A 115,343-nucleotide genomic window follows, 5' to 3' on the forward strand; every position below is an offset into this window, starting at 1 on the left:
GGTCGGATGGGTCGGCTTCGCAGCCGTCGTCATCCTCCTGAACGGCCTGTTCAGCATCATCCAAGGATCCGTCGCCGTGATCGGATCGAACTACTACTACGTCGTCGGCGAAGACGGCCTCGTGGTGTTCGACCTCACCGGGTGGGGATGGTGGAACATCATCATCGGCGTGGTCCTGGCGCTCACCGGATTCGCGCTGTTCAGCGGTGCGACCTGGGCTCGCGTCCTGGCGGTGATCATCGCCGGCCTCAGCGCCCTCGGGCAGCTCTTCCTGATCCCCGCCCAGCCGTGGTGGTCGCTCATCGTCATCGCGATCGACGTGCTGGTCATCTACGCGATCACCGTGCACGGCCGCGACCTGAAGCACTGACCTCGGCCGCCGCCGACCGGGTCGGCACGCACTGACCCACCGCCGCCGTCCCCTCCTCGGAGGGGACGGCGGCGTCGTCATGGGGCTATCCGCCGAGCGACACCTCGAGGATCTTCTCGTCGCTGTTGTCGGGGATGCTGTCCTTGTCGCCCTGGTTCGTCGTGGTGAGCCAGAGCCCGCCGTCGGGTGTCGGTTCGACGGTGCGCAGCCGCCCGTAGGTGCCGACGAAGAACTGCTGCACGTCGGTGAGCGCGTCGCCGCTGATGACCTCCCGGTACAGCCGCGACCCGCGCCCGCAGGCGATGTAGACGACGTCGCGCACGATCGTCAGCCCGCTGCACGAGCCGTCGGCCGTCGGATACGTGCGCTTGGGCGCGATCAGGCCCGCCGCGCCGCATCCGCTCCCCGATGTGCCCTCGCACTGGGGCCAGCCGTAGTTGCCGCCCTTCACCACGAGGTTCGTCTCGTCCATGACGCTGTTGCCGAACTCCTGCTGCCAGAGCCGCCCGCGGCTGTCGAACGCGAGCCCCTGCGGATTGCGATGACCGTAGCTCCAGATGTAGCTGCCGAACGGGTTGTCGCTCGGAATGCCGCCGGTGCGCGTCATCCGCAGGATCTTTCCGTTGAGCGCTCCGGTGCCGGTGAGACGCTGCGCATAGGCGCCGTTCTGCGCGTCGCCCGTCGATGCGTAGAGCATGCCGTCCGGCCCGAAGCGCAGGCGACCGCCGTTGTGGTACTTGTTGCGGAGGATGCCGCTGACGAGCACCTGGACCGAGGCCGCGTCGATCGTGCCGGAGACGTAGCGCATGCGCACGACGCGGTTGTCGGTCGCCGTGCTGTGCATGATGTAGAGCCACGGATCGGCGGCGAAGTCCGAGGCGATCGCGAGCCCCATCACGCCGCCCTCGCCCTCGGTGCTCTGGGCGCCGGGGATCGAGCCGACGGTCGTCTTGGCGCCCGTCGACGGCACCAGCCGCACGATGTCGTGCGCGTCTCGCCGTGCATAGAGCACCGAGCCGTCGGGCAGCGTGACGAGACCCCACGGGATGTCGGTGTCGGTCGCGACCTGCGTCACCCCGCAGATCGCGCTGCCGCACGCCGAGCCCGTCGTGGTCGTCGCGACGGCGCTCGGGGCGGATGCGTTGTCCTGCGCGTCCCGAGCGACGACGGTGTACGAGTACGCGCTGTTGACGGCCAGCCCGCTGTCGGTGAAGGTCAGGCTGCTGCCCGTGACCGTGCCCACGACGGCCCCGTCGCGCCGCACGTCGTACTTCGTGACGGCGACGTCATCAGTCGAGGCGGCCCAGGTCACCTTGACGCTGGTTCCGGATGCCACGGCCGCCACGGACTTCGGCACCGACGGCGCGACGGTGTCGGGCGCGCACTGCGGCGGCGAGACGGTCAGGGTCGCGCTGGCCTGGGAGACGTTGCCCGCGGCATCCCTCGCATTCACGTACCACCCCCACGGCACGCCGGCCACCACCGCCACCGACGTGGAGCGCGTGGAGCCCGAGACGCTCTTCACGAGTTGGCCGTCGTGGAAGAGGTCGTAGGCGGTGACGCCGACGGCGTCGGTCGACGCGGTCCAGCTCAGGGTGACGCTCGAGCAGGTGAGCGCCGACCGCGCGAGCCCCGAGGGCGGCGTCGGCGGGGTGACGTCGGCGAGCTTCGCCGGCACGGTCCACTTCTGGTTGGTGCCGGTGGTGCAGGCGTGGAGGTAGACCTCGGAGCCAGCGGCCGTCTTCGCTCCGCGAACGTCGAGGCACCAGCCGGTGCTCGTGTGCTTGAGGGTCTTCGCCGACGTGTAGGTCCACTTCTGGGCGGCGCCGCCGTTGCAGATGGCGATGACGGCCCTCCGACCCGCGCTGCTCACCGATGCGCCCGCCTGCAGGCAGCGGCTGCCGTCGAACACCTGCAGCTCACCCGCGGCCGAGCGCGTCCACCGCTGATCGGCCTTGCCGTCGCACACGCCGAGCGCGGTCCACGCACCGACGGTCGGCATGGCGCCGCGGACATCGAGGCACTGCTTCGATGCGACGCCCACGATCGGCTTGCCGGCCGCGGCGTACGACGCGTCGGCCGGAAGCACCAGCATCGCCGCAACGCACACGACGGACAGGATGCCGCCGAGCAGCGCCCGCACTGAGGCACTCATCATCGATCCCCCGGTCAGGCGAGACCGGTCGTCTCCCGATGAGCCAACGGATGATCGACCGTGACGCGCCGACTTCAGGCTAACGCCGAAGCGCCGGCGCGGACAGCCCGGCCCCGACCCGGCCAGACCCCGGCCCGGCCCCGGAATGAGAAAAGCCCCGAACCTGGCGAGAGGTTCGGGGCTGATCGTGCACCCCCTGGGACTTGAACCCAGAACCCACTGATTAAGAGTCAGTTGCTCTGCCGATTGAGCTAGAGGTGCGTGATTCGGGGCGATTTTTCGCTTTCCGAACCGAGAGATGACTCTAGCAGCACTTTGCGGCGCAGCGCGAATCGAGGCCGCGACGGGGTTTCCGCCGGGCGTGTCGCGTCGTTTCGCGACCGGATCGCGGCTCCGGGTCGGCTCGGCCGGATAGCCTGTCACGGTGAACGGCGACGCGATTCCATCCCCCAGTTCCGGCCTCCCCCACGATCTCACCGCAGACCTCGAGCTCGCCCTCGAACTGGCCGACCTGGCAGACCGGGTCGCCCTCGAACGCTTCCGCTCGGCAGACCTCGAGATCGCGACGAAACCCGACCGCACGTTCGTGACCGAGTCCGACCTCGCCGTCGAGCGGGCGATCCGCGACCGGCTCGCCGAGGCGCGCCCGAACGACGGCATCCTCGGCGAGGAGTTCGGCCGCGACGACCGCGGTGCGCGCCAGTGGATCGTCGACCCGATCGACGGCACCTCGAACTTCCTCCGGGGCGTCCCGGTGTGGGGCGCGCTCGTCTCGCTCGTGATCGACGGGGTTCCCGTCGTCGGGGTCGCGTCGATGCCGACGTTCGGCCGGCGCTGGTGGGCGGCCCGCGGTCAGGGCGCCTGGACGAACGAGCCCGACGCGGCAGACGCGCCCGCGCGCCGCATCCGCGTGTCGGGCGTCGCCGACCTCGCCGACGCCTCGCTGAGCTTCCAGAGCATCGCCCAGTGGCGTGAAGCCGGGCGCCTGCCCGCGCTCCTCTCGCTCGGCGAGGCCGTGTGGCGCGATCGCGCCTACGGCGACCTCTGGTCGTACATGCTGCTCGCCGAGGGGCTCGTCGACATCGTCGGCGAGTTCGACGTGAAGGAGTACGACCTGGCCGCGCTCGTGCCGATCGTGGAGGAGGCCGGCGGCGTCTTCACCTCGGCCGACGGCGCGCCGGGGCACGCGCACGGGTCGTCGCTCGCGACGAACGGCCGCCTGCACGAGCAGGTGCTCGCGATCATCGCCGAGCCCCCGGCATCCGACGACCCCGCGACATCCGACGACCCCACCGAGAGGACCGCATGACCGACGCGACCGCGAACCGCCCCGCCTTCGAGGTCTGCCTGTTCACCGAACCCCAGCAGGGCGCGAGCTACGACACGCAGCTCGCGCACGCGTCGGCCACCGAGCGGTTCGGATTCGACGGCTGGTTCCGGTCCGACCACTACCTGCGCATGGGTGCGGGCGACCCGCTGCCCGGGCCGACGGATGCCTGGACCACCCTCGCGGGGCTCGCGCGCGAGACGAGCCGCATCCGCCTCGGCACGCTCGTCTCGTCGGCGACGTTCCGGCTGCCGGCGATCCTCGCGATCCAGGTCGCGCAGGTCGACCGCATGTCGGGCGGTCGAGCCGAGCTCGGCCTCGGCACGGGCTGGTTCGCCGAGGAGCACCTCGCCTACGGCATCCCGTTCCCCGAGAAGCGCTTCGGCCTGCTCGAGGAGCAGCTGGCGATCGTGACCGGGCTCTGGGAGACGCCCGAGGGCGGCACGTTCGACTTCACGGGCGAGCACTACGCGCTCGACGCCGCACCGGCGCTGCCGAAGCCCCAGCAGCAGCGGGTGCCCGTGATCGTCGGCGGCGGCGGTCCGAAGCGCACGCCGGCCATCGCCGCGCGGTTCGCGACCGAGTTCAACATCGGGTTCCGCGGCGAAGACGAGGTCGCCGAGAAGTTCGCGGGCGTGCGCCGTGCGTGCGAGGCGATCGACCGCGACCCGGCGACCCTGAAGCTCTCCGTGGCGCTGCCCACGATCGTCGCGACCGATGACGTCGCGTACCGGCGTCGGCTCGCCGCGATCGGGGCGGACCCCGACACATTCGCCGAGGTCAACGTCGCCGGCACGCCCGCCGAGGCGATCGAGAAGATCGAGCGCCTTCGCGCCCTCGGCGCCGATCGGGTCTACCTGCAGACCGTCGACCAGCTCGACCTCGAGCACGTCGAACTGCTGGGCACCGAGGTGCTCCCCCACTTGGGCGGCCGCGCATGAGCGAGCCCGCCGGCCGCCCCGCGGCCCCCGGTCCCGACGTCGCTCCGGGCTTCTACGAGCACTACAAGGGCCACCGCTACGAGGTGCTCGAGCTCGCGCGCCACTCCGAGACCGAGGAGTGGTACGTCGTCTACCGGGCCCTGTACGGCGAGCACGGCGTCTGGATCCGCCCGCTCGACATGTTCGCCGAGCAGGTCAGCGTCGACGGCGTCGAGGTGCCGCGGTTCCGGCGGGTCGCGTCGGCGTAGGTCCGTCGCACGGCGAGCCGTCAGGCGCGGCGACCCGACGTGGCCGGCCCGGCCACGGCATCCGCTTCGCACGACGGCGTGTCAGGCCTTCGGATGCCGCGGCGAACGCCGGCTGATCGCGACGCCGATGAGGCACAGCGCTCCGCCGACCATGCCGAGCAGGGTGGGCAGTTCGCCGAGCAGGAGCCAGCTCAGGAGCACCACGATCGCGGGCACGGCGAGCGTCGCCGACGCGGTGAGCCCGGCGGGGCTGCGCTGCAGCACGTACGCCCAGAGCAGGAACGCGACGGCCGACGGGAACACGCCCAGGTAGACCGTGGCCCAGACCGCGGGCGCGGGCGCCGAGGCGAACTCGCCGACGGCCTGCGGCAGGAACGGCAGCAGCACCGCAGCGCCGATCGCGCAGCCGACCCAGGTCGCGCTCAGCGCGTCGGCGGTTCGCAGCGCGACCTTCTGCACGAGCACGCCGAGCGCGTAGAGCACGGCCGCGAGGATGCCGAGGGCGATGCCGAGCGGGTCGCTGTGCGCGCCGATGCCGCCGGTCGCGATGATCACGACGCCGACGAACGCGACCAGCATGCCGATCATGAGCGACCGCGGGAACCCCTCTTTGAGAAAGGCGCCGGCCGCGAGCGCCACGAGCAACGGCGCGATGTTCACGAGCATGGCGGCCGTGCCCGCGTCGAGGTGGCGTTCGGCGAGGTTCAGCACGAGCGTGTAGCCGGCGAACCAGAGCACGCCGTAGAGGGCGATGAGCGCGAGCGTGCGCCCGCGCGGCAGCGGCGGCCGACGGATGAGCGCGAACGCGACGAGCACGGCAGTGCCGACGAGCTGCCGGCCCAGGGCGAGGGGACCTGGCGAGATCGCGTCGCCGACGAACCGGATCGCGATGAACGCCGACGCCCACAGCACGAGCACGACGGCCATGGCGGCGAGCACGCGCCATCCGGCCGACGGCCGCGGACCGGTCGACGCCGGCGCCGCCGTCGTTGCCGTGTCGGTCGTCGTCGGTGCGGATGTCGCGTCGGGGGTGTTGCGCATGCGACCAGCCTCTCGACACGGAAGCCTCAGCACAAGCGAATGATCATTGGCATCCATGAAGCAACACTGTAGTGTCGGGCCATGGTCGACCCCCACCGCCTCAGCGTGTTCCGAGCCGTCGTGCAGACGGGCTCGATCAACCAGGCCGCCGCTCGGCTCGGCTACACGGCCTCGGCCGTGAGCCAGCACGTCAGCGCGCTCCAGCGCGAGACGGGCCTGACCCTCGTCGAGCGCCGCGGGCGCGGCATCGTGGCGACCGCGGCCGGTGTCGCCGTCGCCGACCGTGCGGGCCGCGTGCTCGACCACCTCGCGGACTTCGACGGCGTGGTCGACGACCTGCGCACGGGGCGCACGGGCACGATCCGCATCGGAACGTTCAGCTCGGCCAATCGTGCGTGGATGCCGCAGGTCGTCGCCGCGCTCGCCCTCGAGTTCCCGCAGCTGCGCCTCGAGCTGACCATGATCGAGCTGCGGGGGCAGCTGACGGGCGACCCCGACCTCGAGCTCTACGTGGCGGAGTCCGTGCGCGGCGACCGCGACCCGGCCGCCGCCGAGGGCTCGGGCGACGCCTACGACCTCGAGGACTTGCGCGTCGAGGGGTACGTCGTCGTCGTGAACACGACCCATCCCCTCGCCTCTCAGCCCGACGTGGCCCTCGCCGAGCTCGCCGACGACGCCTGGATCGACAACGACCACAGCCGCGGCCCGTGTCGCGAGATCGTGATGTCCGCGGCGGCTCGGGCGGGCTTCGCGCCCCGGTTCCGCATACAGGCGCCCGACTACGCGAGCGCGTTCGACTACGTGCAGCACGGCGTCGGCGTCACGGTGCTCCCCCGCCTGGGCGCGATCGCCCTGCCGCCGGCCACCGTCATGATCCCGATCCGGGATGCCGCGGCGCGCCGTCGCATCATGCTCCGCGTCAAGCGTGCGATGCGCACCAACCCCGCCGTGGTGCGCGCGAGCGCGTTGCTTCGCGCGGCATCCGCCCCCGGCGTCTGAGCACGGCCGGAACCCGCAGGCGCAACACGACCGAGACGACGAGAGGCCGCCCCGAAGGGCGGCCTCTCGTCGAGTTCCGCAACGTGCGACAACGGCTGGTGGTGGAGATGGGGGGAATTGAACCCCCGTCCATCGCTGAGTTTCCACGCCTTCTCCGGGCGCATCCTGTGCAGGCGTTCTGCTCGGCCCCGACCTTTGCCACAGGCACCTAAGTCGACAGGCCCAGCCTGAATGAAGTCCCGTACGGCGCTCAGGCGACGACGCACAGCGAGTTTCCTAGATGACGCCAGCGACCGGGGCGGAAACGAACCCGGGCTGACGGACTATCGGACTCGCTTAAGCAGCGAGGGCGAAGTCAGACTGCGTCTTATTGGCAGTTATTGTTTTCCAGAGATCGTTTACGAGATAACCCTGGATCCTCGGCCCGCTTCTCGTGGGTACACAGACGATGTCGAAACCGATCATCCCCATGTCGCACCGCCCGGTCGTACCGGTTCGGCGAGCCGTTGTCACACGCTGTGGAGTTCTCAAACCCGCCTGAACCGAAGTTCACGCGGCCTTACAGAGTACAACAGCCTGCGCGGCGTGTCATTCCCGGTTCCGGTCAGCCGCGGCATCCGACGCGCTCATCGCACGGATGTCGGGTCGAACGGATGCCGCAGGGTCGCCCGGCATCGTTCATCGGCCCGTAACCTACGGCGAGCGCCGAGCACGTAGCGTCCCCACATGGCCACGATGCACGCGACCGATGAGCGCATGGCGGCGCCGACGAGACGGGCCGGGCAGGCATGCCCGGCATGATCGGCCGCGTCGACCCGTTCATCGGCACCGAGGCCACGGATCTGCCGCCGCCGTCGGGGCTCGCGGCGACCTGGTGGTGGCCGAAGCCGCAGGTCGGCAACACGCATCCGGGGGCGACGTATCCGCTCGGCATGGTCTCGGCGTGCGCGTACTCCGGGGCGTATCCGACGGGATACGGACGCTACGACCTCGGCACCGAGGGGCTGCCCGTCGCGATCCACGACCGTGCCGTGGCATCCGGATTCACGCATTTCCAGCAGTCCGGAACGGGCGCGATCCGCAAGTACTACAACTACTTCCGCGTGACGCCGATGATCGAGCCCCTCGACGAGCTGGGTCGGCAGTGGGAGATCGTCGACGAGACGGCCGAGCCCGGGTTCTACGGCGCGACGCTCGAGAACGGCATCCGGGCGGAGCTGACGGTGGGGCCGAAGAGCGCGGTGCACCGGTACACGTTCCCGCGGCATCGCAACGCGCGCGTCGTGATCGACTTCTCGCTCGGCGGGCTCGGCATCCCGTACGGGGAGACGATCCCGCTGCGCGCGAAGCTCGAGTCGGTCGGGCCGGGCGTCGCGCAGGGCGAGATCGTCGTCGAGGGCACGCCGCTCGCCGTCTACATCGAGTGCGACGCGAGTTCGTGGCGGCAGATGCTCTGGTACGACCGCCGGCTGATGCCGGGCGGCACGCGGCTCGCGTTCGACCACATCCGCCCGACGACCCTGCGGCCGTTCGGGCTCATGTGGGCGGGACCGAGCGAGCCGGGCCAGTCGATCGAGGTGCGCATCGGCTTCTCGCTGCGCGGGGTCGAGCAGGCGAAGGCGAACCTCCGCGCCGACTGCGGCGAGGGCCACTCGCGATTCGCCCCGCGTCGCGAGCGCACGCGCAAGACCTGGCGGCGCCAGCTGAAGACGATCGCGGTCGATGCGGGGAGCGCCGAACGCGACACGGTCTTCACGACGGCGCTCTACCACTCGCTCATCAAGCCCTGCCTCGCACCCGAGGAGAGCCCGTTCTGGCCGACCGACGGGCCGTTCGTGTTCGACCTGTCCACGATGTGGGACATCTACCGAACCCAACTGCCGCTCATCACGGCCCTCATGCCCGAACGTGCGGTCGAACTCGGCACGGCGCTGCTCACGATCTGCGAGGAGGAGGGCAACTTCCCGATCGGGTACCGGATGGCGCGGGGCAGCGATCGCTTCTCGCGTCAGGGCAGCGCGCTCGCCCAGACCTTCCTCGCCGACCTCTGCCAGCTCGAGCTGCCGGGCGTCGACTGGGACTGGGCGCTCGTGCACATGCACGCGGATCTCCGGCGCACCTACGGCGAGGACTTCCTGCTGCGCGGGCACGCGCATCCCATCAGCCACACGCTCGACCTCGCGTTCGGGTACTGGTGCACGGCGAAGGTCGCCGAGCGCGTGGGCGACCGGGCGCTCGGCGAGCAGTTCCTCGGGCTCTCGTCGCGGTGGCGCAACGCCTTCGACCCCGAGACGGGCCTGCTGGTGGACTCGACGTTCTACGAGGGCAGCCGTCACAACTACTCGTTCCGCCTGCTGCACGACATGCGCGGACGCATCGACCTCGCGGGCGGCGACGACCGCTTCGTCGACATGCTCGACCGGTTCTTCGGGTTCGGCGCCGAGCCCGTGCGCCAGCCCGGACTGCAGCCGAGCCTCGAGGAGATCACCGCGGGCTACGCGCTCGGCCGGTTCGAGGGCATGAACAACGAACCCGACATGGATGCCCCGTGGGCGTACCACTACGCCGGGCGCCCCGATCGCACGGCCGAGGTCGTGCACGCGGCGGTGCAGCAGCAGTTCGGCACCGGCCGTGGCGGGCTGCCGGGCAACGACGACTCCGGCGGGCTCAGCTCCTGGTACGTGTGGGCGTCGCTCGGGCTCTTCCCGGTCGCGGGGCAGAACCTCTTCCTCGTGAACGCCCCGGCCCACGCCGAGAGCCGCATCGCGATGAGCGGCGGCGACCTCGCGATCGAGACGAAGGGGTTCGTCGAGCCCCGGCACGGCGGCCCGGCGCAGTACGTGCAGCGCGTCTCGCTGAACGGCAACCCGCTCGAGCGCACCTGGCTGCGCGGCGACGAGGTGCACCGCGGCGGCCGATTACTCGTCGAGCTCGGGCCCGAGCCCGGTGCAGGGGGTACCGATGCCCGTCCACCGTCGACCCCGAGCGGATGACCTCGCACCACCGTCAGCGCTGAAAGGAACCATCATGACCGGCACACCACGCAACCGTCTCGTCATCGTCAACCGCGCCGACCCCGTGATCTGCGGACACTCCGTCGAGGGCCGCAATCTCGCCGAGGCCGCGATCGAACGCGGATTCGACGAGGTGCGCATCATCACCTGGCCGATCGATCGGCTCGAGGCCACGGGCCTGCCGCTGAAACCGCTCGACACGATGCTGCCGTACAGCGAGGGCATCTTCGTCGAGCGCCCCGACCCCGTCGGCGACTACAAGGTGCCCGACGGGCGGTACCTCGCCGGCATCACGGGGCGGCTCATCGAGCTGTTCACCGACGGCGTGCCGACGGTCTGCCTCTCGCTGTACCTCAGCCCGCACACGATCGCCGTGGCCGACGCCGTGCGCGCCGCGTGGAACACGGGACTTCCCGTGAACGTCACGACGATCGCCGAGGCCGTGGGGTCGGATGTCACGAACGTCGTGCGTTCGTGCGTCGACGAGGGCCGCTTCGGCGCCGCCGCGCACGTGCTCTCGAGCTACCTCTCGCAGGACCACTGCGTGGCGGTCTCGGAGTACACGCGCGACCTGATCGTGAGCTCGGCGGCCGAGATCGACGCGGAGCACGGCACGGCGTTCGCCGAGCAGTGCAGCCGCCGCATCGAGATCTCGTACCCGGCGATCGACACGTCGGCCTACCTCGATCTCGACCCGGCGGTGATCGAGGCGACGCTCGCGATGCGCGGCCTCGAGCGCGACGGCTACGTGCTGTTCCTCTCGCGTCTGACGAAGGCGAAGGGCGTCGACGACCTCATCAGGGGCTTCGAGCGCACGTCGGCGAACGAACGGCTCAAGCTCGTGATCGTGGGTCGCGGCCCCGAGGAGCAGGCGCTGCGCGAGTTCGCGGCGGCATCGGCCCTCGCGGACCGCATCGTGTTCCTCGACGACGTCGACGATGCGGAGAAGCCGTACCTCATGGCCGGGTGCGCGACGTACGTGCTGCCGAGCAAGCCGCGCCCCGAGTTCGTCGAGACGTTCGGCATCGCCCTCGCGGAGCAGATGCTCGCGGGCGGCGGCACCGTGATCACGACCGACACGGGCGGCATCATCGAGGCGGTCGGCTCGCACGCGACGATCGTGCCGGTCGAGGATCCCGATGCCATCGCGGCCGCGATCGACGCCGCGCTCGCCCTCTCCCCGGCGGAGCGCGCCGAGCGGGCGGCCGCAGCACGCGCGTACGCGCTGCAGTTCGACCGCGGCGTGGTCTTCGAGCGGCTCTTCGACCGGGCGGGGGCGCTGCCGGCGCGGCTGACCGTCTGAGCCGGGGCGCGCGCCCACGCGGCGCGCGCCCCGGTCCTCAGGGCGGTCTTCGGCGCTGTCGGAGCCGCCGCCTAGGCTGGGCTCGGCCGCGCATGCCGGTGCGGCCTCCGGGGCTCGGTCCACGAGCTCGCCGTCGAGAGGGGCTCCATGCCGACCACCATCGCCGTCACCGGCCGTGCAGAAGAACGCATCGCGCCCGAACTCGCCGCCGTGACCCTGTCGGTCGGAGGCTCGGGCGAGTCCCGTGACCACGTCCTCTCGCGCACACGCAGCGCCCACGAGCGCCTGCTGACAGCCGTACGCGGGCTCGAGGCATCCGGAGCCCTCGAGAGCTGGTCGGCCCCGCAGTTGCGCGTCTGGTCGCAGCGTCCGTGGAACGCCGAGGGCCGCCAGTTGCCGCTCGTGCACGAGGCGCGCGCCGACGTCGAGGTCGTGTTCCGCGACCTCGACCGGCTCGGCGAGTGGCTGGGCGACGCGGCCGGCTCCGACGAGCTCACGATCGGCGGCGTCGAATGGCGGCTGACGGATGCCACGCGCCGGAGCGCGCAGGAGGCCGCGCAGCGGGGTGCGGTCGCCGACGCGGTGGCGAAGGCCGGCGTGTACGCCTCCGCGCTCGGGCTCGGTACGCCGACGGTCGTCGAGCTGTCGGACCACGGCCTGCTCGGTTCTCAGCCCTCGCCCATGCCGAAGGCCATGATGATGCGCGCCGTCGCCGACCAGGGCGGCGGGTCGTCGACCGAGTTCGCGCCGCTCGATCTCGTGATCGAGGCATCGGTCGATGCCCGCTTCACGGCCGAGATCGGCTGACCCGGCAAGAGTTCGGCCCTCGCGGGCCGTGCCCTCAGTCTGCGTCGACGAGCAACTGCTCGAGCCGGGCGAGCTCGTCGAGGGACAGCCCCGACGCGAGCAGGTACTCGCGCGTGTTGCCGTGCGCCCGCTCGATCGTCTCGATGGCGCTCTCGATGGCCTCGCGAGGGCTGCCGCCCATGAGCGTACGCAGGGCCGGGCTGTCGGGCACGCCGTAGCGGCCGATGAGTTCGATCATCTCCTCGAGCCATTCGCCCGCGAGGTTGCCCTCGGTGCGCGCGTAGTCCTCGATGACGGCGTCGCGGTCGACGCCGACGGCGAGCAGGGTGATCGCGATGACGACGCCGGTGCGGTCTTTGCCGGCCGTGCAGTGCACGAGCACGCCGCGTTCGCCCGCGCTCGCGATCTCGCGCACGGCGTCGACGACGATCGGCGCGTGCAACGTCACGATGCGGTCGTAGAGCGCCTCGAGCGAGATGCCCGCCGCGCCCTGCGACGCACCCGAGCCCTCGAACACCGGCAGCCGGAGCACCTCGACGTCGAGCCCGTCGAGGTCGTCGGGCATGCGGGCGGCCTCCTGCTCGTCGCGCAGGTCGATGACGATGCCGACGCCGAGCTCGCGAAGCTGCTCGCGCCCCTCGTCGCCGATGCGGTAGAGGCCGTCTGAGCGGAAGAGCACGCCGTCGCGGACGGTACCGGTGGCAGCCGGCAACCCTCCGACGTCGCGGAAGTTGTAGGTGCCGGCAACTGGGATTCGGGTCGGAGTCTCCATCGCGACGAGCCTACCCCTCCGCCCCGACCCGGCGACTGGGAGGGCGCCGCGAGATGTGCCCGCGGGCGCACGGCCGCCCGCGTGGGCGCAGGGCCCGTGCAGGGCCGACGCGTCGGCTACTCGCCGAGGTGGCGACGGCTCGAGATGGCGCGATCGGACTCGCGCTTGTCCTGCTTCTCGCGCAGCGCCTGGCGCTTGTCGTACTCGCGCTTGCCCTTGGCGACCGCGATCTCGACCTTGGCCCGACCGTCGGCGAAGTAGATCTGCAGCGGAACGAGGGTGTAGCCGCCCTCTTTCGTCTTGTGGCTGATCTTCACGATCTCCTGCTTGTGCAGCAGGAGCTTGCGCTTGCGCCGGGGCGAGTGGTTGTTCCACGTGCCCTCGGTGTACTCGGGGATGTGCACGGCATCGAGCCAGGCCTCGCCGCCGTCGATGAACGCGTAGCCGTCGACCAACGAGGCGCGCCCCTCGCGGAGCGACTTCACCTCGGTGCCGGTGAGCACGATGCCCGCCTCGTAGGTGTCCTCGATCGTGTAGTCGTGGCGCGCCTTGCGGTTGGTCGCCACGACCTTCTGACCGCGTTCCCTGGGCACGGCATGCTCCTTCTCGATTCGACGGATGCCCCGGCATCCGGAGCAGCCTTTCACTCTAGTGCACGCGCACACGCCCCGACGCCGCGTGCGCGCCCGGCACCGTCGCGGCGGCGTCGGCGTGCTGCTCGCCTGCACGCCGACGAGGGCTCAGACGCGCAGGTACCGTCGGATCGCGATGCCGGCCGACAGCGCCGCGAGCAGCACGCCCACGACGATCAGCAGCGGCACGACGAGCAGGGCGTCGCCCAGATCGACGAACGTGAACGACAATCGGTCGGCGAGGTAACCCTGCACGAAGAAGTGCACGATCGCCACGACCGCCCCACCCGCGAGCACCGAGCCTATGAGCCCCGCGAACACGCCCTCGAGGATGAACGGCGTCTGGATGAACCGGTTCGAGGCGCCGACGAGCCGCATGATGCCGAGCTCGCGCCGTCGCGAGAACGCCGAGAGCCGGATCGTCGTCGCGATCAGCAGCGCGGCCGCGACGAGCATGATCGCCGCCACGGCGATGGCCGTGTAGCTCGCGGCGTTCAGCACGTCGAAGATCTGGTCGAGGTAGCGCCGTTGGTCGACGACCTGCTCGACACCGGCGAGCCCGGCCAGTGCCTCGACGAGCACGTCGGACTGCGACGGATCGACGAGGTTCACCCAGAACGTCTCGTTGAGCACCTCGGGCGTGACGTAGTCGGCCGCGGGCGTGCCGGCGAACTGCTCCTGGAAGTTCTCGTAGGCCTGCTGGCGGTCCTCGAAGTAGTACTCGTCGATGAACGGCGAGAGCGTGTCGGAGGTCAGCTGCGCCTCGATCGCGTCCTTCTGCTCGGCCGTGGCCTCGCCGTCGACGCATCCGGCGGCCGTGGACACCGAGGTGCAGAGGTACACCGCGACCTGCGCGCGGTCGTACCAGTAGTTCTTCATCTGCGCGATCTGCAGCTGCAGCAGCGCCGCGGTGCCGACGAACGTGAGCGAGATGAACGTCACGAGCACGACCGAGACGACCATGGTGATGTTGCGCCGCAGGCCGTTGCCGGCCTCGGCGAGGACGAGTCCGAACCTCATCGCGTCGGGCCCACTTCCTGGTCGTCGTCGCCTTCGCGCGGACCGCCCGGAGCTCGGAGCCCCAGTCGTTCGGCGAGCGTGAGGTGCTGTTTCACGTCGGCTGCGGCATCCGCTTCGCCGGTGGTGTCGGCGGTCGCGTCGGCATCGGCCTCGTCCGCCTGATCTGCGGATGCCGCGGCATCCGTCGCCTTCGACCCTCGCGGGATCTCGATCGACGCCGTCGCCGCCGCCGTGATCTCGGCCGCCGCGTCGGTGACGGCGTCGGTGGCCTCGGGCTCGACGTAGAGCGGCTGGCTCTGCTGCATCATCTCGGGGGTCACCTTCGGTGCCGCCGCGGTGATCGTCTCGGGGGCGTCGCCGGCGACGACGGGCGCGATCGGCTCGGGCTCGGCCTGCTTCTTCGACCTCGAGCCGCGCTTCGGCTTGGCCGCGGCGCCCGCCGCGGCGGCCGCCTTCGCCTCGCGCTCGTGCTGCTCGTGCAGCAGCGCCGCGTTCGCCGCTTCGGCTGCCGCGACCGCGGCCGCCGCGGCGACGGCGTCGTCATCGACGGGCAGGGTGCCGACGACCGAGCCGTAGCCGGCCGAGCGCTCGTCGCGCACGATGTCGCCGGCGGAGAGCTCGATCACGCGACGACGCATCTCGTCGACGATGCCGGCCTCGTGCGTGGCCATGATGATGGTCGTGCCGCCCGCGTTGATGCGTTCGAGCAGCGTCATGATGCCGGCCGACGTGACGGGGTCGAGGTTGCCCGTCGGCTCGTCGGCGAGCAGGATCTGGGGCTTGTTGACGATGGCGCGCGCGATCGCGACGCGCTGCTGCTCACCGCCGGAGAGCTCGTGCGGCATGCGCTTGCCCTTGCCGTCGAGTCCGACGAGCTTCAGGGTCTCGGGCACCGCGGTGTGGATGTAGCCGCGCGACTTGCCGATGACGCGCAGCGTGAACGCGACGTTCTCGTAGACGGACTTGTCGCGCAGCAGCCGAAAGTCCTGGAAGACCACGCCGAGGTCGCGCCGGAAGTAGGGCACCTTGCGGCTCGAGATCGAGCCGAGGTTCTGGCCGAGCACGTGGATCGTGCCCTTCGACGGCTTCTCCTCTTTGAGGATCAGTCGCAGGAAGCTGGACTTGCCGGAGCCGGATGCGCCCACGAGGAACACGAACTCGCCGCGGAGGATCTCCACGCCGATGTCGTTCAGCGCGGGCTTCGCCTGCCCGGAGTAGGTCTTGGTGACGGAGTCGAAGCGGATCATCGCGTTCGAGCCTAAGCAGGCCGTACGGAAAAGTGGGCAGCGACACCGGAAATCGGCATCGCCGCCCACGGATCGGGACGCGCGGCTCGCGAACTCAGACGCCGGCGAACCCGACGACGAGGTAGAGCACCAGCGTGAGCGCGGCCGCGATGCCCGCGTACGGCAGGATCGCCGTCATCAGGTTGAGCGGCTTGATGCCCGTCGAGCGCGACGCGAGGATGATGCCGTCGCCGTAGAGGCAGGTCGTCGAGCCGAGCGCGGCGCCCGAGAAGACCGCGGCGCCCGCGATGATCGGGTTCACGTCCATCGCGAACGCGAGCGGGATCACGATGGGCGTGATGACCGCGGCGAGGTCCCAGAACGACCCGGTCGCGTAGGCGTAGACACCGCAGACGAGGAACACCATGGCCGGCAGCAGCGCGCCGCTCATGACGGGCTCGGTCGTGTCGATCACCCAGTCGGCGAGGTGCAGGTCGATGTTCATGTGCTGCACCATGAACGCGAGCGCGGTGAGCACGATGACGAAGAGCATGCTGCCGACGCCGTCGAACGCGGCCTCGAGCACGCCCTTGATCTTCAGGCGACGCTGCACCGTGTACATGACGATCGCGACGAGGAGCGCGGCGACCGTGCCCTTCAGCACGTCGACCTCGGTGAGGATCGTGACCGCGATCATGACCGCGATCGGCACGAGGAAGTTCCACGGGCGGGGCTTGGCGTACTCGGGCGTACAGGTCGCGACGACGGTCGCGGTGCGTGCGGATGCCGCGGGCTGGCCGTCGGTCGTCGCCGAGAGGCCGGTCGTGGGCTCGGCCGTCACGGCACGCGATCCAGCATCGCCGGAGGCCGCGAACTCGCCGACCTCGGCGTGCAGGGGCAGCCCGCCCTCGGCCTCGCGCTCCTCGGCGGTGGTGCCGACGGGGAACACGTCGCCCGTGACATCCGCCCGTGCGATGTCCTTCTTCAGCGCGCCGAGCCGCGGGAACCAGCCGAACGCGACGAGTGCGGCGATCGCGATCGCGATCCAGCCGAAGAAGATGAACGGGATGGCCTGCAGGTACGCGCCGAAGCCCGACCCGTTGGCGGTCACGCCCTGCGCCTCGAGCAGGCCGGCGAAGAAGAGCGCCCACGTCGAGAACGGCACGATGACGGCGATCGGCGCCGCGGTCATCTTCATGATCGTGCCGAGCTCGGTGCGCGGCACCCGGTAGCGGTCGGTGACGGCCTTCATCGACGTGCCGACGGTGAGCACGTTCAGGTAGTCGTCGACGAAGAGCACGATGCTGAGCAGGAAGCTCAGCACCGTCGACTTGCGCCTCGAGTTCACGAAGCGCTCGGCCCAGGCCGCGAACTCGCGCACGGCGCCCGAGCGCTCGAACAGCGTGATCAGGATGCCGAAGAGCACGACGACGAGCATGAGCCACTGCAGCGTCTCGTCGGCCATGGCGGTGCCGAAGTAGCCGATCCAGGAGTCGAAGAACTCCCAGCCGCCGAGCAGCACGGCACCGGTGAGGGTGCCGCAGAGCATCGCGAACAGCGTGCGCCGGGTGAACACGGCCACGACGAGGATGATGACGACGGGAAGGAGCGCGAGCGCGCCGACGTCTTGCATGGTTGCCTCTGGATTCGAAGGGTCAGGCGGCGGAGGCCGCGTACTGGGGTCGCCCGTCGACGATCGTCGTGCGCACGGGGAGGTTCAGCAGGTCGTCCGCGCCGACGTCGAGCGGGCTGTCTTCCCAGACGACGAGGTCGGCGCGGTACCCGGGCGCGATGACGCCGAGGTCGTGGTCGCCCTGGGCCTGCGCGGCCCAGACGGTGTAGCCCTGTAGGGCCTCGAACGGCGTGAGCAACTGGTCGGGCTCGAACACCGGGGCGTCGGGGTTGCCGGGTTCACGGCGGAGCCGCGCCCAGGCGAGGCCGATGCGCGCATCGGTCTGCGCCACCGGCCAGTCGGAGCCGAGCGCCACGGGGGCGCCGGCGTCGATCATGTCGCGCACGCGCCAGCCGAGGGCGGCGCGCTCGGGGCCGAGTCGCTCGGCCCAGAAGTCGCTGCCGTCGGCCTTGCGCCACTGCATGTGCAGAGGCTGCACCGATGCGGTGATGCCGAACTGGGCGAGCCGCGAGAGATCGCGGTCGGCGAGCAGTTCGAGGTGCTCGATGCGGTGCGGGGCGCCGCGGCGCGAGTGCACGCCGGCCTTGACGTACGCGTCGATCGTCGTGCCGATGGCGCGGTCGCCGATCGCGTGGGTGGCGATCTGGAACCCCGCGGCGGCGTATCGGGCCACGACGCGCTCGAACTCGGCCGGGTCGGCCCAGAACGAGCTGTTGCCGTCGCCGTGGGTGTCGGGCTCGTAGAGCCAGCCGGTGCCCGTGTCGATGACGCCGTCGTTGAACAGCTTCACGAGGCCGCCGCGCCAGCGGGCGCCGTGACGGTCGCGCTGGGCGAGGTAGCGCTCCGTGCGCTCCTCGTCGTAGCCCGGGTTGTGGGCCATCGCCGAGACGATGCGCACGGGCAGGCCGCTCACGACGTCGTGGGCTTCGGATGTCGCGGGGTCGCCGTCGCCCGCGCCGCGGCCCGCACCGGCGCCCTCGCCGTCGAGCTCGTCGAGCAGGTCGAGCGTGCCCGGGTTGCCGTCCATGATGCAGCCGCCCGTGATGCCCGAGGCCGAGAGTCCGCCGAGGATCCCGCGCACGCGCGCGAGCGTCTCGTCGCGCGCGTACTCGGGGGCCGTGCGCAGCACGAGGTCGAACGCGGAGTCCTCGCGGAGGCATCCGGTGGGCGTGCCGCGCTCGTCGACGACGATCTCAGACGTGTCCCCGAAGCTCCGCACGCCCGTGATGCCCGAGCGGCGCAGCGCCTCGGTGTTCGCGAGGGCGGTGTGGCCGTCGAAGCACATGAGGAACGCGGGGGCGGGCGAGGTCGCGGCGTCGATCGCGGCCGCGGTCATGGGCAATGTCGAGAACACGTCGTAGTCGACGTTCCATCCGCGAACCCAACCGCCGGAGGCCCCGTCGGCGACGCGGTCGGCCTCGGCGCGCAGCATCGCGAGGAACACTTCGGGGTCGCGCACTCCCCCGAAGTCGACGCCCACCGCGAGCTCGATGCCCTGGATCGGGTGCATGTGCGCGTCGATCAGGCCGGGCGTGATGCAGGCGCCGTGCAGGTCCTCGACCACGGTGCGGGGCCCGCGCAGCTCCCCGAGCGTCGTCGCGTCGCCGACGGCGATGATGCGACCGCCGCGGATCGCCACAGCCTCGGCGCTCGGCTGGCGCGGGTTCATCGTGATCACGCGCGCACCGACGAGAATGGTGTCGGCGAAGACCTGCTGCATGCGTTGCCGCCTTCCGGGCGCCTCGTCTTCGGGGTCGCCGTACAATTGAATGGTCGTAAATAAAATCGGGCACAGGCTACGCCTCGCCTCCGCCCGCCGCAAATCCGACGAGGAGCCCCGTGGCCGAGACCCCGACGAAGCGCTCAGCCGGACGACCCCGCACGCGCGTGCTGAGCGTCGACCAGATCGTCGACGCCGCGTTCGAACTCGCTCGCACGGCGGGCCCCGACGGATTCACGATGGCCGCCCTGGCCCGCTCGCTCTCGGTGCAGCCGCCCGCGCTCTACCACTACTTCGGCGGCAAGGGCGAGGTGATCCGGGCGATGCGCGGGCGCCTCGCGGGCCCCATCGACACCGACGGGTTCGCCGACCCCGACGTACCGCTTGACGAGGCCGTCTCACGCTGGGGACGCACCTACCGCGACGTCTTCGCCGCGTTCCCGTCGGGCATCACCCTGCTCGCCACGACGCCGGTCGACGGCCAGCAGGGGTCCGTCGACAACTACGAGGCCATCTCGCGTCGCCTGATCGACGAGGGGTGGGCCGAGCGCGACGTCGTCGACACGATCGTCGCCTTCGAGTCGTTCATCATCGGCTCATCGCTCGATGCGCTCGCCCCCGCCGACATCATGTCCCCAGGGGATGCCGCGGCCACCGCACCGGTGTTCGCCGCCGCCGAGGCGCTGCGCGCCCGGGAGACGGCCGCACGCGGCATCCGCCCGACCGATCGCAGCTTCGACCTCGGACTGCGCGCGATGCTCGCCGGACTCCGGCCTGCGCCGGCCCCTGAGGAGCCGACGAGCCCGAGCGGTTCGACCGTCGGTTAGTCGTCGTCCTTGCGCTTGCGCCACTTGATGCCGGCGGCGATGAGGCCGTCGAGATCGCCGTCGAAGACGCTCGCCGGGTTGCCGACCTCGTAGCCCGTGCGCAGGTCTTTGACGAGCTGCTGGCCGTAGAGGAAGTAGGAGCGCATCTGGTCGCCCCAGCTCGCCGTGATCGTGCCGGCGAGCTCCTTCTTCTTGGCCGCCTCCTCTTCGCGCTTCAGCAGCAGGAGTCGGGTCTGGAGCACGCGCATGGCCGCTGCACGGTTCTGGATCTGCGACTTCTCGTTCTGCATCGAGACGACGAGGCCCGTCGGAAGGTGGGTCAGGCGCACGGCCGAGTCGGTCGTGTTGACCGACTGCCCGCCGGGGCCCGACGAGCGGAAGACGTCGACGCGGATGTCGTTCTCGGGGATCTCGACCTCGACCGCTTCTTCCATCACGGGGATGACCTCGACCGCGGCGAAGCTCGTCTGGCGTTTGTCGGCCGAGCCGAAGGGGCTGATGCGCGCGAGGCGGTGCGTGCCGGCTTCGACCGAGAGCGTGCCGTACGCGTAGGGCACGTCGATCTCGAACGTCGCCGACTTGATGCCGGCGCCCTCGGCGTAGGAGGTGTCCATGACCTTGACGGGGTACTTGTGCCGCTCGGCCCAGCGCAGGTACATGCGCATGAGCATCTCGGCGAAGTCGGTGGCGTCGTCGCCGCCCGCACCCGAGCGGATCGTGACGACCGCGCCGCGCGGGTCGTACTCGCCGTCGAGCAGGGTCTGCACCTCGAGCTGGCCGATGACCTCTTCGAGCTTCGCGAGCTCCTGTCGCGCCTCGGCGGCCGACTCCTCGTCGTCCATCTCGAGGGCGAGCTCGATGAGCACGTCGAGGTCGTCGAGGCGCTGCTCGACGTCGGTGATGCGCTTGAGGTCGGACTGCCGGTGGCTGAGCGCGCTCGTCACCTTCTGCGCGGCGGCGGGGTCGTCCCAGAGGTCGGGCTTGCCGGCCTCTTCGGACAGACGGGCGATGTCGGCCTTGACGGCTTCGACGTCGACGACGGCGCTGATATCGCTGAAGGTGGAGCGCAGCGCGGCGATCTCCTGCGTGAGGTCAAGATCCAACATGGCTCCCCCAGCCTACCGGGCGCGGTTGGGGCTGAGAACGCCGATCGATCCGGCCCGGTCGGCTCACCGCGTCGCGAACCAGACGATGGCCCCCTGCGTCACGAAGATGAACCCTCCGAGCACGAGCGCGATGATCGACACCCAGGAGGGCCCGGTCGCCGGGTCGACCCGCAACTGGCGGCGCGCGACGAGACCGAGCACGAAGGCGGCGAAGGCCACGACGAGGGCCGGGATCGCGGGCAGCACCAGCGAGATCACCGCGGCGGCGGCGCCGACGATCGCGATGCGCGACGTGTTCCGCCCGAAACGTGCGCGGCTCTGGGGGTCGGAGGTCATGGGTCCAGTCAAACGCATTCACCGGCGCGGTGCGTTCAGCGGTCCCGGCCGCCGGGGCGCGGGGGCGCCCGACCGCCTCAGAAGACCGGGATGTCGGTCGGGCCGAAGTCGTGGATCGTGTAGCGGCCGCAGTCGATCGTCGCGGCATCCGCGAGGCTCACGCCGCTCGGAAGCACGAACGGAATGCTCTGGGCGTCGGTGATGAGGAACGAGACCGAGGTCGCCTCGAAGTCGGTGCGGTTCACGAGCCAGGCGTACGGATGCAGCTCGTACGTCACCTGCAGCAGTTGCGCCGGGTCGGCGGCGTAGGCCTTGGGCGCGCGAATCGTCCAGAACTGGCCCGCGCCGTGGCGGTCGGTCGCGTCCACCCAGTCGACGACGCACGAGAGAGACGTCGCCGATGCGGTGGTCGATGCCGTCGCGAGCCTCACGACCCCGATGCAGCCGAGCACGAGGATGACGACGGATGCCACGGCGAGCGCGAGCACGCTCCCCCGACGTCTGCCCGGCTCGGCGTCCGCCGCCGTGTTCGACCCGACGTTCGACGCGATGCTCGAGGAGTCGAGTCGCGCCCGGATGCCCAGCGGCGCCCACTCGGCGAGGCACGCGAGCACGAGCACGGGCGCGAACACCCACGGCTGCAGGTAGCGCGGCGTGTCGTTGCCGAGCAGGATCACGCCGACCGTGCAGGCGACCGGGGCGATCCAGGCGACCGCGACGAGGAATCCGGCGCCGGGTCGCTCGCGCGCCGTGCGCGTGAACGTCAGCGCAACTGCGAGCACGACGAGGGCCAACAGCCCGAGTGCGGCCACGACTCCCCCGGGTCGGCCGAGTTCGACGGCCACGGCGTGCACCAGTCCGGCGATCGCGGTGAACGGGCTCGCCGCGCCGAGGTAGTCGCTGCTCTGGGCCACGATCAGCCCGTCGGCTGCACGACGGGCGACGAGCCCGAGGGCGGATGCCGCGGCGAGCACGATCACGAGTGCGACCGGCAGCGGCGCGCGCCGCGGCATCCGCCCCCTGCTCGCGATCGCCGTACGGACGGAGAAGCCGAGCAGCACGAGCGCCGCGGGGGCGACCGCCCACACGACGATGAGCGGGTTGCTGAACGCCGACACCGCGATCACGCCCACGAGCGGCGCCCAGACGCGGGCGCGCAGCCGGCCGGTGTCGAGCGCGCGCCGGAGGAGCCCGATGACGAGCACCGAGCCGATGGCGGTGGCGCTGTAGTACGTCGTGGTGCCGAGCAGGCTCGCGAGCTGCATGCTGTTGCGGTCGCCGCCGGCTTCGAGCAACGCGATCGCGCAGAACCCGGTGTACCCGAGCGCGGCACCGAGTACCGGCGCGGTCGCGGTGCGACTGCTGCCCGAGGCGACGCGGAACGCGCCGTAGAGCGCGACGAAGTTCAGGACCGAACTCACGACGAACGCCGAATGCAGGTCTGGAACGAAGAACGAGACGGCACCGAACGCGATCGCCTCGGGCACGAACAGCACGGGCGACATCGCCCAGCTCTGCGGAACGCCCGACGCGATCGAATGCGTGAGCAGCGCGTTGAACATCGAGTCGGCGTCGACGAACATCAGCTCGTCGCGCGTCGCCACGACATGCGCGGTCACGAGCACCGCCATGGCGACCGCGAACGCCCAGCCGAGCACCTCCGTGATGACCGCGCGGGCGCGCGGACGACGTTCGTCGGGTCGGTGCCCTGGCCTCGGATCGGTGTCGATGCTCACTGCGACGTATCGTACGGCGCGAGCCCTCGACCTGACGCGACCGGTGGCGGCGCGACCGCGAACGGCGCGCTCAATGGAACACCGAGCGCGCCGTCGTCGTGACCTCGATCGGCACGCTGAGCGGCAGCAGTTCGGTGTGCAGCGGCGCATGCCATACGGCGCGGAGGGTCACGGTCGCACTGCGCCCGTCGCGCGACGCGGCGCCGACCAGTTCTACGCCGTCGAGTCGGCCCGCAGCGTCACCGAGATACGCCGCGACCGCCGCATGTACCGCCGCGTCGTCGAGCTCGAGGCTGAGGGCGTCGCCGTCGATCGAGACCTCGTCGAGGCTCCAGGCCTCGGCCCCGGCGAGCGCCGCACCGTCGGCGAGCGTGAAGAGTCGTTTGCGTTCGAGATACAGCGAGGACGCCCCAACCACGACGAGCATGATGACGAGCGCGAGGAACGAGAAGAAGATCGTCAGGAGGAGCGTGGATCCGACTTCATCGTCGAGCAGTTCGGGTGCTTCCCCGACGACCCGACGTCGCGGCGGCATCGGTTGCGTCGACCTGGTCGCTCGGGTCCGGCGGCTCATGGCGCGACCCCGGCGAACCGAGACACCGTCTGCGTCGCACCAGACTCGATGGGAACGTTCGCGACGCCCGAGAGCCCGAGCACGTCGGGAACGAGCGGCAGCATCACCCGCGCGCTCACCACGACGTCGATACGTTCGCCCGGCACATTGCACGCGGCGGACGCGCACGTGACGGCGACCGTCGCTGTGTCGGCATCAACGCCGAAGTCCTCGAGGGCGATGCGCACGGCACGTTCGACATCAGCCGGGGTACCGGAAGCCCCTGCGCCGTCGGCCGCGATCCGCGCGGCATGCCGTGCCGCACCTTCGACGGCGAAGGCACCCGCCTGGATCGCCGCGACGCTCAGCACGAGGTACACGATCGGAACGAGGAGGAGCAGGCCGACGGTGAGGAACTCGAGCGAGGCGGAGCCGGCTTCGTCGTCGACGAGACGAGCGGTGGGGCCACCGCCCGACTCAGTCGAGCGTCTCGATCGGCGCATGCCCTGCCACCTCCAGCCCGTTCGAGATGCCGAGCAACCCGATCACCGGCAGCGCCGCGCGCACCCGGATCTCGACGGCGGGGACTCCGCCGATCGACGTGGTCGCCGCGGCGACCTGCTGCGCGTAGTCGGCCGAGATCGCCGCATCGATGAGGTCGCGCGTGCGCGCAACCCCGTCGGACGGCGACGAACCGGCGAGCGCGGCGTATCGGGCGCCCTCGGCTGCGGCGTCCAACAAGGTGTTGCGCACGTGCAACGCGAGGGCGAGCTGGACGACGGCGAGCGCGAGCACGGTGAGCAGCACGCCGACCATCGTGAACTCGGCGACGGCGGAGCCGCGGTCGTCGGCCAGACGCACCCGCAGGGTGCGGAGCCCGGGAACCGTCGGCCCGGCCGCAGCGCGACCGCCCGTGGCATCCGGTCGCGTGCGACCTAGAAGCCGGTGACCCGATCGATCGCCTGCTCGAACACGCCCGCCAGCGCGGGCCCGGCGAGGCCCCAGATCACGATCACGAGCCCGGCGGTCATGAGCGTGATCAGCACCCATCCGGGTACGTCGCCTCGCTCGTTCGACGAGAGGGCGACCAGGCGCCGGGAGATCGCGAGCTTCAGACGGTCGAGGTGCAGCTGCATCGAGGTTCCTTTCGGTCGCGCCATCGGGGCGCGGTGAGGGCGAGTGGCGCGGAGTTCGCATCAGAACCCCGTCTGGAGCACGAGATAGCCGGGCAGGAGCGCGAACGCGATGGTGATCGGCAGGATCAGGAAGACCAGCGGCACGAGCATCGCGATCTCCTTGCGGCCCGCGAGCTCGATGATCGTGCGTTTGGCCTGGTCGCGAGCATCGCCCGCCTGCGAGGCGAGGACCGACGCGAGCGGCGCTCCCCGATCGAGGGCGCCGAGCACCTGATCGAGCGCACGGGAGAGTGCGGGGTGATCGAGCGCGTCGCGGAGTTCGGTGATCGCGTCGGCGAGCGGCACTCCGGTGCCGACCGCGGCGACGACCGCCCGGAACTCCTGCGGCAGCTCGCCGGAGCCGATGCGTGCCACCCGGCGGAGCGCGTCGAGCATGCCCTCGCCGGCCGTGAGGCTCAGGGTGAGGAACTCGAGCACCGTCGGGAGTTCGTCGGAGATTCGCGAGAGCCGTCGGGCCGCGCTCCGCTGGAGCAGCCAGTCGCGCGCGAGCACTCCGAGCGCCGCCGCGAGCAGCGGTGCGACGATTCGGACGGGGCCCGGCAGTGCGGCGAACCCGGGTGCGAACAGCGCCAGCACGACGGATGCGGCGAACGCAGCCGACCCCCAGGCGAGCTGTTCGGCGCGGAAGCGTTCGACGGTCGACGACGAACCCGCCTGTCGTAGCCGTCTGGCGACGGTCTCGGGGCCACCGAGCCACGAGAGCACGACGGTTCGGAGCCGGCGCAGCACCGGTCCGATGACGACCCCGAAGACGGGCGACGGATCGGACGATCGGCGCGCGAGCATCGCCCTCGCCTCGACCGAGAAGTCGGCGACATACGGCGCGACCCGCTCGGCGAGCCGCGGTCGTCCGATGCGCGGAACGGCGTTCAGCGCGAGCCAGGCGCCGAGCCCGATCAGCACGCCGAAGAGCAGGGCGAGAGGCACGGTCGCATTCAGCGGAACCATCGTCGCTCCTCGGGGAGTCGGCCGAGCGCGTTCATCGACTGATAGGCCACGATCGTCACGATGACCCCCACGACGATGAGCGCGGCGCCGGCGGGAGAGTCGTAGGCGACGAGCGTCTCGTGCCGCGACGACAGCACGACGAGGAGGAGCCACGGGGCGGCGACGCCGAGTCGTGCCGCGTTGCGGATCCACGACTGGCGTGCGACGACCTCGGCTCGGAGCGCAGCGTCTTCGCGCAGGTAGCCCGACAGGCCGCGCAGCACGGCGGTCAACTCGGTGCCGCCGACCTCGCGCGCCATGCGCAACGTCTCGAGGATCCGGTCGGCGATCGGGTCGGCCAGCATCTCCTTGAGGCGGTCGAGGCACAGCGAGAAGTTGCCCGTGCGACGGTACTCGGCATCGAACGCCGCGAAGGCGGATCGGGTCTGGGACGGGCCGAGCTCGCCGAGCGCCCCGACGCTCTCGGGCAGGGGCACACCCGAGCGAACGGACGCGACGAGGTGATCGACGACGTCGGGCCACACCGCTCGGTTGGCGGCCCGCCTCCGGTCGGCACGTGAACCGATGGCCAACGGCACCGCTGCCGCGCCCATGAGCAAGGCGACGACCGTGATGGTCGGCACCTGCATGACGGCCTGCACCACCGCGCCGAGGACCATGGCGAACACGATCGCGACGACCGCGATGACCGGGATCGGCACGTGGCCGAGGCCGGCCAGTGCGAGGTCGTCGCGGATGCGTCGGGCGAACGCCGAACGCTCCGCGTCGCGGCCGGTCGTGGCTTTCGCCGGCCAGAGGATCGGCGCGAGCGCGAGCAGCACGCCGACGCCGAGCAGCGCTCCGAGCGCGAGACTCATGCGGCGGCCTCGCCGGCAGGTTCGGGCGACCCCGACTCTTCGGCCGAGGCGGGCACATCGTCGACGACGATCCCTGCGGCGCGGTACTTCTCGAGCCGCCGCGGACGCATCCCGGTGGGCCGCAGCTCGCCGGCCACCGTCGTGAAGATCGGATCGACGTCGACGCTGCCGTCGGTGCAGTCGCCGGTGGGTGCGGAGATCTCGACGACGCTGCGGTGTCCGCTGGCATCGATGCCGAGGTGCACCACGAGATCGATGCAGGTCGCGACCGTCGGAACCACGAACGACGCGTCGATGTTTCGCCCGGCGAGGAGCGGCAGGGTGCAGAGCTTCGTCAGGGCGTCGCGCGCCGAGTTCGCGTGGATCGTGCACATGCCGGGAAGCCCCGAGTTCAGGGCGATGAGGAGGTCGAGGCTCTCGGCTTCGCGCACCTCGCCCACGATGAGCCGGTCGGGCCGCATGCGCAGAGACTCCTTGATGAGTCGCCGCAGCGTGATCTCGCCGGTGCCCTCGAGGCTCGGCTGGCGGCACTGCAACGACACGAGATCGCGCACGTCGAGGTCGAGCTCGAACGTCTCCTCGATGGTGATCACGCGCTCGTCGACCCTCGCCGACGACATCAACGCGTTCAAGAGCGTGGTCTTGCCGGTGTGCGTGGCGCCGGAGACCAGGATGTTCGCCCCGGCGACGACGCTCGCGCGCAGGAATCCGGCGGCCTCGGCGGTGAGCGACCCGAGCTCGACGAGCACCTCGAGCGTGCGGATGCGACGTTGGAACTTGCGGATGTTCACGGCCCAGTGCGTGCGCGACACGTCGGGGATCGCGACGTGGAGCCGTGAGCCGTCGGGCAGCGAGGCGTCGACGAACGGCGAGCTCAGGTCGACGCGACGACCGCTGTGCTGCAGCATGCGCTCGACGAGTTCGCGCACCTCGCGGTCGTTCAGCACGACGGTCGTGAGTTCGGCGACGCCGTTGCGCGCGATGAACACGCGCGTCGGGCCGTTGATCCAGATCTCCTCGACCCCCGGGTCGTCGAAGAACGGCTGCAGCGGCCCGTAGCCCGTGATCGCGGCTTCGACCTCGCGTGCCGTCGCGAATTCGTCGAGGAGCTCGGGGTGGGCCCCGGCGAGCGCGCGCTCGCTGTAGCGCAGCACCTCTTCGCGCGTGAACCTCGCGGCGGCGTCCGAGTCGCGGCCGAGGTCGACGCCCTCGTGCAGCACGCGGGTGCGCACGCGCTCGGTGATCGTGCGGACGGGGTCGGACATGACACCCATCTTGGGGTGACGGCCGCCGGGCACCGCGAAGTTATCCACACGGCCGGCCGGCGGCATCCGCTCGATCAGGCTGACGGATGCCGCGCCACGGCCTTTTGCGCCGTCACGAGCGTTTCATCGGCTCCCCGATGCGGCGAACGCCCGTGGCGCGAGCACGGCGCCACCGCGTTTGGACCACGCCGCGCGAACGTGCGCGTGCGCGGCGGGCCCAGCGCGGGCGCCGATGCTCAGTCGAGCGTGACCATGACCTTGTCGGCCGCGCCGGGCGTCGCGGCGACCTCGAGGGCGCGCTGCACGTCGGCGATGTCGAAGCGGTCGCTGATGATGAGCCGGTACTTCCGCCAGTTGGCGATTAGATCGTCGGTGACCTCGAAGATCTCGGTCGGGTAGCCCATCGACATGATGATCGAGATCTCGGTGGTGAGCAGGCCGCCGAAGTCGACCTCGACGGGCTTCTTGTGCACCGCAGGAATGACGAGGCGTGCGCCCTGCTTGACCAGGCCGAACACGGTGGTCGGCACGACGGGGGCGCCGGCGGCGTCGAGGTAGACGTCGGTCGCGGGGCGGGCATCGCGGATGCCGACGACGGGCGGAGCTTCGCCGTGCAGCTCGATGAGGCGGGCCTTCACGTCCTCTTCGGCCGAGTTGATCACGGCATCCGCGCCGATCGCGAGGGCCTTCTCGAGGCGCGTCGGCAGGATGTCGATGACGACGACGTGCTCGACGCCCTTCGCCTTGAGGCTGAGCAGCGCGCCGAGGCCGATGGGGCCCGCGCCGAAGACCACGGCCTTCTCGCCGGCCTTCGCGCCCGAGCGGTTGACGGCATGGCGGGCCACGGCCATGGGCTCGTTGAGCGCGGCGACCTCGAACGGGATCTCGTTCGGGATGACGCGGAAGTGCGTTCCGGCGACGGCGTCGAAGAGCACGACGAGCGGCGAGAACGCGCCCTGGGCGCCGCCCGAGCCGATGATGCCGTCGCTCGCGGCCATCGGGTTGATGACGACGTGGTCGCCGACCGCGGCATCCGTCACCTCGTCGCCGACGAACACGATCTCGCCCGCGGGCTCGTGGCCGAGCGGGGTCGCGCCCTGCCGCGGCGGGATGCCGCCGTACATCGTGTACATGTGGTCGCTGCCGCAGATGCCGCACGCGCGGATGCGCACGAGCACGTCGCGCGGTCCGGCGGTGGGCTCGGGCACCTCCACGATCTCGGTGGTGTTGGGTGCGGTGACCATGACCGACTTCATCGCCGTCATTCCTCTCTCGTCCGGCTCGCGCTGGGTTCGCGTTGCGGATCACTAAATCGAATAAGTGCAGTCTACGCTGGGATGCTGAGAGGTGGAGAAGAGCCGATGCGATCCAAGCGAGTGACCATGAAGGACGTCTCCGTGGCGGCCGGCGTCTCGCAGGCGACCGTGAGCTTCGTACTGAACGACAAGCCGACCGAGACCATCTCGCCCGAGACCCGCGAGCGCGTGCGCCGCGCGGCGGCCGAGCTCGGGTACGTGCCGAACGGATCGGCGCGCGCCCTTCGCGAGGGCACCTCGCGCATCGTGATCCTGAACGTCGCGCGCCTCCCCCACGGCGGCACGGGACTCGCGGCGTTCATCGACGCGCTCGACGCCGAGCTCGAGCGCCTCGACCACATGCTCCTCGTGCGCTACCGAGCGGGCTCCGACGACATCGAGCGCCTGACCGCGATGGTCTCGCCGCGCGCCGTGCTCGACCTCGACCGCATCTACGACTCCCCCGATGCCGAGCAGGCCGACGGGGGCTGGACCGAGGGCCTCGCCGCGCACACCGCGGTGCAGATCCGCCACCTCGTCGAGACCGGGCACGAGCAGGTCGGGTTCGCGCTGCCGAGGTCTCGGGTCGCCGCTGGGCTCGCCCGACTCGCAGCACTGCGCGTCGGCTACGCCCGTCGCGTGCTCGAAGATCTGCGGATGCCGCAGCCGCACACGCTGACCCTGGGCGCGACCGCCGACGACGACCGCCGCAGCCTGGCCGAGTTCGTCGAACGCCACCCGCAGGTCACCGCCGTCGCCGCGCTCGACGACGAGACCGCACTGCGCGTGCTCGCGGCGGCGAGCGCACTCGGCATCGAGGTTCCGGGCCGGCTCGCGGTCATCGGCTTCGACGACGCCGGACTCGGCGAGTTCGCGACCCCGAGCCTCACGACCGTGCGCATCGACACCGCGGCGTTCGGGCGGCGACTCGCGCGCGTCACGCTCGGCCTGCCCGTCGATCCGGCGGCGCCGACGCCCGCCGCGGCCGTCGTCGTTCGGCGCGACTCGGCCTGATCGGGCCCCGCCGCACCGACGCCCGCCCGCGGCATCCGCAATGCCGTTCACATCGGGTAATTGATCTGGTACAGTACTTGTCATGACCAAGGACACAGCCTCCGGCGCGACGCCGGACGACGCCTTCGCAGCCGACCTGCTGCGCGGTCACACCGACACGATCGTGCTCGGAGTGCTCCGTCGGCACGACAGCTACGGCTTCGAGATCTACAAGCTCATCCGCGACGCCACGGGCGGCGCGTACGAGATCAAGGAGGCGACGCTCTACGCGAGCTACCGCCGCCTCCTCCGCGACGGGCTCGCCGAGGCGTACTGGGGCGACGAGTCACAGGGCGGCCGCCGCAAGTACTACCGCATCACCGACGCCGGCCGCGCCGCGTTCACGCAGAACGTCGCCGCCTGGGTCGCGACCCGCACCATCATCGACTCCCTGCTGGGCAGCACGCCCGCAGCCAAGAAGGGCTCCTGACATGACCGACCACCGCTCCTCCGGCGGCGACCTGCACCGACTGCTCGACGAGGCCTTCGTCGGCATCGAGGTCACGCCCGAGATCCAAGACCTGAAAGAGGAGATCCGCGGCAACCTGCTCGCACGCATGGGCGAGCTCGAGGCATCCGGGCTCTCCCAGTCAGATGCCGCGCGCAAGGCCATCGCCGAACTCGGCGACGTGCGCGAGCTCGTCGACGCCGAGAACGACCTCGCATCGGATGCCGCGAGCGCCACATCCGCTCCCGCCACCCGTGTCGGCGGCTCGACGTCCGCCGCGCGCGCCGAGTCGGCCACCGCGGCGGCGCTGCGCAACCGCGTGCGCCCGAACCCCGCGTTCGTCGTGCGCACCGTCGTGCTGTCGATCATCGGCGGCGCCGCACTGGTGCTGCTCGTGCTCGGCCTCACGCCGCTGCTCGCGCTCGGCGCAGGCGCGCTCGTCGGCCTCGCCGTCGTGTTCGGGCTCGCGCTCGGCGCCGTCACGGCCGACGCCCTCAGCCAGGAGACGACGACGAACCACCGCATGCCCGCCGGGCGCGCGATCGGCTACGGCGCGGCCACGGGCCTGCTGCTCGCGGGTCTCGCGTTCACGCCCGTCGTCATCGTGCATCTCGACCTCGCCTGGCTCGTGCTCGCCGGTGCGGCCGTCATCGGCTCGATCGGCGCGCTGAGCTATCTCGGCACCACGCAGACCAACCGTCACAAGCCGTGGGTCGTGCAGCAGCACCGCGAGGCGGCGAACATCGGCAACCGCTTCGAGGAGGACCCCGCCTCCGGCGCCCGCTTCGGCATCTACACGGCCGTCATCTGGACCGTCGCGTTCGTCGCGATCCCGATCATCGGCTTCACGGCCGGCTGGATCTGGGCTCCGCTCGCCGTCGTCGGCGGCTTCGTGGTCATGATGCTCGTGCTCGCGCGCATGCTCTTCGGCGGCAAGGCCGAGAAGACCGACTGAGTCCGCCGCACGTCGGACCGCGGCATCCGCTTGCTTCATCGCCTCTCGCGACGAAGTCAGGGCGGATGCCGCGTTCCGCCGTTTCGGGCCCCTCTCCACACCTGACGTGGCGGGGCGCCCCGCTTGGGTAGGCTCGCTCCACGTATTCCGCGAGCCCGACGAGGAGCCCATGACCAGCCTGCGCAACGATGCGTCTGCACGACTCGAGGCCGTCTCGCGGCGCGACCTCGTCATCGACCTGGCGCGCGTCGCGTGCATCCTGCTCGTGGTGGTCATCCACCTGCTCATGATCGGCGTGGGCTACTCCCCCGACGGCGAGCTCGTCGTCTCGCGCCCCCTCGAGGCGCAGCCGTGGTTCGCGGCGGCGACCTGGATCGGGCAGATCATGCCGCTCTTCTTCGCCGCGGGCGGGTTCACGGCCCTGACCGCCTGGCGCAGCCTTCTCCGCAAGGGCGGCGATCGCGCCGACTTCGTGCGCGGGCGCGTGCTGCGGCTCGCCTCGCCGGCCCTGCCGCTCTTCGTCTTCTTCGCCGTCGTGCTCGGCGGCGCGACGATCGCGGGCATCGATCCCGCGCTGCTCGACACCGTCGCGACGGGCACCGGGAGCCCGCTCTGGTTCCTCGCCGCGTTCCTGCTCGCCCAGTGCGCGGTGCCGTGGATGGTCGCCCTCCACGATCGGGCGCCGCGCGCCACGCTGGCGGCGCTCGCTGGCGCCGCCGTCGCGGTCGACGCCATCCGGATCGCCACCGGCATCGAGCCGATCGGGCTCCTGAACCTCGCCTTCGTCTGGCTCTTCGTGCAGCAGCTCGGATTCTGGTACGCCGACGGATGGTTCCGCACGCGGCATCCGCTCACCCTCGTCGCGCTCGTGGTCGCCGCCTATGCCCTCATCTGGGTGGTCGTCGCGGCCGGGTGGTACTCCCCCGACATGCTGACGAACCTGAACCCGCCGACCGTGCCGCTGATGCTGCTCGGCGTCGCCCAGATCAGCCTGCTCACGCTGCTGCACCGACCGCTCGCCGCACTCATGCGCACGCGCCCCGCGCAGGCCGTGGTCTACCTCGTCGGCAGTCGCGCCATGACCGTGTACCTCTGGCACCTGCCGGTCATCATCATCGTCGAGGGCGTCTCGCTGCTGATCCCGGGCGCCGCACCCGAACCCGGCAGCGCCGTGTGGTGGGCGACCCGGCCGATCGCGCTCGTCGTGGTGCTCGGCGTCGTGTTCGCGATCGCACCGCTGCTGCTGCGCTTCGAGCAGGTGCCGACGACGATCCCCGACGGCCGCCGCCGCCCGGGCTCTGCGGCCATCGCGATCGCGGCCGTGCTCGCGTTCGTGCCGCCGTTCCTCGTGCTCGAGTTCTTCCTCGACCTCCCGATCGCCGTCACGGGCGTCGTGCTGCTCTCGCTGTCGCTGTGGCTGCTGCGGGCCCGGCGACTCGCGCCCGCCTAGACTGAACGGGCACTCGCGGGAGTGGTGAAATCGGCAGACACGCAGGAGTTAGGTTCCTGTGCCTTCGGGCGTGAGGGTTCAAGTCCCTCCTTCCGCACGGCGACGATGCGCGCCCCGAGATCGGCCGCGTTCCTCTGCGCTGAAGCAGCCTCGGCGCACCGAGTCTCGCTGCTCACCAGGGAATGCTGCACTCCGCGAGCACCCGGAGGTCGCACGCCGGCTCCCGGATGAACCAGGCCACCGCGTACATCGCGACGAACGCCACGACGAGCGCGAAGATCACGAACCACTCGGGCTCCTGCATCGACGGATGCACCGGCGGGCCGATCATGAACCCCAGCGCCGGGAGTGCGCAGGTCGTGACGAGACACATCACCATGAACGCGCCCGCGCTCTCGGGGGCGTTCACGTCGATGTGCAGCCATCCGGTCATCAGGATCAGCGCGAGGAACGGCGGCAGGCTGACCTTCCACCCGACCACCGCGAACGGCCGGTACCCGAGCGCGGCGAACCCCCAGAACGCCGCCTGCAGGATGGTGACGATGATGCCGAGCTTCGCGAGCAGCACCCACCAGGTGGGCCACGCGACGAACGCGACGACGGTGATCACCGCACCGATGATCGAGGTGATCAGCGCCGGGTGCCGAGTGGTCCTCCTCGCCTTCGGGTCGCGAGGCCTGGTGAGGGTGTCGGCGACGGATGCCGGGAGGCCGTAGTAGTCGTGGCGGTCACTGGGGGTGCTCACCGGCGTGTTCCCTTCTCTGCGGACGCGGAGCGTGATCGGCGCGGTGCTGGTCGGCACGGTGGTGGTCGGTTCGGTGTTGATCGGCACGGTGCCGATCTGCACGGTGCAGCCCGCGGGCGCCGGCGCCCGCGTCCGCTGCGGCCGGGTCGGCGATCCTCATCTCGAAGCCCGCGTCGTCGGCCGTCGTCGCGACCGGGCCGACGAGCTGGAACGAGTCCCATGCGGTCTGGTCGACGTCTCGGACCTGGATTCCGGCGACGTCGATCCGGATGGACACGCTCTTCTCCGCGTGCTCGAGCACGGTGACGTTGATCTCGAACGGGACCCGCTCCGCCTGCCGTGCATGGCCGCGGAGAAGCCACAGTCCCACCAGGAGCCCGTCGCGCTGGTCGTGGTCGAGCTGCGTGGCATGGGCGCCCTCGTCGTTGACGGTGACGAACTCCGACAGGTAGTCGGACTGCTCGACGGCGTACTTCAGCCACGTCTCGTTTCGGCCCTCGATGAGTCGGCGCCGAAGCGCGGAACCGACCTCCTCGGCTCGAGCCGACGTCGCCGCATCGAGGTACTCGCCCCAGGCGACCTGGTCGAGGACCTGTTCCGCGTCCCGGTCCAGCCGGGCGATGGCCTCCACCTCGCCCGCGTCGACCAGGGGGCCGGTGATCGCGGTCTTCCTGGCCCGCGCGAGGGCGAGTTCGTGATCGACGATCGTCCGGAAGCCGCGCACGGCGACGGTGGCGAGCACGACCGGAAGGATGGTCGCACCCGCGGAGCCCAACCCGGTGAACATCTCGAGGCCGGCGGTCTCCGTCTCGGTGAGTGCCGCCGCGATCTGGGCCGCGGCGATGAGGGATGCCGCGACGATGGGTCCGGTCACCGGTCGCTGGGCGGCGACGACCATCAGCAGCGCCCCGCATGCGGGTGCGACCGTCGGGTGCGCGTGCGCGCCGAGCAGGCCCCAGGTCGCCTGGACATCGAGGGCCGCCGCACTGCAGAGGCCGACCATCACAATGACGAGCACCCAGTCGGGGATCCGTCCGTCGACGCGGACCGCGGTGACGGCCACCAGGGCGAACACCGCTGAGAAGGCCACCCACGCCGGCCACGGGCCCGGGCCGGCCGGGAACCGGTCGTACAGGGTGACGGCTTCGACGAAATGCCCCCCGACGATCACGGTCGCCGCGGCCAGGGCGCCGAGCGCGACACGGCGGCCGCCCTGGGCGGCCTGGACGACGTCGTGGATCCTGCGCTGCGGTCGTGGTGGTCTCGTGACGGTCATTTCGGGACCTCGAGCATCACCGTCGTGCCCGCCCCCGGCGAGGAGAACACCCGCACCTTGCCGCCGACCGACTCGAGACGGCCGACGACGGACTCGGCGAACCCGAGACGACCGTGTTCGATCGCATCCGGGTCGAATCCGGCGCCCTGGTCGGTGACCATCGTCCTGACGGCGTTGTCGTCGGCGGTGACGGTGACGTCGGCGTCGATGACGCCGGAGTGCCGACGGACGTTCTCCAGGCACTCTCCGACGGCGCCGAGCAACGCGTCGATCCGATCCGAGGCGAGCAGGAGCCGGCCCTCGCCGTGCCAGTTCACGTTCAGTCCGAGGCCCGCGAACCGGTGCCTGACCGATTCGAACGTCATGCCGAGCTCGAACTCCTCCTGCGGGGGCGCCGCGAACCGTGTGCTGTCGTGGTCGGCGATCCCGGTGAGGCGCAGGTTCCTCAGCATCCGGGAGTCGATGTTCGCCTGCGTGCGCAAGGTCTCCGGATCGACGCCGCGCCCGCCGTGGGCGACCAGGCTCAGGGTCGCGAGCACCGTGTCGTGCAGGAGCCTCGCGTCTTGACGCTTGCGGGTGGCGATGACGGATGCCGCGTGCTCGACGTCGTAGGCGGCGTCGACCACGGCGAACCGCTCGACGGTCCGGTCCATCGCCACGGAGATCCACGACCCGGCCGTGACGGCCGCGGCCCACCCGACGGTGGCGGTGATCATGAGGTACAGGTTTCCGCCGCCGACGACGACCGACGCGTAGCCGACCGCGCCGAGCGCGGCGACCAGGCCGACGGCCATGTCGGGCACGCCCCGGCGTCGGGGAATCAGGAGGATGGAAGTCGCGGGCGCGGTCACGGATGCGCAGATCGCGATCCCGAGCTCGTTGGCCGCGTCGATTCCGGGTGCCGAGGCGATGACGACGGCGGCCGCCGAAGCCACGGCCGCCGCGATCCCGATCAGACGCAGCCCGGTTCGGGTGAACACCACGATGAGCGCGAGCACGACCGCGGAGACGGCGGTGAGGGCGGCCTTCTCGAACACGTTCAGAGAGCCCGCGAACAGGAACGCGGCCGCCATGCCGGTCGCACCGATGGCGCCCGCGATGAGGGTCAGCTGGCCGAGGAGGCGGTCGCGCGCCGCGAGGAGCCTGACGGCGGAGTCGGACGGCTCGACGGAGGTCGTCTCCGCCGTGCGGTCGGATGCGGCGTTCACCGTAGCGAGCGCCACGTTGCTCCTCGAGTCGTCTGGGTTCGGGCGCCTCGAGGCGCTGAACCGTCGGGCGATTCTAGATCGGCCGCGACCGGATCGGGAAACGACTGCGGGGTCGAGGAACGTGATCGAGGCGGGCCGCGTGCAGCCTCGATCCGCGAGCCGGGCGGGAGCACGTGGAGGAGCGAGGGAGCGCCATCACGCCGACGACCGGCGCGCGCCGAGCGCGGCGCGCACCGACTCGCTCAACGCGCCGAGTTGATGATGCGCGACAGCGCCCAGCCGAGCGCCGAGACCAGCGGGGTCGCCACGACGATGAGCGCGATCGGGTTCGCGCGGAACCGCGGGCCGTCGGGGCCCTCGACGTAGGCGCCGATCGGCACCGCGTACCCGCCGCCACCGCCGCCGCTGCCCTCGCCGCGCCCGGCCGGGCCCTTGCCGTCTTCGGGCGATTCGCCCGATCCCTCGCCACCGCCGAAGCCGAAGCCGACGAGTGCGACGGGAACGAACTCCCGCCCGTTCAGCGTCGTCTTCTCGCCGTAGGCCACCTTCGCACCCCAGGAGGGCACGGCTTCTGCAAGTCTCTCGGTGATGTTCGTCATGGCTCGACGCTACGCGGCCGAGGGATCGCCGTCACCCCCCGATCTGCGCGCACGTCGCCCTGCGTCATTCGATGACGGGCGGATGCGGCGCGGTCGGACTCGACGCGAGCCATCCGACCTCGGCGCCTCGTTCGAAGAAGTGCCGGAACGCGTAGACGAGCGGGTTCCACGCGGTCGGGTCGATGTGCGCTCCGGTCGGGTCGAGGATCGCGGTGTCGGCGTGCACGCGCAGTACCTCGGCCTCGACCATGAGGTACGTGCCGTCGAGCCCCGGCGTGGCTCGACGCACGCGCGCCTCGAACTGCAGTGCGCACTCGAGCACGCGCGGCGGGCGCACGAGATCGGCCGGCTGCGGCGTGAGCCCGGCGGCGGCGAACTTGTCGGGCTCGAACCGATAGCGCCGTCGCTTCGCCTCGGGTACGGGGTCGCGCCCGGTGAGCGTCGAGAGTCGCGCGAGCGAACGCCAGAGCTCGCCCGACGGGAAGTTCACCGTGAGGTCGGGCCGCTCGACGAGATTCGTCGCGGTCTGGCCGTCGGTCTCGATGCCGAGCACGAGCATGCGGCCGAGGGCCCAGTACGACGACGCCGGCGCGAGATTCGCCGATCCGTCGGCGTTCTCGGTGGCGATCAGGTAGGCGGGCGTGCCCACGTAGAGCACGCTCGGTTCGACGACGACATGGCGTTCGGTGGTCACGTGCCGACCCTATGGGGCCCGGTCGACGTGCACCGCGAATGTGACGACGCGCTCAGACCTGCGGCGGCCCGGCGAGGATGCGCGCCCTGGCGGCGGCCTCGACGCGTTCGGCCGGCACGCTCCAGTCGGCCTCGAGCCACCACGTCGCCCCGGCTTCGGCCCACGGACGCACGACGGCGGCATCGGCCTCGGGATCGAGACCCGGCGTCGAGCCCTCCTGCACGACGTCGAACGGCCGGTCAGCGAGGCCCAGGCGCTCGCGTTCGAGGCGGATCCACTCGACGGCCTCGGCGGCCACCGCAGGTGTGAACCCCGGCGATCCCGGCGCGATCTCCGCGCCGGGCGGTGCGAAGTTCGGCAGCCAGCCGTCGTACCGGGCGACCCGGCGCATCGACTTCGGCGCCGGCCACACGCCGACGACCCAGATCGGGATGCGCGGCTGCTGCACGCTCGGCGGTGGCAGCAGGCTCTCGGCGCGGGCGACGCGGTAGTGCGCGCCCTCGTGCTCGAAGGCCTCGCCCCGCCAGAACCGCTCGAGCAGGTCGAGCGACTCGTCGAGCAGCTCGGCCCGCTCGCGTCGGCCCGGGTCGGATTCGAACAGCCAGAACCTCGGCTCGACGGCCTCGGGCACCCCGAGCCCGGCCGAGAGGATCACGCGCCCCCTCGACAGCCGATCGACCGTCATGGTCTGACTCGCCAGCTCCCACGGCCGACGTCTGGGCACCGGCGTGAGCATCGTGCCGAGCCGGATGGTCTTCGTCGACACGGCGGCCGCGGCGAGCGTCGCCCACGGATCGGTGGCCCAGATGCCCTCCCACACGAAGAAGCCGTGCCACCCGTGCGCCTCGGCGAGCACGGCCAGCTCGACTGCGAGTTCGGGATCGTCGCCGGTGTAGATGAAGCCGTATCGCATGGGTCGACGGTAGCCCCGGCATCCGACATCTTCCCGTGACCTTCGGCATGTAAGGTGAGCCTTACCTGTTTGCCGTACGAAGGACGCGTCCGATGACCATCGCTCCCCCCACCGAGTCCGTGGCCGCCACCGAGCCCCTCGACGTCGCCGCGCTCGTACGCGCCGCGACCGCCGAAGACCACCGCAATGCCGAGACCCGGGGCTTCATCACGCGCCTCATGGGCGGCGAGCTCTCGCTCGACGACTACACGCGCTACCTCGCGCAGTTCGCCTGGGTCTACGAGGCGCTCGAGGAGCGCGGCAGCCGCGAGGGCGACGGCGAGGTCTTCGACCCGAAGCTTGCGCGTCTCGCGGCGATCGAGTCCGACCTCGCAGCGCTCGGCGCGGCCGACTGGCGCGAGACCCACCCGGCTCTGCCCGCGACCGCCGCGTACGCCGCGCACCTCCGCGCCGTCTCCGACGACGACGTGCGCTACCTCGCGCACCACTACACGCGCTACCTCGGCGACCTCTCGGGCGGCCAGGCCATCGCCGCGCTCGTCGGCCGGCACTACGGCGCGACTCCCGAGCAGCTGAGCTTCTACGACTTCGACCTGGGCGCCGAGGGCCCCGTGCGCTACAAGCGCCGCTACCGCGAGGCCATGAACGCGCTCGCGCTGCACCCCGAACAGGTCGACGCGCTCATCGAGGAGGCGAAGGCCTCCTTCCGCCTCAACGGCGCGATCTTCGAGGCTCTCGGGGCATAGCCCGAGCCGGCTCCGAGCCGGCGCACCCGCGATCCACCGGCGCCGCGACATCCGTTCACCTGATCGGATGCCGCGGCGCCGATGTCGTCTGCCCCCATGGTCGGAGTCGACTCATCCCACGGGATGATTTCGGGGTTCTCCCCCAGTCGGGCCGCGCATCGGCTCGGTAGACTGCAACGACACCACGCCGCACGAGCCGCAGCACCGCCGCGTCCCGCCGCCGACAGGAGCATCCTTCGTGATCAACACCGCGCTCATCCCATGGCTCGACCCCGAGACCATCATCGGCGGCGCCGGCCCGTGGGCCCTGCTCGTGGTGTGCGGCATCATCTTCGCCGAGACGGGGCTGCTCGTCGGCTTCCTGCTGCCTGGCGACACCCTGCTCGTCATCTCCGGGCTGCTCTCGCACCCCCTGGCCGACTCGGAGCACGGCGTCTTCGGCATCTCGGTCTGGTGGGTCTCGCTGCTCATCGGCCTCGCGGCGTTCGTCGGCGGCGAGGTCGGCTACTACATCGGCCACAAGGCGGGCCCATCGATCTTCGAGCGCAAGGAGTCGGGCCTCTTCAGCGTCAAGAACGTCGAGCGCACGAACGCGTTCTTCGAGCGGTTCGGCGCCCTCGCCGTGATCCTCGCCCGCTTCGTCCCCATCGTACGCACGTTCACGCCGATCGCCGCGGGCGTCGGCCACATGCACAAGGGCAAGTACACCCTGTACAACCTCGTCGGCGCGGTGCTCTGGGGCTTCGGCCTCACGATGTTCGGCTACGGCATCGGCTTCATTCCGCCGGTCGCCGACTTCGTCAAGTCCTACATCGACCTGATCCTGCTCGCCGCCGTCGGCGGCACGGCCGTCATCACGCTCTGGCACTACCTGCGGGAGCGCTCGAAGGCCAAGAAGGCCGAGCGCGCGGGCGAAGACGTCGTCACCGACGAAGACGAGGCCGAGCAGCTCGTGCTCGACCCCGAGGTCTTCGAGCGGGGTCCGCTCGAAGACGGCGATGCGAGGTAGTCGACACCCCCGTCGGCGCGGCTAAGATCGAGCAGCCATCGGGCATCGGTCCGGTAGTCGACTCGACCCGAGGATCCCTACATGCCTGTGCGCTCGTCCCGCATTCGCGCCATTGCCGTTGCACTGGCGGCCGCGGCACTACTGCTCTCGTCCCTCACGCTGGTCGACGTCGCGCCCGCTGAGGCGATCGGCGTGGGCAGCATCACGGGCACGATCGAGCTCGAGGGCCGGAACAGCGAGCGAGTCGACTGCTCCGCGAGCGCGGTCGACGTGCGCGGAGGCGCGATGACGACGGCCGTGCACGCATTCTCCTGCACCAGTTTCAGCATCGGCGAACTCTCGCCGGGCGAGTACCGGATCCTCATCGAAGCCCGCTCCAGCTCACGTACCTGGAGCTTCGCCTGGTACGGCGATGTGTCGTCGCCCTACGACGCACAGCACGTCACCGTTCGCGCAGACGGCACTTCCGACCCGATCGAGGTCCACGTGCCGCTCGGCGGGTCGATCGCGGGCACGATCTCGACGAAGAAGCCCACGAACGGCGATCTCTCCGCCCACGCGTACTTCGTGGACGCCGACGACAGGATCTCCGATAGGCCGATCTGGTCCGGGACGGTCGGTGCCGACGGCTCGTACACGATCGACTCACTCGCAGCGGGCCGATACGTCGTCAGCGCTTCCGAGCGGGGTGAGGCACCCGCCAATTGGGGCGCATTCGCCGGCGGCGGGCGTGAGGCCTCCTCGGCTCGGCGATTCGATGTCGTCGCCGGCCAGACGACCCTCGGGGTCGATATCGAGCTCCCGGGGCCGGGCACCCCGCAGGTCTCACGACTGGCCGGCCCCGATCGCTACTCGACCGCGGTCCAGGTGACGAATCAGTTCGCTCCCGGAATCCCCGTGCTCTACCTCGCCAGCGGCACCGCCTGGGCAGATGCCCTCAGCGCCGGACCCGCCGCCGCACTGCTGCACGGCGCCCTTCTCCTCACCGACCCCGCCGCGATCCCTGCACAGGTGAAGGCGGAGATCGTGCGGCTGAAGCCTGCGCGGATCGTCATCGTCGGCTCCGAGTCCGCCGTCTCCCGCAAGGTGTTCGACGAGGCCGTTCGACTCGCGCCCGAAGTCCGGCGAGTCGGCGGACGCAATCGCTACGCGACGTCGCAAGCGATCATCACCGACGCGTTCGGAACCGCGACGACCGATCGCCCGATGTTCGTCGCGACGGGCCGCAACTTCCCCGATGCGCTCTCGGGCGGGGCGGCGGCAGCACAGCACGGGGAGCCGCTGCTGCTCATCGACGGCAGCAGCGAGACGATCGACGATGCGACACGGGTGTTCCTCCACACGGCGTCGCCGACCGACATCATCGCCATCGGAAGCCCGAGCGTCATCAATCCGATGCTGTTCAACGAACTGCGCCACTTCCCGTCGATGGGCGATTCCCATCTCGAGAGGTGGGGCGGAACGAACCGGTACGACACCAATCAGCTGGTTCTCCGGCAGGGATCAAGGCCGGTCACGCCGAGCAACCGGGTCTACGTCGTCAACGGAGAAGGCTTCGCCGACGCGATCAGCGCGATCCCGCTCGCCGCGGCATCCGGCTCCGCCCTGCTGCTCTCGAAGCCGACCTGCCTCGCGAAGGGAACGTCGGCGACCGCCACGACGCTTCGAATCACCGATTGGGTCCTGATCGGCTCGAAGAGCGTTCTCTCCGACGGCGTGGCCAAGCGCGTTTCCTGCTGAGTCCCGACCCGACCCAGCCGGGTCGCGCACCGGATGCCATCCCGGCGAGCGGATGCCGCATCCGCCCGTCGGTCAGCGATGCGTGCCCTGCTCCTGGCCTGCACGACCGGCGGGTTCGAGCTGGAACGTGGAGTGCTCGACGTCGAAGTGCGCGGTGAGGCATCCGCCCAGCTCGTCGAGGAGTTCGCCCGTGCGCCCGGAGGCGAACACGTCGGCCTCGACCTCGACGTGCGCCGAGAACACGGGCTGCCCCGACGTGATCTGCCACACGTGGACGTCGTGCACGGCGACCACGCCGGGTGTGCGCAGGATGTGCTCGCGGATCTCCGCGACATCCGTGTCGACGGGCGCGGACTCGAAGAGCACGTGCACGACGTCGCGCAGGAGCGAGATCGCGCGAGGCACGATGAGCACGGCGATGCCGATCGAGGCGATCGGGTCGGCGGCGTCGAACCCGGTCAGCACGATCACCACGGCCGCGACGATCACGAGCACCGAGCCGATCATGTCGCCGAGCACCTCGAGGTAGGCGCCGCGCAGGTTGATCGAGTCCTTCGCCCCGCCGCGCAGCACGAGCATCGCGGCGATGTTCGCGACGAGCCCCGCGATGCCGACGACGAGCATGCCGCCGCCCGCGACCTCGTGCGCCTCGCCCGATGCGCCCGACACGAGCCGCGAGACCGCGCCGATGGCGACGGTTACTGCGACGACCACGAGGATCACGCCGTTCACGAGCGCGCCGAGCACCTCGGCGCGGCGGTACCCGTAGGTCTGCCGGTCGGTCGCGGGCCGCGCGGCGACCATGGCCGCCACCAGGGCGACGACGAGCCCGATGAGGTCGCTCGACATGTGCCCGGCGTCGGCGAGCAGCGCCAGCGAGCCCGTGAGCACGGCGCCGACGACCTGCACCACGAGGAACACGCCGATGATGGCGATCGCGATCCAGAGCCTGGTGCGATTCGCCGCGCCGTGGGCGTGGCCGTGCGAGTGATCGTGTGAGTGCGCCATCAGGTCCAGCGTAGGCGGGGAATCGCGGCCCCGCCCGTGATGGGAATGAGTCGCGTTCTCAGCCCTCGGCGCCGCGGCACTCGGAGCCGAGACCCGTGCCGTGCGCTACGCCGCGACCTGCGCCGCGACCCGCTCGAGCTCGGGCAGCAGCTCGACGAACGCGAGCGCGCGGTGGCTCCGGGCGTTCTTCTCCTCGGGCTTCAGCTCGGCGGCGGTGATCTCGTGCCCGTCGGGCTCGAAGATCGGGTCGTAGCCGAACCCGTGCGACCCGCGCGGCTCGTACGCGAGCGTGCCGCGCCAGCGGCCCTCGGCGACGAACTCGGATCCCCCGGCGAGCAGCCCTTCGGGCACGACGAGCGCGATCGTGCAGCGGAACTCCGCTCCGCGGTTCGGCCTGGCGAAGTCCGACATCTGATCGAGCAGCAGTCGGCGGTTCGCCTCGTCGCCGGCCTTGTGCCCGGCCCAGCGCGCCGAGAGGATGCCGGGAGCCTCGCCGAGCACGTCGACGACGATCCCGGAGTCGTCGGCGAGGGCGATGCGCCCGGTGTGCGCGGCCGCGGCCCGCGCCTTGATGAGGGCGTTCTCGGCGAACGTCACGCCGTCTTCGACGGGCTCGGGGCCGTCGTACGAGACGACGGTGGCGTGCGGCATCCGCTCGCCGATGATGCGCTGGAACTCGGCGACCTTGTGCGCGTTGTGGGTCGCGAGGACGATCTCGAGGCTCACGCGTTCGCCCGCGCCTCGGCCAGCACGGCCTTCTGGATCTCGGTGAGCGACGCGGTGCCGCCCAGCGCGAGGTCGAGCAGCGCGTCGAGCTCGCGGCGGTCGAACGGCGCGCCCTCGGCGGTGCCCTGCACCTCGACGAAGAGGCCGCGACCGGTCGCGACGACGTTCATGTCGGTCTCGGCGCGCGAGTCCTCGGTGTAGGCGAGGTCGAGCATGGGCGTGCCGGCGACGATGCCGACCGAGATCGCCGCGACCGAGTCGATGAGCGGCTGCGTCTTCTGGCCGATGAACCGCTTGCCGCGCGCCCACTCGATCGCGTCGGCCATGGCCACGTAGGCGCCCGTGATCGCGGCCGTGCGGGTTCCGCCGTCGGCCTGCAGCACGTCGCAGTCGATCTGGATCGTGTTCTCGCCGAGGCCCTTCATGTCGACGACGGCCCGGAGGCTCCGGCCGATGAGCCGGCTGATCTCGTGCGTGCGACCGCCGATGCGTCCCTTGACGGCCTCGCGGTCGTTGCGCGTGTTGGTCGCGCGCGGCAGCATCGCGTACTCGGCCGTGACCCAGCCCTTGCCGCTGCCCGACATCCACCGCGGGACGCCGTTCGTGAAGCTCGCCGTGCAGAGCACCTTCGTGCGACCGAACGAGATGAGCGCACTGCCCTCGGCGTGCTCGCTCCAACCGCGCTCGATGGTCACCTCGCGCAGGTCGTCGGGTGCGCGCCCGTCGGCGCGGACGATCTGGTTGTCGGATGCCTCGGTCATGCGTTCTCCTGTCGAAGTCGGCCGAGCTTCTCTGCGAAGCTGCGATCTGGAATGGTCACGGCGCCGGTCTGCACGAGCTCGACGCTCGGGATCTCGGGCGCGATGAGTCGGTGCGCGAGGTCGAGGAACGCGCTCGTCGAGCCGCCCGTCGCCTCGTAGCGGTAGGTGGGCGGCATCGCCGACCGGCGCTCGGTGCCGGTGCTCACGAGCACGCGGTACACGTCGTTCGCGGTCTCGACGTCGCTGGAGACGAGCGAGACGCGCTCGCCCATGACGTACGAGATCGCGCCCTTGAGGAACGGGTAGTGCGTGCAGCCGAGCACGAGCGTGTCGACCTCGGCCGCCCGGAGGGGCGCGAGGTACTCCTCGGCCACGGCGAGCAGCTCGTCGCCGCTCGTGACGCCCGCCTCGACGAACTCGACGAACCGAGGGCAGGCGACCGTGTGCAGGTCGAGGTGCGGTGCCGCGGCGAAGGCATCGTCGTAGGCACGCGACGAGATCGTGCCCGCCGTGCCGATGACGCCGACCCGCCCGTTGCGGGTCGTCGCGACGGCCCGGCGCACGGCCGGTTGGATCACCTCGACCACGGGCACGTCGTAGCGCTCGCGCGCATCGCGCAGCATCGCCGATGATGCCGTGTTGCAGGCGATGACGAGCATCTTCACGCCCTGCGCGACGAGGTCGTCGAGCACCGCGAGCGCGTAGCCGCGCACGTCGGCGATGCGCTTCGGGCCGTAGGGCGAGTGCTCGAGATCGCCGATGTACAGGATCGACTCGTTCGGCAGCTGGTCCTTCACGGCTCGGGCGACCGTGAGCCCGCCAACGCCGGAGTCGAAGATCCCGATCGGTGCATCCGTCACGACAGACCAGCTTAGGCGAGTCGGTCGGGCGGCGAGTCCGTCGGGCGAACGCCGAGGCGCGGCATCCGTCGGTAGGCTGATCGTCGTGACCGGGTCTTCAGCGCTGCTCACCGACCGATACGAGCTCACCATGGTGGATGCCGCGTTGCAGAACGGCACCGCCCACCGGGAGAGCCTCTTCGAGGCGTTCGCGCGCCGCCTGCCCGACGGGCGCCGCTACGGCGTCGTCGTCGGCACCGGGCGGCTGCTCGAGCTCATCTCGGAGTTCCGCTTCGAGGAGGCGGAGCTCGAGTGGCTGCGAGCGAACCGCGTCGTGCGCCCCGAGACGCTCGACTGGCTCGCCGACTACCGGTTCCGCGGCGACGTGTGGGGCTACCGCGAGGGCGAGGTGTACTTCCCGGGTTCGCCGCTGCTGACGATCCAGGCGACGTTCGCCGAGGCCGTCATGCTCGAGACGCTCGTGCTCTCCACCCTGAACTTCGACTCGTCGGTCGCGAGCGCCGCAGCGCGCATGGTCTCGGTCGCCCTCGGGCGACCGCTCGCCGAGATGGGTTCGCGCCGCACGGGCGAGCGCTCGGCCGTCGCCGCGGCCCGTGCCGCGTACATCGCCGGGTTCGATGCGACCTCGAACCTGGAGGCCGGTCGCACGTGGGGCATCCCGACCATGGGCACCGCGGCGCACGCCTTCACGCTGCTGCACGACTCCGAAGAGGCGGCGTTCCGCGCCCAGGTCGAGGCGTTCGGGCCGAAGACCACGCTGCTCGTCGACACGTACGACATCCGGCAGGGCGTCGAGACCGCGGTGCGCGTCGCGGGCACCGGCCTCGGCGCCGTCCGCATCGACTCGGGCGACCTGCCGGCCGTGGTCGCGGGGGTCCGCGACCAGCTCGACGGTCTCGGTGCCGTCGACACGAAGATCACCGTCACGAGCGACCTCGACGAGTTCACGATCGCCGGGCTCTCGGGCGCGCCGGTCGACTCCTACGGCGTCGGCACCTCGGTCGTCACGGGCTCCGGCTCCCCCGCGGCCGGCATGGTGTTCAAGCTCGTCGCACGACGCGACGACGCCGGCGAGTGGGTCTCGGTCGCGAAGGCGTCGGCTTCGAAGGCCAGCGTCGGCGGCCGCAAGAACGCCGCCCGTCGACTCGACTCCACGCGCACAGCTCGCGAAGAACTCGTGTTCATCGGCGACGGACCCGGTGGCGAGGCGGAGTTCGAGGCCGGCACCAGCCTGCGTCCGCTCATGGTGCGGCTCATGGCCGATGGCGTTGCGGATGCCGCGTACCTCGGCCCCGAGGGCACCGCAGCGGCTCGCGCGCACCGCGCGGAGGCCATGCAGGAACTGCCGATCGAGGCGTTCCGTCTCGGGCGCGGCGACGCGGCGATCCCGACGACGTACCGCTGATCCGTGCTCGCCGCGCGTCGGGAGGTGCGGGCGGTCAGCCCTTCTTCATCGTCTCGTAGATCTCTTTGCACGTCGGGCACACCGGGAACTTCTCGGGGTCGCGCCCCGGGGTCCACTTCTTGCCGCAGAGCGCCTTGACGGGCTTGCCGGTCATGGCCGACTCGAGGATCTTGTCCTTCTTGACGTAGTGCGAGAACCGCTCGTGGTCGCCCGGCTCGATCGCCTCGTCCTGCAGGAGCTTCTCGAGCTCGCGGTCGAGCACCGAGGTGCCTCCACCGGGTGCGTCGGGATCGGCGATGCTGGCGTTCACGGACATGATCATGCGTCGATTCTACGGCCCCGAGCGGCCGGGTCGCCCGGCGCGGGCATCGAGCGGCCGACCACTGTGAGGCGGTGGCGGCGCGGTCGGGCCCTCAGGCCCGGAGCGCCGCGCCGAGGATCTCGGGCCCGCGGCGGTCGAACACGCGACCGCCCACGAAAACGCCGAGCACGAGCACCAGCACGCCCGCGGCGGTGCCGGCGATGAACGAGATCGCGTGCCACTTCGGGTCGCCGCTGAGGCCGAGGTACGCGAACCACACCGCGGGAGCCGCGACCAGGAGGGATCCGAGCATCGTGATCGACTGCACGAGCGCCGAGATCGCGCCCGTCGACTGCGGCTGCTGGAACGGCGAGTCGCCGGGCTTCACGGCCGGGTAGGGCCACCGCGCCGACCCGATGGACCCGGCCCCGAGTCCGCCGAAGAGCAGGGCGGTGCTCACGCCGATGAGCGAGGGCAGCACCGTGTCGTCGTCGATCGCGATCATGGTGAGCGCCGCGCCGACGCCGATCACGAGCATGCCGCCCACGAGCACCGGTATGAGCCGTCCGAGCCGATCGGCCGTGCCGCGCACGCCCGACACCACGTGCAGCCACACCGCGGTGCTGTCGTAGGCGGTGTCGTTGTGCAGGGTCCACCCGAGCAGCAGGCAGAGCAGGGGCACGGGGATGAGCGCGGTCGCCGTGATCGGGAACCCGGCGAGGGTGAGCGGCACGAGCACGATGATCGGCACGAGCGGCAGCATCACGAGCGACACCCAGTAGCGCGCGTCGCGCCCCCAGTAGGTGAGGCTGCGCGCCGCGATCGCACCGGCGGCGGTGCCCGGCAGGCGATCGAACCATCCGAGACCCCGGTACTGCTTCGCGGATGCCTCGCGGCCGGGGGTGACGAGCATGCGGGCGACGAGCGCCTGCCAGCCGAACCAGAGCACGGCGAGGGTCGCCGCAGCGATGAGCAGCTTCACGATGGCGACGAACCAGAGTCCGGCGGCGGCGTCGCCCGGAACCGCGAACGCGGCGCCGAGCGGGGTCCAGCCGAGCACGCCGGCGACCGCCTCGAGGAACAGCAGGCCCTCGTTCTGCCAGTCGAGCGTGATCAGCACGACGATGACGGGCGAGAGGAGCACGACCACGACGAGCCCGAGCACTCCCCCGATCTCCTTCGCACGGCGCGTCGCGAGCACGAGCGAGGCGATCGAGGTCGCCACCCGACCGACGAGCAGGCAGGTCGCGAATGCGAGGGCCGCCCCGAGCACGGCGAAGATCACCTCGCCGACGCCACGCGACCAGGTCACGACCGTGCCGAGGAGGACGATGCCGAGCACGATCGCCGGAATGCCGATGGTCGCCGCGAGCGCCAGACCGAGCGCGAGCGTGCGGTCGGGGATGCCGAAGAGTGCGAAGCGGCGCGGGTCCATGGTGTCTTCGGAGCCGAAGAGCAGCGGGAACACCACGAATCCGATCATCGTCAGGCTTCCGGCGACGATAAGGCCGTCGCGCACGAGCGTGACGTCCTCGACCAGGCGCAGACCGACGAGCGCACTGAACAGCAGCACCGACATGACGAGGCCGTAGACGATGCCGAGCGAGATGCCCACGATCTGCCACGGGCTCCGCTGGAAGATGTTGCCGAGCAGCCGCAGCTTCAGTCGGAGAAACTGTGCAACCACTCCATGCCCTCCGCTGCCTTGCGCCCGCCGGCGAGTTCGACGAACCGGTCTTCGAGCGTCTGCCCTGCGCGCACCTCGTCGAGGGTTCCGGCCGCCAGGACGCGCCCGCCGACGATGATCGCCGCCGAGTCGCACACGCGCTCGATGAGGTCCATGCCGTGGCTCGAGAGCACGACCGTGCCGCCGCCCGCGACGTAGCGCTCGAGGATGTCGGTGAGGTTCGCCGCCGAGACCGGGTCGACCGACTCGAACGGCTCGTCGAGCACGAGGAGCCGCGGCGCGTGGATCATGGCGCAGGCGAGCGCGATCTTCTTCGTCATGCCGGCCGAGTAGTCGGCGACGAGACGGTCGATCGCGTCGTCGAGCCCGAACGCGGCGATGAGGTCGGCGCTGCGTTCGCGCACCGTGCGGCTGTCGAGTCCGCGGAGCGACCCCGAGTACGACAGCAGCTGACCGCCCGTGAGCCGGTCGAAGAGTCGCAGTCGATCGGGCAGCACGCCCGTGGCGGCCTTGGCCGCTCGGGGGTCGGCCCACGCGTCGATGTCGTTGATGCGGACCGTGCCCTCGTCGGGACGCAGGAGCCCGGTGACCATGGAGAGCGTCGTGGTCTTGCCCGCGCCGTTCGGGCCCACGATGCCGAAGAACGAGCCCGCGCGCACGTCGAGCGAGATGTGGTCGACGGCGGTGTTGCCGCCGAAGTGCTTGACGAGCCCGTCGACCGAGAGCACCCGGGGCGCATCGGCCGGCGGTGCGGCCCTCGCGACGCGGAGCGTGCGCTTCTTGCGGGGCGACGACTTCGCCGGCGCCGCGATGACCGCGACGGCGGTGGCTGCTGCGACGCCGTCTGTCACGGCGGGCGCGGGCGCGGGCGCCTCGACGACATCGTCGACCGCAGGCGCGAGGACGGATGCCGCGACGGCGGTCTCGACGATCGGCGCGGGCGCTTCGACGACGGGAGGCTCGGCGGCTTCGGCGTCGGGCTCCACGGTCTCGGGTTCGACGATCGGCGCGACCTCGACCGCCGCGGGCTCCACGACCTCGGGCTCCACGACCTCGGGAACCGCCGCACCGGGTTCCACGACCGGTGCCGACTCGGCCACCCACGGCTCCGCCGCAGGAACCGGCGCAGTCGGCTCGACGGCCGGCTCGCTCGCGACCGATGCAGCCTCGACCGGCGCGACCTCGTCGACGGGCGCGGTCTTGCGCGGTGCGCGCTCGGCAGCCGTGGTCTCGGTCGTCAACGCCGCCGCCACGCGCTGCGTCTGCCGCTGCTTGGCGGCGGCGGACGCGGCCCGGGTGCGTGCGCTCGGAGCCTCGGTCTTCGCCGCAGTGCGTGCGGTGCGCGCCGTCTTGGCGGCGTCGGTGCGAGCCGATGCCGCGCCGGCCGATGCGGCACGCGACGCGGCCGTGCGCTTGGAACCGCCGGTCTCGACGCTGCTCTCGTCGACGGCGGACGACGCGGCGGCCGCTTTCGCGGCCGTCGTCTTGGCTGAGGCCGTCTTCGCGGCCGCGGTCTTCGCGGTCGCCGACTTCGCAGCGGCGGTCTTCGCCGCCGTGCTCTTCGCCGCCGTGGTCTTCGCCGTGGCGGGCTTCGCAGCGGTGGGCTTCGCCGCCGTGCTCTTGGCGGCGGTGGTCTTGGCGGCCGTGGTCTTCGCCGCGGCACCGGTGCGCCTGGCCGGCGTCCGCTTCGTGGCCCCCGTCGCCGCGGACGTTCGGGGGCTGTCGTCTTCGGTGTGCGCGTTCGACGCCCCCCGGTCGGCAGACACCCCCGTGCCCGTGCCTTCGGGAGCTTCGTCGTCATGTTCAGAGCGCGAAACAGAAGTCACCACGCAAACCTATCAACGCCCGGGCGTCCGGCGCTCGCGTTCGACGCACGTCGACGCGCTCGGCTCGCTGAGGATCTCCTGAGCGGCGTATCACGATCACGCTACGAAGCGTGAGAACATTCAGCCATCCGTTACCGGCGCCCGCTACGCTGATGACGGCATAAAGGTGTGTCTTCAACAGATCTTGCGGATGAACTGCGTGTTAACTCTCGACCTCGAGGCCGCGGCATCCGACACTTCGAAGGAGCAACAATGACCACCCAGATCGTGATTCTCGCGGCCGGCATGGGGAGCCGCCTCGGGCGTTCCCTCCCCAAGCCGCTCACCGAACTCAGCGACGGCCGCACCATCATGCGCCAGCAGTTCGACAACATCGAGCACGCGTTCGGCGCGGGCACCGACGTGACCATCGTCGTCGGCTACAAGCTCGAGCACATCATCGAGGCGTTCCCGCAGGCGTCCTTCGTCTACAACGAGGAGTACGACCAGACGAACACCTCGAAGTCGCTCATGCGCGCCCTCGCGGCGTCGCAGTCCGGCGGCGTCCTGTGGATGAACGGCGACGTCGTGTTCGACCCGAGCATCCTCGACCGCGCGCTGCCGTACATCGCGCGCGACCAGTCGTTCGTCACGGTGAACCACGCGAAGGTCTCCGACGAAGAGGTGAAGTACACGATCAGCGCCGAGGGCTACGTCAAGGAGCTCTCGAAGACCGTCAAGGGCGGTCTCGGCGAGGCCGTGGGCATCAACTACATCTCGAGCCGCGACAAGGCGACCTTCCTCGCGCACCTGCGCCGCGTCGGCGACCAGGACTACTTCGAGCGCGGCCTCGAGCTCGCCATCGAGAACGACGGCCTGCTCATCGAGCCCATGGACATCACCGACCTCTACGCGGTCGAGATCGACTTCGCCGAAGACCTCGAGCGGGCCAACCACTTCGTGTGATCTCGGGTCGATCGTCAGGTCGACCACGAAACGCAAGAACCTGAGAGAGCGGATGCCACACGGCATCCGCTCTTCTCATGTCCGCTGTTCGCGGGGCAGGTCGTCGCGACGCCGCCCTTCGCGACTCAGGGCGTCTCGCCGACCGACTGCGCGACGCCCGCGCGGGCGAGCCGCGCCGCGATGAGCCGGCCGATCCAGGTGAACGCGACGGGGCTCAGCACCCAGAGCGGCAGCGCGATCGCCCAGGCCCACACGGTGTAGTGCTCGGCCCCGAGGCCGATGAACACGCCGATCGCGAGCACCACGCCCGAGAAGACGGCGGCGACGTAGAACATCCACGGGCTCCAGCGCCGGTAGCGCGTGATGAGGAACGGCACCTCGATGAGCGCGCCGACGAGCAGGCCGGTGCCGACGAACCGGCCGATCCACCAGGGCGCGAACACGGCGCCGACGAGGCCCGCGATGACCCCGGCGAGCACCGCGGTGCCCGGGCGCTTGAGCAGCGCCAGCGCGACGATGCTCGGCAGGAAGTGCGCGCCGACGGTGATGCCGTAGAAGAGCGGGCCGAAGGCCGCGAAGGCCGCGGCGAGGTAGCCGGACGCCCCGGCGACGAGGCCGCCGCCGACGCCGATCGCCGCGCAGCTCAGCAGGATCCGGGTGGTTGTACGCCGCACGACGCTCCTCTCGAGGGGCGCCGCAGAGGGCGCCCATCCAAATCTACCGCCGCCGGGCATCTACGATGAGATCGTGATGAGCACCACCTCGGTCGCCTACGGCGACGCCCACCCACTGCAGCGCACGCGGTGGTCCCGCTACCGCCACTCGCTGTGGCTGCTCACCACCCGCGATCTCAAGGTCCGCTACTCGACGTCGGCGCTCGGCTACGTGTGGTCGGTGCTCGACCCGCTCGTGATGGCGGGCATCTACTGGTTCGTGTTCACACAGGTCTTCGACAAGGGCGTGGGCACCGATCCGTACATCGTGTTCCTGCTCTCGGCGCTGCTGCCATGGATGTGGTTCAACGGCGCGGTCTCCGATTCGACGCGCGCGTTCCTGAAGGACGCGAAGCTCGTGCGATCGACGATGATCCCGCGCACCATCTGGGTGAACCGCATCGTGCTGTCGAAGGGCATCGAGTTCCTGCTCGCGCTGCCCGTGCTGGCGCTGTTCGCGATCGTCTTCCACGCCCCGGTCACGTGGAACCTGCTCCTGTTCCCGCTCGCGATCGCGCTGCAGGCCGTGCTCACGGCCGGGGTCGCCCTCATCGTCGCGCCGCTCGTCGTGTTCTTCCGCGACCTCGAGCGCGCCGTCAAGCTCGCCCTGCGCTTCCTGTTCTACGCCTCGCCCATCATCTACGGGGTCGCCGACCTGCCGAGCCAGCTGCACGTGTGGGCCGCGTTCAACCCGCTCTCGGGCATCTTCGGCCTGTACCGCTCGGCGTTCTTCCCGCAGGAGCTCGACTGGTTCGACGTGATCATCGCGGCGCTGATGTCGGGGGCGATCCTCGCGGTCGGCCTGCTCGTGTTCCGCGGCAGCGTTCGCCAGGTGCTGAAGGAGATCTGATGACGAATGCCACGGCCACCCTGCTGCCGACCGACGACGTGTACGCGATCAAGGCCGAGGGCCTCGGCGTGCGGTTCCGCCGCAATCGCCGCGGTCGGCGCTCGTTCAAGGACCTGCTCTCGGGTCGGCGGCGCCGTACCCGCCCCGACGAGTTCTGGGCGCTGCGCGACGTGTCGATCTCCGTGCGCCCCGGCGAGGCCATCGGCGTCGTCGGCCGCAACGGCCAGGGCAAGTCGACGCTCCTCAAGCTCGTCGCCGGCGTGATGATCGCCGACGAGGGCACCGTCGAGGTCACGGGCGGCGTCGCGCCGCTCATCGAGATCACGGGCGGCTTCGTCGACGACCTCACCGTGCGCGACAACGTGTACCTGACCGCGGGCCTGCACGGCATGACGCGGCAGCAGATCGACGCGAAGTTCGACGACGTCGTCGAATTCTCGGGCGTCGGCGACTTCCTCGACACGCCCTACAAGCACCTCTCGAGCGGCATGAAGGTGCGCATCGCCTTCGCCGTCATCTCGCAGCTCGAGGAGCCGATCCTGCTCGTCGACGAGGTGCTCGCCGTCGGCGACAAGGCGTTCCGCGAGAAGTGCTACGCACGCATCGAGGAGCTCCTCGCCGGTGGTCGCACGATGTTCTTCGTCTCGCACAACGAGCGCGATCTGCGTCGGTTCTGCACGCGCGGCCTCTACCTCGACCGCGGCGCGCTGCAGCTCGACGGCCCCATCGGCGACGTGCTCGACCGGTACAACGCAGATCACGGCACCACCTGACGCGTCGGCCCTGCCACGGCCCGGGCATCCCGCGCAACCTCCGGCGCCCACCCAGCACGCTCACGTATCATCGCCGCATGCCCGAACGCGTGCACAACATCACCTCGATGGGCGGCTCCACGCCGTCGGAGCCGCCGCCCGGACCGACCGCGGGTCCCGATGCCTCCGCGGGCTCGGGTGCACCGGGCACCACGGGCTCGGGCGGCGCCGGATCGGCGGGCGGCGCCGGATCGGGCATCGATCGCGGCATCGACCTCGTGCTCTCGATCCAACGGCCGGTGGTCGTGGCGCACATCCGCAGCATCCGTCGGCGGGCGCCGCTCGCGACCCCCGAGCAGCTCGTGCGCATCCTCGAGCGGCGCTACCTCGCCGCGGTGACGACCGGCGGCGCCGCAGTGGGCGCGACCGCCGTGATCCCGGGCATCGGCACGGGGGTCACGCTCGCGCTCTCCGGGTTGGAGACGGCCGGCTTCCTCGAGGCGACCGCATTGTTCGCCCAGTCCGTCGCCGAGGTGCACGGCATCCCCGTCGACAACCCCGATCGGGCCCGCGCACTCGTGATGACCCTCATGCTCGGGCGCGAGGGCGTCGACCTCGTGCGCCAGTTCGCCGGGCAGGCGGGCGGAAAGGGCGTCGCGCGCGACGTCTACTGGGGCGAACTCATCACGAACGGACTCCCCCGCGCGCTCATGGGCCCGGTCGTCGACCGCCTGCGCGCCACGTTCATCAAGCAGTTCGCGGTCAAGGGCGGCGCCGGCATCATCGGCAAGGCGCTGCCGTTCGGCATCGGTGCGGCGATCGGCGGCACCGGCAACCACCTGCTCGGGCGCAAGGTGCTCCAGCAGTCGCGACTCGCGTTCGGTCAGGCACCGGCCGGGCTGCCGCTCGAGCTCGAGCCGGGCGACTCCCCCGCGCTCGTGCAGGCGGCCGCCTCGGGCGTCATGCGCGCCGGCGCGGCCGTCGGTGCGGTCGCGGTCTCGACGAGCCGCGGACTGCGCGAGGTCGCCGCCCGCGTCGTGCGGCGCGACCGGCACCGCGTCGAATCGGCGGATGCCGCGGCATCCGTCGACGCCGACTTCGACTCCGACCCGATCGCCGGCGACCAGGGCGCCCCTGGCGACGATCCAGGCACGACCGCCCGGACCGGCACCCGTTGACCGAGGCCCGCTCGCGCGGGCGCGCCCTGAGCCCGCGCGAGCTGGCTCAGGTGAGCGGTTCGACCTCGTCGTCGTCGTCGACCTCGTCGTGCTCGTCGATCTCGCCGTCGGCCGCGTGGATCGCAGCGAACCGCTCCCATTCGGCCATGAGGTGGTCGACGGCCGCATGGAATCGCTCGGTCGTCACGCCGGGCGTCGTGTCGCCGAAGTAGCGCTCGACCCAGAACCCGAGGCGCTCGAGCGCGGCCTCGTCGTGCGAGACCTCGTCGACGCGGGCGACCAGGCCCGCGGAATCGGTCGCCTCGAGCCATTCGCAGGCCTGCAGGTAGCCGCTCGTGTCGATCTGCGCCGCCGGGTTCGCGGGGCGCGTGATGAGCAGCGGCTTGCCGGCCGCGAGCCGGTCGTAGACCATCGCCGAGATGTCGACGATCGCGACGTCGGCCGCTGCGAGCTGCCACCCGAGCTTCGGTCCGTGGTCGTAGAAGTGCTGCGCCGACGGGTCGGCCGCGTTCGCGGCCGCGATCGCCTGGATGATCTGCTGGTTCGCGGCTCCGTAGTCGGGGTCGACCACGCCGGAGCGCGGGTGCGGTCGGTAGATGACGCGGTGCCGGCCGGTGGCGAGCAGCCCCTTGACGAGGTTCACGCCGTGCGTCGCGATCGAGCCGTAGGCCGCCGCCGAGCGGTCGCCCTCCCAGGTGGGCGCGTACAGCACGACCTCGCGGTCGTCGGGGGTGTACGGCAGTTCGGTGCCGTCGAGGTAGTGGTCGGCCTGCGGGCGCCCGATCGGGATCGCCCGCTTGTCGAAGTCGTAGTCCCAGAGCACCTTGTCGAGCCGCGCTCGGGCCGCGTCGCCCGCGATGAAGGCGTAGTCGTAGGCCTTGAACTGGTTCGTGGTCATGTACATCTTGTCGGACTCGCCGTGGTTGATGAACACGTGCCAGCGACGGCCGTAGCGCATCATCTGGAAGTTCTTGGCGTTCTGGTTGACGTAGAAGATCACGTGCAGGTCCTGCTCGTGCACGACGCGCTCGAGGTCGGCGACCCGGCGCACGTACGCGACCGGCAGCGGCGACTCGTCGAGCAGCTTCAGCGCGGCGCCCGAGGCGCGGCTCAGCAGGAGGACCGGATGCCGCTCGGCGAGCGCCGCCAGCGGGGCGTACCACTGCCGCAGCTGGTACAGGTTGACCTTGCCGTCGGCGAAGTAGACGCCGACGCGGAACCGGTGGGGCTCGAGCGGCGCCTGGCCCTGCAGCTTGACGTTCAGCGCCCGCTGCGCCCGTCGCGACCACATGATCTCTTTGGCCAGCTTGACGGCGCGGCGCGCATCTCTTCTCAATCCCACTCACCAAGGGTAGCGACGCAGCCCTGGGCGGATGCCGCAGACGGCCGTCCACGGGCATGTGCGCCGCCGATCGAGAGCCGATCGTTACCGGCCGGTCGGGGGCTCTCGAGCAGCGGGGTCGCTCAGACGACGGGCGGACGCCCGGCCCGGGTCATGCGCCACACGGTGCGCCAGCGCATCGGACGCCGCTCGCCCGGGTTCTCGCGCCAGCCGGCCCGCCAACCGCCGAACCACGCCTTCAGGGCGGCCGGCTGCCTCGCCCACCGCAGCACCTGGATCGCGGTCCACGAGCCGACGTAGAACGGCACGAGCACGAGCGGCAGGTTGCGACGGGCGAGCCAGACGCGGTTGCGCGCGTTCAGGCGGTAGTAGTACGCGTGGCGCGCCGGGTCGATGACCGGGTGGGCGGCCTCGAGGTCGCCGGCGTACCAGGCCACGTGCCCCGTGTTCCACACGCGCCACGCGAGCTCGATGCCCTCGTGCGCGTAGAAGAACGGGTCGGCCCAGCCGCCGGCGGCGTCGAACACCCGCCGGGGCATGAGCACGGCGCCCTCCCAGCACGAGAACACGGGCGAGGAGTGCGCCGGGTCGCCCTTGCGGATGCGCGGGATCCACCGGCGCGGCGACGTCAGCCCGGTGGGGTCGACGACCCGCGGCTGGATGAGGCCGAGCTCGGGCCGCTCGGCCAGCATGCGGCATCCGTCGCTCAGGAAGGTCGTGCTCGGCAGGAACGCGTCGTCGTCGAGGAAGAAGAGCGTGTCGCCCTCGACCTCGGGCACGCCGGCGTTGCGCCCCGCCGGGATGCCCAGGTTCTCAGGCAGGTGCAGGGTCTTCACACCCACGGGCAGCGGGGGCTCGGCGATCGCCGGGTTCCAGCCGTTGCCGACGCACACGACGTCGACGTCGACGCCCTGCTGGTCGAGCACGCTCCGGATGCCGCGCGCGAGGTCGTCGGGTCGCTTGCCCATCGTGAGCACGACCACCCCGACGCGCGGACGCGCCGACCCGCCGAGCGGCCCCTGTGCGGAACCGCTCTCAGGAACGGACACGGTTGGACGCCATGATCGCGACGAAGTGCCCGATGACGGCGAGGATCGCGAGCGGCACGAGCGCGGCGAGCACGACCCGGTCGACGAGCGGCTGCCCGAACACCAGCCCCACGAGCGACGCAGCGAAGACGATGAGGGTCAGCTCGACCGAGTGGTAGAGCCGGTGGAACGGCAGGAACTTCGCCGCCTTGCGGAGCTTCGCGACGAGCCCGCCGCGGGGGGCGGTCTCGCCGTGTGTGTCGGCGAGCTTGGCGAGACCGGCGTTGGCGCGCGCCACGTGCACCATGTCGTTGAGCGCCTTGTTCAGGACGATCACGAGTGCGAGCAGCGCACCGAGCGTCGTGAACAGGAAGTCGGCCGGGAACTCGAGCGGGTACGCGGCCGCGCGGATGCCGAGCGCGAGCGGGATGAGCGCCTCGGTCGAGTAGTGCCCCACCTTGTCGAGGAACACGCCAGCGGGCGACGACGTGCGCCGCCACCGGGCGACCTCGCCGTCGCAGCAGTCGACGAGCATCTGGAGCTGGCCGAGCACGACCGCGAGCAGTGCGCCCCAGACGCCGGGGATCAGCAGCGCGGCGGCCGTCGACCAGCCCACGAGGATCATGAGCGCGGTCACGCCGTTCGCCGAGATCGGCGTCTTCAACAGCCACCACGTGAGGTAGGGCGAGAAGCGGCGCAGGTAGAGCGAGGCGGTCCAGTGCTCGGCGTTGCGGCGCCCGCGCACCTCCGGCGGCTGCGTCACCTCGCGGAGCTCGGCGATGCTCGAGGGTCTCGCGTACGGGTCGGTCTGCGACATCCGTGTCACCTTCCCGTGTGCTGTGCGATGTTGCTCGTCAGCGAGAGGTACCCCGGAACGAAACCGGCCCCCCAGAAGACGTGAATGCATGGCAAGACTACGAGAAACCACAGCGCGGTGCGCGCGCCGTGCCCTCGGGCGTAGACGAGCGTCGCCACGATGACGAAGAGCAGGTAGACCGCGGGGATCGCGAAGCCGAGCAGCAGCCACGGCGTCGCGCCGACCGCGGCCTGCACGATGCCGATCAGGCCGAGCACGAGCCCGACGAAGACGCCGACGACCATGACCGGGGGCACGAAGTAGCGGATGCCGCTGGCGCCGGGGAAGCTGCGTGCGAGTTCGCCGCGCCAGAGGCCCGTCGAGAACATCTGCCTGGCGAGGCGTTCGAGCGTGGCGCGGGGACGGTACGTGACCGCGAGCTCGGGCGTGAACCAGACGAGGCCGCCCGAGGCGCGGAGGCGACGGTTCAGCTCCCAGTCCTGGCCGCGCTTGATGCGCTCGTCGAAGAGTCCGACGCGCAGCAGCGCCTCGCGGCGGAACACGCCGAGGTACACGGTGTCGACCGGGCCGGCCACGCCGCCCACGTGGAACGACGAACCGCCGAGCCCGACCTTGGTCGTGTAGGCGAGCGCCACGGCCTGCTGGAACGGGGTGACGCCCTGTGCGTCCATGATGCCGCCGACGTTGTCGGCCCCCGTTCGTTCGAGCACGTCGACCGCGATGCGCGTGTAGTCGGCCGGCAGCATCGAGTGCGAGTCGACGCGCACGACGACCGGGTGGACGGCCGCGCGGATGCCGATGTTCAGGCCCGCGGGCGTCGAGCCCACCTCGTTGTCGAGCACGCGCACCCTGGCGTCGCGCTCGGCGAGGTCGGCCACGAGCTCGGACGTGCCGTCGATCGACGGGCCGAGCGCGATGAGCACCTCGACGGGCCCCGAATAGTCCTGCGCGAGGATCGACTCGACGGCCTGGCGAACGTGCGAGGCATCGTTCAGCACGGGCATGACGTAGGAGACGCCGACGAGCGGCGACGGGGTCGCCTCGTGGTGCTGCTCGGGCATGTTCCTCACTCGTGATCGGGTCGATCGAGCCTAGCAGCCGACATGCTGCGAACCCGCGGTGCGCGGGCTCCCGACGTGCCGTCGACGCGACGAGGCGGGGCCGGACCTCTCGGTCCGACCCCGCCTCGGTTCGCGGGATGCGACGGCGCTCAGCCCTCGAAGGTGCCGAGCGTGACGTCGGCCGTCTTCGACTCGCCGTCGCGCGTGAACGTGACCGTGGTCTTCGCACCGCCGGGCAGTGCGCGGACCTGTGCGGTGAGGTCGGTCTGGTCGGTGATCGGCACCCCGTTGAACTCGGTGACGACGTCGCCGGCCTTGAGGCCCGCGTTCGCCGCAGCGCCGCCGGACGCCGGCTCCTCGGCGATGAGCGCGCCGACGGTGTCGCTCGAGCCCTCGCTCTCGGCCGAGGTGACGACGGCGCCGAGCAGGCCGTGCGTGGCCGAACCCGTGTCGATGATCTCCTGCGCCACGCGGGCGGCCAGGTTGGCGGGCACCGCGAAGCCGACGCCGATGTTGCCGGACTCCGACGACGATCCCGTCGACAGGATGGCGACGTTGACGCCGATCAGCTTGCCGTCGGAGTCGAGCAGCGCGCCGCCCGAGTTGCCCGGGTTGATCGCGGCATCCGTCTGGATCACCGGGAGCGAGACCTGGCTGGTCGCCGTGGCCTGCTGCTGGCTGCCGGAGTCGCCGCCGCCGTCGGGCAGGTCGAAGAAGAAGTCGAACGGGCTGTCGGAGCCGCCGTCGCTTCCGTCGCCGCTGTCGCCCTGGGTGGAGTCGTCGGGCGTGGTCGGAGCGGCCGAGGAGGCCACGTCGATCGACCGGTTCAGCGCGCTCACGATGCCGTTGGTGACGGTGCCCGACAGGCCGAGCGGTGCGCCGATCGCGATCGCCGTGTCGCCGACGTTGAGCTTGTCGGAGTCGGCGAACTCGAGCGGCGTGAGGCCGGAGGCATCGGTCAGCTTGATGACCGCGAGGTCGGAGAGGGGGTCGGTGCCGACGACGGTCGCGGCGTAGAGGTGGCCGTCGCTCGTCTTCACCTGGATGGTGGGGTCGGCGATCTCACCGTCGAGCGTGACGACGTGGGTGTTCGTGAGCACGTAGCCGTCGTCGGAGAGGATGATGCCCGAACCGGTGCCGCCGGCGCTGCTGCCGGAGACCGAGATGGTGACGACGCTGGGGCTCGCCTTCGCGGCCACGGCCGTGATCTGGTTCACCGAGTCGGTGTCGTTCACGACGATGTTCTGCGTGCTCGCGGCGTCGCTCGACGTCGTGCCCTGGTCGTTCGAGCTCACGAGCGCCGTGATGCCGGCGCCCGAGGCCCCGCCGATGAGCGCGGCCGCGACGGCGACCGCCGCGATGAGGCCGAAGCCCGCGCGCTTCTTGGGCTGCCCCTCGGTCGTGGCGACGCCCGGGCCGCCCGGCTGGTACGGCGGAACGCCGGCGTACGGCTGGGTCGGCTGGTGCTCGCCGGGGCGCGGGCCGCCGAACGCGGGCGGCACCTGGCCGGCCGGCGTCAGCGGCTGGGTCTCGCCCGTCGGCGCGGCCTGCGCCTGCGGTGCGAGGGGGGTCGTGGGTGCGGTCGGCGTCGCGGCGGCCGCGGGGGCGACCGGTGCGGTCGGTGCGGTCGGTGCGGTCGGCGCCGCCGTGCGAACGGGAGCTGCGGCGGGCGCGGCGTACGGCTGCGGCGCCTGACCCGGCGTGTAGACGGTGCCCGTGGCCTGCACGGGCGCCGGGGCGGCCGGGGCGATGGGGGCAGCGGGTGCGGGGGCCTCGGCGGCGGGAGCGGCATCCGTCGTGGAGGCGGTCTCGACAACGGGTGCGGCCTCGGCGGGCGCTGCGGGGGCTGCGGGGGCTGCGGGAGCGGCCGGCGCCTCGGTCTGGGCTGCGTCGCCCTCGACGTGCTGTGCGGGGACTTCGGACGTCACGGACTGCTCGGGGGCGGTCTCAGCGACCTGCTCGCCATCGTGCGTGTTGCGTCCGTCGGTGCTGTCGGTCATGGTGTGCTCCTTCCAAAGCGAAGCCAGCTTCTCGCCGCAACCTGTGCAGCAGATCGGCGAAGTCTATGTTCCTGCTATCCCCCGGCGGTGAAGGCCCCGAGTGCCGGATGCCTCGCCAGGAACGCCGTGGGTCAGCGTACCCGGGGCACCCTGCCGTACGGTGAGAGCGTGAGCGACTTCCCTCCGAATTCACGGGTGACTCCCCCGGTCGCCGAACCGGCGGCCGCCCAGCTGCGGCCGTGGCAGCGCACCGCCGCCGGCGCGGGACTCCTCGCGCCCGACGGCGGCATCGCCGCCACGATCTTCGCCGAGATGAGCGCGCTCGCGACCCGCACGGGCGCGATCAACCTCGGGCAGGGGTTCCCCGATGAAGACGGTCCGGTCGAGGTGCTCGAGGCCGCGCGCCGGGCGATCGCCGACGGCGTGAACCAGTACCCGCCCGGCACCGGCATGCCCGTGCTGCGCGAGGCGATCGCCCGCCACCAGCGGCACTGGTACGGCCTGACGGTCGACGCGGCATCCGAGGTCCTCGTGACCGCGGGCGCCACCGAGGCGCTGGCCGCCACGATCCTCGCGCTCGTCGACGACGGCGACGAGGTCGTCACGTTCGAGCCCTACTACGACGCGTACGCGGCGCTCATCGCACGGGCGGGCGGCGTGCACCGCACGGTTCCGCTGCGGTTCCCCGACTGGCGGCCCGACCTCGACGAGCTCGCGTCGGTCGTGGGCCCGCGCACGCGCCTCATCATCGTGAACACGCCGCACAACCCCACGGGCGCGGTGTTCGACCGCGAGGTGCTCGCCGCGATCGTCGACCTCGCCGAGCGCCACGACGCCGTCATCGTGACCGACGAGGTCTACGAGCACCTGGTGTTCGACGGCCCGTTCGGCGGCAAGCACGTGCCGATCGCCACCCTGCCCGGAGCCCGCGAGCGCACCGTGACGATCTCGTCGGGCGGCAAGACGTTCAGCACGACCGGGTGGAAGATCGGCTGGCTCGTCGCACCCGCGCCGCTCGTTACGGCGATCCTCGCGGTCAAGCAGTACCTCACCTACGTCAACGGAGCACCGTTCCAGCCCGCGATCGCCACGGGCCTCGACCTGCCCGACCAGGTGTTCGCGGATGCCGCGGCCGCCCTCGCGGCCAAGCGCGACGTGCTCGCGACCGGCCTCGTCGCCGCGGGGTTCGAGGTGTCGCTGCCCGCGGCCGGGTACTTCATCGTGGCGGATGCCGCGGCCCTCGGATTCGACGACGGCGCCGCCTTCTGCCGGCGGCTGCCCGAGCTCGCGGGGGTCGTCGGGGTGCCCATCTCGGCGTTCGTGCATCCCGAGCGCCGCGCCGACACGCGGAGCCTCGTGCGGTTCGCGTTCTGCAAGCGACTCGAGGTGCTCCAGGAGGCGTCATCGCGCCTGGCGACGCTCGGCACTCGCTGACGGCCTCCCGCCGCGCCGCACGCGGCACATCGGCCGAGGGCACGTCGGCGCGGAGCAGGTCAGCGCGGGACGACCGCGAACCGCCGCAGGGCGAGCGCGGGGTTGACCCGGCGCACGGCGGCGATGCGCTCGGCCGAGACCCAGGCGACGGCGACATCCGTCGTCTCGCCGACGGTCGCGAGCTCGACGCCCATCGGGTCGACGATCATGCTGTTGCCGGCGCCGACGGGCGGGGCGTGGTCGGCCGCGGCGACGTACGCCGTGTTCTCGAGGGCGCGCGCCGTGGTGAGCACGCGCCAGTGCGCCTCCTTCAGCGGCCCGCGCACCCACTCGGCTGGCATGCACACGACGTCGGCGCCCGCGTCGACGATGCGTCGGGTCACTTCGGGGAAGCGCGCGTCGTAGCAGGTCTGGAGGCCGAACCGCAGGCCGCCGGCCTCGAAGAGCTCGGGCTCGGCGACGTCGCCGGGCACGACCCAGTCGGACTCGCGCTGACCGAACGCGTCGTAGAGGTGGAGCTTGCGGTACGTCGCGACCGCTCCCACGCCGGGCGCCACGGCCACGACCGTGTTCGCCACGCGCCGCTCCTCGCCCTCGACGCGCTCGACCATGCCCGCGACGAGGTGCACGCCGAGCCGGTCGGCGAGCGCGGCGAGCGCGCGCACGAACGTGCCGTCGACCGGTTCGGAGGCCGCGAGCCACGAGGCATCGGGCTGCGGGGTGAAGTAGCTGGAGTACTCGGGGAACACGACGAGCCCGGCACCGCGCGCCGCCGCGAGCTCGGCCAGGCGCGTGATCTCGGCGAGGTTCGCCACGGCGTCGGCTCCGGGCGCGAACTGCGCGACGGCGATGCCGAACGCGGTGGCGCCTTCGGCGGTCGTGCCCGACGCACCCGACGTGGATTCGGTCGGCGTGCCCGCGGCATCCGTCGCTGCGCTCATGCTGAGATCACCGTGCTCATGCTGCGATGCTACGCACGCGCGGCGTCGAGCGTCTCGAGCGCCCACGCGTAGTGGCCGCCGAGGCACTCGTGCACGGGTTCGGCGAGCGGGCCACCGAGCCAGTCGTGGCCGGTGGGGTCGAAGAGCTCGTCATCGCTCAGCGACTCGACGCGCGCGAGCACCGTGACGTGGCTCTCGCGCAGCCGCTCGCGTGCGGTCGCGAGCGTGCCGTTGCGATAACGGTCGCGCAGCGCCGCGTTCAGCTCGTCGAGCTGCGCCCACGTGTACCCCTCGGCGGGGTAGGCGACCGGCTCCCCGGCGCGCTCGGCGTCGAGCCATCCGAGCAGCAGCACGTGCCACGCGTAGAGATGGTCGATGAGGTCGCGGATGTCGCGGTCGCGCCCCTCGCGCGGGAAGGGCGCCTCGCGCTCGGCCTTCGGGATGCGCTCGATGGCCTCGTCGAAGCGGTGGAATCCGCGCACGGCGGCGGCCTCGAGCTGGACACGGTTCGTCGGTACCGACATGGCCCAATGCTAGGCGGTCGCGCCCCGCGCGGCCGAGATGAGGTCGACGACGCGCTCGGGTTCGGCGATGCCGGTCGAGTAGACGTACGTCGCGGTGAACCCGAGGCCGGCGAGCTCGCGCACGGTCTCGGCGACGCCCTCGACGGTCGACTCGGGGTGCACGCGGATCATCGCGGTCTTCTCGATGTCGTCGTAGTCGCGGCCGACCGCGTCGCAGTGCGCCCGCAGCACGTCGAGCTTGCGGCCCGATTCGGGGGTGAAGCCGAGGTTGCAGGCGTCGGCGTACTGCGCGACCAGCTTCAGCGTCTTGCGCTCGCCGCTGCCGCCGATCATGAGGTACGGATGCGGGCGCGTGATCGACTGCGGCGAGTTCAGCGTGCGGCCGAGCCGGTAGACCTCGCCCTCGAACGGGTCGTCGGAGTCGGACCACATCGCAAGCGCGATCCGGAGCGTCTCCTCGAGCCGGCGGAACCGCTCGGCGACCGGCGGGAACTCGAAGCCGAGTCCGTCGGCCTCCTGCTCGTTCCAGGCGGCGCCGACGCCGAGGCCGACCCGACCGCCCGAGAGCACGTCGAGCGTGGTCACCTGCTTCACGAGCAGCGCGGGCTCGCGGTAGATCACGCCCGTGACGAGGGTGTGCAGCAACGCCTTCTCGGTGTTCGCCACGATGAAGCCCAAGGTCGCGTAGGCCTCGAGCATCTCGTGCTCGACCGGCCCGATGCCCGGAAGCTGCCAGAAGTGGTCCATGACCGTGATGCGCTCGATGCCCGACGCCTCGGCGTTGCGCACGTGCCGCGCGAGCGCCGGCCCGAGGTCGCGTGCGCCGCTCGTCCACGTGAAGTCCGCGATGTGCAGTCCGAATTCCATGCCGAGGCGCTCCGTCCTGTGCCGTTCGGATGCCGCATCCGAACCCAGAGCGTCAGGCTACGCCCGCATCGGCGATCCGTTGCGCGAGCGTCCAGACCCGGGCGGCGGCCGCCGGATCGTCGAGCCGCCGGAAGAGCTTCGTCGGCACGGGTCGGCCCGACAGCTGGAAGAGGCCCGACGGAGCGATGAGACGCCCGGTCGCGACATCCGTCGTCAGTGCGGCCAGGGCCGGCTGGGCCGCCTGCGCGGGCGTGTTGCCCAGTCGGCGACTCAGACGCCGCTGGTAGGCGGGCGCCTTCGCACGGAGGTCGGGGGCGATGGCCGTGTCGGGCGCGATGCCCGGGTGGCAGAGGCCGACACGCAGCCCGTCGGCCGCATGACGGCGGGCGAGCTCGAGCCCGAAGAGCCCGAGCGCGAGCTTCGACGAGCCGTACGCCCGCAGCGGCGTGTAGCGCCCCGTGACGAACTCGTCGTCGAGGTCGAGCCGAGCGGATGCCGCGGCCAGGCTCCCCTGCACCGCGACCCGGGGTTCGGGCGAGGCCAGCAGCAACGGGAGGATGCCGAGCACGAGCACCGCGTGCCCGAGGAAGTTCGTCTGGAAGTGCACCTCGTAGCCGTCGACGCTCATGTGCCGCTCGCGGTCGCCGAGCAGCACGACGCCCGCGTTCAGCACGACGAGATCGATGGGGCGGCCCTCCGCGAGCAGGCTCGCGACGAGCGCGTGCACGGAGTCGAGCCGCGCGAGGTCGAGGTCGGCGAGGGCCAGGCGCGCGTCAGGATCGTGCTCGCGGATGCGCGCCTCGGCCCGCCCGCCCTTCTCGAGGTTCCGCACGGGCATGAGCACCTCGGCGCCGGCTTCGGCGAGCGCCCGCGCGATCTCGAGGCCGATGCCGTCGCTCGCACCCGTCACGAGCGCCCGCGTGCCGCTCAGATCGGGAAGCTGCACGGCGCTCGTGCGGTCGACGCGGACCCCCGTCACGAGCCGCCGCCGTCCGTGCCCGCCCCACCCCGCGAGGGACTCGATCGCCGCATGGCCGCAGCGTATCGGGGCCGCTCGGCGCGGTGCCTCCGGGCTGTCCCCGAGGCGGAAGTCGGGTCGGAGCCGCTACGGGCTGCAGACGATCCGTTCGATGCCCGCCAACGCGGGATGATGGCCGTCGTCCTCGATGACGAGACGACGTGTCTCGCCCGGAACGAGGTCGGCGAGCGTTCGGGTCTCGCGCATCACGGCGGCTCCGTCGACGGCGTCGGCGAATCCGACATGGGCGACGGCGATCGCACAGGCCTCGCCCGGCAGGATGTCCCAGGCCCAGCACGTCGTGCCTGCTGCGCATCCGCCGTCGACGGGCGTCGTCTCGGTGTACGGAAGGAGACGTTCCTGGGATGCACCGACCTCGACCGGAGCATTCGGTGCGCCCTCCTGCACGCCGAAGGGCCCGAAGTCGAGATGCGGCGCAGCCGGCATGCCGGAGCCGAACGACGCGGCCACCGTCCAGAGGCAGATCGCCGTGCCCAGCATGCCGAGCGCCGTGCCGAGTACGGCGAGCACGCCGATCGTTCGAAACTCGCGCTTGCGCCGGATGCCCGAGTCGATCGCCAGGGCAGCCGAAGTCACACCGAGGGTCGTCATGACCCAGCCGCCGGCATCCGAGGTCCAGGTGAGCGCGATCAGGCAGATGAGCATGCCGACTGCGACCGAGACGATCCCCCGCCAGAGCCACCCGTTCGATGTCGGCGACGCGACCATGGTCCGGGAGATGCTCACCGACCGACTGCCGGCACCCGTGGTACTCGGCACCTGATCCCAGTACGGGTCCGGCGACCAGTCGCGCGGTCCATCGCCCGACAACCCCATCGCGTCTCCTGCCCTCGAACCGGATGCATGTCTATCCACGCAGGGTGTCCAGTGGGCAGACAGACCCAGAACGGGGACTGTACGAGCGCACGCACCGGCGACCACCTGCGCAGAAACGTGGCGCCGTATGACGAGACCGGTGCGGCCTGCGGCATCCGCTCGTAGCGTTGGCGCATGCCAGTCATCGCGTATTTCGAGTTCCCGCTGTCCGACGGCCCGTGGGGCGACGACGCCGTGGGCGCCTTCACCGACCTCGCCGCCGAGATCGCCGTCGAGCCCGGCTTCAGGTCGAAGATCTGGACCGAGGACCCCGAGCGCGGCGTGGCCGGCGGCGTCTACGTCTTCGACGATGCGGCGAGCGCCGAGGCGTACGTCGCCAAGCACACGACGCGCCTCGCCGGATTCGGCATCACCGACATCGACGCGCGCATCATCGGCGTGAACGCGGGGCTCTCGGCCCTGACGAACGGGGCGGTCGAAGCCGCCGGATCGAAGGCCGCCTGAACGAACGCGGCCCGATCGAACCGGCACCCTGCCGGGAACGGAAGTGGAGAGCACACCTGTGCTCTCCACTCTCAGTTTAACGCCGGAGGGGGGCCTTGCCGCAAGGGCCCCCTCGTGGTGCACAATGGTCGACCGCCCACGAATCATATGAGGAGAAATCCTGACCAGCACCGCATTCGACCTGCCCGAACGACTCGCCGCGAAGGCGGCGCCCGAGCTCATCGGCGACGACGACGCGCACTTCGACGCGATCGCCGCGAGCGTCCGGCAGACGGTCGCCGAGACATCCGCCCGCCTCGACGACGTGCGTCGGCAACCCGGCGGACACGGCCAGCAGGCACTCGACCGCGATCTCGAGGTGCACCGGCTGACCGGTCGCCTGCGCACCATGCGACGGTTCGGCCTCGACCTCTGCCTGGGGCGCATGGTCGGCGACGACGCAGGCGGCGACGCAAGCGGAGACGACGGAAGCGCCCCGACCTATATCGGGCGCGCCGGCCTGACCGACGAGACCGGCCGCCGGCTGCTCGTCGACTGGCGCTCCCCCGTCGCAGAGCCGTTCTTCGGCGCAACGCACGGCGACCCGATGGGGCTCGCGAGCCGACGACGCTACCGGTGGACGAACGGCCGCGTCACCGACTACTGGGACGAGGTGTTCACGCCCGACGGCCTCGAGGGGCACGCGGCGCTCGACGACCAGTCCGCGTTCATCGCGAGCCTCGGCGGCAGCAGGTCGCCCCGCATGCGCGATGTGCTCGGCACCATCCAGGCCGACCAGGACGCGATCATCCGGGCCGGCTCGCGCGGCGCGCTCGTCGTCGACGGCGGACCGGGAACGGGCAAGACGGTGGTCGCGCTGCACCGCACGGCCTACCTGCTCTACTCCGACCCTCGGCTGGGACACCGTCGCGGGGGCGTGCTCTTCGTCGGCCCGCACCAGCCCTACCTCGACTACGTCGCCGACGTGCTGCCCAGCCTCGGCGAGGAGGGCGTCGCGACCTGCACGCTCCGCGATCTCGTGCCCGAGGGCGCTGCGGCGGGCGTCGAGCGCGACGCCGAGGTCGCGCGCCTGAAGTCCTCGGCGCGGATCGTGCAGGCCGTTGAGGCCGCCGTGCGGCACTACGAGGCGCCTCCGTCGCGCGGCCTGATGATCGAGACGCCCTGGGCGGACGTCTGGCTCGACGCGGCCGACTGGGCCGAGGCGTTCGACGCCCCCGAAGCCGGCACCCCGCACAACGAGGGTCGCGGACAGGTCTGGGAGGCGCTCATCGAGATCCTCGCCGACAGCCACGACGAGGTCGACGAGAGCGTCACCGACGCGATGGTGCGCCGGGCGCTGCAGCAGGACGCCGACCTGCGCACGGCGTTCAACCGCGCATGGCCGCTGCTCGACGCGGCCGGGGTGGTCGGCGACCTGTGGACGGTTCCGGCCTACCTCGGCGCGTGCGCGCCCTGGCTCGAGCCCGCCGAGGTCGAGGCCCTGCAGCGCACCGACGCCACGGCATGGACCCTCTCGGACCTGCCCCTGCTCGACGCTGCGCGGCAGCGCATCGGCGACCCCGAGGCATCCGCCCGTCGCCGTCGTCGCGAGGCCGAGGCCGCGAGCGCGCGCGACGAGATGGGCACCGTGATCGACCATCTCGTCAACGCGATGGAACTCGACGACGGCGAGGGACTCATGACCATGCTGCGCGGCGAGGACGTGCGGCACACGCTGCTCGAGCACACGACGGCGCCGCCGGCCGACCCCGATGCGCTCGCGGGTCCGTTCGCGCACATCGTCGTCGACGAGGCGCAGGAACTGACGGATGCCGAGTGGCAGATGCTGCTGCTGCGCTGCCCGTCGCGCAGCTTCACGATCGTCGGCGACCGCGCGCAGGCGAGGCACGGGTTCACCGAGTCGTGGACGGAGCGGCTCGCGCGCATCGGGCTCGACCGGGTGGGCGTCGCCTCGCTCGGCGTCAACTACCGGACGCCCGAGGAGGTCATGGCGGCGGCCGAGCCGGTCATCAGGGCCGCGCTGCCCGACGCCAACGTGCCGACCTCGGTGCGCCGCAGCGGGGTTCCGGTCGCGTACGGCCGGATCGCCGAGCTCGACGCGGTGCTCGAGCGCTGGCTCGACGAGCACGACGACGGGATCGCGTGCGTCATCGAGGCGGCCTCCGAGGTCGGAGCCGACGGCGGAGATCCTCCAGGGCGAGCGGATGCCGCGGGCGGCCCTGCGTCGACCGCGGGCCGGGTGCGCCGGCTCACGCCCGAACTGGCGAAGGGCCTCGAGTTCGATCTCGTCGTGCTCGTCGACCCCGACCGCTTCGGCGACGGCATCGAGGGCGCGGTCGACCGCTACGTCGCGATGACGAGGGCGACGCAGCAGCTCGTGGTGCTGACGAGCGACTGACGCGGATCGACGACCGGCGCGCGCCGACCGCTCGACGCCGGACGTCCGAAACCCGCCACGCCGTCGCCGGGCGTGTCGCTCGCGAACCCGCTACATTCGAACACACGTTCGAATCGAGGGAGTGGCGACATGACGATCATGCTCGAGGCCGTATCAATCTGGGAGCAGGGCGGCGTGCCCGTCAGGCTCGTCTTCCGCGGCGAGCGGTGGCGGCCCGTCGACACGCCGATCCCCCTCACGCGCGAGCCCGATGCGCTGCCGGCGGCGGTCACGCACCCGCCCGTGCAGCAGCTCGGGTGGCGCATCCGCGCCTGCTCGGAGTCCGACGAACTCGTCACGATCGACATCGTGCAGGTCGACGGCGGTTGGGTCGTCGACCACCTCTGGTCGTGACGCACCTGCCGCGCCGCGCCCGCCCGGTCAAGGGGGCGGGCCGGGTCGGCCACGGCCGGTAACGTCGTCGTATGCCTCTCTTCGGTCCCCGCGAGCCTCGCATCGTCCGCCTGCAGAATCCGTCGGTCGCGCTGAAGGCCGACCGCGCACCCTGGAGCCTCTGGGCCGACGGATTCGGACGGCTGGCGATCCGCTCCATCCAGGCGATCGTCGTCGTGGCCATCGCCGCCGGCATCATCTTCGTGATCCAGTCGTTGACGCTCGTCACGATCCCGCTCGTGCTGGCGCTCATCTTCGCGAGCGCGTTCGCGCCGGCCATGCGGTGGATGCGGGGCCGGGGCGTGCCGTCGGTGCTCGCGACGCTCATCACGCTGCTCACGACCGTGATCCTGCTCGGCGGGCTCGGCTGGCTCATCGTGTGGGCCGTGCGCGACCAGTGGGACGAACTGTACGCGCAGGCCCAAGACGGCTTCGCGCACTTCGCGGCATGGGCGCAGGACCTGCCGTTCTTCCCGACGGCCGACCAGCTCGACGACTGGATCGACCAGCTCACCGCGTTCTTCACGAGTGCGCAGTTCGGATCGGGTGCGATCGCCGGCGTCGGCGCCGTGGCGAGCTTCATCACGGGCTTCGTGCTGCTCGTGACGATCTTGTTCTTCTTCCTCAAGGACGGCCCGCAGATGTGGGAGTTCCTCCTGCGTCCCTTCCGCGGCGAGCACTACGCGCGTGCGCGTCGGGTCGGCGACAAGACGGTCTCCGTGCTGGGTTCGTACGTGCGCGGCACCGCCGCTGTCGCGGCGGTCGATGCCATCGGCATCCTCATCGGCCTCCTGATCCTGCAGGTGCCCCTCGCCCTCCCGCTCTCGGTGCTCGTGTTCGTGCTGGCGTTCATCCCCATCGTCGGCGCCACGGTCGCCGGCATCCTCGCGGCGCTCGTCGCCCTCGTCGCGAACGACTGGGTCAACGCCCTCGCCGTCGTCGGCGTGGTCGTGCTCGTCAACCAGCTCGAGGGCAATTTCCTCCAGCCCGTGCTCATGGGCCGGTCGATGAAGCTGCACGCCTTCGTGATCCTCGTCGCCCTGACCGTGGGCGCTGCGCTCGGCGGCGTGCTCGGCGCGATCCTCGCCGTGCCCATCACGGCGGTCGCCTGGGGCGTGGTCCAGGTCTGGGACGGCCCCTCGCTGCCGGCGCGCTGGGCGCGGGCGAAGCGGCAGCCCGATCGCGTCGGCTGAGCGCGCCCACACTTCCGTTCCGGTCGATGACACACGAAATTCACCGTCATCAGGCCGTCTCGCTCTGGCGCGCCACCCGCCCGCGGGCGTAGGGTTCCCCCGAATCGAGCATTGGGGGATGTCATGACGGATGCCGCGACGAAGCCGACGATCGTGCTGGTGCACGGTGCGTGGGCCGACGGATCGAGCTGGGACGCGGTCACGCGCGCCTTGCAGGCGCAGGGGTACACGGTGCTCGTCCCGCCGAACCTGCTGCGCGGACTCACCGACGACAGCGCCTACGTGGCCTCGTTCCTCGCGCAGCGCACGAGCGGCCCGGTCGTGCTGGTCGGGCACTCGTACGGCGGTGCGGTCATCTCGAACGCGGGCACGGCCGGCGATGTGCGCGCGCTCGTCTACGTCAACGCGTTCATCCCCGACGAGGGCGAGACGGTGGTGCAGCTGCTCGACGGTTCGGGCTCGGCGCTCGGCGTGCCCGATCCGACCACGATCTTCGACATCGCCGGGTATCCCGGCGCGCCCGAGGGCGCGGCCGAGGTGTTCCTCAAGCCCGAGGTCGTGCACGCGTCGTTCGCTCAGGACCTCGATGAGGCGACCCGGTGGACCATCGCCGCGAGCCAGCGCCCGGCCTCGCTCGTCGCCAACGTGACCCCGTCGGGGCCGCCGGCCTGGAAGTCGATCCCGAGCTGGGTGGTCATCGGGGTCGACGACCTCGTCATCCCGCCCGACGTGCAGCGGCGCACCGCCGAGCGTGCCGGGTCGACGGTCACCGAGGTGCCCGGATCGCACGTGTCGATGGTGTCGAACCCCGACGCGACGATCGCCGCGATCCTCGCGGCCGCAGCCACCGTCTGACCGCGCGCACCTCACCGGCCGCGCACGCGGTCGGCGCGAGGGCGACGCACGGATACCGCGTCGGGGTGATTCGCCCGAGCACCCGACGCGGCAGACTGTCTGCATGACCTCGTCCGCCGACGCGCCCCGTGATCCGTCGGATCCGCGCCCGCGCGTGCCCGCGTGGGTCGGCGACGTCGTCGGCGGCATCCTGATCGTCGCCTTCGCGTTCGCGCCGGTGCCCGACGAGCACTACGCGCCGCCGAACTGGTTCGCGCTCGCGTTCTCGATGGTCGCCGCGCTCGCCCTGCCGCTGCGACGTCGATGGCCGATCCCCGTGCTCGCCGCCGACATCGCGCTGTTCGGCGCGGCCGCGGCGAGCGGCGCGCTCGCTCCGGGGCTCGGCCTCGCGATGGCGATCGCGATGTTCGGCGTCACGAATCGGGCGCGCGGCCGCGGCACGGCTGCGATCGTGACCGTGTGCGCCGTGGCATCCGTGGTGCTGCTGTGCCTGCCCGTGACGATCGGCAGCCCGTTCCAGCCCCGCGTGTTCCAGTACGCCCTCGCGATCGCGTTCGCCGCCGCCGCGGGCGACGCGACGCGCTCGAGGCGGCAGTACATCGTCGCGATCACCGAGCGCGCCGAACGCGCCGAGCAGACCCGCGAGGCCGAGGCGCGACGGCGCGTCAGCGAGGAACGGCTGCGCATCGCGCGCGACCTGCACGACGCGGTCGCGCACCAGATCTCGGTGATCAGCCTCAACGCGGGCGTCGCGTCGTCGGCCATCGAGACCCGGCCCGAGACGGCGAAGGAGTCGCTCGCCACCATCCGGAGCGCGTCGCGCACGGTGCTCGGCGAGATCGGCGCGCTGCTGCAGGTGCTGCGGGCCGACGACGACGAGGCGCCGACCGCGCCGCAGCCCGGCCTCGACCGGCTCGACGCGCTGACCCGGCAGATCGGCGAGGCCGGGCTCGACGTCACCGTGCGCGTCGAGGGCGACCTGTCCCGGGTCGTCGGCGCGACCGGGCTCGTGGCCTACCGCGTCGTGCAGGAGGCCCTGACCAACGCCCACAAGCACGGTGCCGAGCACCGTGCGCACGTGCTGCTCACGGCCGTCGACGCAGCCCTGACCATCGTCGTGACGAACCCGGTGGGCGTGCGCCCGACCGACCAGGCCGCCCCCGCGCCCGGCGACGCGGCCTCCCCCGGCGACGCCCCGACCCCGGGTTCGCGGCTCGGACTCACCGGGCTCCGCGAGCGGGTCGCCACCGTCGGCGGCACCGTCGAGACCGGGCCGGCGCCCGGCGGGTGGCGGCTCACCGCGGTGCTGCCGCTGAACGCGGAGGCGTCGTCATGACCAGCGTGCTCGTCGTCGACGACCAGGCGCTCATCCGACAGGCCGTCGTCGACATCCTCACCCACGCCGAGGGCGTCACGGTCGCCGGGCAGGCCGTCGACGGGCGCGAGGCGGTGGCCCTGGCGGCATCCGTGCGCCCCGACGTCGTGCTCATGGACATCCGCATGCCCGAGCTCGACGGCATCGCCGCGACCGCCGCGATCGCCGCGGACCCCGCACTCGCGGAGACCCGGGTGCTGATCCTCACGACCTTCGAGGAGGACGAGTACGTCGTCGCGGCCCTCCGCGCCGGGGCGAGCGGCTTCATCGGCAAGGGGTCCGAACCCGACGACATCGTGCGCGCGGTTCGCGCGGTGCACGCGGGCGACGCGCTGCTCTCGGCGAGCGCGATGCAGGCGCTGATCGCGCGGCACCTCGCCCCGTCACCGGCGGCGCTCGACCGGGCGGTGCTCGACCACCTCACCGAGCGCGAGACCGAGGTGCTGCTGCTCGTCGCCCGGGGGCGGTCGAACCAGGAGATCGCCGACGACCTGTTCATCTCGCCGCACACCGCGAAGACGCACGTCAATCGCATCATGACGAAGCTGCACGCCCACGATCGGGCGCAGCTCGTGATCGTCGCGTACGAGACCGGACTGCTCGCGCCGGGCGGCTGACCCGGCGCGCGGCGCCGACCCCGCGGCGCCGACCACGCGACGCCTGCCCGCGGCATCCGCAAGATACCGCGACCGCGGTACGCGGATGCCACCGCAGGACGATTCGCGACACCGCCGTCGCGGCGAGTCTGGAAGGGTGACTCCATCCGACTCATCCGTCTCCCCCGTCCTTCGATCGGCGACCCGCACGATCACCACCGAACCCGCTCGCCCGATCATCTCGGCGCGCGACCTGCGCAAGTCCTACGGCAAGGGCCAGAACCGGTTCGAGGCGCTCAAGGGGGTGAGCTTCGACATCCGCGAGGGCGAATCGGTCGCGATCATCGGCAAGTCCGGTTCGGGCAAGTCGACCCTGATGCACGTGCTCGCCCTGCTCGACGCACCCGACACGGGCGACCTCGAGCTCGAGGGCGTCGACACGCGCACGCTGCGCGGGGCGAAGCTGAACCGCACCCGCAACAAGACGTTCGGCTTCGTGTTCCAGCAGTTCTTCCTCACGGGGTCGAACTCGGTGCTCGAGAACGTCGTGCTCCCCATGAAGATCGCCGGCATCGGCCGTGCAGAGCGCAAGCGTCGGGGCATCGCCGCGCTGGAGCAGCTCGAGCTGGCCGACAAGGCGAGGAACAAGGCGGTGAACCTCTCGGGAGGGCAGAAGCAGCGCGCCGTCATCGCCCGTGCGCTCGTGAACAACCCGCGCATCATCTTCGCCGACGAGCCCACGGGCAACCTCGACACGAACACCGGCGCGGTCGTCGAGGACATCCTCTTCACCCTGAACCGCGAGCACGGCATCACCCTCATCGTCGTGACGCACGACGAAGACCTGGCGGCGCGCTGCGACCGCCGCATCCACATCCGCGACGGACGCATCGTCGACGACTCGGCCGAGGAGCTCGCCGCGTGAACACCGCAGACCTGGTCGGCACCGCCGTCGCCAACACCTTCCGTTCCAAGACCCGCACGATCCTCACCGTGCTCGCGATCTTCGTGGGCGCGTTCACGCTGACGCTCACGAGCGGGCTCGGCACGGGCATCAACGCCTACATCGACGACACCGTGAGCGCGGTCGGCTCCTCCGACGCCATGACCGTCACGAAGGTGCAGCAGGATGCCGCGGGCGCGACGCCAGGCGGCAGCACGGGCCCGACAGAGTACAACCCCGACGCGGTGTCGAGTGGGATCCCCGGCAATACCGTGATCGCGCTGACGCCCGACGACGTCGACACGATCAGCGGGATCGACGGCGTGCTCGATGTGCACGCAGCCCGCGCCATCTCCCCCGACTACGTGCAGTTCGACGGCGGCACGCGCTTCACCGCGAACGTCGGCAGCCTCGTGCCCGGGCAGACCACGCTGCTGGCCGCAGGCGACCAGCCCGACGCCGACTCCACCGACCTGCAGGTCGCGATCCCCGACAGCTACGTCGACCCGCTGGGCTTCTCCAGCGCCGACGAGGCGATCGGCCAGACCGTGCAGATCGCGATCACGGATGCCACGCGCACGCAGCACCTGCTCGACGCCACGGTGGTCGGCGTCACCGAAGAGAGCCTGACCTCGCCGATGGGTGCGAGCCTGCTGCCGAACGACGCCCTCTCGAACGCGCTGTTCGACGCGCAGAGCACGGGCATCCCCGCCGACGAGGCCGACCGGTACACGTCGGCCACCGTCTGGTTCGATCCGGCCGCGACCGACGCCGACATCGACGCGCTGAAGGCCGATCTCACCGCGGCCGGGTTCACGGGCACGACCGTCGCCGACCAGCTCGGCGCCATCACGACCGTGATCGACGGCATCGTGCTCGTGCTCAACGCGTTCGCGATCATCGCGCTGCTCGCGGCGAGCTTCGGCATCGTGAACACGCTGCTCATGTCGGTGCAGGAGCGCACCCGCGAGATCGGGCTCATGAAGGCCATGGGCATGGGCAGTGGGCGCGTGTTCACGCTGTTCAGCCTCGAGGCGGCGTTCCTGGGCCTGCTCGGCAGCGCGATCGGCGTCGGCATCGCGATGCTCGCGGGCACCGCCCTCAGCGGCGTGCTCGCGAACGGACTCCTCGCCGACCTCAACGGGCTCACCCTGATCGCGTTCGATCCCGTCTCGGTCGCCACGATCATCGTCGCGGTCATGCTCATCGCGTTCCTCGCGGGCACGCTGCCCGCGGCGCGCGCGGCGAAGGCCGACCCGGTGGAGTCGCTCCGCTACGAGTAGGCCGACGGCCTGCCGGTCGTCCGCAGGCGGCCGGCAGGCGGTCGGCGGTCAGCCCTGCCCGAGCAGCTCGGCCTCGAAGGCCGCGGTCCGCTCGCGCAGGGCGTCCGCGACGGCGGCGACGGCCGCGAGCCGCAGCGAGTCGGGCCGCAGCACCATCCAGTACGGCAGGCGCTCGGCGAAGCGCTCCGGCAGCAGTCGCACGAGGTCGTCGTGGCGGTCGGCCATGAAGCAGGGCAGGAACCCGATGCCGGCGCCGGCCCTGGTCGCCTCGACGTGCACGAAGACGTTCGTCGACGAGACGGAGTCGCGCATCGTCGGCACCAGCCGGCGCGGGGCGTCGAGGTCGTCGACGAGCAGCATCGAGTCGACGAAGTAGACCAGCGGATGCCGCGTCAACTGCTCGACGGAGCGAGGCTCTCCGTGCTCGGCGAGGTAGGCCCGCGAGGCGTACATGCCGAGCACGTACTCCCCGAGGCGGAACGCGCTGGCGCGGTGCACCTGCGGCTCGCCGACGACGACCTCGATGTCGAGTCCGGACCGGTGCTGCCTGGCCCGGCGGGTCACCGTCTCGATCTCGACGGTGATGCCCGGGTGTCGACGGCGAAGCGAAGCGACCGCGGGTGAGGCGATGTAGGCGCTGAACCCGTCGGTCGCCGACATCCGCACCATGCCGGAGAGCTGCTGCTCGGGCTCGTCCACCGTCGACGAGAGCCGTCCGAGCGCGTTCTCGACCTGTTCGGCGGCGTGCGTCGCACGGCGGCCGAGCTCGGTGAGCTCCCATCCGCCGACCGAGCGGGCGAGCACATGACCCCCGAGCGACTGCTCGAGGCTCGCGATGCGACGGGACACGGTGGTGTGGTTCAGGCCGAGGCTCTCGGCCGCGGTCGTGAAGCGGCCCGTGCGCGCGACGGCGAGCAGCACGAGCAGGTCATCCGGATTCGGCACATCTGCAATTCTGCACATCGACGTCGCGATGTTGGTCGTTGATGCACGGCGAGTCCGGGGCGACACTCGTTGAGCCCCGCCCGACGGCGCGGCACGCATCGCGCACCGCGCGCGATCGGGTCAATGACGACACCGAAGGAGACCGACGCCGATGAGCGTTCAGCAGCAGGAGACCGGGGCACCGGATCGAAGCGCGGAGGCGGGCACCCCGATCTCCGGCCTCAAGAAGATCGTCGCCGCGTCGATGGTCGGCACGGTCGTCGAGTGGTACGAGTTCTTCCTCTACGCGACCGCGGCCTCGCTCGTGTTCGGCACGTTCTTCTTCCCCGCCGCCGGCACCCAGCTCGACGGCATCATCGCGGCCTTCCTGACCTACGCGGTCGGCTTCGTCGCGCGCCCGCTCGGCGGCATCGTGTTCGGCCAGATCGGCGACAGGTTCGGGCGCAAGCACACGCTCCAGGCGACGATCATCCTGGTGGGCGTCGCGACGTTCCTCATGGGCTGCCTGCCCGGCTTCGCCAGCATCGGCTACTGGGCGCCCGCGCTCCTCGTGGCCCTGCGCTTCATCCAGGGCTTCGCCGTCGGCGGCGAGTGGGGCGGCGCCGTGCTGCTCGTCGCCGAGCACAGCCCGAGCCGCAGCCGCGGCTTCTGGGCGAGCTGGCCGCAGTCGGCCGTGCCCGTCGGCAACCTCCTCGCGACCCTCGTGCTGTTCACGATGTCGTGGCTGCTGCCGAGCGAGCAGTTCCTCAGCTGGGGCTGGCGCGTCGCGTTCTGGCTCTCGGCGGTCATCGTGCTCATCGGCTACTACATCCGCACGCACGTCACCGACGCCCCGATCTTCCTCGAGGCGAAGGCCGAGCAGGAGAAGGCCAAGGCCGAGAGCATCGGCGTCGGCGCCGTCATCCGCCGCTACCCGAAGCAGCTCCTGCAGGCGATGGGCCTGCGCTTCGCCGAGAACATCCTGTACTACATCATCGTGAGCTTCTCGATCGTGTACCTCTCCACCGTCGTGGGCTACCAGACGAGCGAGCTGCTGTTCGCGCTCATGATCGCCCACATCGTGCACTTCCTCGTGATCCCCCAGGTCGGGCGCCTCTCCGACCGGGTCGGACGCAAGCCCGTCTACTTCGCCGGTGCCGTGCTCGGTGCGACGTGGGCGCTCTTCGCCTTCCCGATGTTCGACTCGGCGAGCCCCGTGCTCATCGTCACGGCCATCACGGTCGGCCTCTGCTTCCACGCGCTGATGTACGCGAGCCAGCCGGCCGTGATGAGCGAGATGTTCCCCACGCGCATGCGCTACTCGGGCGTCTCGCTCGGCTACCAGGTCACCTCGATCGTCGCGGGCTCGCTCGCTCCGATCATCGCCGTCGCCCTGCTGCAGAACTACGGCTCCTGGATCCCCGTCGCCGTCTACGTCGCGATCGCGTGCGCCGTCACGGCCGTCACGGTGCTCACCCTGCGCGAGACGAAGGGCATCACGCTGCAGTCGGTCGACGCGGCCGACGCGGCACGCGCGTAGCCCCTGTTCGAGCACGGATGTCGCGCCGACCCCTCCCGGTCGGCGCGACATCCGCGTGTCAGGCGCCGCGTCCGGCGGCCGAACTCGTGGCCTCGACCACGTCTGCGGGCGGCGTGAGCGTGTGCGAGGTCGACGCGGCGGCCGCGGCGTACTCGAACTCGGTCGGCTTGCGGGTGACGCCGCGTGCGACGAGCAGCGCGAGGGCGATGCCGAGCACGCACCAGATGCCCATCGCGATCGACGACCACGAGAAGGCGTCGGCGAGCGCCACGCCTTCGGAGGCGCCGTCGGCGATCCGATTCGCCGAGACCGAGCCGTAGACGGATGCCACGATCGCCGTCATCACGGCGGCACCGACGTACCGCGCCATGTTCGAGATGCCCGAGGCGGCGCCGACCTCGCGCGGCTCGACGCACGCGGTCGAGATCGACGAGCACGGCCCGTTCTGCAGGCTCATGCCCGCGGCGACGCCGATGAGCGGCAGCACGAACAGCGCGTACGTCCAGGACTCCGTCACGAACGCGAGCGCCGCGAACGACACCGACATGATGACGAAGCCGACGGCGATCGTGGTGCGTACGCCGATGCGGCCCACGATCGGGGTGATGAGCGGCGCGAGCACGACGGCCGCTGCGGCGACCGGGAGGGTCGCGAGGCCGGCCTGGAAGGCGTCCATGTCGAGCGTCGCCGGGTTCTGGAAGTACAGGCTGACGATGAACATGATGCCGTTGACGGTTCCGGAGCCGAGCAGGATCGACAGCGTCGCACCCACGAGCACCTTGTTCTTCAGCAGTGCGAGGTCGAGCAGCGGCGCCTTCACGCTGCGCTCCACGAGCACGAACCCGATGGTCGCGCCGATCGTGATGGCGAAGCATCCGAGGGTCTGGATCGAGCCCCAGCCCCAGGCGCTGCCGTTCGTGAGCGCGAAGATGAGCGGGGCGAGGATCGCGGCGATGAGCACGGTGCCCGCGATGTCGATCGACCGCGGCCTCGTCGGGTCGCTGGACTCCAGCACGGCGATGAGCGTCACCGGGATGCAGAGCGCGGCGATCGCCGCGTCGATCCAGAACAGCCCCTGCCAGCCGAGCGTCGATGCGAGCAGGCCGCCGACCAGCGGCCCGGCTGCAGCCCCGACCGCGGATGCCGCGCCCCACAGGGTGACCGCGCGCATCTGCTCCTTGCCGGTGCTCGAGGCCGACAGCAGGCTCATGCCGCACGCGAGGATCGTCGCGCCCGCCGCACCCTGGATGCAGCGGCCGGCGATCACGCCGATGCCCTCCTGCGAGAGTGCGATGAGCACGCACGAGGCGATGAAGAGGAGCAGACCGCCGAGGAAGATCTTGCGGCGGCCGAACACGTCGCCGAGGGACCCTGACGTGACGATCACGGCGGCGCCCACGAGCGAATAGCCCGTCACCGCCCATTGCAACGTGTCGGTCGGCGTGCCCGTGTCGGCCGAGATCGCGGGGATCAGGATCGACACCGCCGAGGTGTTCGCGTTCACCACCAATGCCGAGACCGATGTCGCGATCAGCGCGCCGAGCGCACCTCGCCGTGCGGTCGCAGAACCCGCCGAACCTACCGAAGTCGTTGCGTCGTCCCCCATGGGGATCTTCATACCACCGCGGCGGGCGGCAGTGCCGGAAGCGCGCGCACGGCGGGCACCGGTTCGAGCGCGCCTTCGCGCGGGTGCAGCGGCAGATGCGTCAACGCCGCGGGTCGACGTGGATCTTCGGGCCGAGGCCCGCACCCTCCGGTCGACCGCCGGCGAGCACGTCGCCGACCTCGTCGAGGCCGATGGTCGCCGCGACGAGCGGCCTCGGGTCGACGGCGCCCGAGGCGTAGCGGTCGATCGTGCCGGCGAGCCCGGGCGACGCGCTCAGCACGCCGACGGCGGTGACGTCCTTGAGGGCCAGCATCCGGGTGTCGACGAGGCTGGGGCTTCCGGCGAGACCGATGTAGACGACTCGACCCGAGGGCTCGACGAGGTCGAGCGCCCTGGCCGGCAGCGCCGGCGCGTTCGAGGCGTCGATGACGGCGTCCCACGGCAGCTCCGGCAGGTCGCCATCGGTCCAGACGCCGTCGAACCCGAGCGATCCGGCGTAGTCGAGCGAGCGTCGCGACCGCCCCATGAGGTGCACTTCGGCACCCTGCGACTGCGCGAACATCGCGGCGAGCAGGCCGATCGTGCCGGGGCCGAGCACGAGCACGCGGTCGCCCTCCGAGACCTCCGCACCCCGCACGGAACGCAGTGCGTTGCCGCCCGGCTCCACGAGCGCGCCGAGCCTGTCGTCGACCGTGTCGGGCAGCGCGTGCAGCGCGGAGACGGGCATCGCCAGCTGCTCGGCGAGGGCACCCGGGAAGCCGTTGCGGATGCCGACCTCGTCGCGGAACTCGCACACGTGCTGATGCCCGGCGAGGCAGCGCCGGCATCGACCGCACCCGAGCATGGTGTCGCCGGTGACGCGACGACCGATCCACCCCGGATCGACGCCGTCGCCGGCCGCGACCACTGTGCCCATCCACTCGTGGCCGAGCCGCAGCGGGTACTCCGCATGCCCCTCGTGGAGGTACTGCATCTCGCCGGTGTAGAACTCGACGTCCGTGCCGCACACCCCGACGCGCGCGACGTCGATCACGACGTGTCCGGCCGCCGCGACGGGCGGCGCGACATCCTGAATCTCGAACTCGCGCGGCCCGCTGAGCACGAAGGCGCGCATCAGGCGCGCCCGGTTTCGGTGGCGCTGAAGACAGTGAGGGCGGATGTCGCCCACGAGGTGGTGGGAACGCCCCGGGTCGCCACCTCCGCGAGGAACAGCCGCCCGGCGTCGGGGTACCGTCGTCGCTCCCCGTCGTCCAGATCGCGCGAGGCGGTCGTGATGAGCAGCCGATCGAGGTCATCGCCCACGAAGGCGACGCTCGAGACGTGCGGCGCCGCAACGCGCACCGTGTCGGCCGGCACGCCGTCGGGCGTGAACGAGCGCACCTCGCCACCGCCCCAGATCGCCACCCAGAGATGGCCGCGAACGTCGACGCAGATGCCGTCGGGGTAGCCGTCCTCGACGTGCAGGTGCCGTCGGCGGGGTCCGACCCCGCCGGTCGCGGCGTCGTAGTCGCGAACCCAGACGATGCCGGGCATCGTGTCGGTGCTGTACATCAGCGTGCCGTCGGGCGACCAGGCGATGCCGTTCGAGAGATCGAGGTCGGCGTCGAGCGTGGTGAGCGCCCCGTCGTGCTCGAGCCGGAGGAGTCGTTCGCCGCCGCCTCGGTCGTCGAGCGCGAGCGTGCCGACCACGAATCGACCGTCGGGATCGCAGGCGCCGTCGTTCGATCGGCTGTCGATGCCGGGCGCGACGATGATCGGCCCGTCGAGGCGCTCGCCGTCGGCCGTCACGAAGACGAACCGATCGTGCGCGGCGACGAGCAGACCGCCATCGACTGCGGGCACGGCAGCCCCGACCCGGCCGTCGAAGCGCACCTGCCGGGTCGGCCGGATCCCGTCGCCGTCGAGGCGGCCCTCGAACACGATGCCGAGCTCGACGTCGATCCACAGCACGGTCGACGTCTCGGCGATCCAGACCGGACCTTCGGCGAGCACGTGGGTGTCCGGCGACGCGGGCACGGCGTGGAACTCGGTCACGACGGGGGCCTCTTCGATCCGCCGTCGACGAGAAGGGGCAGCCGCATCGCCCCGACGGCGGGGTCGACCTTGGCGTTCATGGTGCTCCAGATGTTATGCATAAGTCCTGACCTACGGAAGAAGACCCCGTGACCGAGCATCGCAGCTCCGAGTGGTACGCCGGCACCGACCGCAACGCCTACATCCATCGCGCGTGGATGCGGCGCGGTCTGCCCGAGAACGCGTTCGACGGCCGCCCGCACATCGCGATCGCGAACACCGCCTCCGACCTGACGCCGTGCAACGCGCACCTGAACGAGGTCATGGAGTCGGTCAAGGCCGGGATCTTCGAAGCCGGCGGCATTCCGCTGAACCTGCCCGTCGTCTCGCTCGGCGAGACCCAGGTGCGCCCGACCGCGATGCTCTGGCGGAACATGGCGGCGATGGCGACCGAGGAGATGCTGCGCGCCAACCCGATCGACGGCGTCGTCCTGCTCGGAGGCTGCGACAAGACCATCCCGAGCCTGCTGATGGCCGCGGCATCCGTCGACCTGCCCGCGATCGTCGTGCCCGGCGGGCCGATGAAGACCGGCACGTTCCAGGGCGTGCCGCTCGGCTGCGGCACCGACGTCTGGCGACTCAGCGAGGAGGTGCGTGCCGGAACCCTGAGCGAGGAGCAGTTCCTGAAGAGCGAGTCCTCGATGATCAGCAGCCGGGGCCATTGCAACACGATGGGCACGGCCTCGACGATGGCGCTCGTCGCCGAGGCGCTCGGCACGATCATCCCGGGCCTGGCCGGCACGTCGGCCGTCGACAGCCGCCTGCTCGAGCAGTCCCACGAGACCGGACGCCTCATCGTCGACCTCGTCGAGGCCGACCGACGGCCGAGCTCCTTCCTCACGAAGGGCTCGTTCCGGAACGCCATCGTGGCGCTCGCGGCGATCGGCGGATCGACGAACGCCGTCGTGCACCTGCTCGCGATCGCCGGACGGCTCGGCATCGACCTCACGCTCGACGACTTCGACGCGATCGGGTCCGGCGTGCCGCTCCTGGTCGACCTGCAGCCCGCCGGCCGGTTCCTCATGGACGACTTCCAGCGCGCAGGCGGCCTGCTCTCGGTACTGCGCGAGGTGCAGGACCTCCTCGACCCGACCGCGCTGACGGTGACCGGCAGGCCGCTCGTCGACGCCCTCGGCAGCGCGCGCATCTGGGACCACGAGGTCATCCGCGTTCGAGAGACCCCCCTGATTCCGGATGCCGGCATCGCCGTGCTCCGCGGCAACCTCGCGCCCGACGGCGCGATCATCAAGCCCGCCGCGGCCTCGGCGCACCTGCTCTCGCACCGCGGCCGCGCCGTGGTCTTCGACAGCATCGAGGACCTGCACGCCCGCATCGACGACCCCGACCTCGACGTGGACGCCGACTCGATCCTCGTGCTCCGCGGATGCGGGCCCAGGGGCTACCCCGGCATGCCCGAGGTCGCGAACATGCCGCTGCCGAAGAAACTGCTCGAACAGGGCCTTCGCGACATGGTGCGCATCTGCGACGGCCGCATGAGCGGCACCGCCTACGGCACCGTCGTGCTCCACGTCACCCCGGAGGCCGCAGCGGGCGGGCCGCTCGGCATCGTGCAGACGGGCGACTGGATCACGCTCGACGTGCCGAACCGCACGCTCGACCTCGACGTCGACCCCGACGAACTCGACCGACGCCGCCCCGATCGGGCCACCGCCGACGGCTTCGCGAACCCCCGGCGCGGATGGGAGCGCCTCTACGTCGACCATGTGATGCAGGCCGACACGGGCGCCGACCTCGATTTCCTGCGGGGGTCCAGCGGCGACCGGGTCTCCCGCGAGTCGCACTAGGCGCCGACGGCCTCGGCCGGCGCGGCAACGGCAGCTGCAGCGGCCGGCGCGCGGCGTGCCGCAACGCAGAAGAGGCCGGAACGACTCTCGTCGTTCCGGCCTCTTCGATTCGGCATCTGATGCCGTTTCGTTGCGGGGACAGGATTTGAACCTGCGACCTCTGGGTTATGAGCCCAGCGAGCTACCGAACTGCTCCACCCCGCGCCGTCGGCCCGGGTGAACGGGCCTCTGCTCGATTTCACTGGCCGGGCTGGATGCTCCCGGTCAGGTCTTCGTTGCGCTTCCTCCAGTATACGGGCTCCGCGAGGGCTCTCCGACCACTCCCGCGCTTCGCCGCCGTCGCCGGTGCCGTCGAAGGCGGTGCCGACGACTCAGTCGCCCGCGCGCGTGAACAGTCGGGCGATGCGGTTCTGCCAGCTCACCAGCACCCGAGGCGGCCGACCGTGCGCCGGAGCCGAGCCTCGCGGGGAACCGTCGCCGCCATGCCGCTGCGTGCGAGCCTGGAACGACTCACCGTGACGGCTCGCGCGCTGATGCCCCGTCGGAGCCTCGTGATGCTCGGGAACCCCCGGAATGCGATGCGTCGCCTCGTGCAGCGCGGCCTCCACCGTGCGATCTCTCGACATGGCGCCCCTTCTCTCGTTCGTCGATGGCGGTAGGACCATCGCCCTCTACCAGTGATAGAGAATCTACCACTGATAGAGTCGGAGTTCGCCATACACGTCGAAAGGTCTCCGATGACGCTGGACCGGCAGCAGGTCGTCGCCGAGGCGGTCGCCCTCCTCGACGCCGACGGACTCGACGGCGTGACGACCCGCAAGCTCGCCGCCCGCCTCGGCGTGCAGTCGCCGACCCTCTATTGGCACGTGCCGAACAAGGCCGCCCTCGTCACCGCGATCGCCGACGCGATCCTCGCCGATCTCGTGGGGCGGATGTCGCCGCCCACGCCCGGCGAGACCTGGCAGCAGTGGCTGGCCGACCTCGCACGGGCCCTCAGGCGCGCACTGTTGGCGCATCCCGACGGGGCGCGCGTGATCTCCGCCGCGCAACTGTCCGTGTCGATGAACGCCATCTCCGAGCTCGTCATGAGCTCGCTCGTCGCCGACGGGGTGCCGCTGCGCCAGGCCCGCGTCATCACCCTCGCCACCGAGCGGTTCACCATCGGGTACGTGCTCGAGGAACAGGCGCCGCGCCCAGACGAGAAGGCGCTCGAGGGCTGGGATCTCGCCGAGTTCAGCGCCGCGCACCCCACCCTGATCGCCGGGATCACCGACTACTTCGCCGACGGTCGCACACCCGACGACCTCTTCGACGACTGCCTCGGCGTCGTCATCGCAGGGGCGGCGGCCACCGCCTGAGGCGGTCCGCGCCGCGCGGCTCGCAGCCCGCGCCATCCGTCCATCGTTTGCGGAGCATTCAGCACGCCGTCGTCGCGCTGCCGTAACATCCTCGCCATGGATCAGAAGAAGGTGTCCGAAGAGAACGCCGTCGCCGAGGTCGTCGATCGCCTCGCCGAGAGATTCCCATCGGTCGAGAAGACCGAGATCACCCGGATCGTCGCCGATGAGTACGGCGCGTTCGAAGGTCGGCCGGTCCGAGATTTCGTCCCGGTGCTCACCGAGAAGGGTGCCAAGGAACGCGTGCGGCTGCTCGTCGGGTGATCCGGGCCGATTCGGCGGCGTCGATGCGCAGCGTGCGATCGGCGATCGCGACGGCCCGACATCCGCCCCTTCCCGACGACGGCGGCGCACATGACCTGGCACTGCTGAGCGAGGCCGACCTCGAGCGCTTCGAACGGATGCCGCAAAGCTCGCGCGGCGGCTTTCTGGCGGGTCGTTCGGCGCTCCGCAGCGCAGTGTCACGGCTCACCGGCACGCCTCCGTCGCAGATCCGGTTCGCGGCATCGTGTCCGGACTGCGGTGAGCAGCACGGACGGCCGACGGTCGTCGGACTCCCGGGAACGCAGGTGAGCCTCGCGCACGCCTCCGGACTGGCTGTGGCGGTGGCGGCGAACGTCCGCGTCGGAATCGATGCGGAGTCCTCGGCGACCTCGAAGGAGCGGGTCGAGGCGATCCGAGAGGTGACGCGCCTCCGATCCGGTGACGCCCTGCGTCACTGGGTGCGGATCGAGGCCGTGCTCAAGGCCGATGGGCGAGGCCTGCGAGTCGATCCGGCGGACGTGCGGGTTCGAGGCTCGATCGCGAACCTGTCGGATTCCGCCCTCCGATACCGACTCCGCCCGGTCGTGCTCAAGGGTCGGGTCTGCGCGGTCGCGTTCGAGGCCTGACGCAGCGGGCTACGGGAACGCCGGCAGCCGCTTGGACGACAACCACGCGTCGAAGAGCGAGTCCAACGGAACGGGCGAGTACCGCGCCGCATGCGATCGGAACTCCGCCGTCGACACGACTCCGCCCCGGTGATCTCCGATCCAGGCCCGGATCATGTCGAAGAATCGTTCGTCGCCGATGGTTCGACGAAGCGCGTGCAGGGTGCAGGCGCCGCGCTTGTAGACCCGGTCGTCGAACATGTGCTCGGGGCCCGGGTCGTCGAGCACGAGGTCCTGCGGCTTCAGCCGGAGCGCGACGTGGTGCGCTCGCGCGTGCTGGTCGGCCGTGCGCCCACCGGCCGCCTCCGACCACAACCACTCGGCGTAACAGGCGAAGCCCTCGTTCAGCCAGATGTCGCGCCATCCGGCCACGCCGACGCTGTTGCCGAACCACTGGTGCGAGAGCTCGTGCGCGATCAGGCGCTCCGACCCGCCACGACCGTCGGCATGGTTGGCGCCGAACGTGGCCATGCCCTGTGCTTCGATCGGGATCTCGAGGTCGTCGTCGGTCACGACGACCGTGTACGTCGGGAACGGGTACGGTCCGAACGCCGTCTGGAAGTACGCCATCATGCCGCTCAGGGCCGCGAAATCGGCGTGCACGGGTTGGCTGAGCGCCGGCGGGTACGCGAACACGGTGTCGACGCCGTCGAGGTGCCGCGGTTCGAGCGCGTAGCGCCCGATCTGCACGGTCGCGAGGTAGGTGGCCGTCGGCTCGGCCTGCAGGTAGGTCCACGTGGCCCGACCCGACGCCACGACGCGGTCGACCAGGACGCCGTTCGCGATCACCGTGTACGCCTGCTCTGCGGAGACCGCGATGCGATACCTCGCCTTGTCGGACGGGCGGTCGTTGCAGGGGAACCAGGTCGGCGCCCCCGACGGTTGCGACGCGACGAGCACGCCGTCGGTGAGCTCCTCCCAGCCGAGGGTGCCCCAGCGCGATCGGCGAGGCGTCGGCGAACCGGCGTACTCGATCTCGAGGGTGAACGGCTCCCCCGGCCCGATCGGCGCCGGAGCCTGCACCACCAGGTGGGTCGCCGACTGGGTGAACCGAACTCGGCGATCTCCGTCGAGACGCACCTTCTTCGCTCGGAGGTTCACCAGATCGAGGACGATGCTCGTCAGGCGAGCGTTCGCACGCCCGGCGACGACGGCCGTGCCGTCGAGCCGGTTGGTCGACACCTTGTACCTGAGGTCGAGGTCGTACGACTCGACCCGGTACGCATCGGTGCCGGAGCGCGGCAGGTAGGTGTGCGCGGTCGTGGGCGCGTCCGGTGCTGAGTTCGACATCAGCGGCCGTGGTACTTGCCGACGACGACGTCGCGCCACGGTCCGATGGGGTTGCCGCTCCAGCGGGACCCCTCCGGCACGACCTCGCCGCGCATCACGAGCGATGCCGGGCCCACGGTCGCGTTCGCACCGATGCGCGCTGCGGGGAGGATGACGCTGTGCGGCCCGATCGTGCTGCCTGCGTCGAGCGCGACGGAATCCATGCTCATGATTCGATCATGGAACAGGTGCGTCTGCACGACGCATCCCCGATTGACCGTCGACGCGTCGGCGAGTCGGACGAGATCGGCCTCGGGCAGCCAATAGCTGTCCACCCACGCCCCCCGACCGATCGAGGCGCCGAGGCTGCGGAGCCACCAGACCAGAGACGGCGTTCCGGCCGCCGAGCGTGCGAACCAGGGCGCCGCGACCATCTCGGTGAACGTGTCGGACACCTCGCTGCGCCAGACGAACGACGACCACAACGGATGCTCTCCGACCCGGATGCGCCCGATGAGGATCCATTTCGCCGCGGTGCTCACGATCGCGGCCACCGCGCCCGCGAAAACGAGCACGATGCCGCTGAAGAGCGCAGCCGGGAGCGCGCCCCATGCATCCGTCGCCCAGGCGAGGGCGAGCAGCACGCCGAGACCGATGCCCGTGGTCACGAAGACCGGCACGATGCGCAGCAGTTCCCACACGGTACGCGCCACGCGCAGGGCGGTGGGCGGCCGGTAGGTGCGCGACTCGTCGGTGCTCTGCGTCCGCCTTCGGAGCTTCACCGGAGGCGACCCGAGCCATGAGGAGCCGGCCTTGCCCTTGCGCGGGGCGGCGGAGAGCACGGCGACGAGTCCATCCCGCGGGACGCGGTGCCCGGCGACGGCCATGCCCGAGTTGCCGAGGAATGCGCGCGAGCCGATCTCGGCTCGCGCGAGCCGGACGTATCCGCCGCCGAGTTCGTACGAGGCGATGAGCGTGTCGTCGGCGAGGAAGGCGCCGTCGCCGATCGTCGTCATGGTCGGCAGGAGCAGCACCGTCGAGGCCTCGACGTCACGGCCGACGGTGGCGCCCAGCATCCGGAGCCAGATCGGCGTGAAGAGGCTCGAGTAGAGCGGGAAGAGCACCGTTCGGGACAGGTCGAGCAGGCGCTCGATCGACCACGCCTGCCAGCCCTGTCGGCCCCGCACCGGATGGATGCCGGGCTCGAGCCCGACACCCAGCGCCCGCACGAGCAGCACGACGAGAACCGCGAGCACGACCCCCGCGACGAGCGTCGCCGGAACGAGGGCGCCGAACGCCCGAAGGGCCGCGGCGTCGGGCGACGGGGCGTGTCGGACGACCGCAGCGACGACGGCCCCGCCGGCCACGATCGCGGCGACGGGCACGAGCGACACGGCGACCGAGGCCGCAGCATAGGCCGCGACCCAGCGAGTGCGACGCGGCGGGCGCTCCGCCGGCCACCAGTCGGTCGACCGGCCGACCCGCACCGCGGGCGAACCCGCCCAGTTCTGACCGGCCGGGACTCGGCCGAAGACCGAGGAACCCGGTGCGACGGTCGCGTGCTTGCCGATGCGGGCGCCCGGCATGAGCGAGGATCGGGCTCCGACCGTGCTGCCCGCACCGATGCGGATGGGGCCGATGCGCACGTGGTCGCCGTCGATCCAGTACCCGGCCAGGTCGACCTCGGGTTCGATCGAGGCGCCGTCACCGACGGTGAGCATGCCGGTGACCGGAGGGAGCGTGTGCATGTCGACGTCGGAGCCGACGCGGGCGCCGAGTGCGCGCGCGTAGTACGAGATCCAGGGTGCGCCGGCGAGGCTCGCGGCCCCGATCTGATGCGCGACCTGCTCGGCGAGCCAGAGTCGGAGGTGCACCCCGCCGCCCCGCGGGTAGTCTCCCGGCCGGATGTCGACGAGCAGCAGGCGTGCGAAGACGACCGCGATCGCCATCCGCCCCCACGGCGTGACGAAGACGAGCAGGCCCACGAGCAGCAGCCAGACATCGACCTCCGGCAGGAAGTCGAATCCGCCGAGCGGCCGGAGGATCGCGCTCGCCGTCAGCAGGTAGATCAGCCAGCGCACGCCGTTGAGGATGTAGAGCGGAACACCGAGGAGCGTCTGGAGCCACTGCATCGACGCCGGCGTCGGAGCGACCGTGTGCGTCGAGACGGGGAGATCGTCCTGGTCGGGTTGGTCGGCGACCGCGTCGGCCATGGCGCCGAGGCGGGGGTGGGCGTAGATGTCGGCGACCGTGAACTCAGGATCCGTCGCCCGGATCAGGGAGACGAGCTGGGCCGCCGCCAGCGAGCCACCGCCGAGGTCGAAGAAGTTGTCGTCGGGGTCGGTCACCGGCACGCCCAGTACGGCCCGCCAATGCTCGGCGAGCATCGCCTCGGCCTGGCTGAGGCCGCCCGCCTCGAGGTCGACGTCGGACTCGAGCGGCCACGGGAGGGCGGCCTTGTCGACCTTGCCCGAGGTGCGCGCCGGCAGCTCCTCGAGCACCGCGAGCACCGGCACGAGCGCCGCCGGAAGCTCCTCGCGCAGGCGCGCGAGCGCGACGGTCCGGTCGAATCCGGTGCGATCGGGCACCGCGAGGTACCCGACGAGCACGTCGTTTCCGGTCGGGCTCTTGCGTACGGCGACCGCGGCCGCGGAGACCCCGTCGAGTTCGTGCAGCGCAGCCTCGATCTCGCCGAGCTCGATGCGCCGGCCACCGACCTTCACCTGGTCGTCGGCGCGACCCTGATACAGCAGTCCCCGCCGATCGAAGCGCACGAGGTCGCCGCTGCGGTACGCACGCTCCCACCCGAGGCTCGGCATCGGCGCGTACTTCTCGGCGTCCTTCGCCGGGTCGAGGTACCGGGCGAGGCCCACACCGCCGATCACGAGTTCGCCGACCTCGCCGTCGTCGACGGGTTCGCCCGCGGCATCCACGACCGCGAGATCCCAGCCGTCGAGCGGAAGGCCGATGCTGACCGGCTCACCGGCGACGACCGCCGTGCCGCACGCGACGACCGTCGCCTCGGTCGGGCCGTAGGTGTTCCACACCTCCCGGCCGTCGATCGCGAGCCGGTTCACGAGCTCCGGCGGGCAGGCCTCGCCGCCGAAGATGAGCAGCCGCACGCTGTCGAGCGCCTCGGACGGCCAGAGCGCCGCGAGCGTCGGCACCGTGGAGACGACCGAGATCCGACGGGCCGCGAGCCACGGGCCGAGGTCGGCGCCGCTCCGGACGAGCGATCGCGGCGCGGGCACGAGGCAGGCGCCGTTGCGCCAGGCCAGCCACATCTCCTCGCACGACGCGTCGAACGCGACCGAGAGGCCCGCGAGCACGCGGTCGTCGGCCGTGATCGGGTCGTCGGGAAGGAAGAGCCGCGCCTCCGCATCGACGAACGCGGCGGCCGACCGGTGGCGCACCGCGACACCCTTCGGCGTACCGGTCGAGCCCGACGTGAAGATGATCCACGCATCGTCGTCGACGGTGGGCGGCTCCGTGAGAGGCGTCGATGCGGTGCTCGCATGAGGTCCCGGGCCGACGAACAGCGCGGAGTCCGCGTCGAGCCGATCCTCGGCCGCCGCGCCCGGAGCGGGCTCGAAGCGCCCTCGGCCCTCGATCACCCCTCGCACCCGCGCCTCGGAGAACACGAGATCCGCGCGCTCCTGCGGATCGTCGGCGTCGACCGGAACGTACGCGGCACCTGCCACGAGGATGCCGAGGATCGCGACGTAGAGCTCGCGAGACCCCGACTCCATCCGCACGCCGACCCGGTCGCCCCGCCCGACGCCGGCAGCCTGCAGGCGCGCGGCGACGGAGATCGCTCGCGCCATCAGCTCCCGGTAGCTGAGAGCACCGTGCGCATCCTCGATCGCGGATGCCTCGGGGTGGCGGGCGACCGTGTCGCGGAAGATGTCGACGAGTGTCCGGGGGTCGGGTGCCGACGCCGAACGACTGATGACACCGCGGGGGGAATTCGTCACTGCCTACTCCTCTGACCCGCGCTTCCGGCACGAGGGCACACGGCAGCCGACCCTATCGGGGGCAGGTTATGCAGAGGTGAACGACGCTCGGGATCACGCGAGTGCGTCGATGAGCGCGGCCTTGTTCATGCGCGAGTACCCCGGGATCGCACGCCGCTTCGCCTCCTCGCGGAGTTCGCGGAACGAGGGGCCCTGAGCCGGTTCGGTCGGAGCCGGTTCGCTCGGAGCCCGCTCGCCGTCGGGCCCGGCGTCCGGGGCGCTCTCGGACCGCGCGGTCTCAACGACGGGGGCATCCGGTCGGTGCGTCACGATCGACCTCGCCTCGGCGACGCGCTCCGCGGCGTACTCCTCGGACTCCACCGCGAGCGCAGCGGCCGATTCCGCGACCTTCGCGGCCTTGTCGACCTTTCGACTCGCACGGTCGACCCGCTTCGCCGACTTGGCCGCGTCCTTCGCGAGCTCCGCGACCTCGGCCTCGAGCTTCTTCACGCGTCGCTTCGCCGTGCGATCCAGCTTGCGCACGGCCTTGGCCGCGTCATCGACGGCGTCGCGGGCATTCGCGATCGCCTTCTTGGCCGCCTTCTCGATCTTCTTCTTGGCCACAGCGCCCCCTCGAGGTTCGGCGTCCGTTGGCGGGCACCTGCGACGACCCTACTCCGCGGACCGGCGTCGACGCGCCCGACATCGAGCGCGGATCCATGCGACGGAGAGGGCTCACGAGCCGGATCGGCCGGCTCGGAGGCAGCCGCATGGTGCGGCGGTGAACGTCTCGCCACGCAGCAGAATGCAGAAGAGGCCGGGATCGAATTGCTTCGATCCCGGCCTCTTCTGGGCGGTATTTCATACCGCTTCGGTTGCGGGGGCAGGATTTGAACCTACGACCTCTGGGTTATGAGCCCAGCGAGCTACCGAACTGCTCCACCCCGCGGCACAAGAGATAAACCTAGCATGGCTCTCGAGACGTCACAAATCGGGGCGGATGTCGCGCGCAGGCGCCGCGTCGACGACCCGTCGCCCTCCGCCACCCGCCACTGACATCCGCTCGGCCGCATGTTGCGACATGCGCACATACCTGTGCATTCGCTATGGAGGCCCGACAGCGACATCCGCGATCCATTGGGATTCCCGCAGTATTCGTGAGGACTCCTTCCTAACCCGGATCCGCCATTGATAGCGTCGCCGCAATCGCACGCGCGCCGTGCGCGTGCGGGCAACCGATCGATGAGGATTCACATGCCGAAGCGTCACCTGATCAGAACCGCGGTGCTCACCGCCGCCGCGACCGCGCTCGTCGCGACATCCGCCGTCTCCCCCGCTCTCGCCCATGGCGGCGACGGTCGCGACGACCGTGACGATCGCGGAAACCACGACCAAGAGCGCGACCGGCACAAGGACGAGCGCAAGCATCCGCGCTCCGCGGGGCCGGAGGACATCAACGGCTACCGTGCCGTCGGGTACCTCATGGCCGACACCCCGGTGACGCGCGACTACCAGATCGAGGACCTGTTCATCACGGGCGCGATCAAGGACATCACGCACATCAACTACGCGTTCGGCAACGTCACCTCGAACCTGACGTGCGAGATCACGAACACGCCCGGCGAGGGCGACGCGCAGAACGACTACCTGCGACTCGTCTCGGCGGCCGACTCCGTCGACGGCAAGAAGGACTCGAAGAACCAGCGGCTCGCGGGCAACTTCAACCAGCTGCTGAAGCTCAAGGAGAAGAGCCCCGACACGAAGATCCTCGTCTCGCTCGGCGGGTGGACCTGGTCCGACAACTTCGCCGCCGCGGCAGCGACTCCCGAGAGCCGTGCGAAGCTCGTGTCGAGCTGCATCGACGTCTACTTGAAGGGCAATCTGCCGGTCGTCGGCAAGCAGGGCGGCAAGGGCGTCGCCAAGGGCATCTTCGACGGCATCGACATCGACTGGGAGTGGCCCGTCACCGGCGGCGAGGTGCCGAGCTCGAGCCCCGACCCCTCGGTCGACAAGGAGAACTTCCTGGCGCTCATGGAGGAGTTCCGCACGCAGCTCGACGCCTACGGCAAGAAGACCCATGAGGACTACCTCCTCACGGCCTTCGCCCCGGCGGGCGGGTGGAACGCCGGACAGGGCGGATGGCTCGACCCGCGCCTGTTCGCGTCGGTCGACTTCCTCAACGTGCAGGGCTACGACTTCCACGGCGGATGGGTTCCGACGAAGACCGGCCACCAGGGCAACCTGCACCCCGACGGCACCGAGAACTGGGGCCTCGGCCTCGACGGCGCGGTCGGCATGTACCTGAACGCGGGCGCAGCGCCCGAACAGCTGAACGCCGGACTCGCGGCCTACGGCACCGGCTGGACCGGAGTCACCGTCGGCGACGACGCGTGGCAGCCCGCCACCGGGTGGATCGGCACCAAGCCCTATTACGACCTGCGCGAGGTCGGCACCGGGTACTTCGACCCCGCCGTGGGAGCCTCGTGGCGCTACGACGCGGCGACGGGCGACTGGTGGAGCCTCGACGACCCGACGTCGGTCACGGCCAAGGCCGAATGGCTGGCGCAGGCCGGCTACGGCGGCGCCATGTGGTGGGACCTCTCGGGCGACTACCGCAACGAGCTCGGCGACTCGCTCGGTGACGCCCTGCGCAACGCGCCCGAGGGGCCGCTCGACTGAGCCCCTCGGCATGACGTGCTGACACGAGTGCGGAGCCCGCCGCACGAACAGCCGCACGCACACGTGCACACGACGATGGCCGGCAGGATCCCCTGCCGGCCATCGGTCGTGTTCGCGCCGCGGTTACTGACCGGAGTCGGCCAGCGCCAGCATCTTCGCGATCGTCTCGGCGAGCTGCGCGTCGGCCGCCCCGTACGCCGCCCAGTCGCCGTCGGCGAGGGCCGCCTGCTTCGCCTTCAGGAACCCGGACGCATCGCGCAGCAGTTGCTGCATCTCGGCGCTCTGGCCCGTGCCGCCGTCGGTCGGCGGCGGAGTGGTGCCGTCGCCCTCGGTCGGAGTCTCGGGCGGGGCATTCGGGTCGACCTCGTTGTCACCGGCATCCGCCCCGGAATCGCCGCCGAACAGCACGTCGAGCGCGAGGTCGAGGGTGTCCTGGAAGGCGATGTCGTCGCCGAACGCCACGAGCACCTTCTGCAGCAGCGGATAGCTCGTGTTGCCCGTGGACTTCACGAAGACCGGCTGCACGTACAGCAGACCGCCGCCGACGGGCACCGTGAGCAGGTTGCCGTTGATCACGTCGGACTGTCCCTGTTTCAGCAGGTTGAGCGACTGCGACACCGTCGGATCGGAGTTGAACGTCGCCTGCACCTGACCCGGGCCCGGCACGTTGTCGTCTTCGGGCAGCGTGAGCAATCGCAGCTTGCCGTACCCCTCGGCCCGTTTGCCGTCGGTGCTGCCGGCGTCGGCGTCGACCGCGAGGTAGCCGCGGAGCACGTTGCGGCTCTGGTCGCCGCTCGCCTCGGGGATGAACGTCGTGTACAGCGAGTACGACGGGGCGTCCTGGCCGGGCATCTGCATCGTCAGGTAGTACGGCGGCTGCAGCAGCGTGGTGTTGGCGGGCTCGGTCGGCTCCTTCGGCGTCGTCCACGCGTCTTCACGCGAGTAGAAGGCGCCGGCGTCGGTCACGTGGTAGCGGCCGAGCACCGCGCGCTGCATCTTGAACAGGTCGGCCGGGTAGCGCACGTGGGTCATCAGCTCGCCCGACATCTCGCTCATCGGCTTGACCGTGGTGGGGAACACCTTCTGCCAGGTCTTGAGGATCGGGTCCTCGTCGTCCCAGGCGTAGAGGGTGACCGAGCCGTCGTAGGCGTCGACGGTGGCCTTGACCGAGTTGCGGATGTAGTTGACCTCGTCGAACGGCAGGGTCTGCGGGAGGGTCTCGCTGTCGGCGATCGCCTCGCTCATGCTGACCTTGTTCGAGTACGGGTACTGGTCGGTCAGCGTGTACGCGTCGACGATCCAGACGACACGGCCGTCGACGACCGACGGGTACGCGTCGGAGTCGGGCGTGAGGTACGGGGCGGCCTTGCGCACGCGCTCGATCGGGTCGCGGTCGTAGAGGATCTGCGACGACGTGTTCACGGCGTCGGAGAGGAAGATCTGCTCCGACTGGAACTTCAGGGCGTAGACGAGCTTCGTGAAGACGTTGTCGAGCTTCGGTCCGCCGTCGCCGGTGAACGTGGTCTGCGTCTGCTCGTCGTTCTCACCGCCGGCCGGGTAGTCGAGCTCGACGGGCTTCGTGTCCTTCGGAGCACCGACGATCGAGTAGTCGGGCGAGGTCTCGCCGAAGTAGACGCGCGGCTCGAACTCGCCGAGCGCGCCCGTCGAGGGGATGCCGGACTGCAGGAACACCGGCTGGCCGCCCGCGGAGCGCTGGTTGCCCGCGGCCGCGACGAGGCCGTAGCCGTGCGTGTAGACGATGTGCGAGTTGTACCAGGTCTCGGCGTCACCGAGGCCCGAGACCTTCAGGTCGCGCACCGCGACGACCGTGTCCTGGGTCTTGCCGTCGATCTCGTAGCGGTCGACGTCGAGCGCGTCGGGGAACTGGTAGTACTGGCGGAACTGCTCGAGCTGCTGGAACGCCGGGCTGATCACCAGCGGGTCCATGAGGCGGATGTTCGCCGTCGTCTCGGCGTCGGCGCGGAGCGCGCCCGGCTCGGCCGTGGTCTGCGCCTCGAACGGGATCTCCTCGGCGTCGGCGATGCCGTACGCGTCGCGCGTGAGGTCGATGTTGCGCTGGATGTACTCCGCCTCGAGCGTGCGGGGGCTCGGGTCGACCTGGAACCGCTGCACGACCCACGGGTAGAGCGAGCCGATGAGCAGGCTCGAGACGACGAGGAGGGCGACGCCGACGAGCGGCAGGCGCCAGCGGCCGATGATGGCCGTCACGATGAACAGCACGGCCACGATCGCCGCCGCGACGGCGAGGATCTGGCGGCCCGGGATGACGGCGTGCACGTCGGTGTAGGCGGCACCCGTGATGAGCGAGCCCGTCTCGGTGACCGTCGCGTACTGGTCGAGCCAGATGCTGACGCCCTGCAGCAGCAGGTAGAGGCCCGCGGTGATCGCGATCTGCACGCGCGCCGACTTCGAGATGACGACCTCGCGGCCGTTCACGCGGATCGCGCCGTAGAGGTAGTTGGTGGCCGCGACGAGCAGGAGCGAGAGCAGCACGACGGCCGACGCGAAGCCCACGATCGAGCGGTAGAACGGCAGCTCGAAGACGTAGAAGCCGAGGTCGAACCCGAACTGCGGGTCGGTCGAGCCGAAGGGCGTGCGGTTCAGCCAGGTGAGGGTGAGATCCCACCGGCTCGAGGTCGAGACGCCCGCGAAGATGCCGAGCACGACGGGCACGCCGTACATGGCGAGGCGGCGCAGGGGCTCGAAGACCTCCTGGTAGCGGTCGAGCTGCGAGTTGAACTTCGCGTAGACGGGCCGCGTGCGGTAGGCGATCTGGATCGACGCCCACACGGGCACGGCCATCGCGAGGAAGCCGATGACGAAGAGCACCGTGCGAGCGATCCACTGCGTGGTCAGCACCTCGAGGAACCCGAGCTGGTCGTACCAGAGCACGTCGGCGTAGAGTCCGGTGAACACGAAGAATGCGATCACCAGCACGGCCAACACCCCGATCGTCAGGGCGATCGGCGCACGGCGGCGCGAAATCCTCGGTTCTTGCGGCTGTGTTGCTGACACTCTCGGGCCTCATTCGGTCGCGACGGGATCGAATCTCCATCCTACGTTCGTCGAACGGGGCTGAAGCCGCGTGAGGGCGCCCTCCGGCTGGGAACTTCGTAACGAATCGAGGGTCGGATGCCGCGTGCCGCATGTGTTCGGCGACGCGAGACCTTCAGGACGCCGGGCAGGTGGCGAAGTCGCCCAGGTCGGCTCCCTCGCCCGCGGCCTCGACGACCGCGCGGGCCTGGTCGAGCGTCTCGACGGCGAACACGTCGACGCCGTCGGGGACGTTGCCGGTGACCTCGTCGCAGTTCGACTCGGGCGCGAGGAAGACGGTGGCACCGGCATCCTTCGCCCCCCAGAGCTTCTGACGGATGCCGCCGATGGGGCCGACCGCGCCCGCGGAGTCGATGGTGCCCGTGCCGGCGACGATCTCGCCGCCGGTCATGGCGCCGGGCGTCAGCTCGTCGACGATGCCGAGGGCGAACATCATGCCCGCGCTCGGCCCGCCGACGTCGTCGAGCTGCAGCTCGACGTCGATCGGGAACTCGTAGACCATGCGCACGCCGACGCCGAGCACGAACACGCCCGAGTTGTCGGAGGGCGTGACCTCGAGCGAGACCGCGGCGCCGTCGCGCAGCACCTGCAGTTCGGCGGGGGTGTCGCCGCCGTTCTCCTGCACGGCCGCGCGCAGTTCGTCGATGGAGAAGACGTCGACGCCGTTGACCTGCTGGATGACGTCGTCGTCTTCGAGCACGCCCTCAGCGGGCGACCCCTCGGCCACGCCGGAGACCGTGACCTCTCGTGGGAAGTCGTAGCCGAGCTCGACGAGCGCGGCGGCGATCGCGTCTTGCTGGGAGTCGACCATGGCCGCCGCGTTCTGCGCGTCGCGGTCCTCGTCGGTGACGCCGGCCGGGAAGACCGCCTCGACGGGGATGACCGACTGCCGGACGTCGAACCAGGCCCGCATGACCTCGAACCAGCTGGGCGTCGCGCCCGGCCGCCCCACGACCGAGACGGTGAGCAGGTTGAGCTCGCCCTCGGTGGGGTAGGTCTTCTCGTCGGGGATGGCGATGAGCGGGATCTCCTCGCCGTCGTGCTCGGCCGTGCCGAGCGTGTCGTACACGGGGCCCGGCCGCTCGATCACGTACGGCGACGGCAGCAGCGCGAACAGTGCGGCGATCACGACCGCGACCACGGCCGCCCAGCCGCCGAAGCGCTCGCGGAACGGGCGGGGCTCTGCGACGTGGGCCGGTTCGTCGGGGCTCGGCGAGTGGTCGTCGGCGAAGAGTGCCATCGATGGTTCCTTCCGGACGGTGCTGACGCCGAGATCCGCCGGATGCCGCACCTGTTCGCGACAGGCGGACACCGGGAACGCCCAGCTTAAGCCATTTCCCAGCCTCCCGTCCGCACCACGGCGCTACGGTGGAGAGAACTTGACAGGAGGTGGCTCACGTGGCCGATCGGGACGACGAGCCGGGCGACAAGAACTCCGAAGAGGAGTTCCGCGAGATGCTGCGCAATCTGCTCTCGGGCGGGGGCGGCATCGATCCGGCCCAGTTGGCGGGCGCCGCAGGGCTGCCGAACGATCCGGCGAGCGTGGCCGCGCTGTTCAGCCAGCTCCAGCAGGCCATGAACCACGCCGACGACGGCATCGACTGGAGCGCAGCCCTTCGCCAGGGCGAGCAGCGCGCGGCATCCGCCCAGTTGCAGGTCACCGACGAGGAGCGCGCACGTCTCGACCAGGCGCTGCAGGTCGCTTCGCTCTGGCTCGACGAGGCCGTCGTGTTCGGCCGGCTGCCCGACTCCCCCGAGCTGCTCACGCGCCGGGGCTGGGTCGCCGCGACGATGCCGATCTGGACCCAGCTCGCCGAACCGGTCGCGCTCAGCATCGCCGACGCCCTCACCCGGGTCATGCGCGAGCAGGCGCCCGAGGAGATGCAGTCGATGATCGCCGGCGCGAGCAAGCTCATGCGCGGCATCGGCGGCGCGATGTTCGCCATGCAGCTCGGACAGGTCGTCGGCCAGCTCGCGTCCGAGGTGGTCTCGGGCGGCGACGTCGGCATCCCGCTGCAGGCCGACGGGCGCGCGGCGCTCATCCCGCAGAACGTCGCCGAGTTCGGCGCCGACCTCGACATCCCGTCGACCGAGATCGAGCTGTACCTCGCCGTGCGCGAGCTCGCGCACGCGCGCCTCTTCCGGCACGCGCGCTGGCTCCGGCTCAACCTCATCAGCGCGATCACGGCGTACGCGCGCGGCATCGAGATCGACACCGAGCGCCTCGAGCAGCTCGCCGAGGGCTTCGACCCGTCCAACCCGACGAACACCGACGAGCTTCGCCACGCCGTCGAGTCGGGCGCGCTCATCAGCGCGAAGAGCGATGCGCAGCAGGAGGCGCTCGCACGGCTCGAGACCATGCTCGCGCTCATCGAGGGCTGGGTCGACCAGGCCACGGCCGACGCGACGAGCCGCCTGCCGAAGTCCGACGCGATCGCCGAGACCATCCGGCGCCGCCGTGCGACGGGCGGCCCGGCCGAGTCCGCGTTCGCGACCCTCGTCGGTCTCGAGATCCGCCCTCGACGCATGCGCGAGGCCGCGGCCATGTGGCGCGCGGTCACCGACGCCGTCGGCATCGAGCAGCGCGACGCGCTCTGGGCCCACCCCGACCTCCTGCCGACCAGCGAAGACCTCGACGACCCGAGTCGGCTCATCGCGCGGCTCACGGGCGCCGAGTCCGCGGTCAGCGAGGCCGATGACGAGTTCGACCAGGCCCTCGAGGCGCTGCTGCGCGGCGAGACGCCCGCGGCCCCGGGCGAGGGCGGCGAGGCCCCCCAGACGCCGGAGGCCGACGGCGGGCCGTCCCCCGTCTGACCGGCGGGCAACCGGGCACCGAGCCCCGAGCACTGAGAACTGCGCCGCCGCATCCCTTCCCTGTGGACGGATGCGGCGGCGCGGTCGTCCGATCGGGCAAGCTCGCCGCATGACGCTCCGGCTGGATCCCGCGCTCCCCCTCGTCTGGCGCACGCCCGAAGACCTGCAGGTCGGCGCGGCCGCCCCGGTCGCGGTGTTCGAACGCGCCGGCGACGTCGAGGCCGGCCTCATCGCGGCGCTCCGGCACGGCGTGAGCCTCACGACGCTCGTCACGATCGGCTCGGGCCTCGACGCCTCGCCCGAGCGGGTGCACGAGGTCGTCGAACGCCTGGCGCCGGCGTTCGTGGGCGAGCCGTCGCCGTCGGCTTCCCGAGGTGATCACGGCCGAGCGGATGCCGCGGTGCGGCGTACGCGAACGGTGGCCGTCGACGGCACCGGCCCGCTCGCCGACCTCATCGCCGCGAACCTCGCGGCGTTCGGACACTTCGTGCTGCGGCTCGAGCCGCCCGCGCCCGGCGGGGCCCCGGCGAGCACCGACCTTCCCGAACCCGACCTCGTCGTCATCGTCGCCGCCTGGGCCGTCACGCCCGCACGTCACCTGCCGTGGCTCCGCCGCGACCTGCCGCACCTCGCCGTCGTGAGCGACGACGCCGGCATCCGCGTCGGACCGTTCGTCGAACCCGGCCGCGGCCCCTGCCTGCGCTGCCTCGACCTCGCTGCTCGAGATGCGGATGCCGCGTGGCCCGTGATCGCCGCGCAGCTCGCCGGGCGACCGGCCCCCGCCGACACCTCGCGGTTGCGGTTCGACGCCGCCGCACTCGCGGCGACCGTCGTCGACGACCGGTTCAGCGAACAGCTCGAGGGCCGGCCCGCCCCCGACGCCGCGTCGTCGGCCCGGCACGACCTGACCGCGGCATCCGTCAGGTTCGACCGGCGGGGGTCCTCTGGTCGCCGCCTCGCGCACGCGGAGCATCCGGCGTGCGGCTGCCGAGCTCCCGCAGGAATCGCGATTCCTCTCGCACTGCCCGCTGCTGGCCGCCGAGCCGCGCCCAGCTCAGCGACAGCCGTCGCCGAGCGCGCGTGACGCCCACGTAGAACAGGCGGCGCTCCTCGTCGATCGCGTCGAGGCCCTTCGCGTAGGCGATCGGGAGCATGCCCTCGGTGAGCCCGACGATGTGCACCTCGTCCCACTCGAGACCCTTCGCCGAGTGCAGGGTCGCGAGCGTGACGGCCTGCACGGTGGGCTCGTGCTGGGCCTCGGCGCGGGCCCGGAGGTCGTCGGCGAACGCGCGGAACGTGGTGCCGGCCGGGGCGTCGTCGACGAGTCGGGCGAGCGCGTTCAGCGACTCCCACCGCCCGCGCACCGCACCGGGGCCGTCGGGCGCCTGCGCGGTCCATCCGAGCGAGCGCAGGACGTCGCTCACCGACTTGAAGAGCGGCTCGTTCGCGATCGTGAGCGCTGCGGCGCGCAGCGCCTGCACCGCCTGGCGCACCTCGGGCTGGTCGAAGAACCGCACGTTGCCGCGGATCCGAGACGCCACGCCCACCTCGTCGAGCGCGTGCTCGAGCATCGCCGACTGCGAGTTGACGCGCATGAGCACGGCGATCTGCTCGGGCGCCGCACCCGCGTCGATGCGGTTTCGGATCACCGTCGCGACGCCGCGCGCCTCGGCCAGCTCATCGGCGTACGACGTGATCGCGGGTTCCTCGCCGAGCTTCTCCGCGGTCGCCGCCCGCAGCTGCAGCGCGCCGGTGCGACCGCGCATGAGCCGGTTGGCGGCCTCGACGATGGGCTCGACCGAACGATAGTTGCGCTCGAGACGCACGATCGTGGCATCCGCGAACCGACGTTCGAACCCGAGCAGGTACTCGGGCGTCGCGCCCGCGAACGAGTAGATGGTCTGGCTCGCGTCGCCGACGACGCAGAGCTCGCTGCGATCGCCGAGCCACAGGTCGAGCAGGTGCTGCTGCGCGGGCGAGACGTCCTGGTACTCGTCGACGACGAAGTGGCGGTAGCTCTCGTGCACCTGCATGGCGACGGACGCCTCGGCCTCGACCATGCCCGAGGTCGCGAGCAGCACGTCCTCGAAGTCGAGCTGGCGGCGCTCGTCCTTGATGCGCTCGTACGCGGCGACCAGGTCGTGGAACTGGTCGGGCTCGAGCGAGCCGGGCGCGCCGCGCGCGGCCAGCCGCGCTTCGTAGGCCGCGGGCGTCAGCAGGCCGACCTTGCGCCACTCGATCTCGGCCGCGACGTCGCGGAGCGTGGGCTGGTCGACGCGCAGGCGGATCGACTCGGCCGCCGCACCCAGCAGCCGCCCCTTGTACTCGAGCACGCGGGGCGCGGCACCGCCGACGACCAGCGGCCAGAAGTGGTTCAGCTGCGCGAGCGCGGCCGCGTGGAACGTGCGCACCGGCACGCCGCCCGCGCCGAGCAGGCGCAGCCGCTCGCGGAGCTCGGCCGCCGCGCGAGACGTGAACGTGAGCGCCATGACGCGCGCCGGATCGTAGGTGCCGCTCGCGACGCCGTAGGCGATGCGATGCGTGATCGCCCGGGTCTTGCCCGTGCCCGCACCCGCGAGGATGCAGACCGGCCCGAGCAGCGCCTCGGCCGCGACGCGTTGCTCGTCGTCGAGATCGGCGAGCAGGGGGTCGGATGCCGCGCTCACGCGCCCCAGCCCTGCGGCGAGGACTCGATCGGACCGCCGAACCACTGCTCGAGCATCCACCCCGCGATCGACGTGCGGCCCGGGAACCCGACCTCGGGCAGCGCGGCCGCGAGTTCGTCGCGGCTGAACCAGCGCAGTTCGAGGATCTCCTCGCCGTCGGGCGCGACGGCGGCGGCCGCCTCGGCCGAGACCGCCCGCGCCGTGAACCCGAGCATGAGGCTCGCCGGGAACGGCCACGGCTGCGACGCCACGTACGCGACGTCGACGACCTCGAGCCCGGCCTCCTCGCCGATCTCGCGCACGACCGCGGACTCGAGCGACTCCCCCGGCTCGACGAACCCGGCGAGCAGCGAGAAGCGGTTGGACTGCCACATGGCGTTCGATCCGAGCAGCACGCGATCGTCGGCATCGGTCACGAGCACGATGACCGCGGCATCCGTTCTCGGGAACACCTGACCGCCGTCGTTCGTGCACCGGCGCGACCATCCGGACTCGATCGGCTCGGTCGGGGCGCCGCAGCGCGGGCAGAACCCGCTCGCCCGGTGCCAGTTCGCGATCGCGACGGCCTGCGTGAAGAGGCCCGCATCGCGATCGGAGAGCATCGGCGCGGCCTGGCGGAGGCCCGCCCACCGCGCCTCCTCCGGCTCGAGCAGCATCGCCGCGGACTCGTCGAGCACCCAGGCCTCGATGGGGGCACCCGCGTGCGCAGAACCCTCCTCGTCGAGGGCGCGACCGAGGTACACGCGGAGCGCATCCGGTGCCACCGGCCCGGCGCCCTCGTCGGTCGCACCGGCATCGGAACGCCCGGCAGCGGACACGGCCGCCGAGACCTCGGACGGCGGGCGCAGGTCGAGCACGGGCGAAGCACCCTCCACCCGCTCGGTGAGCAGTGCCCGGCCGTCGCGCAGCAGGAGCACGCGGGCGTCGGGATCCGCGTCGAACCGCGCGGAACGATCAGCGGCACCACGGCCGATGCCGTCGCGATCGAGGTGCGCCCGAGCGAGGGGCGGGGGTGTCGATTCGCGCACGGCGTCTCTCTCTCGCGTCGGGCCGGAGTCGGCGGCAAGGCGTGGCGCTCGCCGCGGCGACCGAATCACCTGCTTAAGCTGTTGGCCATGGCCAGACCCACTCTCACTCTAGCCGCGTTGGCCACGGCGGCAGTCCCCGGCCTCGAGGTCTCCGCGGCCCGCCCCCGCACCAGGCACTCCGGCGGCGCGTTCGACGCCGTCGAGCTGCACGCGACCGACGGCCGCCACCTGATCCTCCGCATTCCACGAACCCAGAGCGCCGAGACCGAGCAGTCCGCCGACCTCGTCGCACTCCGCGCGATGACCACCGGCATCCGTTCGCGCCTCCCGTTCGACGCGCCCGTCTTCGTCGGTCAGGCGCCGTTCGGCGGCACGCGCGCGATCGTCACGGAGTTCCTGGACGGTCACGTGCTGAACGCCGACGAACTCACGGCCCACGACCGGCTGGCCGAGTCGGTCGGAACGTCGATCGCGGCGATCCACTCGCTGCCCTCCGGGTTCGTGGGCGATGCCGGCCTCACCCGCGAGAGCGACGGCGAGGCTCGCGACGCGGTCGTCGAGCTCATCGGCCGCGCCGCCGACACCGGCCGCCTGCCCGCCGCGCTGCTCCGACGGTGGGAGGAGGCGACCGACGACGAGTCGCTCTGGCGCTTCCGGACGACCGTCGTCAACGGCGCGCTGTCCTCCGACTCCTTCATCGTCGACGAGGAGCGCGTCTCGGCGATCATCGGCTGGTCGGCACTCGCGGTCGGCGACCCCGCCCGCGACCTGCACTGGCTGCTCACCTCTCGCGGACCGTCCGCGGAACGCGCACTCGAGGCGTACACGGTCGGCCGCAGCGGCGGTGCCGACGCCGCCCTGCCGCAGCGCGCCCTGCTCTACGGCGAGCTCGAACTCGCCCGTTGGCTGCTGCACGGCGTCGAGGCGCGCGACGAGGCGATCATCGACGATGCGGTCGGCATGCTCGACGAGCTCGTCGCGAACGTGCACGACCGCACGAGCGAGACGCTCTCGCACCACACGGGTCCGATCCTCACGGTCGACGGCGTCGAACGCCTGCTCGACGAGACGCCCCGCACGACGCCCGCCCGCGACGCCTCTGGTCGCGAGACGTCCTCGGCACTGCTGACCGACAGCTACGACTTCTCGGAGCTCGAGTTGAGCGAGCGCGGCGAACGGTCGTCGGCCCTCGCCGACGCGACGGCGCCGATCCCGCTCGATCTCAGCGACTGGGGCGATGCGACACCCGGCGACGCGGCGTCAGGCGGTCGGGCGGATGCCGCGGCCGACGAGTCCGACGCCGACGAGCGTCCGAGCCGCACCGGGTCCTGATCCGAACAGTCGGGCCGGCCGACGTCGATCCGGACGTCGGCCGCGCTCAGCTCTGGACGGCGGCCGCCCAGGCCCGGCGCAGTTCGGCCTCGTCGTAGAGCTCGTCGGGCCTGATCACCCGGTCGTCCTCGACGAAGTAGAACACGGCGTCGACCTCCTCGGGAGGGATTCCGGCCCAGGCCGCATAGGCGAGGCGGTACAACGCGAGCTGCGTCTGCTTGAGCTCGAGGTCGCGCGCATTGCGGGGTGCGCGGCCGGTCTTCCAGTCGACGACCTGGTAGCGGATGCCTCTCGCGGCCAGTTCGCCGCCCTCGGGAACGTCGTAGACGGCGTCGAGCTTGCACACGAACACGTGCTCGTCGACGGGCAGGTGCAGCTCGATCTCGACCTCGACCGGCCGACGCGAACCCCACTCGGAGGCCTCGAACGTCGCCCGGAGCGCCGCCATGCGGTCGAGGCTCTCGGCGCCCGCGCCCGTCTGAGCGCCGAGGACGCCGTCGTCGCCTCGGCCGGACTCGACGAGCTCGCCGGGGTCGGCCGCGCCGAGCAGCTCGACGCCGAAGAGGCCGTCGTCGAGCGCGGCCGCTGCCGACTCGCCGGTGGAGCGGTGCTCGACCCATTCGTGGAACAGCGTGCCGAGTCGGGTCGCCCGATAGGGGCGCTGCGGCATGGGACGACGCAGCTGCGCGGCGACGGCTTCGGGGTCGTCGAGGTAGTCCTTGAACCGCGACGCGGGCACACGAGAGGGAATCGGCGTCGGCCCGGGGCCGGCCTGGCGGCGTCGACGCTCCTCGATGAGCAGCGTCAGCTCCGACGACAGCTGCGGGCCGATGCCGGCGCCGCTGGGGCCCTCGGCGGCCTGTCGAACGGCGTCGGCCGCCCGCACCACGCCCGGCCGGCGCGCACCGAGCGGATCGAGCGGCCACTGCACCCGGGCATCAGCCTCGGCACGCGGGTTCTCGCTGTCTCCGGGCGCGGTCGGGAGCAGCTCGGGCTCGATGACGCCCGCGACCGCGAGCTCCCGCAGAAACGCGCTCGGCGGGCGCGCCGTCTTCTGCGTCGACCACCACGACCCGCTGAGCAGCAGGTCGGAGCGGGTGCGGGTGACGGCGACGTACGCGAGACGACGCTCCTCGTCGGCGTGACGCTCGCGGTTCTCCTCGGCGAACGCCGTGACCGCCTCGTCGAACTCACGTTGGCTCTGCACCCCGCGCCAGCCCAGCTCGGGCAGTTCGTCGCGGTCGCCCTTGAACTCGTTCGGCAGCTCGCCGAACGCGAGCCAGCCCTTCGCCGACCGCGGCTTGGACGGGATCTCCTGATCGACCATGCGCGGCACCGCGACGACGTCCCACTCGAGGCCCTTCGACCCGTGGATCGAGAGCACCTGCACGGCGCCCGGCTCTGGCTCGTCTTGACGGGGCGACAGCCGGTCGCGCTGCTCCGCCTCGGTGAGCCAGCTGAGGAAGGCGCCGAGCGTCGGGTGCTCGGAGTCGTCGGCGAAGCCCGCGAGCAGTTCGTCGAAGGCCTCGAGGCTGGGCCGGCCCAGCGGCTGGTCGGCATTCGCGGCGACCTCGATGTCGAGCAGCAGCTCCTGCTGCACGAGGTGCACGAAGTCGATGAGGCCGAGCCCCGCTCTGCGGCGGAGCGCCTGCAACTGGGTGCCCGCGCGTCGGAGGCGCGCGAGCCCGGAAGCGCTGATGCCGGCCAGCGCTCGGTGGTCGTCGGGCGCCGTGAGCACGAAGTCGAGCGCGTCGACGATCGACGGGGACTCCTCGGCCGCGGTCGAGGCCCGCAGCTCGCGCCGCACGTCGTCGTCGAGCCGACGACGCGCGAGGTCGCGGTCGACGAGCCACCTCGCGACGTCTCTGAGACCCGAGAGGTCGGCCGGGCCGATGCGCCACCTGGCGCCGCCGAGCACACGGACGAGCTCCGCGCCCGCCGTGGGATCGTGCAGGACGCGGAGCACGCACACGAGGTCGGCGATCACGGGCTGGTCGAGCAGGCCCGCCATGCCGAGCACGTGCACGGGCACGCCGTGCGCGCGCAGGGCCTGCGTGAAGACGCCGACGTTGGCGAACGTCCGGCAGAGCAGCGCACCGCTCCTGGCCGCCGCGGCAGGATCGGGCGCGGTTCCGGGTCGACGGCTGCGCCCGAGCCGGTCCGCGAACCAGCGTGCGACCTGGTCGGCCTCGTCGTCGATGGTCTCGCCCCAGGCGACGTCGAGCCGGCCCGCGCCGGCGAACGGCGAGGGCGCGAGCGGCGCCTTGGGGATGCCGGCGTCGAGCGAGGCGATGAGCGTGTTCGCCGCATCGAGCACGATGCGCGGGTTCCGCCAGCTGGTCGACAGGTGGTAGACCGACGCGGCCCCCTTGCCGAAGTCGCGGTCGAATCGGGCGAGGTTGGCGGCGCTCGCGCCGCGCCATCCGTAGATCGACTGGTCGGGGTCGCCGACCGCCATGACGGGGTGCCCCTCGAAGAGCGACGCGAGCAGTCGCGTCTGCACGACGCTCGTGTCCTGATACTCGTCGAGCAGCACGGTGCGCGAGCGCTCCCGGTGCTCGGCGACGACGTCGGGGTGCTCGACGCAGATCTGCAGCGCGAGGGCGACCTGATCGGAGAACTCGACGTACCCGCGCTCGCGCTTGGCGGCCGCGTACGCGTCGGCGAGTTCGAGCAGGGGCGGGAGTGCGTCGACCACGCCGAGCGCGCCGACGAACGATTCGAAGTCGGTGCGTTTGCGGGGCGCCTCGATGGGCAGCCCGCGCATGGCGAGGAAGTCGCGGGCGAAGGCGCGCACATCGCGGCTGTCGGCCACGTTCTCGGCGAGGGCGCGGCTCAACGAGAGCGCCGCTCCGGTGACGCGGTCGAGGGAGGCGTCGAGCTCGATGAGCCGGTCGTCGGCCGACGCGCTCACGACCGAACGGGCCAGCAGCCACGCGGACGCCTCGCCGAGCACGGTCGCGTCGGGTTCGCGCCCGATGCGCATCGCGTGCTCGCGATAGATCGCGCTCGCGAACGAGTGATAGGTGCTGACGGTCGCCGACTCGAGCGGATCGATGACGAGGTCGGCGATGCCCTCGTGCACGAGTTGCGCGACGCGCTCGCGCACGCGCTCGGCGAGCTCGCCGGCGGCCTTTCGCGTGAAGGTCAGGCCGAGCACGTCGGCGACGCCCACGTGCCCGTTGGCGAGCAGCCACACGACCCGGTTGGCCATGGTCTCGGTCTTGCCGCTGCCCGCACCGGCGACGACGATGCTCGCGCCGTGCGGGTCTGCCTCGATGACCGCCTGCTGCTCAGGCGTGGGAACGTGCAGGCCCAGTCGCGTCGCGATCTCGGCCGCGCTCAGGCGGTTCACGACCGGACTCGCGCCATTCGCCCCGGCGCTCACGCCGAGACCGCCGGCACGAGGTGCACGCGGTACTGCCACGAGCCGAACCTGGATCGTTGCCCCGGCTCGGTCGACCCCTCGAAGCTCGATCCGGCCATCACCCGACCGACCTCGGCGAGCCGTTCTCGGAACGCGGCCTCGGCCTCGTCGTCGAACGGTTGCTGGGCGCGTTCGGTGTACGCGAGCCCGCGCGACGGCGTCGCGACGTAGACGAGCTTCGCGCCGCCGAGCACACCCGCCGACGGCACGGCCTGCTGACGCGCCGCCAGCTGGTACGCGGCGAGCTGCGGATGCGCGGCCGTCTGCGGATACGTCGGCGGCGTGCGGCCGGTCTTGATGTCGACGATCACGGTCGTGCCGTCGGCCGATGCCTCGATGCGGTCGATGGTGCCGGTGATGCGCACCCGGTCGATGGTGATGGTGAACTTCCCTTCGGCGCCGAGCAGCACCTTCGCGTCGTCGTCGAACGAGCCCAGGTACTCGGCCGCTCCCTCGGCCATGCGCCGAGCACCGCGCCGCTCGCGTTCGGCAACCCAGCCGGCCTCGAAGCGCACGCCCTTCAGCCGCTCCTCGACCGCCGCCCAGATCGCCTCGACGTCGGTCGCGCCGTCGTCTCGACCGCCGACCTCTTCGACGACGGCGTGCACGATCGTGCCGATCGATGCCGCGACGCCCGACGGCGGGGACGCGATGTGGTCGACGAACCAGCCGAGAGGCGACTCCTCGACGCGGTCGATCTGCGAGGGCGACACCTGGACGGATGCCTCGGGGTCGCCCTGGAGGTCGACGAGCGGCGCCTCGCTCGAGAGGTCGGAGAGTCCGTACCACTCGGCCGGGTTCGCACCGGGCACGCCCTCTTCGGCGAGGAGCGCCAGCGCGGCCGCGGACTCGGGGTCGCCCGTGACGGCCTCGCGCCGCAGCGCACCGACGAGCGCGCGGAGCTGAAGCGGCCGACGGCGCGGGCGCACGCGTTCGCGGGCGTAGCCCATGAGGACCGACGGCTGCTCGTCGTCGTTCGCCGTGCAGGCGAGCACGAGCTGTCGCCGAGCCCGCGAGACGGCGAGCACGAACATGCGCAGCTCGTCGTCGCGCACCGCGGCGCGGACCTCGGCCGGCGTCTCGACGCCGGGCAGCGGCGAACCGGATCGCGCGGCCTGCGCCACGCGCGGCAGGAGACCGGCGTGCAGCAGCGTGCCTCGCGGCCGGAGGTTGGGCCAGACGGCGTCTTGCAGACCGGCGACGACGACCACGTCGAACTCGCGGCCGACCACGCCCTGCGGGGTGGTCACGAGCACGGTCTCGGTGGTGCGCCGCGGCGCGAGCGAGTCTTCGGGCAACTCGCTCGCGAGCACCTCGTCGACGAACCGCACGGCGGGAGCGTCGGGTTCGCGTTCGACGAACCGGGTGGCGGCGGAGAACAGGGCGACCGCGGCATCGAGCGAACGGTCGGCCTCATCGGCCAGCACGCCGGTGCCCGCCGCCTGCCGCCCCCACTCGGTGCCGAGTCCGCCGCCCTCCCACAGCGACCAGAGCACCTCTTCGACGGTGCCGCCGCCGCGGGCGACCCGGATCGCATCGTCGAGCACGGATGCGAGCCTCGCCGCGCGACGGCCCGGCGCCGCGTCGATCGTCACGAACCCGCCGGGCGCGGAGAGCGCGTCGACGAGCAGTTCGTCGCCGGTGCGCGCGCCGCCGGCCGCGAGCTCCTCATGCCGGAGCGCGAGACGCAGACGTCGGAGCCCGATGCCGTCGAGCCGGCCGATCGGGCCGGTGAGCAGGGTGACGGCGAGCTCGGCCGTGAGCGGCTCGCGGCCGAGCACGAACGAGCAGGCCGTGAGCAGCGCAGCCGCCGCGGGCGCATCGCGCAGCGCGAGCCCCGTCGCGGCGCCCGCCGTCGGAACGTCGGCGAGCGCGAGCGCGCGCTCGACGGTCGGCACGTCGCCGCCCGAGCGGAGCACGACCGCCATCTGCGACCACGGCACGCCGTCGAGCAGATGGCGCTCGCGCAGCAGCGCCGCGATCGCCTGGTACTCGGCCGCGCCCGAGACGGCTTCGATGCCGAGCACGGGCGTCAACGGGTCGACCGCGGCAGAGCCGGCGACCGGCTCGGAGGCCGCATCGGCGCCCGCCAGCCGTGCTGAGCGATGCGTGCCGCCGAGCGCCGTGCCGATATGGGTGCGCACGCCGGAGACGACCTCGGCGATCTCGGACCGCCCGCGGTGCACGATCGGCAGCTCGAGGCGCCGAACGGGGGCGCCCTCGAGCATCGAGCTGAGCGATCCGAGCAGTTCGGGCCGGCCGCCGCGGAACCCGTTGCTCGCGACATCGGGGTCGCCGATCGCGACGATCTGCACCCCGCACGCGGCGAACGCGGCGATGAGCGAGGCCGACGCCTCGGTGGTCTCCTGCGCGTCGTCGACGACGAGCAGGCGCAGCCCCGCGAGCGGCCCCAGCGCGACGGACGCCTCGGGGTCGGTTCGACTGCGGCGCACGATCGCCGCCGCGAACGCGCCGAGTTCGGCCGAGTCGAACTGGTTCGGCCGCACCTGGTCCTTCACGTCGGCGTACTCGGCCATGAAGTCGGCCGCGGACACCCACTCCGGGCGACCGGCGGCCTCGCCGAGGCGGGCGAGCTCGCCCTCGTCGACGCCGAGTTCGACCGCGCGCATGAGAAGGTCGCGCAGTTCGGTGCGGAACCCCCTGAGCCCCCGCACCTCGGGCGTGAGCGGCTCGGGCCAGGCGGGGCCGAAGCCGTCGCGGATGCCGCCCTCGACGAGGTCGGCGACGATGCGGTCGTGCTCGCCGCCCGTCAGCAGCGTGACGGGCGCCGCCGTGTAGGCGCGCACGAGCTGGAAGGCCATGGAGTTCGCAGTGCGCGCGAGCGGACCGCGCGTGGTGACGCCGAGCCGCACCGCGATGCGATCGCGCAGCGCGGTGGCCGTGGACCGGCTCGAACAGAGCACGAGCACGTCGTCGACCCCGTAGCCGAGGCGCGCGACGCGGTCGGCGACGAGCTCGACCGCGAGCGTCGTCTTGCCAGAGCCCGGGGCCCCGAACACCGCGTGGTGCAGGCCCTCGGAGATGCCCTCGGCGAGCTGCGCCGCCTGCCTCGCGGACTCGGGTGCGACGAGGGTCGCATCGGGCTGCGACGGGGCGGTGGGGCTGGGCATGCCCACACGTTAACCCGTTCCGCCGACAGTGAACGTGCCCCGAGCCCCGCGAGCCGTGTCATAGTGTGGACGCACGGACAGAAAGGCCCACTGTGGACGTACGGATCGGCATTCAGAACTCCCCCCGCGAACTCTCCTTCGAGTCGTCGCAGTCGGCAGAGGAGGTCCAGACCCAGGTCGCCGCAGCACTCGCCGGCGACGCGAAGTCGCTGAAGTTCATCGACGCGAAGGGCAGCGTCTTCCTCGTGCCCGCCGCAGCGCTCGCCTACGTCGAGATCGGCTCCGAGGAGTCGCGCCGCGTCGGATTCGTGGCCTGACGTGGAGCTGCTCTTCGTCGTGCTCGGCGGCGCCATCCTCGGCCTCGCCGCGCGCTACCTGCTGCCGCTTCGGCACACGCACGGCGTGCTGCTGATCCCCTCGATCGGCGCGGGCGTCGCGGCGATCGTGTGGGTCGCCCTGACGTGGCTCGGCATGGCATGGGACGGCGCGTGGATCTGGGTGATCTCGCTCGCGGTCGCAGGACTGGCCGCCGCGGCATCCGCGTACCTGATCGGCCCGAAGCGCGATCGCGCCGACACCGCGCTCTTCGCGCGGCTCTCGAGCCCGCGCACGGCGGCCCCGGCACGCGCGAGCAGCGCCCGCTGACCCGAACGCACGACTCGACGGCGCCTTCCCCACGGGGAGGGCGCCGTTTCGCGTGCCGGCCGACCCTCAGGCCGTGAGGCCGAGCGCGTCCATGCGGCGGGTGTGGTCGGCGATGAGCTCGGTGAAGATCGGCTCGACGCGCTCCTCGAGGCCGCGCGCGTCGGACGCGCGCAACGCAGAGCGGGCGATGAGCAGCGTGTCGCCGACGAGGCTGCGGCCCCAGAGCGCGAGACGGTCGGCGAGCCCCGGCTGCTCGGCGATCGCGAGGGAGAGCTCGCGTTCGAGCACGGCGGCCGAGCCAGCCTCGTCGAGGATCGCGCGAACGCGGCGCGCGAGGTCGGCGTGCAGTCCGTTCGAGAGGCGCGAGAAGTACCCGTCGAGCATGCCGGAGGTCACGTGGATCGCGAGCAGGAGCTCCTCCCAGTCGCCCCCGCGCGAGGCCGACTCGAGCCGCACGGTCGCCGGCGCGAACGGCGCCATGACGTCGACCGGCTCGACGCCCTGCAGTCGCAGTTCGGCGATGAGGGCGTGATGCTTGCGGAGGGCGACGCCGGCGGCGGCGCTCAGTCCCTCTTTGGCGCGGAGTGTGGGAGCGGTCTGCACCGCGAGTGCGAGCCCCTCGAAGAACACCAGCTGGATGTACGCGGCCTGGCCGAGGAACGGCACCGGTTCGGGCACCAGCTCGGTGAAGTCGACCCGCGTCAGCTCGGTCGGCGCGACGCGCGGTCGCTGCCGCGGCGCCTCGGGGCGGGCAGCGCGACGATTGATCCAGGACACCACGGCACACAGCCTAACCGAGGCGTTCAGGCTCTCTCCGATAAGCTGGAGGTCGCATGCGGGCATCGGACCCGCAGCCGTGCGCCTGAGGACAAGCAGCGCGCACCTCTCCAGCTGAACCGACAGGCAGATACTTGACTACTTTCGCAGAACTCGGCGTCGCGTCCGACATCGTCGACGCGCTCGCAACCAAGGGCATCTTCGATGCCTTCCCCATCCAGGAGCAGACGATCCCCCTCGCCCTCTCGGGCCAGGACATCATCGGCCAGGCCAAGACGGGCACCGGCAAGACCTTCGGGTTCGGCCTGCCGATCATCCAGCGCCTCGGCGACGACCCCGAGCCCGGTGTCAAGGCGCTCGTCGTCGTGCCGACCCGCGAACTCTGCGTCCAGGTCACCGAAGACCTCGAGCTGGCCACCTCGAACCGCGCCACCAAGGTCGTCTCGATCTACGGCGGCAAGGCGTACGAGGGCCAGATCGAGCAGATCAAGGCCGGTGCGCAGATCGTCGTGGGCACCCCCGGGCGCCTCCTCGACCTCGCCTCGCAGCGACTGCTGTCGCTGAAGAACGTGCAGGAGGTCGTGCTCGACGAGGCCGACAAGATGCTCGACCTCGGCTTCCTCTCCGACATCGAGAAGATCTTCGCGCAGACGCCCGCGGTGCGTCACACCATGCTCTTCTCGGCCACCATGCCCGGCCCGATCGTGGCGCTCGCGCGCCGCTTCATGTCGAAGCCGATCCACATCCGCGCGACCGACCCCGACGAGGGCCTCACGCAGGCGAACATCAAGCACCTCGTCTACCGGGCGCACTCGCTCGACAAGGACGAGGTCATCTCGCGCATCCTCCAGGCCGACGGCCGCGGCAAGACCGTGATCTTCACGCGCACGAAGCGCGCGGCGGCCAAGCTCGTCGAGGAGCTGAACGACCGCGGCTTCAACGCCGCTGCCGTGCACGGCGACCTCAACCAGGACCAGCGCGAGCGCGCCATGGCCGCGTTCAAGGCGGGCAAGAAGGACATCCTCATCGCAACGGATGTCGCGGCACGAGGCATCGACGTCGACGACGTCACGCACGTGATCAACCACACCATCCCCGACGACGACAAGACATACCTGCACCGTGCGGGCCGCACGGGCCGCGCCGGCAAGACCGGTATCGCCGTCACGTTCGTCGACTGGGACGACCTGCACAAGTGGGCGCTCATCAACCGCGCGCTCGAGTTCGGCCAGCCCGAGCCCACCGAGACGTACTCGTCGAGCCCGCACCTGTTCACCGACCTCGACATCCCCGCCGGCACGAAGGGCCGTCTGAAGCCGTCGGCCGTGGCCGCCGCACCGACCCGGTCGAGCACCGCTGGTCGCACCGAGGGCTCCTCGGGCGCTCGCGGCGAGGCGCGCCAAGGCGACGCCGAGCGCGCACCGCGCAGCAGCCGTTCGCGTCAGCGCACCCGCGGCGGACGCCCCGCCGGCGAGGGTGCGTCGGTCGAGGCCGGCACGCCTGCGGCATCCGATTCCGGCGACGCCGCGACGGCGACCGTGCGCGAGCCCGGCACCGGCACGCACGACGGCGGCGGCAGCGAGCACCACGACGGCAATGCGGCTCCTCGCCGTCGCCGTCGTCGCCGGGGCCCGCGTCCGGCCGGCTCGG

At 71.4% G+C, this 115,343-nt stretch carries 100 protein-coding genes, 4 tRNA genes and 1 other RNA gene (2 of these 105 cut by a window edge); 43 read left to right on the forward strand and 62 right to left on the reverse strand.

Going from position 1 to position 115,343, the window contains the following annotated elements:
• On the forward strand, positions 1-370 hold the 3' portion of the coding sequence (locus tag GQR16_RS00475; RefSeq protein WP_157413201.1) for a DUF7144 family membrane protein. 35 nt of this gene lie to the left of the window's left edge; only the last 370 of its 405 coding nucleotides appear in the window; its start codon lies beyond the left edge, outside the window; it ends in the stop codon at positions 368-370.
• 85 nt (positions 371-455) lie between these two features.
• Here the strand turns inward: GQR16_RS00475 and GQR16_RS00480 are convergent, their stop codons facing one another.
• Both GQR16_RS00480 and GQR16_RS00485 read right to left on the reverse strand, forming a co-directional pair.
• Positions 456-2,525 carry a PQQ-dependent sugar dehydrogenase gene (locus GQR16_RS00480; RefSeq protein WP_170298381.1) on the reverse strand — a complete coding sequence of 690 codons (2,070 nt, stop codon included), beginning with the start codon at positions 2,523-2,525 and terminating at the stop codon, positions 456-458.
• 188 nt (positions 2,526-2,713) lie between these two features.
• Positions 2,714-2,786 (reverse strand) — tRNA-Lys (locus GQR16_RS00485).
• Positions 2,787-2,949: 163 nt separating this feature from the next.
• On the opposite strand from GQR16_RS00485, the gene GQR16_RS00490 reads away from it, so the two are divergent.
• The 3 genes from GQR16_RS00490 to GQR16_RS00500 are packed head-to-tail and all read left to right on the forward strand — an operon-like array spanning position 2,950 to position 5,041.
• Positions 2,950-3,834 (forward strand): inositol monophosphatase family protein, encoded by an 885-nt coding sequence (locus GQR16_RS00490; protein WP_246200367.1) that lies wholly within the window; start codon positions 2,950-2,952, stop codon positions 3,832-3,834.
• Entirely contained in the window at positions 3,831-4,793 is a 963-nt protein-coding gene (locus GQR16_RS00495) for an LLM class F420-dependent oxidoreductase (RefSeq protein ID WP_157413203.1), read from the forward strand. Before GQR16_RS00490 ends, GQR16_RS00495 begins: the two co-directional genes overlap by 4 nt.
• Positions 4,790-5,041: a DUF1653 domain-containing protein gene (locus GQR16_RS00500; RefSeq protein WP_157413204.1), complete on the forward strand. Its 252-nt coding sequence runs from the start codon at positions 4,790-4,792 to the stop codon at positions 5,039-5,041. The genes GQR16_RS00495 and GQR16_RS00500 overlap by 4 nt, the downstream gene beginning before the upstream one ends.
• Before the next feature lie 81 nt (positions 5,042-5,122).
• On the opposite strand, the gene GQR16_RS00505 is transcribed toward GQR16_RS00500, so the two are convergent.
• A complete protein-coding gene (locus GQR16_RS00505; protein WP_211373398.1) occupies positions 5,123-6,082 on the reverse strand; it encodes a DMT family transporter in 960 nt (319 codons plus the stop codon).
• Between the two features lie 81 nt (positions 6,083-6,163).
• Here GQR16_RS00505 and GQR16_RS00510 point away from each other — a divergent pair, with 81 nt between their 5' ends.
• Positions 6,164-7,081 carry a LysR family transcriptional regulator gene (locus tag GQR16_RS00510; RefSeq protein ID WP_157413205.1) on the forward strand — a complete coding sequence of 306 codons (918 nt, stop codon included), beginning with the start codon at positions 6,164-6,166 and terminating at the stop codon, positions 7,079-7,081.
• A gap of 99 nt (positions 7,082-7,180) precedes the next feature.
• Here the strand turns inward: GQR16_RS00510 and ssrA are convergent.
• Positions 7,181-7,550, reverse strand: a transfer-messenger RNA (tmRNA) gene (gene ssrA, locus GQR16_RS00515).
• Between the two features lie 328 nt (positions 7,551-7,878).
• Between ssrA and GQR16_RS00520 the strand changes: the two genes are divergently transcribed.
• The 3 genes from GQR16_RS00520 (at position 7,879) to GQR16_RS00530 (ending at position 12,205) form a co-directional block, all read left to right on the forward strand.
• Positions 7,879-10,074, forward strand: a complete 2,196-nt coding sequence (locus GQR16_RS00520; protein WP_157413206.1) for a glycoside hydrolase domain-containing protein — start codon at positions 7,879-7,881, stop codon at positions 10,072-10,074.
• Between the two features lie 34 nt (positions 10,075-10,108).
• Complete coding sequence (locus GQR16_RS00525) at positions 10,109-11,398, forward strand: glycosyltransferase family 4 protein (protein ID WP_157413207.1); 1,290 nt, start codon at positions 10,109-10,111, stop codon at positions 11,396-11,398.
• A 147-nt stretch (positions 11,399-11,545) separates the two neighbouring features.
• Positions 11,546-12,205: an SIMPL domain-containing protein gene (locus tag GQR16_RS00530; protein ID WP_157413208.1), complete on the forward strand. Its 660-nt coding sequence runs from the start codon at positions 11,546-11,548 to the stop codon at positions 12,203-12,205.
• 34 nt (positions 12,206-12,239) lie between these two features.
• Here GQR16_RS00530 and GQR16_RS00535 read toward each other — a convergent pair whose 3' ends face one another.
• From GQR16_RS00535 to GQR16_RS00560, 6 genes are all read right to left on the reverse strand, one after another.
• Positions 12,240-12,977, reverse strand: coding sequence for a tyrosine-protein phosphatase (locus GQR16_RS00535; RefSeq protein ID WP_157413209.1), 738 nt, complete (start codon positions 12,975-12,977; stop codon positions 12,240-12,242).
• Between the two features lie 116 nt (positions 12,978-13,093).
• Entirely contained in the window at positions 13,094-13,570 is a 477-nt protein-coding gene (smpB, locus tag GQR16_RS00540) for an SsrA-binding protein SmpB (RefSeq protein WP_157413210.1), read from the reverse strand.
• A 147-nt stretch (positions 13,571-13,717) separates the two neighbouring features.
• Positions 13,718-14,629, reverse strand: coding sequence for a permease-like cell division protein FtsX (ftsX, locus tag GQR16_RS00545; protein ID WP_157413211.1), 912 nt, complete (start codon positions 14,627-14,629; stop codon positions 13,718-13,720).
• Positions 14,626-15,876 carry a cell division ATP-binding protein FtsE gene (ftsE, locus tag GQR16_RS00550; RefSeq protein WP_157413212.1) on the reverse strand — a complete coding sequence of 417 codons (1,251 nt, stop codon included), beginning with the start codon at positions 15,874-15,876 and terminating at the stop codon, positions 14,626-14,628. Before ftsE ends, ftsX begins: the two co-directional genes overlap by 4 nt.
• Before the next feature lie 94 nt (positions 15,877-15,970).
• Entirely contained in the window at positions 15,971-17,488 is a 1,518-nt protein-coding gene (locus GQR16_RS00555) for a Na+/H+ antiporter NhaC family protein (RefSeq protein ID WP_157413213.1), read from the reverse strand.
• 22 nt (positions 17,489-17,510) lie between these two features.
• Positions 17,511-19,208, reverse strand: coding sequence for an amidohydrolase (locus tag GQR16_RS00560; RefSeq protein WP_157413214.1), 1,698 nt, complete (start codon positions 19,206-19,208; stop codon positions 17,511-17,513).
• A gap of 119 nt (positions 19,209-19,327) precedes the next feature.
• On the opposite strand from GQR16_RS00560, the gene GQR16_RS00565 reads away from it, so the two are divergent.
• On the forward strand, positions 19,328-20,035 hold the full coding sequence (locus GQR16_RS00565; protein ID WP_157413215.1) for a TetR/AcrR family transcriptional regulator: 708 nt from the start codon (positions 19,328-19,330) through the stop codon (positions 20,033-20,035).
• Here the strand turns inward: GQR16_RS00565 and prfB are convergent.
• The 11 genes from prfB to GQR16_RS00620 form a co-directional block, all read right to left on the reverse strand.
• A complete protein-coding gene (gene prfB, locus GQR16_RS00570; RefSeq protein ID WP_157413216.1) occupies positions 20,032-21,141 on the reverse strand; it encodes a peptide chain release factor 2 in 1,110 nt (369 codons plus the stop codon). The two genes, GQR16_RS00565 and prfB, sit on opposite strands and share 4 nt — an antisense overlap.
• Positions 21,142-21,204: 63 nt before the next feature.
• Positions 21,205-21,477 (reverse strand): hypothetical protein, encoded by a 273-nt coding sequence (locus GQR16_RS00575; RefSeq protein ID WP_157413217.1) that lies wholly within the window; start codon positions 21,475-21,477, stop codon positions 21,205-21,207.
• 77 nt (positions 21,478-21,554) lie between these two features.
• On the reverse strand, positions 21,555-23,213 hold the full coding sequence (locus tag GQR16_RS00580) for a hypothetical protein (protein WP_157413218.1): 1,659 nt from the start codon (positions 23,211-23,213) through the stop codon (positions 21,555-21,557).
• Positions 23,214-23,283: 70 nt separating this feature from the next.
• Complete coding sequence (locus GQR16_RS00585; RefSeq protein ID WP_157413219.1) at positions 23,284-23,748, reverse strand: pilus assembly protein TadG-related protein; 465 nt, start codon at positions 23,746-23,748, stop codon at positions 23,284-23,286.
• Between the two features lie 35 nt (positions 23,749-23,783).
• Positions 23,784-24,269, reverse strand: coding sequence for a TadE family protein (locus GQR16_RS00590; RefSeq protein ID WP_170298382.1), 486 nt, complete (start codon positions 24,267-24,269; stop codon positions 23,784-23,786).
• Positions 24,244-24,627 carry a TadE/TadG family type IV pilus assembly protein gene (locus GQR16_RS00595; protein ID WP_211373415.1) on the reverse strand — a complete coding sequence of 128 codons (384 nt, stop codon included), beginning with the start codon at positions 24,625-24,627 and terminating at the stop codon, positions 24,244-24,246. The genes GQR16_RS00590 and GQR16_RS00595 overlap by 26 nt, the downstream gene beginning before the upstream one ends.
• A gap of 74 nt (positions 24,628-24,701) precedes the next feature.
• Complete coding sequence (locus GQR16_RS00600) at positions 24,702-24,902, reverse strand: hypothetical protein (protein ID WP_157413221.1); 201 nt, start codon at positions 24,900-24,902, stop codon at positions 24,702-24,704.
• 60 nt (positions 24,903-24,962) lie between these two features.
• Positions 24,963-25,910 carry a type II secretion system F family protein gene (locus GQR16_RS00605; RefSeq protein ID WP_157413222.1) on the reverse strand — a complete coding sequence of 316 codons (948 nt, stop codon included), beginning with the start codon at positions 25,908-25,910 and terminating at the stop codon, positions 24,963-24,965.
• Positions 25,898-26,767 (reverse strand): type II secretion system F family protein, encoded by an 870-nt coding sequence (locus GQR16_RS00610; RefSeq protein WP_157413223.1) that lies wholly within the window; start codon positions 26,765-26,767, stop codon positions 25,898-25,900. The genes GQR16_RS00605 and GQR16_RS00610 overlap by 13 nt, the downstream gene beginning before the upstream one ends.
• Entirely contained in the window at positions 26,764-28,032 is a 1,269-nt protein-coding gene (locus GQR16_RS00615) for a TadA family conjugal transfer-associated ATPase (protein WP_425482598.1), read from the reverse strand. Before GQR16_RS00615 ends, GQR16_RS00610 begins: the two co-directional genes overlap by 4 nt.
• Before the next feature lie 236 nt (positions 28,033-28,268).
• The gene (locus tag GQR16_RS00620; RefSeq protein WP_246200369.1) at positions 28,269-29,276 is read right to left on the reverse strand and encodes a zinc-dependent alcohol dehydrogenase; all 1,008 of its coding nucleotides are present in this window, start codon (positions 29,274-29,276) and stop codon (positions 28,269-28,271) included.
• 117 nt (positions 29,277-29,393) lie between these two features.
• Here GQR16_RS00620 and GQR16_RS00625 point away from each other — a divergent pair, with 117 nt between their 5' ends.
• From GQR16_RS00625 to GQR16_RS00645, 5 genes are all read left to right on the forward strand, one after another.
• Positions 29,394-30,341 carry a LacI family DNA-binding transcriptional regulator gene (locus tag GQR16_RS00625; RefSeq protein ID WP_157413224.1) on the forward strand — a complete coding sequence of 316 codons (948 nt, stop codon included), beginning with the start codon at positions 29,394-29,396 and terminating at the stop codon, positions 30,339-30,341.
• A gap of 82 nt (positions 30,342-30,423) precedes the next feature.
• Entirely contained in the window at positions 30,424-30,810 is a 387-nt protein-coding gene (locus GQR16_RS00630; protein ID WP_157413225.1) for a PadR family transcriptional regulator, read from the forward strand.
• Position 30,811: 1 nt separating this feature from the next.
• A complete protein-coding gene (locus GQR16_RS00635) occupies positions 30,812-31,783 on the forward strand; it encodes a permease prefix domain 1-containing protein (RefSeq protein WP_157413226.1) in 972 nt (323 codons plus the stop codon).
• Positions 31,784-31,952: 169 nt separating this feature from the next.
• Positions 31,953-33,233, forward strand: a complete 1,281-nt coding sequence (locus GQR16_RS00640) for an acyltransferase family protein (RefSeq protein ID WP_157413227.1) — start codon at positions 31,953-31,955, stop codon at positions 33,231-33,233.
• 15 nt (positions 33,234-33,248) lie between these two features.
• Positions 33,249-33,330 (forward strand) — tRNA-Leu (locus GQR16_RS00645).
• A 75-nt stretch (positions 33,331-33,405) separates the two neighbouring features.
• Here GQR16_RS00645 and GQR16_RS00650 read toward each other — a convergent pair.
• The 6 genes from GQR16_RS00650 to GQR16_RS00675 form a co-directional block, all read right to left on the reverse strand.
• Complete coding sequence (locus tag GQR16_RS00650; RefSeq protein ID WP_157413228.1) at positions 33,406-33,978, reverse strand: hypothetical protein; 573 nt, start codon at positions 33,976-33,978, stop codon at positions 33,406-33,408.
• Positions 33,962-35,254, reverse strand: coding sequence for a hypothetical protein (locus GQR16_RS00655; RefSeq protein WP_157413229.1), 1,293 nt, complete (start codon positions 35,252-35,254; stop codon positions 33,962-33,964). The genes GQR16_RS00650 and GQR16_RS00655 overlap by 17 nt, the downstream gene beginning before the upstream one ends.
• Complete coding sequence (locus tag GQR16_RS00660) at positions 35,251-36,477, reverse strand: sensor histidine kinase (RefSeq protein WP_157413230.1); 1,227 nt, start codon at positions 36,475-36,477, stop codon at positions 35,251-35,253. The genes GQR16_RS00655 and GQR16_RS00660 overlap by 4 nt, the downstream gene beginning before the upstream one ends.
• 227 nt (positions 36,478-36,704) lie before the next feature.
• The gene (locus GQR16_RS00665) at positions 36,705-37,061 is read right to left on the reverse strand and encodes a hypothetical protein (RefSeq protein ID WP_157413231.1); all 357 of its coding nucleotides are present in this window, start codon (positions 37,059-37,061) and stop codon (positions 36,705-36,707) included.
• A gap of 64 nt (positions 37,062-37,125) precedes the next feature.
• Entirely contained in the window at positions 37,126-37,755 is a 630-nt protein-coding gene (locus tag GQR16_RS00670; RefSeq protein ID WP_157413232.1) for a flavin reductase family protein, read from the reverse strand.
• 52 nt (positions 37,756-37,807) lie between these two features.
• Positions 37,808-38,668 carry an LLM class flavin-dependent oxidoreductase gene (locus GQR16_RS00675; protein ID WP_157413233.1) on the reverse strand — a complete coding sequence of 287 codons (861 nt, stop codon included), beginning with the start codon at positions 38,666-38,668 and terminating at the stop codon, positions 37,808-37,810.
• Positions 38,669-38,760: 92 nt separating this feature from the next.
• Between GQR16_RS00675 and GQR16_RS00680 the strand changes: the two genes are divergently transcribed.
• The 3 genes from GQR16_RS00680 (at position 38,761) to GQR16_RS00690 (ending at position 42,163) form a co-directional block, all read left to right on the forward strand.
• The gene (locus tag GQR16_RS00680) at positions 38,761-39,414 is read left to right on the forward strand and encodes a biliverdin-producing heme oxygenase (protein WP_157413234.1); all 654 of its coding nucleotides are present in this window, start codon (positions 38,761-38,763) and stop codon (positions 39,412-39,414) included.
• Positions 39,415-39,655: 241 nt separating this feature from the next.
• On the forward strand, positions 39,656-40,423 hold the full coding sequence (locus GQR16_RS00685) for a DedA family protein (protein ID WP_425482604.1): 768 nt from the start codon (positions 39,656-39,658) through the stop codon (positions 40,421-40,423).
• A gap of 81 nt (positions 40,424-40,504) precedes the next feature.
• Positions 40,505-42,163: a cell wall-binding repeat-containing protein gene (locus GQR16_RS00690; RefSeq protein ID WP_157413236.1), complete on the forward strand. Its 1,659-nt coding sequence runs from the start codon at positions 40,505-40,507 to the stop codon at positions 42,161-42,163.
• Between the two features lie 72 nt (positions 42,164-42,235).
• Here GQR16_RS00690 and GQR16_RS00695 read toward each other — a convergent pair whose 3' ends face one another.
• From GQR16_RS00695 to murI, 4 genes are all read right to left on the reverse strand, one after another.
• Positions 42,236-43,171: a cation diffusion facilitator family transporter gene (locus GQR16_RS00695; protein WP_157413237.1), complete on the reverse strand. Its 936-nt coding sequence runs from the start codon at positions 43,169-43,171 to the stop codon at positions 42,236-42,238.
• A gap of 105 nt (positions 43,172-43,276) precedes the next feature.
• The gene (rdgB, locus tag GQR16_RS00700; protein ID WP_157413238.1) at positions 43,277-43,897 is read right to left on the reverse strand and encodes an RdgB/HAM1 family non-canonical purine NTP pyrophosphatase; all 621 of its coding nucleotides are present in this window, start codon (positions 43,895-43,897) and stop codon (positions 43,277-43,279) included.
• Positions 43,894-44,658, reverse strand: a complete 765-nt coding sequence (rph, locus tag GQR16_RS00705; protein WP_157413239.1) for a ribonuclease PH — start codon at positions 44,656-44,658, stop codon at positions 43,894-43,896. The genes rdgB and rph overlap by 4 nt, the downstream gene beginning before the upstream one ends.
• Positions 44,655-45,518 (reverse strand): glutamate racemase, encoded by an 864-nt coding sequence (gene murI / locus GQR16_RS00710; RefSeq protein WP_157413240.1) that lies wholly within the window; start codon positions 45,516-45,518, stop codon positions 44,655-44,657. The genes rph and murI overlap by 4 nt, the downstream gene beginning before the upstream one ends.
• Positions 45,519-45,603: 85 nt before the next feature.
• Between murI and GQR16_RS00715 the strand changes: the two genes are divergently transcribed.
• Positions 45,604-46,923, forward strand: a complete 1,320-nt coding sequence (locus GQR16_RS00715) for a nicotinate phosphoribosyltransferase (protein WP_157413241.1) — start codon at positions 45,604-45,606, stop codon at positions 46,921-46,923.
• A 34-nt stretch (positions 46,924-46,957) separates the two neighbouring features.
• Here GQR16_RS00715 and GQR16_RS00720 read toward each other — a convergent pair whose 3' ends face one another.
• From GQR16_RS00720 to GQR16_RS20115, 3 genes are all read right to left on the reverse strand, one after another.
• On the reverse strand, positions 46,958-47,245 hold the full coding sequence (locus GQR16_RS00720; RefSeq protein WP_157413242.1) for a DUF3039 domain-containing protein: 288 nt from the start codon (positions 47,243-47,245) through the stop codon (positions 46,958-46,960).
• Positions 47,246-47,336: 91 nt separating this feature from the next.
• A complete protein-coding gene (locus tag GQR16_RS00725) occupies positions 47,337-48,911 on the reverse strand; it encodes a hypothetical protein (protein WP_246200371.1) in 1,575 nt (524 codons plus the stop codon).
• Complete coding sequence (locus GQR16_RS20115) at positions 48,887-50,677, reverse strand: ABC transporter ATP-binding protein (protein WP_343032882.1); 1,791 nt, start codon at positions 50,675-50,677, stop codon at positions 48,887-48,889. The genes GQR16_RS00725 and GQR16_RS20115 overlap by 25 nt, the downstream gene beginning before the upstream one ends.
• A gap of 312 nt (positions 50,678-50,989) precedes the next feature.
• Between GQR16_RS20115 and GQR16_RS00735 the strand changes: the two genes are divergently transcribed.
• Positions 50,990-51,682: a phosphocholine cytidylyltransferase family protein gene (locus GQR16_RS00735; protein WP_157413243.1), complete on the forward strand. Its 693-nt coding sequence runs from the start codon at positions 50,990-50,992 to the stop codon at positions 51,680-51,682.
• 125 nt (positions 51,683-51,807) lie between these two features.
• Here the strand turns inward: GQR16_RS00735 and GQR16_RS00740 are convergent, their stop codons facing one another.
• The gene (locus tag GQR16_RS00740) at positions 51,808-52,356 is read right to left on the reverse strand and encodes an ECF transporter S component (protein WP_170298384.1); all 549 of its coding nucleotides are present in this window, start codon (positions 52,354-52,356) and stop codon (positions 51,808-51,810) included.
• A gap of 76 nt (positions 52,357-52,432) precedes the next feature.
• On the opposite strand from GQR16_RS00740, the gene GQR16_RS00745 reads away from it, so the two are divergent.
• The 3 genes from GQR16_RS00745 (at position 52,433) to GQR16_RS00755 (ending at position 55,175) form a co-directional block, all read left to right on the forward strand.
• Positions 52,433-53,245 carry an ABC transporter permease gene (locus tag GQR16_RS00745; protein ID WP_157413564.1) on the forward strand — a complete coding sequence of 271 codons (813 nt, stop codon included), beginning with the start codon at positions 52,433-52,435 and terminating at the stop codon, positions 53,243-53,245.
• Positions 53,245-54,018: an ABC transporter ATP-binding protein gene (locus GQR16_RS00750; protein ID WP_157413245.1), complete on the forward strand. Its 774-nt coding sequence runs from the start codon at positions 53,245-53,247 to the stop codon at positions 54,016-54,018. The genes GQR16_RS00745 and GQR16_RS00750 overlap by 1 nt, the downstream gene beginning before the upstream one ends.
• Before the next feature lie 77 nt (positions 54,019-54,095).
• The gene (locus tag GQR16_RS00755) at positions 54,096-55,175 is read left to right on the forward strand and encodes a hypothetical protein (RefSeq protein WP_211373399.1); all 1,080 of its coding nucleotides are present in this window, start codon (positions 54,096-54,098) and stop codon (positions 55,173-55,175) included.
• A gap of 46 nt (positions 55,176-55,221) precedes the next feature.
• Here the strand turns inward: GQR16_RS00755 and GQR16_RS00760 are convergent, their stop codons facing one another.
• The 5 genes from GQR16_RS00760 to GQR16_RS00780 form a co-directional block, all read right to left on the reverse strand.
• Entirely contained in the window at positions 55,222-56,517 is a 1,296-nt protein-coding gene (locus tag GQR16_RS00760) for a CDP-glycerol glycerophosphotransferase family protein (protein ID WP_157413246.1), read from the reverse strand.
• 122 nt (positions 56,518-56,639) lie between these two features.
• On the reverse strand, positions 56,640-57,485 hold the full coding sequence (locus GQR16_RS00765) for a glycosyltransferase family 2 protein (protein ID WP_157413566.1): 846 nt from the start codon (positions 57,483-57,485) through the stop codon (positions 56,640-56,642).
• Between the two features lie 67 nt (positions 57,486-57,552).
• Positions 57,553-58,362, reverse strand: coding sequence for a CDP-alcohol phosphatidyltransferase family protein (locus tag GQR16_RS00770; protein ID WP_157413247.1), 810 nt, complete (start codon positions 58,360-58,362; stop codon positions 57,553-57,555).
• 5 nt (positions 58,363-58,367) lie between these two features.
• A complete protein-coding gene (locus tag GQR16_RS00775; RefSeq protein WP_246200374.1) occupies positions 58,368-59,423 on the reverse strand; it encodes a glycosyltransferase family 2 protein in 1,056 nt (351 codons plus the stop codon).
• 149 nt (positions 59,424-59,572) lie between these two features.
• Positions 59,573-61,423 (reverse strand): S1C family serine protease, encoded by a 1,851-nt coding sequence (locus GQR16_RS00780; RefSeq protein WP_157413248.1) that lies wholly within the window; start codon positions 61,421-61,423, stop codon positions 59,573-59,575.
• A gap of 195 nt (positions 61,424-61,618) precedes the next feature.
• On the opposite strand from GQR16_RS00780, the gene GQR16_RS00785 reads away from it, so the two are divergent.
• Entirely contained in the window at positions 61,619-62,857 is a 1,239-nt protein-coding gene (locus GQR16_RS00785; RefSeq protein WP_425482605.1) for an aminotransferase class I/II-fold pyridoxal phosphate-dependent enzyme, read from the forward strand.
• Between the two features lie 59 nt (positions 62,858-62,916).
• On the opposite strand, the gene GQR16_RS00790 is transcribed toward GQR16_RS00785, so the two are convergent.
• The 5 genes from GQR16_RS00790 to GQR16_RS00810 all read right to left on the reverse strand — a co-directional run bounded on the left by GQR16_RS00790 (position 62,917) and on the right by GQR16_RS00810 (position 66,873).
• Positions 62,917-63,798, reverse strand: coding sequence for a carbon-nitrogen hydrolase family protein (locus GQR16_RS00790; RefSeq protein WP_157413249.1), 882 nt, complete (start codon positions 63,796-63,798; stop codon positions 62,917-62,919).
• 29 nt (positions 63,799-63,827) lie between these two features.
• The gene (locus GQR16_RS00795; RefSeq protein WP_157413250.1) at positions 63,828-64,322 is read right to left on the reverse strand and encodes a ClbS/DfsB family four-helix bundle protein; all 495 of its coding nucleotides are present in this window, start codon (positions 64,320-64,322) and stop codon (positions 63,828-63,830) included.
• 9 nt (positions 64,323-64,331) lie between these two features.
• A complete protein-coding gene (locus GQR16_RS00800; protein WP_157413251.1) occupies positions 64,332-65,189 on the reverse strand; it encodes an LLM class F420-dependent oxidoreductase in 858 nt (285 codons plus the stop codon).
• A 52-nt stretch (positions 65,190-65,241) separates the two neighbouring features.
• A complete protein-coding gene (locus GQR16_RS00805) occupies positions 65,242-66,168 on the reverse strand; it encodes an SDR family NAD(P)-dependent oxidoreductase (protein WP_157413252.1) in 927 nt (308 codons plus the stop codon).
• Positions 66,169-66,294: 126 nt separating this feature from the next.
• Positions 66,295-66,873, reverse strand: coding sequence for a hypothetical protein (locus GQR16_RS00810; RefSeq protein ID WP_157413253.1), 579 nt, complete (start codon positions 66,871-66,873; stop codon positions 66,295-66,297).
• Between the two features lie 345 nt (positions 66,874-67,218).
• Between GQR16_RS00810 and GQR16_RS00815 the strand changes: the two genes are divergently transcribed.
• The 9 genes from GQR16_RS00815 to GQR16_RS00855 all read left to right on the forward strand — a co-directional run bounded on the left by GQR16_RS00815 (position 67,219) and on the right by GQR16_RS00855 (position 76,623).
• Complete coding sequence (locus GQR16_RS00815) at positions 67,219-67,548, forward strand: monooxygenase (RefSeq protein WP_157413254.1); 330 nt, start codon at positions 67,219-67,221, stop codon at positions 67,546-67,548.
• Between the two features lie 157 nt (positions 67,549-67,705).
• On the forward strand, positions 67,706-69,946 hold the full coding sequence (gene helR / locus GQR16_RS00820; protein ID WP_157413255.1) for an RNA polymerase recycling motor ATPase HelR: 2,241 nt from the start codon (positions 67,706-67,708) through the stop codon (positions 69,944-69,946).
• A 129-nt stretch (positions 69,947-70,075) separates the two neighbouring features.
• Positions 70,076-70,339: a hypothetical protein gene (locus tag GQR16_RS00825; protein ID WP_157413256.1), complete on the forward strand. Its 264-nt coding sequence runs from the start codon at positions 70,076-70,078 to the stop codon at positions 70,337-70,339.
• 71 nt (positions 70,340-70,410) lie between these two features.
• On the forward strand, positions 70,411-71,571 hold the full coding sequence (locus GQR16_RS00830) for an AI-2E family transporter (protein WP_157413257.1): 1,161 nt from the start codon (positions 70,411-70,413) through the stop codon (positions 71,569-71,571).
• A 123-nt stretch (positions 71,572-71,694) separates the two neighbouring features.
• On the forward strand, positions 71,695-72,426 hold the full coding sequence (locus tag GQR16_RS00835; protein ID WP_157413258.1) for an alpha/beta fold hydrolase: 732 nt from the start codon (positions 71,695-71,697) through the stop codon (positions 72,424-72,426).
• A gap of 103 nt (positions 72,427-72,529) precedes the next feature.
• Positions 72,530-73,762 carry a sensor histidine kinase gene (locus GQR16_RS00840; protein WP_157413259.1) on the forward strand — a complete coding sequence of 411 codons (1,233 nt, stop codon included), beginning with the start codon at positions 72,530-72,532 and terminating at the stop codon, positions 73,760-73,762.
• Complete coding sequence (locus tag GQR16_RS00845) at positions 73,759-74,418, forward strand: response regulator transcription factor (protein WP_157413260.1); 660 nt, start codon at positions 73,759-73,761, stop codon at positions 74,416-74,418. The genes GQR16_RS00840 and GQR16_RS00845 overlap by 4 nt, the downstream gene beginning before the upstream one ends.
• Before the next feature lie 214 nt (positions 74,419-74,632).
• Positions 74,633-75,322: an ABC transporter ATP-binding protein gene (locus tag GQR16_RS00850; protein WP_425482606.1), complete on the forward strand. Its 690-nt coding sequence runs from the start codon at positions 74,633-74,635 to the stop codon at positions 75,320-75,322.
• The gene (locus tag GQR16_RS00855) at positions 75,319-76,623 is read left to right on the forward strand and encodes an ABC transporter permease (RefSeq protein WP_157413262.1); all 1,305 of its coding nucleotides are present in this window, start codon (positions 75,319-75,321) and stop codon (positions 76,621-76,623) included. The genes GQR16_RS00850 and GQR16_RS00855 overlap by 4 nt, the downstream gene beginning before the upstream one ends.
• A 48-nt stretch (positions 76,624-76,671) precedes the next feature.
• Here the strand turns inward: GQR16_RS00855 and GQR16_RS00860 are convergent, their stop codons facing one another.
• Positions 76,672-77,586, reverse strand: a complete 915-nt coding sequence (locus tag GQR16_RS00860; RefSeq protein ID WP_157413263.1) for a LysR family transcriptional regulator — start codon at positions 77,584-77,586, stop codon at positions 76,672-76,674.
• A gap of 133 nt (positions 77,587-77,719) precedes the next feature.
• On the opposite strand from GQR16_RS00860, the gene GQR16_RS00865 reads away from it, so the two are divergent.
• Positions 77,720-79,087 carry an MFS transporter gene (locus tag GQR16_RS00865; protein ID WP_157413264.1) on the forward strand — a complete coding sequence of 456 codons (1,368 nt, stop codon included), beginning with the start codon at positions 77,720-77,722 and terminating at the stop codon, positions 79,085-79,087.
• Between the two features lie 58 nt (positions 79,088-79,145).
• Here GQR16_RS00865 and GQR16_RS00870 read toward each other — a convergent pair whose 3' ends face one another.
• The 3 genes from GQR16_RS00870 to GQR16_RS00880 form a co-directional block, all read right to left on the reverse strand.
• Positions 79,146-80,693 carry an MFS transporter gene (locus GQR16_RS00870; RefSeq protein WP_157413265.1) on the reverse strand — a complete coding sequence of 516 codons (1,548 nt, stop codon included), beginning with the start codon at positions 80,691-80,693 and terminating at the stop codon, positions 79,146-79,148.
• A gap of 100 nt (positions 80,694-80,793) precedes the next feature.
• Positions 80,794-81,807: a zinc-dependent alcohol dehydrogenase gene (locus GQR16_RS00875; protein ID WP_157413266.1), complete on the reverse strand. Its 1,014-nt coding sequence runs from the start codon at positions 81,805-81,807 to the stop codon at positions 80,794-80,796.
• Positions 81,807-82,727 carry an SMP-30/gluconolactonase/LRE family protein gene (locus GQR16_RS00880; protein WP_157413267.1) on the reverse strand — a complete coding sequence of 307 codons (921 nt, stop codon included), beginning with the start codon at positions 82,725-82,727 and terminating at the stop codon, positions 81,807-81,809. Before GQR16_RS00880 ends, GQR16_RS00875 begins: the two co-directional genes overlap by 1 nt.
• 128 nt (positions 82,728-82,855) lie before the next feature.
• Between GQR16_RS00880 and GQR16_RS00885 the strand changes: the two genes are divergently transcribed.
• Positions 82,856-84,571: an IlvD/Edd family dehydratase gene (locus tag GQR16_RS00885; protein ID WP_157413268.1), complete on the forward strand. Its 1,716-nt coding sequence runs from the start codon at positions 82,856-82,858 to the stop codon at positions 84,569-84,571.
• Positions 84,572-84,701: 130 nt separating this feature from the next.
• On the opposite strand, the gene GQR16_RS00890 is transcribed toward GQR16_RS00885, so the two are convergent.
• Both GQR16_RS00890 and GQR16_RS00895 read right to left on the reverse strand, forming a co-directional pair.
• Positions 84,702-84,775 (reverse strand) — tRNA-Met (locus GQR16_RS00890).
• A gap of 167 nt (positions 84,776-84,942) precedes the next feature.
• Complete coding sequence (locus GQR16_RS00895) at positions 84,943-85,197, reverse strand: hypothetical protein (protein WP_157413269.1); 255 nt, start codon at positions 85,195-85,197, stop codon at positions 84,943-84,945.
• A 111-nt stretch (positions 85,198-85,308) separates the two neighbouring features.
• Here GQR16_RS00895 and GQR16_RS00900 point away from each other — a divergent pair, with 111 nt between their 5' ends.
• The 3 genes from GQR16_RS00900 (at position 85,309) to GQR16_RS00910 (ending at position 86,858) form a co-directional block, all read left to right on the forward strand.
• Positions 85,309-85,929 (forward strand): TetR/AcrR family transcriptional regulator C-terminal domain-containing protein, encoded by a 621-nt coding sequence (locus tag GQR16_RS00900; protein ID WP_157413270.1) that lies wholly within the window; start codon positions 85,309-85,311, stop codon positions 85,927-85,929.
• Positions 85,930-86,025: 96 nt separating this feature from the next.
• Positions 86,026-86,232, forward strand: a complete 207-nt coding sequence (locus GQR16_RS00905; RefSeq protein ID WP_157413271.1) for a three-helix bundle dimerization domain-containing protein — start codon at positions 86,026-86,028, stop codon at positions 86,230-86,232.
• 23 nt (positions 86,233-86,255) lie between these two features.
• Positions 86,256-86,858, forward strand: coding sequence for a 4'-phosphopantetheinyl transferase family protein (locus GQR16_RS00910; protein WP_157413272.1), 603 nt, complete (start codon positions 86,256-86,258; stop codon positions 86,856-86,858).
• A 9-nt stretch (positions 86,859-86,867) separates the two neighbouring features.
• Here the strand turns inward: GQR16_RS00910 and GQR16_RS00915 are convergent, their stop codons facing one another.
• From GQR16_RS00915 to GQR16_RS00930, 4 genes are all read right to left on the reverse strand, one after another.
• Positions 86,868-88,187: a M1 family metallopeptidase gene (locus GQR16_RS00915; RefSeq protein ID WP_157413273.1), complete on the reverse strand. Its 1,320-nt coding sequence runs from the start codon at positions 88,185-88,187 to the stop codon at positions 86,868-86,870.
• Positions 88,187-92,140 carry a Pls/PosA family non-ribosomal peptide synthetase gene (locus tag GQR16_RS00920; protein ID WP_157413274.1) on the reverse strand — a complete coding sequence of 1,318 codons (3,954 nt, stop codon included), beginning with the start codon at positions 92,138-92,140 and terminating at the stop codon, positions 88,187-88,189. The genes GQR16_RS00915 and GQR16_RS00920 overlap by 1 nt, the downstream gene beginning before the upstream one ends.
• 93 nt (positions 92,141-92,233) lie before the next feature.
• Positions 92,234-92,743, reverse strand: a complete 510-nt coding sequence (locus GQR16_RS00925; protein WP_157413275.1) for a hypothetical protein — start codon at positions 92,741-92,743, stop codon at positions 92,234-92,236.
• A gap of 251 nt (positions 92,744-92,994) precedes the next feature.
• Positions 92,995-93,068: transfer RNA gene (locus GQR16_RS00930), tRNA-Met, on the reverse strand.
• A 305-nt stretch (positions 93,069-93,373) separates the two neighbouring features.
• Here GQR16_RS00930 and GQR16_RS00935 point away from each other — a divergent pair.
• A complete protein-coding gene (locus GQR16_RS00935) occupies positions 93,374-94,798 on the forward strand; it encodes a glycoside hydrolase family 18 protein (RefSeq protein ID WP_170298386.1) in 1,425 nt (474 codons plus the stop codon).
• A gap of 123 nt (positions 94,799-94,921) precedes the next feature.
• On the opposite strand, the gene GQR16_RS00940 is transcribed toward GQR16_RS00935, so the two are convergent.
• Complete coding sequence (locus GQR16_RS00940; protein ID WP_211373400.1) at positions 94,922-97,834, reverse strand: UPF0182 family membrane protein; 2,913 nt, start codon at positions 97,832-97,834, stop codon at positions 94,922-94,924.
• Positions 97,835-97,988: 154 nt separating this feature from the next.
• Positions 97,989-99,113, reverse strand: coding sequence for a YlbL family protein (locus GQR16_RS00945; protein ID WP_157413278.1), 1,125 nt, complete (start codon positions 99,111-99,113; stop codon positions 97,989-97,991).
• Positions 99,114-99,328: 215 nt separating this feature from the next.
• Between GQR16_RS00945 and GQR16_RS00950 the strand changes: the two genes are divergently transcribed.
• Positions 99,329-100,687, forward strand: coding sequence for a zinc-dependent metalloprotease (locus GQR16_RS00950; protein ID WP_157413571.1), 1,359 nt, complete (start codon positions 99,329-99,331; stop codon positions 100,685-100,687).
• 920 nt (positions 100,688-101,607) lie between these two features.
• Here the strand turns inward: GQR16_RS00950 and GQR16_RS00955 are convergent.
• Positions 101,608-103,362, reverse strand: coding sequence for an ATP-dependent helicase (locus GQR16_RS00955; RefSeq protein ID WP_425482607.1), 1,755 nt, complete (start codon positions 103,360-103,362; stop codon positions 101,608-101,610).
• A complete protein-coding gene (gene nudC / locus GQR16_RS00960) occupies positions 103,350-104,381 on the reverse strand; it encodes an NAD(+) diphosphatase (protein ID WP_157413280.1) in 1,032 nt (343 codons plus the stop codon). Before nudC ends, GQR16_RS00955 begins: the two co-directional genes overlap by 13 nt.
• Before the next feature lie 87 nt (positions 104,382-104,468).
• On the opposite strand from nudC, the gene GQR16_RS00965 reads away from it, so the two are divergent.
• Positions 104,469-105,713, forward strand: coding sequence for a phosphotransferase (locus tag GQR16_RS00965; protein ID WP_211373401.1), 1,245 nt, complete (start codon positions 104,469-104,471; stop codon positions 105,711-105,713).
• Positions 105,714-105,759: 46 nt separating this feature from the next.
• Here GQR16_RS00965 and GQR16_RS00970 read toward each other — a convergent pair whose 3' ends face one another.
• The gene (locus GQR16_RS00970) at positions 105,760-109,068 is read right to left on the reverse strand and encodes an ATP-dependent helicase (RefSeq protein ID WP_211373402.1); all 3,309 of its coding nucleotides are present in this window, start codon (positions 109,066-109,068) and stop codon (positions 105,760-105,762) included.
• Between the two features lie 29 nt (positions 109,069-109,097).
• Complete coding sequence (locus tag GQR16_RS00975) at positions 109,098-112,271, reverse strand: UrvD/REP family ATP-dependent DNA helicase (protein ID WP_157413281.1); 3,174 nt, start codon at positions 112,269-112,271, stop codon at positions 109,098-109,100.
• A 92-nt stretch (positions 112,272-112,363) separates the two neighbouring features.
• Here GQR16_RS00975 and GQR16_RS00980 point away from each other — a divergent pair, with 92 nt between their 5' ends.
• Together GQR16_RS00980 and GQR16_RS19825 are read left to right on the forward strand one after the other, a co-directional pair.
• Complete coding sequence (locus tag GQR16_RS00980) at positions 112,364-112,588, forward strand: DUF3107 domain-containing protein (protein WP_157413282.1); 225 nt, start codon at positions 112,364-112,366, stop codon at positions 112,586-112,588.
• 1 nt (position 112,589) lies between these two features.
• Positions 112,590-112,916 carry a hypothetical protein gene (locus GQR16_RS19825; protein WP_246200378.1) on the forward strand — a complete coding sequence of 109 codons (327 nt, stop codon included), beginning with the start codon at positions 112,590-112,592 and terminating at the stop codon, positions 112,914-112,916.
• 66 nt (positions 112,917-112,982) lie between these two features.
• Here the strand turns inward: GQR16_RS19825 and GQR16_RS00990 are convergent, their stop codons facing one another.
• Positions 112,983-113,696 (reverse strand): ferritin-like fold-containing protein, encoded by a 714-nt coding sequence (locus tag GQR16_RS00990; protein ID WP_246200380.1) that lies wholly within the window; start codon positions 113,694-113,696, stop codon positions 112,983-112,985.
• A gap of 131 nt (positions 113,697-113,827) precedes the next feature.
• Between GQR16_RS00990 and GQR16_RS00995 the strand changes: the two genes are divergently transcribed.
• On the forward strand, positions 113,828-115,343 hold the 5' portion of the coding sequence (locus GQR16_RS00995) for a DEAD/DEAH box helicase (protein ID WP_157413284.1). Its footprint extends 23 nt past the window's final position; only the first 1,516 of its 1,539 coding nucleotides appear in the window; the start codon lies at positions 113,828-113,830; the stop codon falls past the right edge of the window.

Origin of the sequence: Agromyces allii, from assembly GCF_009749385.1 — a bacterium.
GTDB lineage: Bacteria > Actinomycetota > Actinomycetes > Actinomycetales > Microbacteriaceae > Agromyces > Agromyces allii.

Excerpts from the sequence above, each read along its gene's own strand:
- GQR16_RS00480 (WP_170298381.1), bottom strand. The coding sequence starts at position 2,525 with ATGAGTGCCTCAGTGCGGGCGCTGCTCGGCGGCATCCTGTCCGTCGTG.
- GQR16_RS00495 (WP_157413203.1), top strand. The coding sequence starts at position 3,831 with ATGACCGACGCGACCGCGAACCGCCCCGCCTTCGAGGTCTGCCTGTTC.
- GQR16_RS00500 (WP_157413204.1), top strand. The coding sequence starts at position 4,790 with ATGAGCGAGCCCGCCGGCCGCCCCGCGGCCCCCGGTCCCGACGTCGCT.
- GQR16_RS00505 (WP_211373398.1), bottom strand. The coding sequence starts at position 6,082 with ATGCGCAACACCCCCGACGCGACATCCGCACCGACGACGACCGACACG.
- GQR16_RS00510 (WP_157413205.1), top strand. The coding sequence starts at position 6,164 with ATGGTCGACCCCCACCGCCTCAGCGTGTTCCGAGCCGTCGTGCAGACG.
- GQR16_RS00520 (WP_157413206.1), top strand. The coding sequence starts at position 7,879 with ATGATCGGCCGCGTCGACCCGTTCATCGGCACCGAGGCCACGGATCTG.
- GQR16_RS00525 (WP_157413207.1), top strand. The coding sequence starts at position 10,109 with ATGACCGGCACACCACGCAACCGTCTCGTCATCGTCAACCGCGCCGAC.
- GQR16_RS00530 (WP_157413208.1), top strand. The coding sequence starts at position 11,546 with ATGCCGACCACCATCGCCGTCACCGGCCGTGCAGAAGAACGCATCGCG.
- GQR16_RS00535 (WP_157413209.1), bottom strand. The coding sequence starts at position 12,977 with ATGGAGACTCCGACCCGAATCCCAGTTGCCGGCACCTACAACTTCCGC.
- ftsX (WP_157413211.1), bottom strand. The coding sequence starts at position 14,629 with ATGAGGTTCGGACTCGTCCTCGCCGAGGCCGGCAACGGCCTGCGGCGC.
- ftsE (WP_157413212.1), bottom strand. The coding sequence starts at position 15,876 with ATGATCCGCTTCGACTCCGTCACCAAGACCTACTCCGGGCAGGCGAAG.
- GQR16_RS00555 (WP_157413213.1), bottom strand. The coding sequence starts at position 17,488 with ATGCAAGACGTCGGCGCGCTCGCGCTCCTTCCCGTCGTCATCATCCTC.
- GQR16_RS00560 (WP_157413214.1), bottom strand. The coding sequence starts at position 19,208 with ATGCAGCAGGTCTTCGCCGACACCATTCTCGTCGGTGCGCGCGTGATC.
- prfB (WP_157413216.1), bottom strand. The coding sequence starts at position 21,141 with ATGTTGGATCTTGACCTCACGCAGGAGATCGCCGCGCTGCGCTCCACC.
- GQR16_RS00575 (WP_157413217.1), bottom strand. The coding sequence starts at position 21,477 with ATGACCTCCGACCCCCAGAGCCGCGCACGTTTCGGGCGGAACACGTCG.
- GQR16_RS00585 (WP_157413219.1), bottom strand. The coding sequence starts at position 23,748 with ATGCCGCCGCGACGTCGGGTCGTCGGGGAAGCACCCGAACTGCTCGAC.
- GQR16_RS00590 (WP_170298382.1), bottom strand. The coding sequence starts at position 24,269 with ATGCGCCGATCGAGACGCTCGACTGAGTCGGGCGGTGGCCCCACCGCT.
- GQR16_RS00600 (WP_157413221.1), bottom strand. The coding sequence starts at position 24,902 with ATGCAGCTGCACCTCGACCGTCTGAAGCTCGCGATCTCCCGGCGCCTG.
- GQR16_RS00605 (WP_157413222.1), bottom strand. The coding sequence starts at position 25,910 with ATGGTTCCGCTGAATGCGACCGTGCCTCTCGCCCTGCTCTTCGGCGTG.
- GQR16_RS00610 (WP_157413223.1), bottom strand. The coding sequence starts at position 26,767 with ATGAGTCTCGCGCTCGGAGCGCTGCTCGGCGTCGGCGTGCTGCTCGCG.
- GQR16_RS00615 (WP_425482598.1), bottom strand. The coding sequence starts at position 28,032 with ATGTCCGACCCCGTCCGCACGATCACCGAGCGCGTGCGCACCCGCGTG.
- GQR16_RS00620 (WP_246200369.1), bottom strand. The coding sequence starts at position 29,276 with ATGGTCACCGCACCCAACACCACCGAGATCGTGGAGGTGCCCGAGCCC.
- GQR16_RS00625 (WP_157413224.1), top strand. The coding sequence starts at position 29,394 with ATGCGATCCAAGCGAGTGACCATGAAGGACGTCTCCGTGGCGGCCGGC.
- GQR16_RS00630 (WP_157413225.1), top strand. The coding sequence starts at position 30,424 with ATGACCAAGGACACAGCCTCCGGCGCGACGCCGGACGACGCCTTCGCA.
- GQR16_RS00635 (WP_157413226.1), top strand. The coding sequence starts at position 30,812 with ATGACCGACCACCGCTCCTCCGGCGGCGACCTGCACCGACTGCTCGAC.
- GQR16_RS00640 (WP_157413227.1), top strand. The coding sequence starts at position 31,953 with ATGACCAGCCTGCGCAACGATGCGTCTGCACGACTCGAGGCCGTCTCG.
- GQR16_RS00655 (WP_157413229.1), bottom strand. The coding sequence starts at position 35,254 with ATGACCGTCACGAGACCACCACGACCGCAGCGCAGGATCCACGACGTC.
- GQR16_RS00665 (WP_157413231.1), bottom strand. The coding sequence starts at position 37,061 with ATGACGAACATCACCGAGAGACTTGCAGAAGCCGTGCCCTCCTGGGGT.
- GQR16_RS00675 (WP_157413233.1), bottom strand. The coding sequence starts at position 38,668 with ATGCGATACGGCTTCATCTACACCGGCGACGATCCCGAACTCGCAGTC.
- GQR16_RS00680 (WP_157413234.1), top strand. The coding sequence starts at position 38,761 with ATGACCATCGCTCCCCCCACCGAGTCCGTGGCCGCCACCGAGCCCCTC.
- GQR16_RS00690 (WP_157413236.1), top strand. The coding sequence starts at position 40,505 with ATGCCTGTGCGCTCGTCCCGCATTCGCGCCATTGCCGTTGCACTGGCG.
- GQR16_RS00695 (WP_157413237.1), bottom strand. The coding sequence starts at position 43,171 with ATGGCGCACTCACACGATCACTCGCACGGCCACGCCCACGGCGCGGCG.
- rph (WP_157413239.1), bottom strand. The coding sequence starts at position 44,658 with ATGACCGAGGCATCCGACAACCAGATCGTCCGCGCCGACGGGCGCGCA.
- GQR16_RS00720 (WP_157413242.1), bottom strand. The coding sequence starts at position 47,245 with ATGATCATGTCCGTGAACGCCAGCATCGCCGATCCCGACGCACCCGGT.
- GQR16_RS00735 (WP_157413243.1), top strand. The coding sequence starts at position 50,990 with ATGACCACCCAGATCGTGATTCTCGCGGCCGGCATGGGGAGCCGCCTC.
- GQR16_RS00745 (WP_157413564.1), top strand. The coding sequence starts at position 52,433 with ATGAGCACCACCTCGGTCGCCTACGGCGACGCCCACCCACTGCAGCGC.
- GQR16_RS00750 (WP_157413245.1), top strand. The coding sequence starts at position 53,245 with ATGACGAATGCCACGGCCACCCTGCTGCCGACCGACGACGTGTACGCG.
- GQR16_RS00755 (WP_211373399.1), top strand. The coding sequence starts at position 54,096 with ATGCCCGAACGCGTGCACAACATCACCTCGATGGGCGGCTCCACGCCG.
- GQR16_RS00765 (WP_157413566.1), bottom strand. The coding sequence starts at position 57,485 with ATGGGCAAGCGACCCGACGACCTCGCGCGCGGCATCCGGAGCGTGCTC.
- GQR16_RS00770 (WP_157413247.1), bottom strand. The coding sequence starts at position 58,362 with ATGTCGCAGACCGACCCGTACGCGAGACCCTCGAGCATCGCCGAGCTC.
- GQR16_RS00775 (WP_246200374.1), bottom strand. The coding sequence starts at position 59,423 with ATGCCCGAGCAGCACCACGAGGCGACCCCGTCGCCGCTCGTCGGCGTC.
- GQR16_RS00780 (WP_157413248.1), bottom strand. The coding sequence starts at position 61,423 with ATGACCGACAGCACCGACGGACGCAACACGCACGATGGCGAGCAGGTC.
- GQR16_RS00790 (WP_157413249.1), bottom strand. The coding sequence starts at position 63,798 with ATGAGCGCAGCGACGGATGCCGCGGGCACGCCGACCGAATCCACGTCG.
- GQR16_RS00795 (WP_157413250.1), bottom strand. The coding sequence starts at position 64,322 with ATGTCGGTACCGACGAACCGTGTCCAGCTCGAGGCCGCCGCCGTGCGC.
- GQR16_RS00800 (WP_157413251.1), bottom strand. The coding sequence starts at position 65,189 with ATGGAATTCGGACTGCACATCGCGGACTTCACGTGGACGAGCGGCGCA.
- GQR16_RS00810 (WP_157413253.1), bottom strand. The coding sequence starts at position 66,873 with ATGCTCATCTGCCTGATCGCGCTCACCTGGACCTCGGATGCCGGCGGC.
- GQR16_RS00815 (WP_157413254.1), top strand. The coding sequence starts at position 67,219 with ATGCCAGTCATCGCGTATTTCGAGTTCCCGCTGTCCGACGGCCCGTGG.
- GQR16_RS00825 (WP_157413256.1), top strand. The coding sequence starts at position 70,076 with ATGACGATCATGCTCGAGGCCGTATCAATCTGGGAGCAGGGCGGCGTG.
- GQR16_RS00830 (WP_157413257.1), top strand. The coding sequence starts at position 70,411 with ATGCCTCTCTTCGGTCCCCGCGAGCCTCGCATCGTCCGCCTGCAGAAT.
- GQR16_RS00835 (WP_157413258.1), top strand. The coding sequence starts at position 71,695 with ATGACGGATGCCGCGACGAAGCCGACGATCGTGCTGGTGCACGGTGCG.
- GQR16_RS00840 (WP_157413259.1), top strand. The coding sequence starts at position 72,530 with ATGACCTCGTCCGCCGACGCGCCCCGTGATCCGTCGGATCCGCGCCCG.
- GQR16_RS00845 (WP_157413260.1), top strand. The coding sequence starts at position 73,759 with ATGACCAGCGTGCTCGTCGTCGACGACCAGGCGCTCATCCGACAGGCC.
- GQR16_RS00860 (WP_157413263.1), bottom strand. The coding sequence starts at position 77,586 with ATGTGCAGAATTGCAGATGTGCCGAATCCGGATGACCTGCTCGTGCTG.
- GQR16_RS00865 (WP_157413264.1), top strand. The coding sequence starts at position 77,720 with ATGAGCGTTCAGCAGCAGGAGACCGGGGCACCGGATCGAAGCGCGGAG.
- GQR16_RS00870 (WP_157413265.1), bottom strand. The coding sequence starts at position 80,693 with ATGGGGGACGACGCAACGACTTCGGTAGGTTCGGCGGGTTCTGCGACC.
- GQR16_RS00875 (WP_157413266.1), bottom strand. The coding sequence starts at position 81,807 with ATGCGCGCCTTCGTGCTCAGCGGGCCGCGCGAGTTCGAGATTCAGGAT.
- GQR16_RS00895 (WP_157413269.1), bottom strand. The coding sequence starts at position 85,197 with ATGTCGAGAGATCGCACGGTGGAGGCCGCGCTGCACGAGGCGACGCAT.
- GQR16_RS00900 (WP_157413270.1), top strand. The coding sequence starts at position 85,309 with ATGACGCTGGACCGGCAGCAGGTCGTCGCCGAGGCGGTCGCCCTCCTC.
- GQR16_RS00905 (WP_157413271.1), top strand. The coding sequence starts at position 86,026 with ATGGATCAGAAGAAGGTGTCCGAAGAGAACGCCGTCGCCGAGGTCGTC.
- GQR16_RS00910 (WP_157413272.1), top strand. The coding sequence starts at position 86,256 with ATGCGCAGCGTGCGATCGGCGATCGCGACGGCCCGACATCCGCCCCTT.
- GQR16_RS00915 (WP_157413273.1), bottom strand. The coding sequence starts at position 88,187 with ATGTCGAACTCAGCACCGGACGCGCCCACGACCGCGCACACCTACCTG.
- GQR16_RS00935 (WP_170298386.1), top strand. The coding sequence starts at position 93,374 with ATGCCGAAGCGTCACCTGATCAGAACCGCGGTGCTCACCGCCGCCGCG.
- GQR16_RS00945 (WP_157413278.1), bottom strand. The coding sequence starts at position 99,113 with ATGGCACTCTTCGCCGACGACCACTCGCCGAGCCCCGACGAACCGGCC.
- GQR16_RS00950 (WP_157413571.1), top strand. The coding sequence starts at position 99,329 with ATGCTGCGCAATCTGCTCTCGGGCGGGGGCGGCATCGATCCGGCCCAG.
- GQR16_RS00965 (WP_211373401.1), top strand. The coding sequence starts at position 104,469 with ATGGCCAGACCCACTCTCACTCTAGCCGCGTTGGCCACGGCGGCAGTC.
- GQR16_RS00975 (WP_157413281.1), bottom strand. The coding sequence starts at position 112,271 with ATGCCCAGCCCCACCGCCCCGTCGCAGCCCGATGCGACCCTCGTCGCA.